This is a genomic window from Acetitomaculum ruminis DSM 5522, from assembly GCF_900112085.1.
Classification (GTDB): domain Bacteria; phylum Bacillota; class Clostridia; order Lachnospirales; family Lachnospiraceae; genus Acetitomaculum; species Acetitomaculum ruminis.
This window is the reverse complement of the sequence record NZ_FOJY01000005.1, coordinates 4,123-119,465: the sequence shown is the minus strand read 5'-3', so window position 1 is coordinate 119,465 and position 115,343 is coordinate 4,123. Positions and strand designations below refer to the sequence as shown.

Annotated in this window: 109 protein-coding genes and 1 pseudogene (1 of these 110 running past the window's edge); 10 read left to right on the top strand and 100 right to left on the bottom strand. The window is 33.7% G+C overall.

Going from position 1 to position 115,343, the window contains the following annotated elements:
- Window positions 1–2,900 carry the 5' portion of an isoleucine--tRNA ligase gene (ileS, locus tag BM153_RS04565; protein ID WP_092871223.1) on the bottom strand. The gene continues 244 nt to the left of window position 1, outside the view, so the window shows 2,900 of its 3,144 coding nt (coding positions 1–2,900); the start codon lies at window positions 2,898–2,900; its stop codon lies beyond the left edge, outside the window.
- A gap of 539 nt (window positions 2,901–3,439) precedes the next feature.
- On the opposite strand from ileS, the gene BM153_RS04560 reads away from it, so the two are divergent.
- The gene (locus BM153_RS04560) at window positions 3,440–4,903 is read left to right on the top strand and encodes a nicotinate phosphoribosyltransferase (protein ID WP_092871221.1); all 1,464 of its coding nucleotides are present in this window, start codon (window positions 3,440–3,442) and stop codon (window positions 4,901–4,903) included.
- A 63-nt stretch (window positions 4,904–4,966) separates the two neighbouring features.
- Here BM153_RS04560 and BM153_RS04555 read toward each other — a convergent pair whose 3' ends face one another.
- Window positions 4,967–6,712, bottom strand: a complete 1,746-nt coding sequence (locus BM153_RS04555) for an MATE family efflux transporter (protein ID WP_092871219.1) — start codon at window positions 6,710–6,712, stop codon at window positions 4,967–4,969.
- Window positions 6,713–6,916: 204 nt separating this feature from the next.
- Window positions 6,917–7,219: a DUF1292 domain-containing protein gene (locus tag BM153_RS04550; protein ID WP_092871217.1), complete on the bottom strand. Its 303-nt coding sequence runs from the start codon at window positions 7,217–7,219 to the stop codon at window positions 6,917–6,919.
- A gap of 270 nt (window positions 7,220–7,489) precedes the next feature.
- On the opposite strand from BM153_RS04550, the gene BM153_RS04545 reads away from it, so the two are divergent.
- Complete coding sequence (locus BM153_RS04545; protein ID WP_092871215.1) at window positions 7,490–8,482, top strand: lipoate--protein ligase; 993 nt, start codon at window positions 7,490–7,492, stop codon at window positions 8,480–8,482.
- Window positions 8,483–8,537: 55 nt separating this feature from the next.
- Here the strand turns inward: BM153_RS04545 and BM153_RS04540 are convergent, their stop codons facing one another.
- The 23 genes from BM153_RS04540 to BM153_RS04430 all read right to left on the bottom strand — a co-directional run bounded on the left by BM153_RS04540 (window position 8,538) and on the right by BM153_RS04430 (window position 40,171).
- Window positions 8,538–10,409, bottom strand: coding sequence for an ABC transporter ATP-binding protein (locus BM153_RS04540; RefSeq protein WP_092871321.1), 1,872 nt, complete (start codon window positions 10,407–10,409; stop codon window positions 8,538–8,540).
- Window positions 10,410–10,492: 83 nt separating this feature from the next.
- Window positions 10,493–12,220, bottom strand: a complete 1,728-nt coding sequence (locus BM153_RS04535) for an ABC transporter ATP-binding protein (RefSeq protein ID WP_092871213.1) — start codon at window positions 12,218–12,220, stop codon at window positions 10,493–10,495.
- Window positions 12,220–12,765 carry a MarR family winged helix-turn-helix transcriptional regulator gene (locus BM153_RS04530; RefSeq protein WP_092871211.1) on the bottom strand — a complete coding sequence of 182 codons (546 nt, stop codon included), beginning with the start codon at window positions 12,763–12,765 and terminating at the stop codon, window positions 12,220–12,222. The genes BM153_RS04535 and BM153_RS04530 overlap by 1 nt, the downstream gene beginning before the upstream one ends.
- A gap of 829 nt (window positions 12,766–13,594) precedes the next feature.
- Complete coding sequence (locus BM153_RS04525) at window positions 13,595–13,798, bottom strand: hypothetical protein (RefSeq protein WP_092871209.1); 204 nt, start codon at window positions 13,796–13,798, stop codon at window positions 13,595–13,597.
- A 305-nt stretch (window positions 13,799–14,103) separates the two neighbouring features.
- Window positions 14,104–16,290, bottom strand: coding sequence for a DUF7657 domain-containing protein (locus BM153_RS04520; RefSeq protein WP_092871207.1), 2,187 nt, complete (start codon window positions 16,288–16,290; stop codon window positions 14,104–14,106).
- Window positions 16,291–16,314: 24 nt separating this feature from the next.
- Window positions 16,315–16,857, bottom strand: coding sequence for a phosphodiesterase (yfcE, locus tag BM153_RS04515; RefSeq protein ID WP_092871205.1), 543 nt, complete (start codon window positions 16,855–16,857; stop codon window positions 16,315–16,317).
- 242 nt (window positions 16,858–17,099) lie between these two features.
- Window positions 17,100–17,372: a metal-sensing transcriptional repressor gene (locus BM153_RS04510; protein ID WP_092871203.1), complete on the bottom strand. Its 273-nt coding sequence runs from the start codon at window positions 17,370–17,372 to the stop codon at window positions 17,100–17,102.
- Window positions 17,373–17,519: 147 nt separating this feature from the next.
- Complete coding sequence (locus BM153_RS04505) at window positions 17,520–20,144, bottom strand: heavy metal translocating P-type ATPase (protein WP_092871201.1); 2,625 nt, start codon at window positions 20,142–20,144, stop codon at window positions 17,520–17,522.
- 230 nt (window positions 20,145–20,374) lie between these two features.
- The gene (locus BM153_RS04500; protein ID WP_092871199.1) at window positions 20,375–21,646 is read right to left on the bottom strand and encodes a DUF4422 domain-containing protein; all 1,272 of its coding nucleotides are present in this window, start codon (window positions 21,644–21,646) and stop codon (window positions 20,375–20,377) included.
- 113 nt (window positions 21,647–21,759) lie between these two features.
- Window positions 21,760–22,926 (bottom strand): glycosyltransferase family protein, encoded by a 1,167-nt coding sequence (locus BM153_RS04495; RefSeq protein ID WP_092871197.1) that lies wholly within the window; start codon window positions 22,924–22,926, stop codon window positions 21,760–21,762.
- Between the two features lie 148 nt (window positions 22,927–23,074).
- Entirely contained in the window at window positions 23,075–24,814 is a 1,740-nt protein-coding gene (locus tag BM153_RS04490; protein WP_092871195.1) for a peptide ABC transporter substrate-binding protein, read from the bottom strand.
- A gap of 110 nt (window positions 24,815–24,924) precedes the next feature.
- Window positions 24,925–25,887, bottom strand: a complete 963-nt coding sequence (locus tag BM153_RS04485; protein ID WP_092871193.1) for an ABC transporter ATP-binding protein — start codon at window positions 25,885–25,887, stop codon at window positions 24,925–24,927.
- Window positions 25,880–26,881 (bottom strand): ABC transporter ATP-binding protein, encoded by a 1,002-nt coding sequence (locus tag BM153_RS04480; RefSeq protein WP_092871191.1) that lies wholly within the window; start codon window positions 26,879–26,881, stop codon window positions 25,880–25,882. The genes BM153_RS04485 and BM153_RS04480 overlap by 8 nt, the downstream gene beginning before the upstream one ends.
- A 24-nt stretch (window positions 26,882–26,905) precedes the next feature.
- Entirely contained in the window at window positions 26,906–27,982 is a 1,077-nt protein-coding gene (locus BM153_RS04475) for an ABC transporter permease (protein WP_092871189.1), read from the bottom strand.
- Between the two features lie 10 nt (window positions 27,983–27,992).
- Window positions 27,993–28,904 (bottom strand): ABC transporter permease, encoded by a 912-nt coding sequence (locus tag BM153_RS04470; protein ID WP_092871187.1) that lies wholly within the window; start codon window positions 28,902–28,904, stop codon window positions 27,993–27,995.
- A 729-nt stretch (window positions 28,905–29,633) separates the two neighbouring features.
- A complete protein-coding gene (locus BM153_RS04465; protein ID WP_092871185.1) occupies window positions 29,634–30,257 on the bottom strand; it encodes an SGNH/GDSL hydrolase family protein in 624 nt (207 codons plus the stop codon).
- A gap of 20 nt (window positions 30,258–30,277) precedes the next feature.
- Entirely contained in the window at window positions 30,278–31,216 is a 939-nt protein-coding gene (locus BM153_RS04460) for a D-2-hydroxyacid dehydrogenase (protein ID WP_092871183.1), read from the bottom strand.
- Window positions 31,217–31,446: 230 nt separating this feature from the next.
- Entirely contained in the window at window positions 31,447–32,529 is a 1,083-nt protein-coding gene (locus BM153_RS04455; protein ID WP_092871181.1) for a peptidylprolyl isomerase, read from the bottom strand.
- 83 nt (window positions 32,530–32,612) lie between these two features.
- Window positions 32,613–36,152 (bottom strand): transcription-repair coupling factor, encoded by a 3,540-nt coding sequence (gene mfd / locus BM153_RS04450; RefSeq protein WP_092871179.1) that lies wholly within the window; start codon window positions 36,150–36,152, stop codon window positions 32,613–32,615.
- Window positions 36,153–36,155: 3 nt separating this feature from the next.
- Complete coding sequence (gene pth, locus BM153_RS04445; RefSeq protein ID WP_330392014.1) at window positions 36,156–36,776, bottom strand: aminoacyl-tRNA hydrolase; 621 nt, start codon at window positions 36,774–36,776, stop codon at window positions 36,156–36,158.
- 12 nt (window positions 36,777–36,788) lie between these two features.
- The gene (locus tag BM153_RS04440) at window positions 36,789–37,517 is read right to left on the bottom strand and encodes a sugar phosphate nucleotidyltransferase (protein ID WP_092871317.1); all 729 of its coding nucleotides are present in this window, start codon (window positions 37,515–37,517) and stop codon (window positions 36,789–36,791) included.
- Window positions 37,518–37,762: 245 nt separating this feature from the next.
- A complete protein-coding gene (glgD, locus tag BM153_RS04435) occupies window positions 37,763–38,881 on the bottom strand; it encodes a glucose-1-phosphate adenylyltransferase subunit GlgD (protein ID WP_092871177.1) in 1,119 nt (372 codons plus the stop codon).
- Between the two features lie 18 nt (window positions 38,882–38,899).
- Window positions 38,900–40,171: a glucose-1-phosphate adenylyltransferase gene (locus BM153_RS04430; protein WP_092871175.1), complete on the bottom strand. Its 1,272-nt coding sequence runs from the start codon at window positions 40,169–40,171 to the stop codon at window positions 38,900–38,902.
- A gap of 225 nt (window positions 40,172–40,396) precedes the next feature.
- On the opposite strand from BM153_RS04430, the gene BM153_RS04425 reads away from it, so the two are divergent.
- From BM153_RS04425 to BM153_RS04405, 5 genes are all read left to right on the top strand, one after another.
- The gene (locus BM153_RS04425; protein WP_092871173.1) at window positions 40,397–41,245 is read left to right on the top strand and encodes a hypothetical protein; all 849 of its coding nucleotides are present in this window, start codon (window positions 40,397–40,399) and stop codon (window positions 41,243–41,245) included.
- A 116-nt stretch (window positions 41,246–41,361) separates the two neighbouring features.
- A complete protein-coding gene (gene murC, locus BM153_RS04420) occupies window positions 41,362–42,738 on the top strand; it encodes a UDP-N-acetylmuramate--L-alanine ligase (protein ID WP_092871171.1) in 1,377 nt (458 codons plus the stop codon).
- A gap of 355 nt (window positions 42,739–43,093) precedes the next feature.
- Entirely contained in the window at window positions 43,094–44,176 is a 1,083-nt protein-coding gene (locus BM153_RS04415) for a DnaD domain protein (RefSeq protein ID WP_092871169.1), read from the top strand.
- Between the two features lie 63 nt (window positions 44,177–44,239).
- A complete protein-coding gene (locus tag BM153_RS04410) occupies window positions 44,240–45,220 on the top strand; it encodes an ATP-binding protein (RefSeq protein ID WP_092871167.1) in 981 nt (326 codons plus the stop codon).
- Window positions 45,221–45,237: 17 nt separating this feature from the next.
- A complete protein-coding gene (locus BM153_RS04405) occupies window positions 45,238–46,428 on the top strand; it encodes a ribose-phosphate pyrophosphokinase (RefSeq protein ID WP_092871165.1) in 1,191 nt (396 codons plus the stop codon).
- A gap of 58 nt (window positions 46,429–46,486) precedes the next feature.
- Here the strand turns inward: BM153_RS04405 and BM153_RS04400 are convergent, their stop codons facing one another.
- The 3 genes from BM153_RS04400 to BM153_RS04390 are packed head-to-tail and all read right to left on the bottom strand — an operon-like array spanning window position 46,487 to window position 53,889.
- Window positions 46,487–49,321 (bottom strand): hybrid sensor histidine kinase/response regulator, encoded by a 2,835-nt coding sequence (locus BM153_RS04400; RefSeq protein WP_092871163.1) that lies wholly within the window; start codon window positions 49,319–49,321, stop codon window positions 46,487–46,489.
- A 53-nt stretch (window positions 49,322–49,374) separates the two neighbouring features.
- Entirely contained in the window at window positions 49,375–51,354 is a 1,980-nt protein-coding gene (locus BM153_RS04395; RefSeq protein WP_092871161.1) for a transglycosylase domain-containing protein, read from the bottom strand.
- Window positions 51,355–51,384: 30 nt separating this feature from the next.
- Entirely contained in the window at window positions 51,385–53,889 is a 2,505-nt protein-coding gene (locus tag BM153_RS04390; RefSeq protein ID WP_143088267.1) for a hypothetical protein, read from the bottom strand.
- 209 nt (window positions 53,890–54,098) lie between these two features.
- On the opposite strand from BM153_RS04390, the gene BM153_RS04385 reads away from it, so the two are divergent.
- Window positions 54,099–55,301, top strand: a complete 1,203-nt coding sequence (locus tag BM153_RS04385; RefSeq protein ID WP_177205572.1) for a GGDEF domain-containing protein — start codon at window positions 54,099–54,101, stop codon at window positions 55,299–55,301.
- Between the two features lie 2 nt (window positions 55,302–55,303).
- Here BM153_RS04385 and rsmH read toward each other — a convergent pair whose 3' ends face one another.
- The 67 genes from rsmH to cbiD all read right to left on the bottom strand — a co-directional run bounded on the left by rsmH (window position 55,304) and on the right by cbiD (window position 105,936).
- Window positions 55,304–56,359: a 16S rRNA (cytosine(1402)-N(4))-methyltransferase RsmH gene (rsmH, locus tag BM153_RS04380; protein ID WP_092871155.1), complete on the bottom strand. Its 1,056-nt coding sequence runs from the start codon at window positions 56,357–56,359 to the stop codon at window positions 55,304–55,306.
- Window positions 56,349–56,960, bottom strand: a complete 612-nt coding sequence (locus BM153_RS04375) for a hypothetical protein (RefSeq protein WP_092871153.1) — start codon at window positions 56,958–56,960, stop codon at window positions 56,349–56,351. Before BM153_RS04375 ends, rsmH begins: the two co-directional genes overlap by 11 nt.
- 305 nt (window positions 56,961–57,265) lie before the next feature.
- Window positions 57,266–58,129 (bottom strand): type II restriction endonuclease, encoded by an 864-nt coding sequence (locus BM153_RS04370; protein ID WP_092871151.1) that lies wholly within the window; start codon window positions 58,127–58,129, stop codon window positions 57,266–57,268.
- The gene (locus tag BM153_RS04365; protein ID WP_092871149.1) at window positions 58,119–58,922 is read right to left on the bottom strand and encodes a DNA-methyltransferase; all 804 of its coding nucleotides are present in this window, start codon (window positions 58,920–58,922) and stop codon (window positions 58,119–58,121) included. The genes BM153_RS04370 and BM153_RS04365 overlap by 11 nt, the downstream gene beginning before the upstream one ends.
- Before the next feature lie 13 nt (window positions 58,923–58,935).
- Window positions 58,936–59,769 carry a DNA adenine methylase gene (locus BM153_RS04360; RefSeq protein WP_092871147.1) on the bottom strand — a complete coding sequence of 278 codons (834 nt, stop codon included), beginning with the start codon at window positions 59,767–59,769 and terminating at the stop codon, window positions 58,936–58,938.
- A gap of 107 nt (window positions 59,770–59,876) precedes the next feature.
- The gene (locus tag BM153_RS04355; protein WP_330392019.1) at window positions 59,877–60,599 is read right to left on the bottom strand and encodes a TRM11 family SAM-dependent methyltransferase; all 723 of its coding nucleotides are present in this window, start codon (window positions 60,597–60,599) and stop codon (window positions 59,877–59,879) included.
- 165 nt (window positions 60,600–60,764) lie between these two features.
- On the bottom strand, window positions 60,765–61,160 hold the full coding sequence (gene rpsI, locus BM153_RS04350; RefSeq protein WP_092871143.1) for a 30S ribosomal protein S9: 396 nt from the start codon (window positions 61,158–61,160) through the stop codon (window positions 60,765–60,767).
- A gap of 22 nt (window positions 61,161–61,182) precedes the next feature.
- Window positions 61,183–61,611 (bottom strand): 50S ribosomal protein L13, encoded by a 429-nt coding sequence (gene rplM, locus BM153_RS04345; protein ID WP_092871141.1) that lies wholly within the window; start codon window positions 61,609–61,611, stop codon window positions 61,183–61,185.
- 203 nt (window positions 61,612–61,814) lie between these two features.
- Window positions 61,815–62,558 carry a tRNA pseudouridine(38-40) synthase TruA gene (gene truA / locus BM153_RS04340; protein WP_092871139.1) on the bottom strand — a complete coding sequence of 248 codons (744 nt, stop codon included), beginning with the start codon at window positions 62,556–62,558 and terminating at the stop codon, window positions 61,815–61,817.
- A gap of 80 nt (window positions 62,559–62,638) precedes the next feature.
- Entirely contained in the window at window positions 62,639–63,457 is an 819-nt protein-coding gene (locus tag BM153_RS04335; RefSeq protein ID WP_092871137.1) for an energy-coupling factor transporter transmembrane component T family protein, read from the bottom strand.
- Window positions 63,458–63,592: 135 nt separating this feature from the next.
- Window positions 63,593–64,447 carry an energy-coupling factor transporter ATPase gene (locus BM153_RS04330; RefSeq protein WP_092871135.1) on the bottom strand — a complete coding sequence of 285 codons (855 nt, stop codon included), beginning with the start codon at window positions 64,445–64,447 and terminating at the stop codon, window positions 63,593–63,595.
- Window positions 64,432–65,283, bottom strand: coding sequence for an energy-coupling factor transporter ATPase (locus tag BM153_RS04325; RefSeq protein WP_092871133.1), 852 nt, complete (start codon window positions 65,281–65,283; stop codon window positions 64,432–64,434). Before BM153_RS04325 ends, BM153_RS04330 begins: the two co-directional genes overlap by 16 nt.
- A 492-nt stretch (window positions 65,284–65,775) precedes the next feature.
- Window positions 65,776–67,332 (bottom strand): 4-alpha-glucanotransferase, encoded by a 1,557-nt coding sequence (gene malQ / locus BM153_RS04320; RefSeq protein ID WP_092871131.1) that lies wholly within the window; start codon window positions 67,330–67,332, stop codon window positions 65,776–65,778.
- 812 nt (window positions 67,333–68,144) lie between these two features.
- Window positions 68,145–68,681, bottom strand: coding sequence for a bL17 family ribosomal protein (locus tag BM153_RS04315; RefSeq protein WP_092871129.1), 537 nt, complete (start codon window positions 68,679–68,681; stop codon window positions 68,145–68,147).
- Window positions 68,682–68,738: 57 nt separating this feature from the next.
- A complete protein-coding gene (locus tag BM153_RS04310) occupies window positions 68,739–69,701 on the bottom strand; it encodes a DNA-directed RNA polymerase subunit alpha (RefSeq protein WP_092871127.1) in 963 nt (320 codons plus the stop codon).
- Between the two features lie 60 nt (window positions 69,702–69,761).
- The gene (gene rpsD / locus BM153_RS04305) at window positions 69,762–70,355 is read right to left on the bottom strand and encodes a 30S ribosomal protein S4 (protein ID WP_092871125.1); all 594 of its coding nucleotides are present in this window, start codon (window positions 70,353–70,355) and stop codon (window positions 69,762–69,764) included.
- A gap of 20 nt (window positions 70,356–70,375) precedes the next feature.
- Window positions 70,376–70,771, bottom strand: coding sequence for a 30S ribosomal protein S11 (gene rpsK, locus BM153_RS04300; RefSeq protein WP_092871123.1), 396 nt, complete (start codon window positions 70,769–70,771; stop codon window positions 70,376–70,378).
- A 107-nt stretch (window positions 70,772–70,878) separates the two neighbouring features.
- Entirely contained in the window at window positions 70,879–71,247 is a 369-nt protein-coding gene (gene rpsM / locus BM153_RS04295; RefSeq protein ID WP_092871121.1) for a 30S ribosomal protein S13, read from the bottom strand.
- Between the two features lie 71 nt (window positions 71,248–71,318).
- Window positions 71,319–71,432: a 50S ribosomal protein L36 gene (rpmJ, locus tag BM153_RS04290; RefSeq protein ID WP_003497809.1), complete on the bottom strand. Its 114-nt coding sequence runs from the start codon at window positions 71,430–71,432 to the stop codon at window positions 71,319–71,321.
- 103 nt (window positions 71,433–71,535) lie between these two features.
- Window positions 71,536–71,754, bottom strand: coding sequence for a translation initiation factor IF-1 (gene infA / locus BM153_RS04285; protein ID WP_092871119.1), 219 nt, complete (start codon window positions 71,752–71,754; stop codon window positions 71,536–71,538).
- 37 nt (window positions 71,755–71,791) lie between these two features.
- Complete coding sequence (locus tag BM153_RS04280; RefSeq protein WP_092871117.1) at window positions 71,792–72,061, bottom strand: KOW domain-containing RNA-binding protein; 270 nt, start codon at window positions 72,059–72,061, stop codon at window positions 71,792–71,794.
- Between the two features lie 28 nt (window positions 72,062–72,089).
- Window positions 72,090–72,845, bottom strand: a complete 756-nt coding sequence (gene map / locus BM153_RS04275) for a type I methionyl aminopeptidase (RefSeq protein ID WP_092871115.1) — start codon at window positions 72,843–72,845, stop codon at window positions 72,090–72,092.
- 2 nt (window positions 72,846–72,847) lie between these two features.
- Window positions 72,848–73,495, bottom strand: a complete 648-nt coding sequence (locus BM153_RS04270) for an adenylate kinase (RefSeq protein WP_092871113.1) — start codon at window positions 73,493–73,495, stop codon at window positions 72,848–72,850.
- A 76-nt stretch (window positions 73,496–73,571) separates the two neighbouring features.
- Window positions 73,572–74,888 carry a preprotein translocase subunit SecY gene (secY, locus tag BM153_RS04265; RefSeq protein ID WP_092871111.1) on the bottom strand — a complete coding sequence of 439 codons (1,317 nt, stop codon included), beginning with the start codon at window positions 74,886–74,888 and terminating at the stop codon, window positions 73,572–73,574.
- Window positions 74,888–75,325 (bottom strand): 50S ribosomal protein L15, encoded by a 438-nt coding sequence (rplO, locus tag BM153_RS04260; RefSeq protein ID WP_092871109.1) that lies wholly within the window; start codon window positions 75,323–75,325, stop codon window positions 74,888–74,890. Before rplO ends, secY begins: the two co-directional genes overlap by 1 nt.
- Before the next feature lie 16 nt (window positions 75,326–75,341).
- On the bottom strand, window positions 75,342–75,524 hold the full coding sequence (gene rpmD / locus BM153_RS04255) for a 50S ribosomal protein L30 (RefSeq protein ID WP_092871107.1): 183 nt from the start codon (window positions 75,522–75,524) through the stop codon (window positions 75,342–75,344).
- Window positions 75,525–75,536: 12 nt separating this feature from the next.
- Complete coding sequence (gene rpsE / locus BM153_RS04250; protein WP_092871105.1) at window positions 75,537–76,046, bottom strand: 30S ribosomal protein S5; 510 nt, start codon at window positions 76,044–76,046, stop codon at window positions 75,537–75,539.
- 24 nt (window positions 76,047–76,070) lie between these two features.
- A complete protein-coding gene (gene rplR / locus BM153_RS04245; protein WP_092871103.1) occupies window positions 76,071–76,439 on the bottom strand; it encodes a 50S ribosomal protein L18 in 369 nt (122 codons plus the stop codon).
- Between the two features lie 17 nt (window positions 76,440–76,456).
- Window positions 76,457–76,996, bottom strand: coding sequence for a 50S ribosomal protein L6 (gene rplF / locus BM153_RS04240; RefSeq protein ID WP_092871101.1), 540 nt, complete (start codon window positions 76,994–76,996; stop codon window positions 76,457–76,459).
- A 31-nt stretch (window positions 76,997–77,027) separates the two neighbouring features.
- On the bottom strand, window positions 77,028–77,429 hold the full coding sequence (gene rpsH / locus BM153_RS04235) for a 30S ribosomal protein S8 (protein ID WP_092871097.1): 402 nt from the start codon (window positions 77,427–77,429) through the stop codon (window positions 77,028–77,030).
- A gap of 26 nt (window positions 77,430–77,455) precedes the next feature.
- Entirely contained in the window at window positions 77,456–77,641 is a 186-nt protein-coding gene (locus BM153_RS04230; RefSeq protein ID WP_092871095.1) for a type Z 30S ribosomal protein S14, read from the bottom strand.
- A 14-nt stretch (window positions 77,642–77,655) separates the two neighbouring features.
- Window positions 77,656–78,198, bottom strand: a complete 543-nt coding sequence (gene rplE, locus BM153_RS04225; RefSeq protein ID WP_092871093.1) for a 50S ribosomal protein L5 — start codon at window positions 78,196–78,198, stop codon at window positions 77,656–77,658.
- Between the two features lie 22 nt (window positions 78,199–78,220).
- The gene (rplX, locus tag BM153_RS04220; RefSeq protein WP_092871091.1) at window positions 78,221–78,532 is read right to left on the bottom strand and encodes a 50S ribosomal protein L24; all 312 of its coding nucleotides are present in this window, start codon (window positions 78,530–78,532) and stop codon (window positions 78,221–78,223) included.
- Between the two features lie 12 nt (window positions 78,533–78,544).
- Window positions 78,545–78,913 carry a 50S ribosomal protein L14 gene (gene rplN, locus BM153_RS04215; RefSeq protein WP_092871089.1) on the bottom strand — a complete coding sequence of 123 codons (369 nt, stop codon included), beginning with the start codon at window positions 78,911–78,913 and terminating at the stop codon, window positions 78,545–78,547.
- Between the two features lie 18 nt (window positions 78,914–78,931).
- Window positions 78,932–79,189 carry a 30S ribosomal protein S17 gene (gene rpsQ, locus BM153_RS04210; protein WP_092871087.1) on the bottom strand — a complete coding sequence of 86 codons (258 nt, stop codon included), beginning with the start codon at window positions 79,187–79,189 and terminating at the stop codon, window positions 78,932–78,934.
- Window positions 79,190–79,226: 37 nt separating this feature from the next.
- Window positions 79,227–79,436: a 50S ribosomal protein L29 gene (gene rpmC, locus BM153_RS04205; RefSeq protein ID WP_092871085.1), complete on the bottom strand. Its 210-nt coding sequence runs from the start codon at window positions 79,434–79,436 to the stop codon at window positions 79,227–79,229.
- A gap of 4 nt (window positions 79,437–79,440) precedes the next feature.
- Window positions 79,441–79,866, bottom strand: a complete 426-nt coding sequence (gene rplP / locus BM153_RS04200; RefSeq protein WP_092871083.1) for a 50S ribosomal protein L16 — start codon at window positions 79,864–79,866, stop codon at window positions 79,441–79,443.
- Window positions 79,866–80,522, bottom strand: coding sequence for a 30S ribosomal protein S3 (gene rpsC / locus BM153_RS04195; RefSeq protein WP_092871081.1), 657 nt, complete (start codon window positions 80,520–80,522; stop codon window positions 79,866–79,868). The genes rplP and rpsC overlap by 1 nt, the downstream gene beginning before the upstream one ends.
- An 11-nt stretch (window positions 80,523–80,533) precedes the next feature.
- On the bottom strand, window positions 80,534–80,923 hold the full coding sequence (gene rplV / locus BM153_RS04190) for a 50S ribosomal protein L22 (protein WP_092871079.1): 390 nt from the start codon (window positions 80,921–80,923) through the stop codon (window positions 80,534–80,536).
- A gap of 28 nt (window positions 80,924–80,951) precedes the next feature.
- Window positions 80,952–81,233, bottom strand: a complete 282-nt coding sequence (rpsS, locus tag BM153_RS04185) for a 30S ribosomal protein S19 (protein WP_092871077.1) — start codon at window positions 81,231–81,233, stop codon at window positions 80,952–80,954.
- 11 nt (window positions 81,234–81,244) lie between these two features.
- Complete coding sequence (rplB, locus tag BM153_RS04180; protein ID WP_092871075.1) at window positions 81,245–82,087, bottom strand: 50S ribosomal protein L2; 843 nt, start codon at window positions 82,085–82,087, stop codon at window positions 81,245–81,247.
- Window positions 82,088–82,166: 79 nt separating this feature from the next.
- Window positions 82,167–82,466 (bottom strand): 50S ribosomal protein L23, encoded by a 300-nt coding sequence (gene rplW, locus BM153_RS04175; protein WP_092871073.1) that lies wholly within the window; start codon window positions 82,464–82,466, stop codon window positions 82,167–82,169.
- Window positions 82,466–83,092: a 50S ribosomal protein L4 gene (rplD, locus tag BM153_RS04170; RefSeq protein WP_092871071.1), complete on the bottom strand. Its 627-nt coding sequence runs from the start codon at window positions 83,090–83,092 to the stop codon at window positions 82,466–82,468. Before rplD ends, rplW begins: the two co-directional genes overlap by 1 nt.
- Window positions 83,093–83,123: 31 nt before the next feature.
- On the bottom strand, window positions 83,124–83,810 hold the full coding sequence (gene rplC / locus BM153_RS04165; RefSeq protein ID WP_092871069.1) for a 50S ribosomal protein L3: 687 nt from the start codon (window positions 83,808–83,810) through the stop codon (window positions 83,124–83,126).
- Between the two features lie 70 nt (window positions 83,811–83,880).
- Window positions 83,881–84,201: a 30S ribosomal protein S10 gene (gene rpsJ / locus BM153_RS04160; RefSeq protein ID WP_092871067.1), complete on the bottom strand. Its 321-nt coding sequence runs from the start codon at window positions 84,199–84,201 to the stop codon at window positions 83,881–83,883.
- Window positions 84,202–84,790: 589 nt separating this feature from the next.
- Complete coding sequence (locus tag BM153_RS04155) at window positions 84,791–85,414, bottom strand: response regulator transcription factor (protein WP_092871065.1); 624 nt, start codon at window positions 85,412–85,414, stop codon at window positions 84,791–84,793.
- A 28-nt stretch (window positions 85,415–85,442) separates the two neighbouring features.
- Window positions 85,443–86,645, bottom strand: coding sequence for a sensor histidine kinase (locus BM153_RS04150; protein ID WP_092871063.1), 1,203 nt, complete (start codon window positions 86,643–86,645; stop codon window positions 85,443–85,445).
- Window positions 86,646–86,656: 11 nt separating this feature from the next.
- On the bottom strand, window positions 86,657–88,294 hold the full coding sequence (locus BM153_RS04145; RefSeq protein ID WP_143088266.1) for a histidine kinase N-terminal 7TM domain-containing protein: 1,638 nt from the start codon (window positions 88,292–88,294) through the stop codon (window positions 86,657–86,659).
- Between the two features lie 124 nt (window positions 88,295–88,418).
- Complete coding sequence (locus tag BM153_RS04140) at window positions 88,419–89,069, bottom strand: precorrin-8X methylmutase (RefSeq protein WP_092871059.1); 651 nt, start codon at window positions 89,067–89,069, stop codon at window positions 88,419–88,421.
- A gap of 32 nt (window positions 89,070–89,101) precedes the next feature.
- Window positions 89,102–89,638 carry a cob(I)yrinic acid a,c-diamide adenosyltransferase gene (locus BM153_RS04135; RefSeq protein ID WP_092871057.1) on the bottom strand — a complete coding sequence of 179 codons (537 nt, stop codon included), beginning with the start codon at window positions 89,636–89,638 and terminating at the stop codon, window positions 89,102–89,104.
- Complete coding sequence (locus BM153_RS04130) at window positions 89,635–91,143, bottom strand: cobyric acid synthase (protein ID WP_092871055.1); 1,509 nt, start codon at window positions 91,141–91,143, stop codon at window positions 89,635–89,637. Before BM153_RS04130 ends, BM153_RS04135 begins: the two co-directional genes overlap by 4 nt.
- A 29-nt stretch (window positions 91,144–91,172) precedes the next feature.
- Window positions 91,173–92,210 (bottom strand): pyridoxal phosphate-dependent aminotransferase, encoded by a 1,038-nt coding sequence (locus tag BM153_RS04125; RefSeq protein ID WP_092871053.1) that lies wholly within the window; start codon window positions 92,208–92,210, stop codon window positions 91,173–91,175.
- Window positions 92,211–92,427: 217 nt separating this feature from the next.
- A complete protein-coding gene (gene cbiB, locus BM153_RS04120) occupies window positions 92,428–93,420 on the bottom strand; it encodes an adenosylcobinamide-phosphate synthase CbiB (RefSeq protein WP_092871315.1) in 993 nt (330 codons plus the stop codon).
- A gap of 40 nt (window positions 93,421–93,460) precedes the next feature.
- A complete protein-coding gene (locus BM153_RS04115) occupies window positions 93,461–94,042 on the bottom strand; it encodes a histidine phosphatase family protein (protein ID WP_092871051.1) in 582 nt (193 codons plus the stop codon).
- Between the two features lie 25 nt (window positions 94,043–94,067).
- Entirely contained in the window at window positions 94,068–94,451 is a 384-nt protein-coding gene (locus tag BM153_RS04110) for a bifunctional adenosylcobinamide kinase/adenosylcobinamide-phosphate guanylyltransferase (protein WP_092871049.1), read from the bottom strand.
- A gap of 10 nt (window positions 94,452–94,461) precedes the next feature.
- Window positions 94,462–95,229, bottom strand: coding sequence for an adenosylcobinamide-GDP ribazoletransferase (locus BM153_RS04105; protein ID WP_092871047.1), 768 nt, complete (start codon window positions 95,227–95,229; stop codon window positions 94,462–94,464).
- 41 nt (window positions 95,230–95,270) lie between these two features.
- Window positions 95,271–95,786, bottom strand: coding sequence for a bifunctional adenosylcobinamide kinase/adenosylcobinamide-phosphate guanylyltransferase (locus tag BM153_RS04100; RefSeq protein WP_092871045.1), 516 nt, complete (start codon window positions 95,784–95,786; stop codon window positions 95,271–95,273).
- An 82-nt stretch (window positions 95,787–95,868) separates the two neighbouring features.
- The gene (locus BM153_RS04095; RefSeq protein WP_092871043.1) at window positions 95,869–96,471 is read right to left on the bottom strand and encodes a chemotaxis protein CheC; all 603 of its coding nucleotides are present in this window, start codon (window positions 96,469–96,471) and stop codon (window positions 95,869–95,871) included.
- A gap of 15 nt (window positions 96,472–96,486) precedes the next feature.
- Window positions 96,487–96,846, bottom strand: a complete 360-nt coding sequence (locus tag BM153_RS04090) for a PilZ domain-containing protein (protein WP_092871041.1) — start codon at window positions 96,844–96,846, stop codon at window positions 96,487–96,489.
- Between the two features lie 139 nt (window positions 96,847–96,985).
- Window positions 96,986–98,035 carry a nicotinate-nucleotide--dimethylbenzimidazole phosphoribosyltransferase gene (gene cobT, locus BM153_RS04085; RefSeq protein WP_092871039.1) on the bottom strand — a complete coding sequence of 350 codons (1,050 nt, stop codon included), beginning with the start codon at window positions 98,033–98,035 and terminating at the stop codon, window positions 96,986–96,988.
- Window positions 98,036–98,061: 26 nt separating this feature from the next.
- Entirely contained in the window at window positions 98,062–99,429 is a 1,368-nt protein-coding gene (locus tag BM153_RS04080; protein WP_092871037.1) for a cobyrinic acid a,c-diamide synthase CobB, read from the bottom strand.
- A 12-nt stretch (window positions 99,430–99,441) separates the two neighbouring features.
- On the bottom strand, window positions 99,442–101,412 hold the full coding sequence (gene cobK / locus BM153_RS04075) for a precorrin-6A reductase (protein WP_092871035.1): 1,971 nt from the start codon (window positions 101,410–101,412) through the stop codon (window positions 99,442–99,444).
- 14 nt (window positions 101,413–101,426) lie between these two features.
- Window positions 101,427–102,161: a precorrin-3B C(17)-methyltransferase gene (cobJ, locus tag BM153_RS04070; protein WP_092871033.1), complete on the bottom strand. Its 735-nt coding sequence runs from the start codon at window positions 102,159–102,161 to the stop codon at window positions 101,427–101,429.
- On the bottom strand, window positions 102,154–103,227 hold the full coding sequence (locus BM153_RS04065; RefSeq protein WP_092871031.1) for a cobalt-precorrin 5A hydrolase: 1,074 nt from the start codon (window positions 103,225–103,227) through the stop codon (window positions 102,154–102,156). The genes cobJ and BM153_RS04065 overlap by 8 nt, the downstream gene beginning before the upstream one ends.
- A 2-nt stretch (window positions 103,228–103,229) precedes the next feature.
- Complete coding sequence (cobM, locus tag BM153_RS04060; RefSeq protein WP_092871029.1) at window positions 103,230–104,000, bottom strand: precorrin-4 C(11)-methyltransferase; 771 nt, start codon at window positions 103,998–104,000, stop codon at window positions 103,230–103,232.
- Window positions 104,001–104,699, bottom strand: coding sequence for a precorrin-2 C(20)-methyltransferase (gene cobI / locus BM153_RS04055; RefSeq protein ID WP_092871313.1), 699 nt, complete (start codon window positions 104,697–104,699; stop codon window positions 104,001–104,003).
- Between the two features lie 94 nt (window positions 104,700–104,793).
- Complete coding sequence (gene cbiD, locus BM153_RS04050; protein WP_330392010.1) at window positions 104,794–105,936, bottom strand: cobalt-precorrin-5B (C(1))-methyltransferase CbiD; 1,143 nt, start codon at window positions 105,934–105,936, stop codon at window positions 104,794–104,796.
- Between the two features lie 261 nt (window positions 105,937–106,197).
- On the opposite strand from cbiD, the gene BM153_RS04045 reads away from it, so the two are divergent.
- Window positions 106,198–106,770: an ECF transporter S component gene (locus tag BM153_RS04045; protein WP_092871025.1), complete on the top strand. Its 573-nt coding sequence runs from the start codon at window positions 106,198–106,200 to the stop codon at window positions 106,768–106,770.
- Between the two features lies 1 nt (window position 106,771).
- Here the strand turns inward: BM153_RS04045 and BM153_RS04040 are convergent, their stop codons facing one another.
- Entirely contained in the window at window positions 106,772–109,411 is a 2,640-nt protein-coding gene (locus tag BM153_RS04040) for a translation factor GTPase family protein (RefSeq protein ID WP_092871023.1), read from the bottom strand.
- Between the two features lie 151 nt (window positions 109,412–109,562).
- Entirely contained in the window at window positions 109,563–110,258 is a 696-nt protein-coding gene (locus tag BM153_RS04035) for a metallophosphoesterase (RefSeq protein ID WP_092871021.1), read from the bottom strand.
- 128 nt (window positions 110,259–110,386) lie between these two features.
- Between BM153_RS04035 and BM153_RS04030 the strand changes: the two genes are divergently transcribed.
- A complete protein-coding gene (locus BM153_RS04030; protein ID WP_177205571.1) occupies window positions 110,387–111,322 on the top strand; it encodes a site-specific integrase in 936 nt (311 codons plus the stop codon).
- A 67-nt stretch (window positions 111,323–111,389) separates the two neighbouring features.
- Here BM153_RS04030 and BM153_RS04025 read toward each other — a convergent pair whose 3' ends face one another.
- Together BM153_RS04025 and BM153_RS13865 are read right to left on the bottom strand one after the other, a co-directional pair.
- Entirely contained in the window at window positions 111,390–114,353 is a 2,964-nt protein-coding gene (locus tag BM153_RS04025; protein ID WP_092871019.1) for a type I restriction endonuclease subunit R, read from the bottom strand.
- A 224-nt stretch (window positions 114,354–114,577) separates the two neighbouring features.
- Window positions 114,578–115,343: pseudogene (locus tag BM153_RS13865) on the bottom strand (restriction endonuclease subunit S); the annotation flags it as partial.

Genomic DNA, 115,343 nt, shown 5'->3' with positions numbered 1-115,343 from the left:
CCTTCCTCAATAAGCTCTGGTGTAAGACGAATATCAAGTACTACTGTTACTCCACCGTCACTTTGTGCGGCAAATCCTTCTTCCTGGCACATATCTATGAGTAAGTCTTCCTTAGACAATACAACCTTTTCTCCATCAATATCAAACTCCAATGTGCCTTTTTCATTAAGCTCATCCATAGCTTTATTGCCATCCAGATTTGAAAGAATTCCTTTTATCTTTCCAAGAAGTTTTCCATATTTTGGTCCAACGCTCTTTAATTGTGGCTTGAAATTATAAGATGTGTAGTTTCTTACATCATCAGTAAATTCTGCTTCTTTGACATTTAATTCATCCTCGATAATCTCTTTATAGAAATCGGACAATTTTACGTCTATCTTAACAAACATTTTTGCAATAGGTTGTCTATTCTTCACATTTGAACTGTTTCTGCAGGCTCTTCCTAAAACTACAACCTTCAAAACAGAATCCATGTAAGTCTCAAGTTCCTTATCGATATGAGACTCATCACATACAGGATAATCGCAAAGATGGATACTTTCTGGAGCGTTTGCATCAATCTTTCTAACAAGATTCTGATAAATATCCTCTGTCATAAATGGAATAAGAGGAGCTGCCAGCTTGCTAACTGTAACAAGTGATGTATATAAAGTCATATAGGCATTAATCTTATCCTGCTCCATTCCCTTAGCCCAAAAGCGTTCTCTGCTTCGTCTTACATACCAGTTAGAAAGCTCATCAACGAAAGTCTGTAAAGCTCTTGCAGATTCAGGAATTCTGTAATTTTCAAGATCTGTATCAACTTCCTTAATAAGTGTATTAAGTTTTGATAATATCCATTTATCCATTACAGGAAGTTTGTCATATTCTAATGTGTATTTTGTCGCATCAAAATTATCGATATTAGCATAAAGCACAAAGAATGCATAGGTATTCCATAAGGTACCCATGAATTTTCTCTGACCTTCTGTTACTGCATCTCCATGGAAACGGTTTGGAAGCCAAGGAGCTGAATTTACATAGAAATACCAGCGGATTGCATCTGCTCCGTATTGGTTAAGAGCCTCCATAGGATCTACGGCATTTCCTTTACTTTTACTCATTTTTTTGCCGTCCTTATCCTGAACATGGCCTAAAACGATAACATTTTCGTATGGAGCCTTGTCGAAAATAAGTGTAGAAATGGCAAGAAGTGAATAAAACCATCCTCTTGTCTGGTCAACTGCTTCTGAAATAAATTTTGCAGGATACTGTTTTTCAAACAGGTCTTTATTTTCAAATGGATAATGATGCTGTGCAAAAGGCATTGAACCTGAATCAAACCAGCAGTCGATAACCTCAGGTGTTCTATGCATTTCTCCTCCGCATTTTTCACATTTGATAGTTACATCATCAATGTATGGTCTGTGAAGTTCAATATCATCAGGACAGTTATCTGATAAGCTCTTTAATTCTTCAATGCTTCCAATAGAATGCATATGTCCGCAGTCGCAAACCCATACATTTAAAGGAGTTCCCCAATAACGGTTACGGCTTACATCCCAGTCCTGGACATTTTCAAGCCAGTCTCCAAAGCGTCCTTTTCCGATACTTTCAGGAATCCAGTTGATTGTATTATTATTTTTAATTAAATTCTCCCTTACCTTTGTCATGGCAATAAACCAGGAATCTCTTGCATAGTAGATAAGAGGAGTATCACATCTCCAGCAAAACGGATAGCTGTGCTCGAATTTAGGTGCATCAAACAAAAGGCCTCTTTCTTCAAGATCCTTTAAAATAATAGGATCAGCCTTTTTAACAAAGACACCTTCCCATGGAGTTTCTTTTGTCATTTCTCCCTTAGGGTCTACAAACTGTAAAAACGGAAGATCATAAATTTTTCCAACTCTGTTATCGTCCTCACCAAAAGCAGGAGCATTATGAACTACACCGGTACCGTCTGTAAGAGTAACATAATTATCACAAATTACATAATATCCTTTTTTGCCCTGTTTTTCACATACTGCAAGACCAAAGTCAAATAATGGCTCATATTCCATATTTTCAAGTTCTTTACCCTTGCAGGTTTCAATTATTTCATATGGAGCAGTAGGTTTATCTCCACCTAAAACTGTTTCACAAAGTGCCTTTGCCAAAATATAGGTATAACCGTCAGCAGTTTTTACCTTTGCATAGTCCTCATTTGGATTTACACAAAGTGCAACATTTGAAGGAAGGGTCCACGGAGTGGTGGTCCAGGCTAAAATATAAGTATCTTCTCCTTTTACCTTAAAACGCACAACTGCTGATTTTTCTTTAATATCCTTATAACCCTGAGCAACCTCATGACTTGAAAGAGGTGTTCCACAACGAGGACAGTAAGGTACGATTCTAAAACCTTTATATAAAAGTCCCTTGTCCCAGATTTTCTTTAAAGCCCACCATTCTGACTCTATGTAGGAATTATGATAGGTAACATAAGGATCATTCATATCAGCCCAGAAACCTACGGTTCCTGAGAATTCTTCCCACATTCCCTTATATTTCCATACGCTTTCTTTACATTTTTTAATGAATGGTTCAATACCATACTCTTCTATCTGCTCTTTTCCATCAAGTCCCAGTGCCTTTTCAACTTCCAGCTCTACAGGAAGTCCGTGGGTATCCCATCCGGCCTTTCTTGGAACCATGTAGCCTTTCATTGTACGATATCTTGGTATCATATCCTTGATAACTCTGGTAAGCACATGTCCTATATGAGGCTTACCATTAGCGGTAGGAGGTCCGTCATAAAAAGTATATGTTTCACCCTCTTTACGGTTTTCCATACTTTTTGTGAAAATGTCATTGTCTTCCCAGAATTTTTCTGTTTTTCTTTCACGCTCAACAAAATTCAAATTAGTCTCTACTTTGTCGTACATTTTTTTCTTCCTTTCGTTATCTAATATCACAAACCGGTATGATGTTTTTTCGTATTAATGTAGGCTAAAAATTAAAAAAATCCTTTCATCGCAAAAGGACGAAAGGATCGCTATACCACCTGTTACAACATACTATCATACGCGTTCCCGGTAACGGGGGAAATCCGTCAATGCCTACTAAGATAAAATCCGTTTGACACGAAACTTAGAAGTGATACCGGAAAATTCCTACACGCACCGGCTCTCACCAACGCCGGTTTCTCTGTAACTATCGAAAATAATCCGCCTTCTTCATCACAGTTTTTAAATATATCTTTTCAAGATTATAAAGCTTTTTTTTACTTTTTGTCAATACTTCCTTTTCCTTGCCTTAAAAAGTCAATTATGCTATTCTTTAGTATATAAAAATTGCTAGAAAACTTTGTTAATTTTCTAACAGTTTTTGTTAAATTTTACTGAGATTTGTTGCTGATTCTAAAGCGACATAATTATAGAGATTCTATTTTTTATAGAATTGTAAATAAAAGGAGAAAAATATTATGGAAACTCGTGATTTAACACTCCTTACAGACTTGTATGAACTTACAATGATGCAGGGATATTTTAAAAGGTACAAAGATGAAGATGAAATAGCCGTTTTTGACGTATTTTATCGTGAAAATCCCTATAATGGCGGATATGCCATTGCCTGCGGATTAGAGCAGGTAATTGACTACATCAAAAATCTTAAGTTTACCAAAGAAGATATTGATTATCTTGACAGTCTTAATACTTTCGATAAAGAATTTCTTGACTATCTTGCCAATTTTAAGTTTTCCGGTGATCTTTATGCAATACCGGAAGGCACGGTTGTATTTCCAAGAGAGCCTTTAATCAAGGTGATTGCGCCAATTTCAGAAGCTCAGCTTATTGAACCTGCCATATTAAATTTCATCAATCACCAGTCACTTATTGCTACTAAAACCTCCAGAGTTGTTTATGCAGCTGATGGTGAAGGTGTCATGGAATTTGGACTTAGACGCGCTCAAGGTGCAGATGCAGGAACCTTTGGAGCAAGAGCAGCCGTAATAGCAGGATGTATCGGAACCTCCAATGTTTTAGCCGGGAAATTTTTTGGTATACCTGTTATGGGAACCCATGCCCACAGCTGGATTATGAGTTTTCCTGATGAATATACAGCATTTAAAAATTATGCAAAGCTTTATCCTAATAACTGTCTTTTACTGGTTGATACCTATGATACTTTAAATTCAGGGGTTCCAAATGCCATAAGAGTTTTTAAAGAAATGAAAGAGGAAGGTATCGAACTTAAAAAATACGGTATCCGTCTTGACAGCGGAGATTTGGCTTATCTTTCCAAAGAAGCCCGTAAAATGTTAGATGAAGCAGGTTTTGAAAATGCTATTATATCCGCTTCTAATGACCTTGATGAAAACTTAATTACTTCTCTTCATATCCAGGGAGCAAAAATCAATTCCTGGGGAGTAGGTACTCATATGATTACTTCCAAAGGCTGGTCATCTTTTGGCGGAGTTTATAAACTGGCTGCAGTCCAGGATGAAGAAGGAATCTTTGTTCCTAAGATTAAACTTTCAGAAAATACTGAAAAAATCACAAATCCGGGAAATAAAAAGATTTATCGTATCTATAATAAAGATGATGGCTACATTCGTGCAGACCTTTTATCGATGAATGATGAATCCTATATAGAAGATAAAGATCTTGAGCTTTTTGACTCTGTAGATACCTGGAAAAGTGCCATATTAAAAGCCGGTACTTTTAAATTAAGAGAATTATTTGTACAGGTCTTTGACAAGGGTAATTGTGTTTACGAATCTCCTTCAGTTATGGAAATCCGCGAAAACTGCCAAAAAGAACTTGCCACATTAAGACCCGAAACCAGACGCCTTATTAATCCTACTTTGGTTCCGGTAGATTTATCCAATAAACTTTTTAGAACAAAAATGGGACTTTTTAAAGAAATGAGTGGAAAAGTTTTATAATTATTTTAAATAAAAAAAGGAGCTTCCTGCCGTTTATACGGATTGGAAGTTCCTTTTTTATTTTCATTGAATATATGTATCACCTAAAGCCATTCGGGATAAGGCACCATCAATATCCCAAAGCTTTAATTCGTTACTTTTAACCGGTGTGCCTATTTTATTAAACCTGATAGTAACTTTTTTGCTACTGGCAAATAAGTGAATTTTTACAGATACCGGTTCCCCGCTTTCTTCATTCAAGGCATCCCTTGTAAGGTTTTGTGTATATTTTGCTATGGCATTTGCATTGGTACTTATAATTCCCTTAGATATGCAAAATTCCTTTATTTTTTTTGAAGTTATATTTAATTGCTTTTCATCTGTAACTAAAATATCTATAGAATCCCTTATTTTAGCATTTTCAGGTAAAAATCTGCTATGAAAAGCAAAATCCCTAATGCAAAACGGAAGATGTCCGCATCTTCTGGTTGCCATAATAACTATGGCAAGCAATGTAATAATTCCACTTATAGGAAATGCCATTAATATCCCTTCATTTTCCTTTAAATATCCAGGTATTATTGCCAAAATACAGACAAGAACACCATTGTTTAAAAGGGATAATATACGAGCAAATTTTTTTTCTTTTATGCCCTTAAAATAACCGATAAATACGCTTCCCAAGGCAAATTCAGGAAGATACAGAGTCATCATTTTTATTATAATCTTAGCCTGATCGATTGCCTGTGCATTTTCATTGAAGAATATACCGGCAATATTTCCTGCAAAAATATTTAAAATCACGCAAAAACCAACAACCAAAATAAGCGTATACTTTATAGCTCCCCTTAAAAGATGTCTTAGGGATTTATTGTCTTTTTCCAGAACAAATCCCTCTGTAATGGAATAGGTAGCCTTGGCAATACCATATACTATTGACATAATTGCATAGACCATATAATTGGAAACTATAAAAGCCGCCATTGTAGCTGCGTTTGTAACACAAAGCAGGATTTTATATATGCAAAAATCTTTAATTGCCACAAGTTCCCTTCCAAGAAGAATATACTTCCCCTCAGAAATAATAACCTTAATATCTTTAAAATTTAATTTTTTAAAATCAGTTTTCAAAAAGGTCTTACCGTCAAAAAAGTGCATTAACAGTAATCCCAGGGCACTTAAGTAACTGATTGAAGTAGCTATAGCCATTCCAAACATCCCGGCTTTAAAAACATAAACATTTAAAATATCAAAAATAATATCTGTTAAAAAGAATGTCATTAAGGCCAAAAGTGGTCTGAAATCGTCTTTATCAAGACTTACAGCCGATTGTAATACTTCATAAATAATAATCATAGGAATTGCAGGCAGTATTCCCTTTAAATAATCAAGACAGACCGGTTTTAAATAAACAAAATCTCCGCCTGCCCCAAGTATCGTCAGAAAACCATCTGAAAATACATAAAGAAGAACTGCTACAAGTATCCCTAAAAATGCGCCGAATAATAATGTTAGGGTAAAAGCCTTATTTACTTTTTCACATTCATTTTTCCCTGTATAAACGATCATAAGATTTTTACTTCCGCTTGCCAGCATCTCACCCACAAAAGAAACCAACAACAACACAGGAATCATAAGGCCGTTTACAATTATGCAATCCGAACCCCAAAACCTTCCTATGAACACACCATCCACAACCATTCCTACAATGGCCATTATGGAACTGGCTACTATTAAAATCGTAGTATTTGCCAAAAGATTTTGTATAATGTGACCATCTTTTTTAATGTCCATAAGAATCACTTTATTAAATAATTCTTTTTCGTTCATGTAATCACCATACCTTTATTAACTCGGAATGTATACAAAGTCTCAAATTTTGTATTAATATACTGTAAATATCGACACTTTAAAGTACTACAATACTAAAAAAACTGAATTTGTAAATTTCCTATCGTATTTGTATTTTTTTACCAGTCAATATAATACATTTGTCTTTTCCTTGTTCCTTAAGGTATTTCTCCGACAAATATTTTAATTTTTCTCAGGCAGGCTTTCACTATCTCCTTCATCAATACTTAAGTAGGCCTGCGCTATTTTTTTATAGTCAAATTCCCTTTTAATTTTCTCAACGCTAAATTCATCACCTTTTACAATACTTTTGTAAATGTAACGATTTTCATCATCAATGGTATCGTCCTCATTAATCAATGATGCCACTACATAATGTTCTTTTTCATAATCAAATTCATCCACTACAGCCATTTCAACCTCTTTGCCATCTTTTGTAGTGGTCTTAAAGGTCACATAACCTTCCTCAAAATTTTTATTATCCATTTTTTGCTTCCTTTCTAAGGGGATACCATCTAAAAACCTTTAAAATAGGAAATTTCAGGCAAAGTCCCCCACATTTTCCTTATAAATAAGTATAAAGTATCAGCATGATTATTGTCAAAGTATATAACAAAAATGAAATATTTTAAAAGAAATTAACTATAATTTTCAATCAATTCAGCAATTTTCCAATAATCTCTATAGATTTACTAGACTTTTGTTTCTATTTATCCTAAAATATTTGTATAAATATGTAGGAGAAGAGGTAAAGAAATGTTTAAAAAAGTCAAAATTTACATCAGCGATGAGCACGATATAAGAACTAATCTGGCTCTTGAAGAGTATCTTATTAAAGAACTGGAAAATGAATGTGCTATTTTGTTTTTATGGTGGAACAATAATACCATAGTAATCGGTAGAAACCAGAATCCCTGGAGGGAGTGTCATCTTAGTGCCATGGAGGAGGACAATATTAATATTGGAAGACGAAAAAGCGGTGGGGGTGCCGTGTTCCAGGATCCGGGCAATGTTAATTATTCTTTTATCTGCTATGAAAAAGACTATAACATTGAACAGCTTATTAACATTGTCACAAGTTCTTTAAAAAAATTTGGTATAGATGCCTTTTTCAACGGACGAAATGACCTTTTGGTGGAGGGTAACAAAAAAGTATCTGGTTCTGCTTTTTCAAAATATGATAATTTCCACATTATGCATGCCACTATGCTTATAAATGCAGACCTTCAAAAAATGGCAAAATACTTAAATGTATCAAAGGCAAAACTTGCCTCAAAAGGCGTAAAATCAGTGCAAAGCAGAGTTACAAACCTGGTGGAGTTAAATAAGGACATTACCGTAAAAGGTTTTGAGGATGCCATGATAGAAACCACAAAAGAACTTTTTGGTGATGACAGCAAGCTCTATCCGGTTCCTGATAAATCTCTTTGGAAAAATGAATTAGACTTTTTTACATCTGATAAGTGGGTATTTGGAAGAAAAATCAATTTTGAACATATATTGGAAAATCGTTTTGACTGGGGTGAAATACAGCTTCATTTTCAGATTAAAGAAGGACTTATTTCAGAGTGCAAAATCTATACTGATTCCATGGACGAAACAATTTTTGATACAATTAACAAATTGCTTATAAATTGCAAATATTCCACGGAGGGCATAAAAAAAGCTTTAGATTCCATTACTGTAGAAAACAACCTCCAAAAACAAATCATAAGTGATATTATTACATTACTGAAAAGAGAATTATAAATATTAATCCCCCTTCACTGCTTTAGGAAGGGGGATTCTTATTTATGTAAAATTTTTAGGAAAGTTCAAACATTCCGGTATAAAGCTGGTAATATTTGCCCTTTTGGTCTATAAGTTCTTCATGGTCTCCTCTTTCAATAATTTCACCATTTTCAAGTACCATAATTGCATTGGAGTTTCTAACAGTTGAAAGTCTATGGGCTATAACAAATACTGTCCTGTTGGCCATAAGCTTATCCATACCCTCTTCTATAAGTCGCTCAGTTCTAGTATCAATGGAACTTGTAGCTTCATCAAGAATAAGTACCGGAGGATCTGCAACTGCTGCTCTGGCGATTGCCAACAGCTGTCTTTGACCCTGACTTAAGTTGGCACCGTCTGCTGTAAGCATTGTATCGTAACCATTAGGCAAATGTTTAATAAAGAAGTCTGCATTGGCCAGTTTTGCTGCATTCTTTATCTCATCATCCGTAGCATCAAGCTTACCATATCTTATATTTTCCTTTACAGTTCCTGTAAATAAATGGGTATCCTGTAAAACTATGGACTGGGACTTTCTAAGGTCGTCCTTTTTAATTTTATTAATATTTATACCATCATAACGAATTTTTCCGTCAGGAACATCATAAAATCTGTTTATAAGGTTTGTAATTGTGGTTTTTCCAGCTCCTGTAGAGCCTACAAAGGCAATTTTCTGTCCCGGTTTTGCATAGAGACTTATACCGTTTAAGACTGTTTTATTGCTTTCATATCCAAATACCACATCTTCAAATTCAACTTTTCCCTTAACTTCCGTATAGGTAAGGCTTCCATCATGATGAGGATGTTTCCATGCCCATCTGTCGGTTCTTTTATCAGCTTCCGTGATATTTCCATCTTCATCAATATTTGCATTTACCAAAGTTACATAACCATTGTCTGTTTCTGGTTCTTCATCAATAAGATTAAAGATTCTTTCTGCACCTGCCAAAGCCTGCATAATAGCATTAAACTGCTGAGAAATCTGGGTTACAGGCATTGAAAAGGATCTGGTAAACTGCAAAAAGGAAGCAAGGGTACCAAGGTCAATATTTCCTGCAATAACAAATATACTTCCTACAATACAGGTTGCGGCATATTGCACATAGGAAAGATTGTTCATGGCCGGCATCATAATATTTGCATAGGAATTAGCTTTTTCGGCAGCCTTAAAAAGCTTATCATTCTTTTCATCAAAGTCTACTTTGCTTTCATCCTCATGGCAAAATACCTTTATTACTTTTAATCCTTCTATACTTTCTTCTATGTAACCATTTACAGCTCCTAATTCCTTTTGCTGCATCATAAAGTATTTACCGCTTCTTTTTCCCAATGCTCCAACAATATACATTATCAGAAAAATTGAAACAACTACAATTAATGTAAGCAATGGACTTAAAAAGAGCATTACTGTAAATGTTCCCACAACATTAATTCCTGAATTAATAAGCTGGGCAAAACTCTGACTTAACATATCCCTTACTGTGTCCATGTCATTTGAATAGCAGCTCATTATTTCACCATGAGTATGGGTATCAAAATATCTTATTGGAAGCTTTTGCATCCTGTTAAACATATCAACTCTTATTTTATAGATAGTTCTTGTGGATACATTTACCATTAATCTGCTGTATATAAAAGTAGCCAGACAACCTATAATATAAGCCCCTGCCATAAGCAAAATCCACTTGATAAATTCAGAAAGATCCGGATTTTTCTGACCTATAAGAGGCTCTATAAAGTTGTTGATTAAGGGTTTTAAAAAATATGTTCCCATAATTCCCACAATTGTACTTATAACAATACAGGTTACTATGATAACAAGCTGTCCTTTCATATCTGACATGTAGGAGAAAATTCTTTTTATGGTTTTTCCTGCATTTTTTGGGCCGCCTCCCATTACTCCCATAGGTGGTCCTCCGTGTCTTCCCGGTCTTGGTCCCCTGGGTCTGGAGCCTGATGAATAATCATTTCTTTTTTCTTCTGACATTTTTACGCAGCTCCTTTCTGTTGTGATTCATATACTTCTTTATAAATCTCATTGGATTTAAGAAGCTCTTCATGGGTACCAATAGCATTTATCTTACCCTGATCCAAAACAATAATTCTGTCTGCATCAGCTACGGAAGATATTCTTTGGGCTATAATAATAGTTGTAGTATCTGAAAGTTTTTCTTTAAAAGCCTGTCTTATATGAGCATCTGTAGCAGTATCCACGGCACTGGTGGAATCATCTAAAATAATTATTTTAGGTTTCTTTAAAAGTGCTCTGGCAATACAGATTCTTTGCTTTTGTCCACCGGATACATTAACTCCACCCTGTCCTAAGTCAGTCTTGTATCCATTAGGAAATTCCATAATAAAGTCATGGGCACAGGCAGCCTTACATGCTTCTTCTATCTCATTCATGGAGGCATTTTTATCACCCCATCTAAGATTATCTTCAATAGTTCCTGAAAAGAGTACATTCTTTTGAAGAACCATTGCCACTTCGTCCCTTAAATTATTAAGCTTATATTCTCTTACATCATGTCCTCCCACAATAACCTGTCCCTTAATTACATCATATAGCCTTGGAATAAGCTGAACCAGGGAAGTCTTGGCAGAACCTGTTCCTCCTATAATTCCGATGGTTTCACCGGATTTTATTTCAAAATCAATACTTTCTAAGGTTAAATTACCCGGATCATTAGCATAGGAAAAAGCAACATCTTTAAACTTAATTGAACCGTCTTCAACTTTAAGTTCTTCATTTCCTTTATCATCCTTAATATCTGATTCTTCTTCTAATACTTCTCCGATTCTTTGAATGGAGGCTCTTGATAAAACCAGCATAACAAACATCATAGAAATCATCATAAGTGACAATAAAATCTGTAAAATATATGAAACAAAGCTCATAAGAGCCCCTACCTTAAAGCTTCCACCAATAATCATAACACCACCAAAATAGGAAACGGCTATTGTACAGGCATACATGGAAAACTGCATGGCAGGCATGTTCCAGATAACAACTCTTTCTGCTCTTAACTGAGCATTCCTTACAGCATCTGCTGCTTTTTCAAATTCCTCGCATTCATAATCACCGCGAACAAAGGATTTAACTACCCTTATGGCAATAAGATTTTCCTGAACTCTTGCATTTAACTTGTCATATTTTGAAAGCATCTCCATAAATCTTGGATAGGCACTTGTTGCAATAAAATAAAGAACAAATGACAAAAAAGGAATAGCAACAGCAACAATCAATGATAATTTCGCATTTATAAGAACCGCCATAACCGTGGCACTTATAAACATAAGAGGTGCTCTTACTGCCATTCTTATTATCATCTGAAAGGCGTTTTGAGTATTGGTAACATCAGTTGTAAGACGCGTTATAAGTGATGCGGTACCAATTTTATCAATATTAGAAAATGCAAAATTTGAAATATTATAAAATTCTTTTTTTCTTATACCCTTTGCCAGTCCCATACTGGCTGTAGCAGCAAATTTTCCTGCCAAAACACCACAGGTTAATGAGATGACTGCCATCAATATCATTAGTGCGCCCATTTTAAGTATAAAACTCATATCCTTATTGGCAACTCCCCGGTCTACCATTTGAGCCATAACCATGGGAATAAGTGTCTCCATAATTACCTCTCCTACAATAATAACCGGAGTAAGAATGGCATATTTTTTATACTCACCTAAGCACGATAAGATTTTTTTAACCATTATTCTTCCTCGCTTCCTTTAGATTTTTTTCTCTTTAGTTCTTTTTCTCTTTTCTCCATAAGTCTTAACAAATATGGAACAGTAACCCTGTTAGATTCCATACTTATATCGGACTGTTCTTTCAAGGCTTGCAGAGTATTTTCCTGTATCCTGTCAAAAAATACACTAAGGGTTTTCATATCCTCTTCAGAAAAACCGTCAAACATCCGCTTGTCAAACTCGTAGAGTTTTCCACCACACTCCCTTGCAATCTGCTCTCCCTTTTTGGTGAGAAAAACTTTCTTGCAACGAAGATTATCTTCATCTATGTTTTTCACCAAAAGTCCGGCTTTTGCAAGGCGTTTACTGGAAGTAGCAACAGAAGCAGGTGTAACTGCCAGTTCTTGTGCTATCTCAACCTGGGTGCATCCGGGATGAAATAATACATATCCTAAAAGGGGCATCTGACCTTGATAAATTTCAAATTTGGAATTTACTTCCTGTAAAAATATCCTTCTAATAAGATTGATATGTTCCAGCTTCCCCAGAAGTTCAAAATACTCCATCAATTCACCTCCTGCAATTTAATTTAACAATTGACGATAATAATAACATCAAATAGTTTTTCTATAATTATAAGCAGTTAACGTTTTATTGTCAAACATTAAATTATTAACCGTTTAATAATTTTCATCAAGTCTTTAGTATCTTTTTCATATAAAGAATTAAAGTAGATATTAATTTTTAGTCATTTTAACAAAATGTGCGAATTTTATTATTGGATTTTTTTCCTGTCAGGAAATAATTTAGAGAATTTCAGGTATGTAATTACAAGAAATCAATTTAAATAGTGTATTTTACACGAAAGACCCCCTGGTTGGAGCTATAAATACCCCTTTGTTAATCGGCAATTTGCCCGAAAAGTCTTGTTAAAAAAATGTCGTTAAATTGTTAGCAAAATCCTTCAAAACCTTTTATCATTTTAGATACTATTACCAAATCCCGTTATAAGTCATTGTATTAATAGCACTATGAAATTTGTACCAATTTTGCCTCTTTTTTGAAATTTTCCGTTATTATTACTAAATTTGATAATTTTTTAACGTTCTCTTTTGATTTTGATATTTCATATTGCAAGGCATAAAAGTAAACACGGTTACATTATTTTTGTTTTTTATGTTAATATAGCTAAATTTCTCTCTTTTTTAAAGCTTATTTTATTAGTTTTTTAACTTCTATATGCCCTATGTGCTTATTCTTATATACCAAAGCCTCTGCGAAAGTCTAATTTAAGCTTTAATGTTTTTATAAAAACAAAAAAAATAAGGAGCAAAGCGGCTATACATTGCTCCTTATTTTTTGTTAAATTTTTTCCGTTCTAATTATTATCCTTTATTATAATACGTTGATCCAGTCTATTTCTTCTGGGATAAGCTCAATTCTTGGTTTATTCTCTGACGACTGAATGTGCTTAAGAGTTGTTATAGCCTCCATTAAGCTTTCTTCTGATAAACTTTCGATTACTTCCATTGCTTTTTCTTTAATTTGTGGCATTTCCTTTAATTCCTTTCTTTTTTTAATTAATTCTTTGATTTCCACCCTTCATTTATATGAAGGAAATTTTTAATGTACAATATTTAGCTTGTAACAATTCACAATATGGCTAATTATATCGATGTAAAATTTGTAAATTGTTATTGAGATTTCCGCGGTTGTTTATTTGTATTAAACATCCAACTTGATTGTATAATATTATAAATACCAAAAACTGTCAATGTTACTAATCAACAAATATTAAATACAAAAAAAGTGGCCAATGTTATCATTAGCCACATTCCATTTTTGCACATATTACAAGAAAATCTTATGAGTCATTGACATTTTTGTTAAAAGTTTTGGTTATTTTAGTCAATTTCATAGATGTAATAATTACTGCACTCTCCCAGCAATTTTACTTTTGCCTTTTTATTTGACAAGCTTTCAAGGTCATCCCGGTTAGTTAATATTCTGTTAACTTTCATTTTTTTCAGTTCATTTACTGATAATGAGATATCTATACAGTCTGCCTGAAAGAGAGAAAACCTGTCATCTGATACTGCTTTATCAACTATATGGATCTGTATATGAGCATATCTGTTGTATACTTCGTTGTATTTTCCATCCTTATCAAACTCCTCCCAGCGTTTTAAATCTGGGTATACATTGGTTGAATTGATGGTGGAGGCTCCCTGCATTATCAGGTAATTTCCCGCCAAATAGCTTATATCTGACACCCATCTGCTGTCTTTTTCGTCATATTCCCTAATAGACCTTGCAAGATCCGTATTGGTCACATCTGCCGTACCAAAATTGATTGGATTAATCATTCCTCCCAACATAAAGCATACAGCTGTTAAAAACAGTGCCGCCTGGGTTTTGTAATTGTTTATATTTATTATTGTGAAAACAAATAAAACATATACAACAAATATAAACACATACATTTTTAAGCTTAAATTAAATCCTGCAAAGCCTGTTAAAAATGTTAATAAGGCTGCTAATGCCAAGGATATTATCTGGGAGTGGGAAAGTTTTAGTTTTGTTTCAAACTCACCTGCCCCTTTTATCATCAATATTACATTTATAAGACCTAGGCCTAAAAGTGCTCTTTTTGAGGTGGAATGACTAAGAAGAGTAATCTTTGCCAAAAATTCCGGAAATCCCACTACACAATAGGCAAGTATTATGATGTAAGGTATGATAAGGCATATTACCAAAGGATCCGCCTTTTTCTTTTTATACATATTGTAAATACAGATAGCTAATCCCAAAGGTCCTGCACTAAAGAAAGTTGCAGCCTCGCATACATTTGAACCAACAGAAGATTCTAATGATTTAAAAGGGGATAAAAGGTTTATTCCTTCGTTAAAAAGCAAGTTTAAACCTCCGCCTCCTGAATTTGCCCTTTGTCCAGGGTAGGCAGTATTAAGTACCGTTTGAATGGTTTCTCCTGAAACTGTATAAATGTAATACATACTTACACCAAAAAGGACAATGGTAACTGCTAGCCCTGCAATATCAAAAAGTGATATTTTATAGTCTTTTATATTTAATATAATTACATAAGCCATCAGACCTAAAAATACATAAAATAAAGGAACCATCCATGCCGGATATAGGGTTAAGAGGTATCCTCCGGCACATATATAAAGTCCTAAAAAGCAAAAAAACTTTATGATTTTTGAAGTGGTCTTCATTATAGTATTTACTAATAATATAGCCAAAGCCCCGAAAATCAGCATTTCCACCAGACCATTTATGGCAAACCACCATTGAACCTGAGGCGAAACTGCTACAAACAAGGCTCCTATAGCGCTTAATCTCTTATCTTTTTTGGTTAAAAGCATAAATAATTCAAGCCATACAAGATAGAGACAAACTATTCTTCCAACCCAGAAAAATCCCATTCCAAGAGAATTTCCAAAGAGCATATAGCCATTTAAGAAAGGTCTAAAAATAATGGACATTATGTTCTTTACAGGAAGAGCATAAATTATAAAAACATCCGTAAGATCCCCTCTTATTATATTGCTAAACCAGGAATAGGCATCTCCATAAGACTGGGAAAAAATCATAGGGGTAAAAACAGCCCACTCATCACTTCTTATATATCTTATTACTCCATAAATGGGCTCTGTTGCTTTTATTCCAAGGTAGTTTCCCCAGGCGCCTATTGATGAACCGTTTAAATTCAGCAGTGTGGCCGCTGCCCAAATACCTGCTCCCACAAAATATCTTTTATCAAAAAGCCAGTTATAAATATAAGACACCTTGCATATAAAATGCATCAAAAAATAATGCATTACTATAATTGCAAACAAAGTTCTTATCCAAAACATCTTAGAGCCTAAAAGGTTTAAGCCTGCAAACTCTGCTGAGAGCTTATCTTTGTCAAAAAAGTAATGATAGTTTTCTGCCAGGTTAAACCTAAATGTAAATAAACATGCTATAAGAGTTCCTAAAAAAACTGCCAGAAAAATTACCAAAATATTTACATATAGGGGATACTTAAATATATCTTCTTTTTCTTTTACTTTATTCTTTTTATTCATCTTTTTTCACATTCTACTCTTTTTTTAAAACTGTTTTTCCAAATAAATATTGCCTTCTATATCTTTTATGGTAAATTTTCCATTTTCATATACCATATAGCTGTGAGGGGTATTATCTTTTGGAATTGAAATTGAGCCTGGATTAATATAATAGTTTTTTCCTACCTCTTCAATAACAGGTACATGAGTATGACCATGAACTAAAATATCTCCCTCTTTTAAAGGTGGCATATTTGAAGTATTGTGTTTATGACCATGGGTAATAAAAAGCATTCTTTCCTGATCATAAATAATCATATAATCTGCAAGGCATGGAAATTCCAATACCATCTGGTCAACTTCTGCTTCACAGTTTCCCCTTACTGTAAGTATTTCTTCTTTCATGGAATTAAGCAAAGCAAACACTTCTTTTGGAGCATATTCCTTTGGAAGGTCATTTCTTGGACCGTGATACAAAAGATCTCCTAATAAAACCAGCTTTTCAGCCTTTTCTTTTTCATAGATTTCTTTGAGAATTCTGCAATAATATGCTGAACCATGAATATCTGATGCAAATAGTAACTTCATTTTTTCCTCCCTTTTGTAGACAAAATCAAATGCAACGAAAAAGCCAATCTTTTTTCAGAAGATGTCTGTCTTCCTGAAAATAATCAGAATTTTCGTTGCAATTTTCTTATAAAAGCAAATTAGACATATTAACTGTCCCTGCTAATTGATTTGGGTTCATAGTATTTAATAATACTTATCTTAATTATCAATTAATTTTACCAATTTGCTATATACATGTCAAATTTTAGGTTTTTTTTGTATTATTTAGCCAACTTGTCTATTAGTGAAATCATTTCATCTATTTTTTTCTCTTTTTCAAACTGATCTTCATTATTAGCTGCACTTAGTACACAGCCCTTTATATGAGCACTTATTACTTCTTTGTTGGCTTTATTTAAAATGGCCTCCGTAGCCATAATCTGGTTTGATATGTCCACACAATATCTGTCATCCTCTATCATTTTTAAAATACCTTCTATTTGCCCTCTGGCGGTTTTTAATAACTGTTCTATTTTCTTTCTGTCTGCTCTCATAATAAACCAGCTCCTTATTAAAGATATTATCTATCCGTTTTTTTACCCATATAAAAGCTTTTCATTATTTCTTTTGAACGCAGTGGCACAAAGTGCCACTGCGTTCATGAGGAAGTAGCTAAGCGGATTCCGAATGTCCGCTTTAATCTATTCTATACTGGTAACACTGTATCCTGCATCTGCAATGACTTTTTCAAATTCTTCATCACTTACATCTTTGGTAAGCTCAACATAGGCACAATTATTATCAAGGTCAACCTCACAGGTAACACCTTCCATTTTATTCAAAGCCTTTGTTACATGCTTTTTACAATTATTACACATCATACCTTCAATATGAATTGTCTTTTTTACGGTATCTAAGTTTGTTTTTTCCTCTTTTTCGGAAGCTTTTTTAAATTCAATCTCCTTTTGAAGGATATTTATTTTAGTCTCTGATTTTTCAGCATCTTTCTTATCATTTTCTTTTTCATAGTCTTCAAAGCCGGATTTAAAAAATCTTAATCTTAAGGCATTGGTTACTACAAATACTGAACTAAAACTCATTGCCAAAGCTCCTAACATAGGATTTAATTTAAGACCCAAAGGAATAAATAAAGCCCCTGCTGCTATTGGTATACAGATTATATTATAAAAGAATGCCCAAAAGAGATTCTGCTTAATATTTTTCATAACTGCTTTACTTAAAATTATGGTTTTTACTGCATCTAATAATGAGCTTTTCATAAGTACAACATCAGCAGATTCTATCGCTACATCCGTACCTGCTCCAATGGCAATTCCCACATCAGCTCTTGTAAGGGCTGGAGCATCGTTAATGCCATCTCCTATCATTGCCACCTTATAGCCTTCATCCATTAATTTCTTAACTTCCTTTTCCTTATCCTGTGGAAGTACCTGAGAAATAATATTATCAATTCCGGCTTTTTTTCCAATTGCCCTTGCTGTTTTTTCATTGTCACCAGTAAGCATATAAACATCTATGCCCTGTTTTTTGAATTCTTCAACTGCCTTTGCAGAACTTTCTTTTATAACATCAGCAATGGCTATTATTCCAATAAGATTTTCTCCTTTTGAAAAATACAGGCTGGTTTTTCCTTCATCTGCAAATTCTTCCGCATCTTTTTGGGCTGCATTTGTGTCAATTCCCATTTCCTGCATCATGGTAAGATTACCTGCCATTACCTTTTCATCTTTATAATAAGCCTTTATACCTCTTCCAGGAATTTCTTCATAATCTTTTACTGTTTCTTTTTCAAGATTATTTTCCATGGCATAATTGTTTATGGCAATTGCCAACGGATGGGATGAGGAAGCTTCTAATGAATATGCTATTTTTAATAATTCATCCTTATTTATAAATGATACTATATCTGTAATCTCAGGTTTACCCATGGTTATGGTTCCTGTTTTATCAAGTACAACCTTATCTATTTGATGGGCTGTTTCAAGGCATTCTGCGGATTTAAATAAAATGCCGTTTTCTGCCGCTTTTCCGGTTCCTACCATTATGGCAGTAGGTGTGGCAAGTCCCAGTGCACATGGACAGGATATTACCAGTACTGCTACTGCCAGACTTAAGGCAAAAGTAAATTCATATCCCAAAGCAAACCAGATAATAAAGGTAAGTATTGAAAGTCCTATAACAATTGGAACGAATACTCCGCTGATTTTATCTGCAAGCTTTGAAATAGGTGCCTTTGAGCTACCTGCTTCTTCCACAAGGGCAATAATCTGGCTTAAAGCTGTGTCTTCCCCTACTTTTGTTGCTTTAAATTTAAAGAATCCTGATGTATTTACTGTAGCACCTGTAACTTCATCTCCAGCATTCTTTTCCACTGGCATGCTCTCCCCGGTTATAGCTGATTCATCTACAAAACAGGTTCCCTCTATTACAATACCGTCAACGGGAATGCTCTCTCCTGCCTTTACTATAAGAATATCTCCTACCACAACCTGATCTGAAGGAATCTCTAATTGGACTCCATCTCTTTCAACAAGTGCTGTTTTTGGAATAAGATTTACCAGTTTGGTAATGGCATCAGAGGTTTTTCTCTTTGATCTGGCTTCAAAATATTTACCCAAGGTAATAAGGGTAAGTATGGTGGCAGCTGACTCAAAATAAAGATTCATGGCAAAGGGATGAACCGCTTTAACCTCTCCTCTACCGTAAAAATATGCCATTGCATAAACTGAAAACAAACTGTAAATAAATGCTGCACCGCCCCCTAAAGCTATGAGAGAGTCCATATTCGGCGCACCTTTAAATAACATTCTAAATCCATTTATGAAATATTTTCTATTTACAAATAAAATTGGAAGACACAATACTATCTGCGTAAGTGCCAATACCATCATATTTTCCATACCGGCTAAAAAGAAAGGAAGAGGCAAGCCCATCATATCTCCCATTGCAATATACATAAGTGGAATTAAAAAAGAAAATGATATAATAAGCCTGTTTTTCATATTATCTGCCTGGACTTTAGCCATATCATAGCCTTCACTTTTAGTTTTTGATGTGTTTACACCAGAGGAAGATGTGCTTTTTTCTCTAAGTGTAGCACCATATCCTGCCTTAACCACTGCATTAACTACATCATCGGATGTAAGCATATCCTGATCAATTTCTAAGGTCATTTTATTTTGTAAAAGATTTACATTAACTTTAGATGTACCTTCTAAGCCTTCTACAGCCTTTTGAACATGAGCTGAACATGCAGAACAACTCATACCTGTTATATCATAGGTCTCTTTAACAACTGTTCCCATATCAATACTCCTTTCCTTTTGATATATATAATAACTAACATTCTCCTTTTGACACCCCCCTAGGGGGGTGTCTTTAGTGTAAACCCTTTTTTTGATTTTGTCAAATCTTTTTTACTAATATTTACTGACTAATAATATCCAGTCCGTTAAAAAAATAAGCCTATTTACATATAAGTAGATAAGCTTATTTTCATAAAAAAGAAAGGTTATCAAATTCGCCTGTCAAAAAACTACAAAAGTTTAAAGAGCTTTTTTTTGAAATTATCTGCCAGGGAGTATTCTTCCATTCCTTCAAGTACATCTATTAAATTTGTAAGGGTCTCCTGATTATTTTCATCCATTCCTAAAGCCTGCTCAAAGAAAGGTATAACTTTTTCTTTAATACCCTCATTATAAAATATCAGAGCAATTTTATTTAACAATTCTATCTGATCCTCTTTAAGAATAGGATCATTAATTATTATCATGGTAAACTCAATCCAGGATGAATTTGTATTAATCATGTAATGTATATCAAATTCCGTCTCTATGTCATCCTTTATTCTAAAAAGGATTTCTTTTAAATTTGTATGATGAATAACCAGTTTATCAAGATCAGTTGAATAATCCAGCATACATGCCGTTTTTAGATTTATCTCCTGTTCACAGGTATGAATGACCTGTATCATACATTCCAGTTCCTTTCGAAACTCTATTTTTGTATAGGATAAATCAGGGCGTTTTTTCATTACATCATAGAAATATTCATGAGCTTTTTTTATTTTCTTTTCTGATACCAGCCGCCTTAATTCTTCTTTTAATTCTATCGTTTCCTGCTTTTCCTGGGTAAAGCCTATAGGAAATTCTATAAAGGTAAGATTATTATAATGGACATAAACCATTAAAAGCTGGTTGGCAAGAAATGAATATACCCTTTTTTGATAATCGTTATATTCGCTGATAATCAGGCTTTTTCTAATCTCATTAAATATGTCAAAAAGCCAGACCATATACCCATTCATTATTTTCTTTGAAGTTGCAAACATATTTCCATAATAGGATTTTTTGCCATAAATTACCTTTTTAAAGGATTCATGATACTGGGGATAGATTTTTAGAATAGCCTTCTCCACCGCCAGAAGATCCACAATATTATGAATCATGGAAAAACTTTTAGCAAAGCTTTCAAATTCATTTCTGGGTCTTGGTACCACTATATCACATCTGTCCAGTAATTTTTCAAAATCGGCTTTATCTAAGATTTTACTGGCATAATCAATAAAATAACATCTGTAATGACATATCACTATGTTATCGCAGTCATGATAGTTCTTCCACAACCAGTAAAAAGCCGTCAATTCTCCGTAATAAGGATTCTTTTTGGAAATATTATCCTTTGTATTATCCTTATATTGACACTCTATCTCTTCAAATATGTCAGCTCCTGCCTGAATAATCTGGTATTCTTCAGGCTCACTTCTTGTGTATTTCATATGAGCAATTGTAAAAAGACTCGTAGACATCAGTAACCTCTGTTCTCCTTATTATTTCTTCACTTAGACAATCCTAATTATAATTTTCCGTACAATTTTTGTAAAGTAAGTGCATTATTATATTTCCTCTATTTATTCTATTTTCAGTCTTTTCCGTAAACAATTTTAAGTATTTCAGCAAGTCTCACTTCAAAAGTATGTAATTTTTTTACCTTTTCATATCCTCTTTTAGCTATGGTTTCTCTTTCATCATCATGTACAAGAAAATAGTTTAATTTTTCTTCCATATCATAGTTGGAGTCGTAATGCACATAATCTATTCCCTGTACAAAATGTTCCTGAAAATCCGTTTGAAAATTAGTTAAAAGAAATCCACCGCAACCCATTATATCCAAAGCTCTAAGGGGAATTCCCGTTCTTATGCTTCTTAAAGTAATGTTTAAATTAATTTTAGAAGATTTTATCGCATAGGGCATTTTGTGTAAATAATCTGCCGGTCCCTTATTTATTGCCTTTGGCAGATTAGGAGCATTATTGTTGGTATAAAGATATAATTTGTAATATTCTGATATATCCTTTAAGGTCTTATATCTTTCCACCTGTGTCATATATCTTGCTATATAAAAGTAGGCATAAACATACTTCTTTTCAATTACACTGTCTCTGTTAAACTCTATAGGAATAATTCTTTCAAGTTCTTTAACTATATCATCCGTCAAAAGATCTTCGATAAAGTATGTTCCATAAATCATCCCCTGAGCTTTCATTACTCCATCAAGATATCCTCTAATGTAATCACTGGCACCTTCTAACTTCTTCGCAAAGCTGTTTTCTTCATTGTACAAGGGGCCGATAAAGGTAACATCCTTGTCTTTTTCTATGTAAAATCCTCTTCCGATTTCATCAAGGCGTTCAACATTAACTGCCAAAGGGGCATAAAAAATATTATTTACACCACCTCTTCTAAAGTCCATAACTGTAGCCTTGTCAAAAACAAAAATATAATTAACGGGATTAATAACCGTACAGGAAAACAATCCCATCAATGGCCAGTCATACACCAGTGAAATATATTTAATTCCATATTTCTGACAATTCTGTGAAATAATAGGATAGTAATTCAATGAAAAAACAAACTCGTAGTCTCTTGCAGAATACGCATTATAAAACGTTCTGTCAAACTCCTTGCTTGAACTCATGTACACATCCTGATGGGTAAATGTGTGCACTTCAAAATCTAAACTTTTAAAACCTTCAATGGCGTCATTTAGCCCAAAAGATTGCCAGGAAAACACCAAAACCTTCTTCATATTTTCTATTTAACCTCCTTAAATCTTCTATAATAGTTTTCGGTTTTTTTTGGGTATCCTATTACAAAAAAAAGCCCCTTTCTTAAATTATAAGAAAAGGGCCCATTTTTTCCGGGATTTTTTACAATTTTAAATAACAGCTTTAAATTTATTTACCAAACTGTGGATCGTTGTTTCCACTATTTGATGTAAACATTTCAAGCATTGAAATCGGGTCATCATAATCTGCAAGCCATGATCCTCTAGCAACTTCATATTTACCGCTTCTTCTGTCGCTGATAAATACCTGCCACTCTTCTGTCTTGATTGTCATGTCAATTCCTATTGATGCAAAATCCTGCTGAAGTGCTTCTGCAACACCAACATTTAAAGAAGCATCATTTGTAAGATATTCAAATGCAATAGGAGTATTTGCAGAAAGCATTCCTGAATCATCAAATTCATATCCTATGCTCTTAAGCATTTCAATTGCTTCTTCACGAGAATCTTCTGAATATTCTGTTGAATAGTATCCTTTTGCTTCTTTATCAGGATATGTATAATCATCATCCTGATCATTAAAGATTCCGTCATGACCATCTGACATTCCTTCTGGTACAAATGAGTTTGCAGGCTCCTGACCTGACTGGCAAACACTATCAACCATGTATTGTCTATCTACTAAAAGTGAAAGTGCTTTTCTCATTGTATTTGCTTCTTCAACAGTTTTTCCTGCAAATAAATCGCTGTTTACATTAAATGTAACATATGTTGTACCTAAGTTTGTAATCTTTCCAAATTCTGAAGAATCCATAACACTTGGAATTTCATTGATAGGTAAAGAATCAATAAAGTCAAGGTCACCTGATTTATAAGCTGCATAAATTGCAGTATCATCAGCACTTAACATAAACTCAAGTCTATCAACTGTTACATTATCAGCGTCATAGTAGTTAGGATTTTTAACATAAACCATGCTCTCATTATGTTTCCAGGATTCAAGTGTATAAGCTCCGTTAGAAACAAAACCTGCTTCGCTTGCCCATGCTCCAGGATTTGATTCATATCCTTCAGCTGATTCAACAGCACTTTGTTTTACAGGAAGGAAAGCCGGGAAAGCTAATAATTTTAAGAAATAAGCACAAGGACTGTTAAGAACAACTGTAATTGTCTTTCCATCTTCACTTGCAGTTACATTAAGTGTACCATCATCATTTCTTGCAACTACATCATAAAGATACTGATATGATGAAGCTGTTTCATCTGCAGCTGCTCTGTTCCATGCATATGCAAAATCAGCTGCTGTAAGGTCTGAACCATCGCTCCATTTAAGACCATCTTTTAAAGTAAATGTATATGTTAATCCGTCATCACTTATCTGAGTGTCTTCAGCTAAAGCAGGTATAAGAGTATCATCTTTTGTATATTTGTAAAGACCCTCAAAACTGTTAACAGCAAGACAAGCTCCATCAACTGTTGTGTTAAGGGCAGGATCTAAGTATTCCGGCTCACTTGCAAGGCATGCTCTTAATGTTCCATTTGTACCTGTCATGTACATAAAATACTTATAACCGCAATTTGAAACAATAAGGTCTGAAAGACCATCTTTAAGCATCCAGATATCTACCTGATGGAAAAGTGGCATTACTGCACCTGTTTCCATAAGCATATCCTCTGCATCATGAAGTAAAGCTTCACGCTCTGATAAGTCTAAAGTTGTGTTGATTTTTTTGATTAAGTCATCATAACCTTTCCATTCAGGAGCTGCAGTAGCTTTTGTTGTTTCTTTTGTTGAACTGTCTGTTGCAGCGGTACTTCCGGCATCTTTATTAGTGTTAGAACCACAACCGGAAAGTACTCCACCGACAGCTAATGAAGCAGCTAACAAAATAGATAGCATTTTTTTCATTATAATTACCTCCGTTTTTTCAAAATTACATATACAATATATTCAATAAAACAGTCATTTCCCGGAAAAAAGCTCCACAATCTGGCTTTTAAGACTGTATCATTGCTATTTTATCTGTTCCAGCAGGAAACAAAATGGCCATTTCCTCTGTCAGTAAGTTCAGGAGTTTCTATACTACATCTTTCTGTAGCATATTTGCATCTGGTACGAAATGCGCATCCGCTTGGAACATTCATTGGACTTGGAACATCTCCTGAAAGGATAATTCTGTTTTTCTTTCTTGCAGTTACAGGATCCGGAATAGGAATAGCACTTAACAATGAATTTGTGTATGGATGAATAGGTGAATCATTTAATTCATCTGCTTCTGCAATCTCAACTATTTTTCCAAGATACATAACGGCAATTCTATCAGAAATATGATGAACAACCAAAAGGTCATGGGCAATAAAAAGATATGCAATTCCAAGTTTTTCCTGCAAATCTTCAAACATATTTATAACCTGTGCCTGAATGGATACATCTAAGGCACTTACTGCTTCGTCACAAACAATAAAGCTTGGATTTACTGCTAAAGCTCTTGCAATTCCAATTCTTTGTCTTTGACCACCGGAAAACTCATGGGCATAACGGGTGGCATGTTCGGCATTCAATCCAACATACTCCATAAGTTCTAAGATTTTATCTCTTCTGTCTTTCTTTGAATCATAAAGCTTATGAGCATCTAAAGGCTCTCCGATAATATCTTCTACTGTCATTCTTGGATTTAAGGATGAATATGGATCCTGAAATACCATCTGCATTTTCTTTCTGTATTCGCCAATGTTTTCTGGGGTAACTTCATTTCCTTCGTATAAAATCTGACCTGAAGTCGGTTTATATAAATGAAGCAGGGTTCTTCCCACTGTGGTCTTTCCACAGCCTGATTCTCCAACAAGACCAAGAGTTTCTCCAGGTTTGATACCAAAAGATACACCATCCACCGCTTTTAACGGAGTTGTTTTAAAAAAACCTGTTTTAACTGGAAAATGCTGCTTCAAATCTTTTACTTCTACAAGATATTCACTATTCATTAACTACACCTCTTTCTTCAGCGAGCTTTTTAAGGTTCATAAAGCATGATGCATAATGTCCCGGTGATATCTCCATTTCTTCAGGCTTTCTTTCAAGGCATACCTTCATGGCTTCATCACATCTGCTACAAAAAGCACATCCTTTAGGCATATTCAATAAGTTAATAGGACTTCCCTCAATAGGCTGTAATCTTTCTTTACTTCCCTGTACAGGAATAGATCTTAAAAGTCCTTTGGTATATTCATGAGCCGGTGCATAAAAAATATCATCAGCTGTTCCTCTTTCACAAACCCTTCCGCCATACATAACTATAATTTCGTTACACATATCGGCAATAACACCAAGGTCATGGGTTACAAGGATAACTGCCATACCAAGCTTCTTTTGTAATTCCTGAATAAGTTCAAGAATCTGTGCCTGAATAGTAACATCCAAAGCAGTTGTAGGTTCATCAGCAATTAAGACATCCGGTTCACAAACCAAAGCCATGGCAATCATAACCCTTTGTCTCATACCTCCTGAAAGTTCAAAAGGATATTGCTTCATTCTTTTTTCAGGCTCGTTAACACCTACTAAGGTAAGCATTTCTATAGCTCTTTGTTTAGCCTCTTCTTTATTTTTATCTGTATGAAGTAAAATAGCCTCCATAAGCTGATTTCCAATAGTAAATACCGGATTTAAACTCGTCATGGGATCCTGGAAAATAATGGCACATTTTTTTCCACGAAAATCCTTCATCTGTTTTTCTGTATATTTTGTTATATCTTCTCCTTTAAAGAGAATTTCTCCTCCAACCACTTTTCCTGTGTCAGCAAGAATACCCATAATGGAATATGCTGTAACACTTTTTCCTGAACCTGATTCTCCAACGATTCCAAGAATCTCACCCTTTGCAAGATTAAAGGAAACTCCATTTACGGATTTAACTTCTCCGGCATCAGTGAAAAATGACGTATGAAGATCTTTTACCTGTAATACGTATTCTTTATCCATATATTTCCTCCAACAAATATCTTTCTACTTACGAAGTTTAGGGTCAAATGCATCTCTTAATCCATCACCTAAAAGATTAAATGCCAAAACAATAAGGCAAATCATAAGTGCCGGAAATACCAGCTTAGACGGATAACTTTGAAGTCCGGCTCTTGCTGAATTTGCAAGACTTCCTAAAGATGGCATTGGAGCCTGTACACCAAGTCCTATAAAACTTAAGAAACTTTCAGTAAATATAGCTGAAGGTATCTGTAAAGCAGTTGTAATGATAATAACGCTTATGCAGTTTGGAAGGATATGTTTTAAAATAATTCTTCCCGGTTTTGCACCAATTGATTTAGCTGCTAAAATGTATTCATTTTCCTTAATTGATAAAATCTGACCTCTTACAAGTCTTGCCATACCTACCCAGTATAAAAGTCCAAATACTATGTAAATAGAAATCATATTTGTTCCCAGGGATGCTAAAAATGAACCACTTTCAATGTTTAAGGTCTGTCCTATAACCACTGAAAGAAGAATGATAATAAGCATATCCGGCAGGGAATAGATAATATCAACAATACGCATCATAAAAAGGTCAACTTTTCCACCGGCATATCCGGCAATTGAACCATATAAAACACCAATAATAAGAACTATGATACTTGCAAATATTCCAACGGTAAGAGAAACTCTTGTACCATATATAACTCTGATAAAATAATCACGACACATGGCATCTGTTCCCATTATATGTGGGAATAATTTCTCCCCTGTTTCTTCCATATATGCAATTTCATTTTCTGAATATTGAAATGCACTTAATTCTTTTGCTGTTCTATCTCTTTTTCCATTAATGGAAATAATCTCTGAATATGAATATGGAACTACCATAGGTGCTATTAAAATAAGCAATACTATTGCAACTAATACGATAATACTACCCATAGCAAGGGGATTTTTTCTAAGCTTTTTCATACCATCTTTAAAAAAAGTGGTTGATTCGCTCATAACATCCTGCTGCCGCTTTTCTTCGTCAGTTGCTTTTTCAAAATTAAACTTAGACAAATCAATCTGTGTGCTAAGTATCTGTTTTTTAGGTATATTGTTTTCTGACATACAAAGCCTCCTATTCGAATGTGATTCTTGGGTCTACAAGCTTGTAGATAATGTCACTAATAAGGTTAATAAATACCATTAATACTGCTAAAAAGATTGTGGTAGCCATAATCATGGAATAATCACGATTGGTAATACCTGTAACAAACTTTTGTCCAAGACCACCTATTGTAAAGATGTTTTCAACAACAAGACTACCTGTAATGATAGATGCAGTCATAGGTCCGACATAAGTAATAACAGGAATCAAAGCATTTCTTAAGGCATGTTTAAAGATAACCTTATGTGTAGCAACTCCCTTTGCCTTTGCTGTACGGACATAATCCTGTCCTAAAGCATCTAGCATACTTGACTTTGTAAGCCTTGTAATATATGCCATTGGGTAAAATGCCAATGAAATAACCGGTAGGATTATACTGTTGTTTGTAGGTGACCATACCGGAATCCATCCTAACTTGATACAAAATACCAGCAATAATAGGGTTGCAAGCACAAAACTTGGTACTGCTGCCGCTAAAGTGGAAATAAAAACAATAATTCTGTCAGGCAGACGGTTTCGCATCAAAGCTGCTATACTTCCGAAAAATACTCCGAATAAAACAGCAAAGGCCATTGCGATACCCCCGATTTTTGCGGATATTTTAAATGAAGTTACAAGTGTTTTTGAAATATCTCTTCCTGTTTTTAAAGAAACACCAAAATCTCCATGGAAAAAATTTCCTAAATATATAACAAACTGTTCAACTAAAGGTTTATCAAGATTATATCTCTTTTCTAAGGCTGCCTTCACCTCCGGTGTAGTTGCCTTTTCTGAGTCAAACGGGCCTCCCGGAATCGCATTCATTGTAAAGAATGTGATTGCACAAATAATAAATATTGTTACAATAGCCAGGCAAGCTCTTTTTACAACGTATCTAAGCAAAATATCACTCCTTATTCTCTAATTTTTCGATTTTCAACTTAAATAATATAATCTCTGAAAATTCATTTGTCAATTGCATAAAAAAGTCTTAAAAACCTTGAAAAATCAAGGGTTTATAATAAATATTCACAGTAATTCGAAAGTCATTTCAATTAGTCTTTCCTATTTATTTGAGAATATTTTTTTTAATTTTCCATCTTTTCCCATAAATACTTTACTTAAGCTCATAATGATTTTATCGGTTTAAATTGCTACTTTGATATAACTTTATTGTAAAAAAATCAGTATAAACGAATTTTTATTAGTATTTTTGCATAATAATTCATATGGAATTTTTTTATATTTTTTTTAAATTTTCTTTTTTTTCTATGCCACTCTATCATTTTAACACATTATCACAGTAATGTATTACAACAATATCGCAACAAATGATTTGAGTTTTTATACATTATTTTGGAATATTATTTCATAATTATTTATCGGTTTTATTATTGTCAAATATAATAAAACTGCATCTGTATCACATTTTTTTCCGTTAATCTTTATTTTAAATATGCTCTTTTCAAAAATCATTTTTTTTGAAATAAAAAAGGGGCTGTCCGTATGTTAAAGACAGTCCGTTTTTCTGGAAAAACGCTTACTTGTTTCTTTTTTTAGGAATTTTAAGTTCAAATAGTTTTTGCTGTTTTAGTTTTTTAATATATTTTGCATAAAGTCTATTTTTGATAATCAGCTTTCCTTAGTTTTAGTTCTAAATTGCTTTAGCCAGGAGTCTGCAATTATTCTATGTCCCTTTCTGCTGGGATGTACACCGTCTGTTGTTAGAGTTCTAAAATCACTGATTTGAGACTGTTTTTTAAAAATCTGGTCTAAATCCAGATAGTCAAGCGAGTGACTATGAGCAACATACCTTGATGTATCTACAAATTCTTCCACATAACCTTTAAGCATTCTGTACTCTCCCACATCTGTAAATAAAAAAGGAGACATTATAAGAAGGTCTTTTGTTATATTCATGTCTTTTAAACGCTTTACTATATCTTTAAGATTTTGAAGATATCCGCTTTTGTAAGCCGGAATTTGTTTATAAAAACTTTCAAGGATGTCATTTATCCCTATACATAGAGTAATTTTTTCTATTGATTCTTCTCCAATATCATCAAATATATAAGAAAGTTTGGAAATCAGCCCCATAGAGGTAAGACCATCATAGCCTTTGTTTATTATATCCTCTTTTCTGTCAAGCTCTTCACCTATCATATATACAAAACCTTCGCCTAAACCCTGGTTTTTTTCTACCCAAAACCTGCTAGCATTTGTTACCGAATCACCTAAAAAAACTAATTTTCCCATTTTTTCACCTTTTTTATAAGCTAATTGTTTTCTTTAAATTCCTTTATCTGCTCATATATAATGTTCATAAGTCTTTCTCTGGTTTCTTTACCTGCCCAGCCAATGTGAGGAGTTATTAAAAGTCTGTCGCTATCCTTTAATTTTATAAGGGGGCAATCATCTGCCATTGGTTCCGTTTCTATTACATCAAGGGCGGCAGCATTAATCATTTCTTCTTTTAGTGCCTTTACCAGATCTTTTTCAACTACTATCGGTCCTCTGCCAAGATTTAAAAAGATTGCTGATTTTTTCATTTTTGAAAAAGCATCATAATCCATAAGTCCGGCAGTATTTTCATTTAATGGAGCATGAACTGATATAAAATCACTTCTTTTTAATAAATCGTCAAAAGTTACTCTTTCATAATCCTTAACATTATTTTTTCCTGAAGTTGAATAGTATATTACATTTGTTCCAAATGCCTTTGCAATCTGGGCAACTCTTTTTCCAATATTTCCCATGCCAATAATTCCCCAGGTTTTCCCATTAAGTTCTGAAAATGTTCTGTCAAAATGAGTAAATGCCTTATCATTAATGTATTTTCCTTTTTTTACATAATCATCATAATATCTTAGATTTTCCATAAGATAAAACATCATGGCAAAGGTATGCTGGGCAACACATTCCGTTGAATAACCTGCTACATTTCTCCAGGCTATATTTCTTTTTTCAAGATACTCAAGGTCAAGATTGTTAATTCCGGTAGCTGTTACACATACCAGTTTTACATTTTTGGCGTCTTTTAATGTGGTCTCATTCATTTTACTTTTGTTGCAGATAATTACATCTGCATCTTTAACCCTTTCAGGCATTTCTTTAATAGTTGTGTAGTCATATTTTATAAACTCACCCAGTTGTTCAAATTTTGAAAAATCAATGTCATCTCCAATGGTTTTCCCGTCTATCAATACAATTTTCATTTCTTTCTCCTTATTCATTATTTATTATAGATAAAGCCTGCGTGGTTTAACGCAGGCTCTATATTGTAAAGCGGACATTCGGAATCCGCTTTGCTACTTCCTCATGAACGCAGTGGCACTTTGTGCCACCTGTCAGAAGGGGTTTTAACCCCTTCTGACACTAGTAAGCTTATACCCCCGCTTAAAGCTTACGCTTTTGAAGCGGGGGATTGCTTACACTGCGTTCAAAATTATTTTGCTGTTTCGTCAGTTGTAATGCTAAATGGTGTATCAAAGTTAAGCTTATCCCATACTGAGTTATTAACTTCCCACTTGGCATCTTTTTTCCAGCCATCTAACACTTCCTGATATTTGTCATCCTGTCTCTTAGAAACAATTTCTTCTTTTTTATCATTTGTAGCTTCTTTATCAAATAAAGAATCAAGTCTTACAATATAGATAGCATCATCACTTGTAACCAAATCTGCATAACTTCCTTCTTTTGTAAGGGCATTTGCTGCTTCTTCTACAGGCTTCATTGTATCATCAGTAGAACTTTCTTCTGAATCTTCTTCATCGCCTTCTTTGCTATCTTCTTTGGCAGGATTTACATCGTAAGAATGTGTATCCACGCTGTATCCGTCTTCCTTGATAAGTTCTTCCAGATCACCGCCGTTTTTAGCTTCATTTAAAATGCTGTTCGCCTTGTCCTTAAGGGCTTTAATCTCATCAGCGGAAAGATCTTTCTGATTTCCGTCGTCATCAGTAGTTGTAGTTTCAATCTTTACATAAGAAACAGTTTTTTGAGCAGCTTCCTCATCAGAAACATTTGTATCTACATCTGCAATTATAGCAGCATGCATTTTATTTTTTATTGTATATAATCTTAAATATTCAACTACATCTTCTTTACTGGTTCCCATCTGTTTAATGGCTTTATCAGTATTTGCTTTAATGAACTTTTCTGCAGCTTTTTCTATGGATTTAAGCTCATCACCGGTAATATCTTCAATATTGTAGTCAGCCTTATGGGCATCAAGAAGATAAAACTCTTCTAATTCTTCTAAAACATTTTCTTTAACTGTTTCAGTTAAAGTGCTTCCGTTTCCGCTAATATCTTTTGACCACATGTCTTCCCCAAACCATTGTTTATACTGGTCATAAGATGCCTGCTGATACTTAGCCATGAAGCTTGCTACACCCATTCTAATATTTTTCTTATCCAAAGTCGCCACCGTGTCGTTTGGATTAATGTTTGAACATCCTGTAAAAATCGTCATGGACATAATGGCCATAATCATAATTAAACAAAATTTTCGTTTTAAGTTATACATCATTTCCTCCTAATTAAATACTATACTCTCCAAGGTGTATTGACAAAAGTCAATCGCAACCTTAAGTTTATCACATCTAACAATTAATGTGAATATATTATTTTCTCCAATGCTTCTATAAATTTTCTTATGTAATCAAGGGTTTCCTTCTCGTTACATTTATTCTTAAGTTTCAATAAAAAGTAGGGAGAAGTCGTTCTTGTTACAAATTTTATATTGCTTCCATATTCTTCTAACAATTCCGGAATCCTTGCCACATCAATTTTTGCTTTTTCGTAGAGGCTGAATTTAATATTCCTTGGTTCTTTGCTTATTTCCGTAATATAAACTTGATGAGCTTTTTCTTTTATTATGGCAACATCAAGAAGATTTATTACGGCATTTGGTGGATCACCAAATCTGTCTATTAGTTCTGCAATCATTTCCTGATATTCATCTTCGTTTTCAATGCCGGCTATTCGTTTGTACATATCCAGCTTAAAAAATTCGTTGGAAATATAACTGTCAGGAATATAAGCATCTATGTTTATATCTACCACTGTCCTGTAATATTCTTCCGGTTCTTTATCATCCTTTAATGTAAGTACCGCCTCATTTAACATTTTCGCATAAAGGTCATATCCCACTGCTGCCATATGTCCATGCTGACTTTTTCCCAAAAGATTACCGGCGCCTCTGATTTCCAGATCTTTCATGGCTATTTTTATTCCAGAGCCTAATTCCGTAAATTCTCTAATAGCTAAAAGACGCTTTTGAGCCACTTCTTTAAGAATCTTATCTCTTTTATATAATAGATATGCAAAGGAGGTTCTGTTAGACCTTCCTACCCTTCCTCTTAACTGATATAGCTGGGAAAGTCCGAAGTTTTCAGCATCATGTATAATAATCGTATTAACATTTGGTATATCAAGTCCGGTTTCAATTATGGTTGTTGACACCAGAATATCTATTTCTCCATTTATAAAATCATACATAATGGACTCTAACTGTCTTTCACTCATCTGACCGTGAGCATATTCTATTCTGGCATCAGGCACCAGGCGTGATAAAGATGCTGCTATTTCATCAATATCCTTTGTCTTGTTATAAACATAATAAACCTGACCGTTTCTTGATAATTCCCTGGTTATTGCCTTTCTGACCATTTCTTCATCATATTCCAAAACATAGGTCTGTATTGGCATTCTATCCACAGGAGCTTCATTTAAAACGCTCATATCCCTTATGCCTACTAAGGACATGTGAAGGGTTCTTGGAATAGGCGTTGCACTTAATGTAAGAACATCCACATTGTTTTTTAACTGTTTAATTTTTTCTTTATGGGTAACTCCAAATCTTTGCTCCTCATCTATTATAAGAAGACCCAAATCTTTAAAACAAACATCTTTTGAAAGTATTCTATGGGTTCCGATTATTATGTCAACCATTCCTTTTTTCAAATCAGCGATGCTTTTTTTAATCTGAGAAGGAGTTCTGAATCGGCACATTAACTCTATCCGTATAGGAAAATCCTTCATTCTTTCAAGAAAGGTATTGTAATGCTGCCCTGCAAGAATGGTGGTTGGTACAAGATATGCCACCTGTTTTCCGTCCTGAACTGCCTTAAAAGCGGCTCTTATGGCTATCTCTGTTTTTCCAAAGCCTACATCTCCGCAAATAAGCCTGTCCATTATTTTGTCACTTTCCATGTCTTTTTTGGTTTCTTTTATGGCATAGAGCTGATCCTCGGTTTCCTCATAGGCAAACATCTCCTCAAATTCGTGTTGCCATAGACTGTCTTCACTAAAGGCAAAGCCTTTTTCTTTTTGCCTTTTTGCATATAATTCCACTAGATCCTTTGCAACTTCCCATACTGCCTGTCTTACCTTTGAGCTGGTTTTTTTCCACTCTTTTCCGTTTAATCTGTTTAATTTAGGTTTATGAGCCGCATCAGCAGAGGCATATTTAGTCAAAAGATGCAGAGCTGTGGCCGGTATATAAAGATTTTCATTATTTGCATAATCAATTTTTATATAATCTTTTTTTACGCCTTCCACTTCGATTTTTTCAATTCCCTTATATACTCCAAGACCATGCCCCTCATGAACAACATAGTCTCCCACACTTAATTCAGAAAAGCTTTGTATGCCGGCTGAATTACTTTTGTAATTATTTCTTTTTTTCTTTCTTGCTGCCTCTCTTCCGAAAATATCGCTTTCCGTATAAATTGCAAAATCCAATAAAGGATATTCAAAACCTTTTTTTAAGCTTCCACAATAAACCATTACCTCGCCTTTATTTAGTTTTCGATTGGCATCTTCAGTGTAATAGGCGTTTATTTCTCTGTTAAAAAGCTCATTTGAAAGCCTTTGGGCTCTGGTTTTGGAACCTGATAAAATAATTACCTTTTTCTTTTGCTTTTTATATTTTAAAAGGTCACTGATAAGCAGCTCAAAGCTGTTATTATATGGATTTATGGATTTTACGGTAATATCAAAAAATTCTTTGATATTCCATTCACCTCTTGTACTTTCTATGGTACACAGGCAAATACAATTCATTTGATTCATTTTATGAATAATATTTCCCTTATCAAATAAAATATCTCCCTGTAAAGGCAGATTATATCCCATCTCCAGGCGTCTTTTGCTGCTGTCATTAAATTCTTCGTAGGTAAGTCTTAGTTCTTCGCTGTTTTTAGAGGGTTCATCTATAAATATTAAAGTATTATCTTTATCAAAATAATCTAAAAAGGATACTGTTTCCCGGTAAAAATAATTAATATAACTGTCTAAATTTGTAAGTTCAATTTCTTCTTCCAAATCTTCTATAAGCTTGTCACAGGTACTTTTTATCCTGTAGGCTTTTTCAGTTTCCATTTTTTTGGAAAACTCTTCATAGATTTTTTTACTATCCTTTTTAATGGACTCAATACCCTTTGACTTGATTTTTTCATCAAGAATCATTTCCATGGCAGGATAAATATTGACAAATTCTAATCTGTCATCCAAAGACCTTTGACTTTGTGGATTAAAACTTCTGATAGTATCAATCTCATCTCCCCATAGTTCTATTCTTATGGGATTTTCAAAAGTTACAGGAAAAATATCAATAATTCCACCTCTAAGACAAAACTGCCCCCTGGCTTCTACCTGATAATTATTTTCATAGCCTGATAAAACAAGCTGTTTTGCCAGCTTGTCCAAGTTGGTTTCATCACCTTCTGCCAAAGAAATTATCCCTTTTTTAATAATATTTAAGGGTATCATTTTTGTAATAAGGGCATCTATTACCGTAACAATGGTAACATCCTTTTTTTCTATTATTTTTTCAAGAACCTTCATTCTTTCCCCGGTAATCAGTCCGCTATGAACATCAGCCTGAAAAAAAATCAGATCCTTTGCAGGAAAAATGCAGGTTTCTTTATCAAAAAACTGCATATCCTCATATATTTCCCTTGCCCTGCTTTCAGAAAAGGTCACTATTATTTTGTTTTTAAAGCCCTTTGATAAAGCATAACTAAGATGAGTCTTTTGGGACTCGATACAGCCTCTTATCCCAACTATTCCCTTGTTATCCTTTATTTTGTCTTTAATTTGTCTAAACTTCTCAGATTCATTTAATGACGAAACAAAAGCCTGCATTTTTTACTCCCTGACTGTTTTTTTATTATATTTGTTCATAGCTGCATCAACGCCTTCTTTTATAATGCATTCCACAGCATCAGCAGCATTTTTTATTCCTTCTTTAAAAAGTTCTGCATCCTTTCCCCTAGTTGTGGCTAAAACAAAATCGGCCAGATCCATATTGGCAGGCTTGGCTCCTACCCCTACTCTTACTCTTATAAAATCTTGTGTAGAAAGGTGAGAGATAATGCTTTTCATTCCATTATGTCCACCGGCACTTCCTTTTTTTCTTACCCTGATGCTTCCCGGTTCTAAGGAAATATCATCATAAACCACAATAAGTTCATTATTTATATCTATTTTATAAAAATCGCAAAGAGGTCTGATACTTTCTCCTGAATTATTCATAAAGGTTTGAGGCTTAGCTAAAACTGTTTTTTTACCATCGATTCGTATTTCACCTGTAAAGCTTAATTTCTGCCTTTTTTCTATGGTAATCATACTTTTATTTGCCAACTCATCCATCACCAAAAATCCGGCATTATGTCTGGTATTTTCATATTTGCTACCGGGATTTCCCAGTCCTGCTACTATAAACATTGTTTTTTCCTTTCTGAAATAATTTTTTATACCTTCAAACATTTTTACCCCTTATTATCTGTTATCAATTACGGATTTGGCATACTCCAACTGTTCTTTTGTATTAACTCCTGCTATTTCTGTCATATCCTCTATCATCATGGCATCTACCTTTTGCCCCATATTTTTAATAATATAAACGGCATCCGGCAGATAATATTCATTTTGAGCATTATCATTTTTTAAATGGGAAAGAGCATTTGAAAGTGCCTGACAATCAAAAACATACATTCCGGAATTTATCTCACATATCTTTCTTTCCTCTATACTTGCATCCTTATGCTCTACATTTTTAAGAAATTCTCCCTTTTCATTTCTTACAATTCTTCCATAACCTGTAGGGTCATCTGCTTTAGCTGATAATACAGTTGCCATATTGTTGTTTTTTATATGAAAATCCATTAAATTCTTTAAACTTTCTGCCCTTATTAAAGGAGTATCTCCGCAAAGAATTAATACGCTTCCTTCATTTCCCAAAAAATCTTTTGCACACATTACTGCATGACCGGTTCCTAACTGCTCAGGCTGATTAACATAGGATACTTCTCTATTGATATTAGCCTTTACAATATCTTCTTTATAACCTGTAACAAGACATATATCGTCAACTCCTGCTTTTTTTACTTCATCTATAACATATTCTGCAAGACATTTATCGTTAATCTTATGTACAACCTTTGGAAGGTCAGATTTCATCCTGCTGCCCTTTCCGGCTGCCAATATTAAAGCTTTCATTGTAGCCATAAAATTCATCCTCTCATTTTCAAATTTGGTTAAAACATTCATTACTTATAATATTAATATATTTCCTTCTTGTAAAGGAGGATAATTCTTAAATAAAATGAGACTAAAGCATACACTTCGGTCTCACTTTCTGTCTCTTTATTTAATTAGATGCCTTTCAAAGCATCACCAATTACTCTTATAAGGGTGGGATATCTCTTAACAAATCCACCGGATTCCTTTAAAATTAGCTATTTAAATGCTCTTTACAAAATATATCTGTCATTTTTTTCAATAACTACCTTTATTTCATCACTTCCAATGTGATATGCATTTTCAATCATAGTTCCCCGGCTTTCTACTATACAGTTTTCAAAATGAGAATTATCCCCTAAATACACATCATTTAAAACTATGGAATTTTTTATTACACAGTTTGTGCCTACAAAAACTTTTTTAAATAATACTGAATTTTCCACGGTACCGTTAATTATACATCCACTGGCCACCAGAGAATTTCTAACTACTGCCCCAGGGTTATATTTTGCAGGAGGCATATCATCTGATTTTGAAAAAATGTATGGACTTTCATTAAAAAAGTAACTTCTGACATCTTCCTTTAAAAAGTCCATATTTGCCTGATAGTAAGCTTCCACAGTGGAAATGTTACTCCAATAGCCTTCCATTTCATAGGCGTAGATTTTTTTAAGGTTTTTATAGCGAATTATAATATCATTTACAAAATCATATCTGCCTTCAACAATACTTCTTTGCAAAAGCTCAATTAAAAGTCGTCTTCTTATAACATAAACTCCAATAGAAACTGTTCTTGAATGAGCCATCATAGGTTTTTCTTCAAACTCTATTATTCTTTTTGTCTCATTGGTTTTTATCACACCAAAACGGCTAAAATCAGTATTTCCAGGCAGTTCTTTGCAAACCACCGTAATATCTGCGCCCTTTGAAATATGATAATCAATTACCTTGCCATAATCCATTTTATAAAGGCAGTTTCCATTTGCCACAATTACATATGGTTCGTGTCTTCTTAAAAGAAAATCAAGGTTTTGATACATACAGTCTGCAGTACCCCTGTACCACATTGTATTTTCTTTTGTAATGGTAGGATTAAATACAAATAATCCACCCTGTTTACGTCCGAAATTCCACCATTTTGATGAACTTAAGTGTTCATTTAAAGAACGGGCATTGTATTGAGTAAGAACCGCAACTGTCTTCACTCCAGAATTTGTCATATTACTTAATACAAAATCTATACTTCTATAGCCTCCGGCTACCGGCATGGCAGCTGTGGCTCTTTTATCCGTAAGTTCTCTCATGGCGAAACTATTGCCGCCGGCTAAAATTAAACCAATTGCATTCATATTATCACCATCCTTAAATTATTTTACTTCTTTAATAATAACTTCCCCACTGTCAAGAATTCCCGCAGGATAATCCTCTGGCTGTGTAACTCCCGAAATAGCCGTATTTTTTCCAATCTTTACTCCGTTAGGGATAACTGTTTTTTCAGCTATTGTAACCAGACCGCAATTATAAATCTTATCATTTAATTTATTTGCTTTTTCATCCCCAAATCCTACTATAACATCGTTGCCGATTTTTGTATCATCAGCTATTATGGCTTTTTCAATTCTGCTGTTTTCACCTATAACCGTATTTGACATAAGAATAGAATCCCTTACTATGCTTCCGGCCTTAACAGTCACTCCTGAACCTATAACACAGTTTATTACACTTCCGTATATATTAGAACCGTCACCAATTATACTTCTTTCTATTTTGGCTTCCTGGCCTATATATTGCGGCTGAATAACATTGTTGTTATTTGTATAGATTTTCCAGAATTCTTCATACAAATTAAATTCAGGTACAAGATCTATAAGCTCCATATTTGCATCCCAATATGAAGACAATGTTCCAACATCTTTCCAATATCCATTAAATTCATAGGCAAATATTCTGATATTTTTTTCAAAACAATACGGAATAATATGTTTTCCAAAATCACATTCTTCTACATCTTTTAATGCCAGCAAAGACTCCCTTAAAATTTTCCAGTCAAAGATATAAATTCCCATGGAGGCAAGATTACTCTTTGGATTGGCAGGTTTTTCCTCAAATTCTGTTATCTTTCCTGTTTCATCTGCCACTACAATACCGAAACGACTGGCTTCACTCATAGGTACAGGCATGGCGGCTATGGTTATTCCGGCGCTGTTTTCCTTATGATAATCCAGCATAATCTCATAATCCATTTTGTAAATATGGTCTCCGGATAATATCAATACATAATCCGGATTAAAAGTTTCAATATAATTGATATTTTGATATATTGCATTAGCTGTACCGGTATACCATTCACTGTTACCGTTTTTTTCATAAGGCGGTAAAACTGAAACTCCACCTACATTTCTATCCAGATCCCAGGGAATACCAATTCCAATATGTGAATTTAATTTAAGAGGTTGATACTGAGTCAGAACTCCAACAGTATCAATTCCGGAATTAATGCAATTGCTAAGAGGGAAATCAATTATCCTGTATTTTCCCCCGAATGCCACAGCCGGCTTTGCCATGTTTGCAGTAAGTACCCCAAGTCTGCTCCCCTGACCTCCCGCTAAAAGCATGGCAATCATTTCTTTTTTCATCATAAGCTTTTCCTCTCTTATAATTATTATATTAACGATTATATCATTTAATGTTAAAACCTTATATATATAAATCGGTTTTTTCTGTACATTTTTTATTATTCATAAAAATGTATGTATATGTTAGAATAAATATGTGTATTTTCCGATTTTTCTCTTTGATTTTTTGTTCATTTATATTAATTTTAAAGGACAAAATTATTTTTATACAATAGGGAGTATGAGCTTATGAATATTAACAATGTTTGTCTGGCCTTTTTTATGTTGTCATTGCTTGGAATGGTGGTTTTCACCATATTATGCCTAGTCAGTCTTTTTCGTAAGGACTTTATTAAAAGTATAATGAAATTTTTTTCCTTACTTTTTTGCTCACTTGTTTTTGTTGCAAGTATTTATGTCTTAAATAACGGACTTCCGGATTTATCCTATATCAGTAATAAAATAACAGCTTTTGCAACTAAGGAGAAAATATCCTCTTCAGATGTTTTAATAAAAGATTCTGACTTTTCCCTGATATTAAAGGATAATCATCCAAAATTTTATGGCAGCACCAAAAAAGCTCACGAAATCTGGAATGAAATTATTACCAATAAAATCATTTTTTCCGACTCTTCCTTTGATTACTCTGACTATACTGTTTTAAACATGAAGGGAGATACTAATGACGATACCATAAGACGCATTGAAATATATTTCCAGAATTTTGCCAACAATGAAAAGGTAGACATTAATGAGGCAGAAACTGTTAGAGATGCCTATCTTCCAAAAGATATTCTTGATAAATGGTATAAAAAAGAAGATGATTATCTGTTAATTCCCAAAGATAATAATTTAAGCAAAGATGAAGATGATGAAAATGAAAAAAACACCTGCCATGTCCTATCCTATGCATTAACAAAAAAAGGCTTAAAAGCCTGGAATAATAATAAACATACCTATGCCTCACATATATATTCCATAATATATTACTATTCTGATAAAAACGCTGATTATTTAACCATAAGTCAGTCTTTGCCAAAATGGATGAAATCTCCGGGACAAAATGGCTATGTCAAAGAAAAGATTGAGGATGAATAGTTGTTAAAAAGAATAATAAGTTATATAATTGAGTTTTGTAATTAAATCAAAACCATCTGGTCTTATATTAAAAATATCTGACCCTTAAAGATACATGACACAAGGAGGACAAAACAATGTATCAGATAGATTTTTCTAAACCTGTCCATGTTCATTTTATGGGAATCGGCGGTATAAGTATGAGCGGACTGGCTACTATCCTGCACCATAATAATTTCACGGTTTCCGGCTCAGATTCAAACAAAAGTACCATCACTGACAAATTAAGCTTAGAAGGCATAAAAATTTTCATCGGCCAAAAAGCCTCAAATATAAGTGATGACATAGATCTAGTTGTTTATTCTGCTGCCATACACGAAGATAATGAAGAATACCAGGCTGCAGTAGAAAAAAATATACCTCTTCTTACAAGGGCTATGCTTTTGGGACAAATAATGAAAAATTATGACCACTCCCTTGCAATTTCCGGTACCCATGGAAAAACCACTACCACTTCCATGATTACCCAGGTTTTAATGGAAGCAAAAAAAGATCCTACCGTATCAGTAGGAGGGATGCTTGATTGCATTGGCGGAAACATCAGAATAGGTAAATCTCCTTATTTTGTAACTGAAGCCTGTGAATATACCAATTCATTTTTAAGCCTGTTTCCAACCACATCCATAATTTTAAATATTGAAGCAGAACATCTTGATTTTTTTAAAGACCTTGCAGATGTAAGAAATTCCTTTAAAAAATTCACAAATCTTCTTCCTGAAGACGGAAATCTTATTATAAATACAGGCATTGAAAATTACGAAGAAATAGCAAAAGAAAGCAAGGCGAATCTTATCACCTTTGGTTTTGACCCAAAAAGCGATTATTCTGCCACAGATATTTCCTATGATGAAAAGGGCTGTACGAATTTTAAATTATTATATAAGGGTCAGTTTGAAGAAGTCATAACTCTTAAAGTTCCGGGAGAACACAATATTTTAAACGCATTAAGTGCTATTGCCTTTTTACGACTTATGGAGATTTCCTATAAAGACATAAAATCCGGACTCCTTGAATTTAGAGGTGCCAAAAGGCGTTTTGAAATAAAAGGTAATTTTAAGGGAGCTACCATTATTGATGACTATGCTCATCATCCTACTGAAATAAGTGCCACCTTAAAGGCTGCCTTAAATTATCCACATAAAAGACTTATTGTTATATTCCAGCCTCATACCTACAGCAGGACAAAGGCCTTCCTTAAGGATTTTGCAGATGCACTTTCTCTTTCTGATATGATAATTTTAGCTGATATTTACGCTGCCAGAGAAACTGACAATTTAGGAATATCTTCAGATGATATCAGAAAGCTTTTAGCACAAAAGGGAAAAGAAGCTTATTACTTTAAAAGTTTTGAAGAAATTGAAAAGTTTATTATTTCACAAAGTATTGACGGTGACCTGTTGATAACTATGGGTGCCGGAAATGTTGTAAAAGTAGGCGAAGACCTACTAAAATAAAAAGTTTTCCACATTATCCACATATTTATTAACAAATTTTGTAAATAAATATGTGGGTTTTTTTTATTTTTCTGTGATTAATTTGTGGATAATTGACTTACATTAAAATCTTTTATTTTTCAATAAATTAAAGAGAATTTTTTTATTTTTCCACATATCCACATTTTCCACATTCCAATGTGAATAAATTTTCGATTTTTTTTGTGAAAAAAATTGTTATAAAAGCTTGATATATGCGTCTTTTATCCCATAAAAGAAATTAAATTTTTTATTTCAAAATCAACTTGTCTGTGATATAATAATCTGCGCTTGAAACAGATTAAATCAATTCACAGTATTTTAGGAGTCATAAAACATGAAAGGTCTTATAAATATCAAAAATCAAAAATCTACACATTCAACCTTATTGGATAATAGTTTTATCGACAATTATATGCCAAAGGCAAACGGTGAATATGTAAAAATATATGTATACCTTTTAAGCCTTATTCAAAGAGGCAGTGATAATATTACCATTTCATCAATTGCCGACAAATTTGAAAATACTGATAATGATGTTATAAGAGCCTTAAAATACTGGGAAAAGTCAAATCTGCTCAGTTTAGAAAGTGACAGGGATGAAAACATCACCTCCATCACTCTTTTAGATGATAATTCGCCTTCAGATAATGATAATATTAATCCGGATTCCACAGAAAATATTATTGCTCACGAAGAAATCATAGAACTAAATGAAAACGAACTTGTAAAGGAAAATGAAAAAAAAGATATATCCTATAGTAGAGATGAACTTGCAAGTCTTAAGAAAAATGAAAATATAGAAGAAGCCCTTATGATTGCCCAGCAATACTTAGGAAGACTTCTTAACATGAAGGAAGTTGAAACTATATGCTATTTTTACGATAAGTTACAATTTTCAACAAACCTTATAGATTATTTACTGGAATATTGTGTCACAAGAAAACACACCAGTCTCCACTACATAAAAAAAGTAGCCTGTAACTGGGCAGAAAAAAATATTAAAAATGAGGATCAGGCCAAAGAATATGTTAAAAAATTTGATAAAGTTTATAATACAGTAAAGAAAGCTTTTGGCCTTAATGACAGAGATTTTGGGGATGCAGAGTTGAAACTTATCTCTAAATGGCAATATGAATATCACTATAACAGTGATATAATAAAAGAAGCCTGTGACAAAACTTTGCTTAAGGCAACTAACCCAAGCTTTCCTTACGCAAATAAAATTTTAACAGACTGGTTTGAAAAAGGAGTTAAAACCTTAGAGGATGTTAAAAACTGTGATGATGAGCATGCCCGTTCCACTAAAAAAGTTAAACAGACTAATAATCATCATTATTCAAACAATAAGTTTAATGATTTTCCACAAAGAGCTTTTGATTCTTATGCAGAACTTGAAAGAAAGCTCATAAGTCAATAGATGTTGCTAAATTATAAGCCTCTTTCTTATTTAAAGAGACCTGTCTTATATAAAGGATAAAAAATGGCTTTAACAAATTCACAAATTAATAGCATTATGCGTATTATTAATCAAAGACAATTAAAAAATGAACAGATTTATAACAATAAGCTGGAAGAAATACACTCTTTAGACTCCCGTTTTAAGGAAATAGATTCACAAATTTCTTCTTTATGCCTAAAAAAAGCCCGTTATAAACTTGGTTTGTCAAAGGAAGATGTCACCTTTGTTCATGATAAAATTTCTCAACTAGCTGATGAAAGAAAGTCTTTGTTAAAAGCCTATGGCTATCCCAAGGATTATCTTACAATTCATTACGACTGTCCTAAGTGTAAGGACAGTGGTTTTATCGACAATAAAAAATGTGATTGTTTTAATAAACTTGCCATTAATTTATTATATTCAGATTCCAACTTAAAAAATATTACAGATAAAGAAAATTTTGATACTTTTAATATAGATTATTATAGTGACGAAGATAAAGATCCTATCAGTGGTCTTTCTTCCTTGCATCTTATTAAGCTTGCATTTAATGACAGTATTTTATTTGTTAAAGAATTTGATACAAGCTACAAAAATTTGTTTTTTTACGGAGATACAGGCACCGGTAAAACCTTTTTATCCAACTGTATTGCCAGAGAGCTTATTGCAAGTAATCATTCCGTTATTTATTTTACGGCATTTGAGTTATTTGAACTTCTTGCCGATAGCACTTTTAACAAGAATAGGCCAAAGCCAGTTGACACATCATATATCTTTAACTGCGATTTGCTTATTATAGATGACCTGGGAACCGAAATAAATAATACATTTACTTCTTCCCAATTGTTTTTGTGTTTGAATGAAAGAATTTTGAAGCAAAAACCAACTATTATTTCTACTAATATGTCCCTAGCAAGCATTAAGGAAAAGTATTCTGATAGAATTCTTTCAAGAATAATGGGAAATTATCAATTGCGCAAATTTTATGGAAGGGACATCCGAACAATCAAACAACAGATTTAACTTGGAGGTAATTTTTTATGAAGAGACAGGCTGATCAGGTTGCAGACATTATCCCTGTTGGAGCACTTGGAATCATTCCACTTAAAGGAATCAATGAATTAGGTGAAAAGGTTAATAACTACCTTGTAAGATGGCGTAAAGCCCGTTCCGGAAAACACATTGATAATCCGGCTTTTGAAGGTTACGAGAAAGACTCTTTCATTATCAAGGCTCAGTGCCCGCGTTTCAGTTCCGGAGAGGCTAAAGGTCTTATTTTAGAAACTGTTAGAGGTCATGACCTTTTTATCCTGGTGGATGTTACAAATTATAGTCTTACTTACAATATTTGCGGACATGTAAACCATATGTCCCCGGATGATCACTTTGCAGATTTAAGAAGAACTATTGCTGCTTTAGGTGGAAAGGCCCGCAGAATAACCGTTATCATCCCTTATCTTTATGAGAGCCGTCAACATAAAAGAAGTACAAGAGAATCTTTAGACTGTGCTTTGGCACTTCAGGAACTTACAAATATGGGCGTTGATAATATCATTACTTTTGATGCCCACGACCCTAGAGTTCAAAATGCCATTCCACTTAAAGGTTTTGAAACAGTAAGACCTTCTTACCAGTTCGTAAAAGGACTTTTAAAAACTGTTAAAGACCTTAAAATAGATAAAGACCATCTTATGATAATCAGCCCTGATGAAGGTGCTACTGAAAGAGCTGTTTACCTTGCTACAATCCTTGGAATTGACATAGGTATGTTCTACAAACGTCGTGATTATTCTACAATTATAGACGGACATAATCCTATCGTCGCCCATGAATTTTTAGGTTCATCCTTAGAAGGAAAAGATGTTGTTATTATCGATGATATGATTTCCTCCGGAGAAAGTATGATTGATGTAGCAAGAGAACTTAAGAAAAGAAAAGCTAAGAGAATCTTTTGTGCTGCTACCTTTGGACTTTTTACAAACGGTCTTGAAATCTTTGATAAAGCCCATGAAGAAGGTCTTATTGATAAAATTCTTACAACAAACCTTATATATCAGTCACCTGAACTTCTTAAAAGGGATTATTATGTAAGTTGCGATATGAGTAAATATATTGCCTTCATCATTGATATATTAAATACTGATTCTTCCATGAGTGAACTTCTTAATCCATTTGAAAGAATTGAAAAACTCGTTGGAGAATACAAAAAAGATCCATATAGCATAAAATAATATTTCTTAATCTATAAAAAAAGCATCTGATTTGTAAAAAACAAATCAGATGCTTTTTTTATTTATTATTTAATACCGTTGAAATCTTTTTCTTTACTTTTTCATACTCCTCCACAAAGGCAGACATATTGTTCTTTATCTCATCAACATTGTCCTTGTAGCCACAATGTTCAAGATATTCTGCTTTTTCAAAAAGCTCCGTGAAACCAAACTTTTGAGCCTTGTCCCTTACAGTATGCATCTCAACGGTGAACAGGTTTGTCTTTTTTTCTTTTACATATTTAAGGATTTGTCCCATTTTATAGTCCATTTCCTTATAAAATTTTTCCAGTTCCTCCCTGTAGGAAGAAATACTTTCAAACATCAATAAAACTGCATCAGGATTAAAACCGTTTTCATTAAGACGAAGGAGAAACTCTTTCATATCTTTATCATCTTCATCATCCCCCACGGTAACATAGGTACCATGCTCTATCTTCTCTTTAGGCAGCCATTTTAAAAGAATTTCCGTTATTTTGGACATTTCTATAGGTTTTTCCACATAGTCATTCATTCCCTCTGCTAAGAATAACTCCTCCATGCCCTCTAATGCATTGGCTGTAAGAGCTATTATCGGAACTTTTTTGTAGTATTCCCCCTTCATATTTCTTATCCTTTTAGTAGTTTCGATACCATCCATCTCCGGCATCATATGATCCATAAAAATGATATCATATTTTTTATTGGAGACTTTTTCTATGGCATCAAATCCAGAATAAACCAGGTCAATTTTCATATTAAGAGGCTTTAAGAGTCCCTTTACAACAGTCTGATTTACCTTATTGTCATCTACTATAAGTATCTCAGCCTCTGAGGCGGTAAACTTCTCATATTCTGCCATTACTTCTTTTTTCTTGTAATCACTTTCATTTAAAAATTCGGCTATTTTTACACTGTTTACCGGTTTTCTTAAATATCTGCATTTTACATGTCCAAATTTTGTAACATCGGTATCAAAAGATACTATTACAATAAAAATTATATTTTCAGTTACATTTATAAATCTCTTTACGGTATCATTTAAATAAACCTCATCTACAAATACATGAGTAAGATGCTCTTTATGGGCAGTGACTATATCGAATACATTTTTATAATCAGTATAAATAACTCCTAATTCGTCAAAAATACTTCCTAAAATTTCATCAGCATATATATTTGAAATAAGTTTTCCTGCTCTTATTTGTAAAGGTTCATTCACCATTGCTATAGGCAGATAGTCCACTACCTTTTGAGGCAGTGAAAAATAAAATTCACTTCCCTTTCCAAACTCGCTTTTTACTCCTACCTGTCCTTTCATACTTTCTATAATTTTTTTAGAAATGGCAAGGCCTAAACCTGTTCCTTCCTTGCTTTTATTAATATCCTTATTTACCTGGGCAAAGGATTTAAAAAGTTTATTTAAATCTTCTGGTTTTATCCCCTGACCGGAATCTATGATGCTTGCCATTAAAAGAAAGTCCTCTTCATTTCTTTTAAAATCAAGCTTAAATTCAACTTTTCCCCGTTCTGTAAATTTTACGGCATTATTAATAAAATTAAGTATTACCTGCCTGATTCTGCTGGAGTCACCATATAACTTCGCCGGAAGATTAGGATTAATATCTATAACAAATTCAACATTTTTATTTATTATTCTATTAGATATTATTCCCTCTATGTCTTCTTCTAAGGAGATAGTCTCATACTCCGCCTCAATATAATCAAGCTTTCCTGACTCAATTTTAGAAAAATCAAGAATATCGTTTATTATGCTTAAAAGATTTTGTCCGGCTATTTTTATCTGGGAAACATACTCTCTTTCCTGAGGTGGAAGATTTCCCCTTAAAAGCATTTCCGCCATTCCGGTAATGGCATTCATAGGAGTTCTTATCTCATGAGACATATTGGCCAGAAATTCTGATTTTGCCTTATTGGCTGCGTCTGCCTTATTTATTCTCCATATAAAGATTGTGATAAATAATAAACTTATTAAAACTCCGGAAAAAGCTACAATGTAATAATAAAATTTGATAGTTCTTTTGGCTAATCCAAAGCTTTCTTCGTTAACAACAGTGATAAATTTTATTTCACCATAGTATATATAACTTGAAAAACAGATTCTTTTTATATTGTCAGTATCTGTAATTCCCTCTTTATTGCGAGCATTAGAGCTTTTAAAGAAATTAATAAGCTCATCATCTTCTATATCCCTGGTATTTACAAAATCATCCTCTTTCTGGTACTTGTTTTCAGGATGATAAACAATATCACCATTTGGAAATATCACATAAACTTCTCCGTTTTTTATTAATTCATGATTTGATATCATCTTTCTGATATCGTCAAAGTATAGGACTATTCCCATTACTCCGTCAACTTCATCCTTGTTTTTAAATTTCTGTGCGAATACCAAAATACACCCTTTATTATTCTTTTCATTTGGATAATAAGCCATAACACAGGAATCTTCTTCTTCATTTTTTATATCATTAAATATTTCTTTGGAATCAATAAAATCAGAAATCTCACTATTGGAATTTTTCATGTCGCCGTCGGCTTTTATATAAAACACACAATGTTTATAAAGTGAATATATATAATAATTTTCAATATCATTGATATTATGTTCTATTTCATCATCACTTACATCTCCTGATTGATAGGATACAGCAAATACCTTAAGCAGATTAAGATTATTATCAATAAACTCCTCAAATCTGTCAGCACACAAAGCATTCCTGTCCTGAGCAGCCTCAATCTCTGAAGTCCAGACTTTAAAAACAATTTGGTTATAGCATATAAGAATACCCGTAACTATCGCTATAAAGGCCATTATTCCTGCTGTTATCAGTATTATCTTTCTATTCTTCATATTTTCCCTCCTGTTTCCAGGCAGATGTAAAAGTTACTATGCCAGTTTAGTGTTTATGGATTCCATGAAGCTAATTCCACATTTTCCAGTCCCTGATGAATATTTTTCATAAAATTATACCAAATGGTAAGGGGAAATCTGGAAGCGGAACTTCCGGGAAGAGTTTGTGGAATATCATAACCTACCCATACCCCTGTTGTATAATAATGACTATAGCCCACAAACCACCCGTCTTTATTATCATTGGTGGTCCCTGTTTTTCCGGCAATATCCATGCCCTCAAAGGCATAACCTTTAGCTGTCCCCTTTGTAAGAACTCCTCTTAAACAATCGGTCATTTTATCACAGGCATCTTTTTTATAAACCTGGATTTCTTCCTGGTTTTTATCCACAATAATATTCCCTTGCGCATCTGTTATTTTTACAATATCCGAAGCCTCCCTGTAGACTCCATCATTTTCTATGGTAGAAAAAGCCTTTGTCATTTCAAGACTTGATACCCCTTTTGTAAGTCCTCCAAGAGCTGCTGCATCTGTATAATCTGTATTTTTAATTTCTTCAAAGTTCATTTTTTTTATATATGAAAGTCCGATTTGAGGGCTTATATCATTTAATAAATTCCAGGCAACTGTGTTTTTTGAAAGCTCAATAGCTGTTCTAATGGAAATATTTCCCAGATATGTTCCATCTCCGTTTTTGGGTCCGTTTTCTGTTTTCACATCTGCTACTGTATCATTTGGTGTATAACCAAGTTCAAAGGCCGGTGTATAAACTATAAGAGGCTTTATACTGCTTCCGGGTTGTCTGAAGCATTGATAGGCACGATTTAAGGTATATCCCTTAATCTCATCCTGCTTTCTGCCTCCCACTATAGCCTCCACTAAACCGGTATCATTATTTATACAGGTAGCCGAGCCCTGAAGCTGATACACATTTTCTTCGTTAACAGTATTATATTGTGATAAAACATTATTTAATGTATCCTGCAATAGATTTTGCTTATTTATGTCTATGGAAGTGTAGATTCGTAAACCTCCTGTGAACAAAGACATCTGACACTGGGAATATAAACTTGAATATTCCTCACTGTAATTCATTTCATCCTCAACAGACTTAAAATCATATCTGAACTTAAATCCCTGGGCTTCCATGAGCTTTCTTGTAGCACAATAGTAAGTATAGGTTTCCACATAATTGCTAGTGGAAATATCATTAAGATTTAATACAATTTGCTCATTTTTTGCGGTATTAAGCTGTTCCATTGAAATAATTCCATCTTTTTGCATGCCCTCTAAAAGCCTGTCCCGCCTCTTTATAGTGTTATCGAAATTATCTACTGGATTATAAAGTGTTGGATTGTTAGGAATTGCACATAAAAATGCAATTTGAGATAAACTTAAACTGGAAATGTCTGTATTAAAATATCCTTTACAGGCCGCACCTATGCCGTAATAGCCATTTGCAAAGTAAATATTATTAATATAAAATTCAAGAATTTTCCCTTTGGTATACATTTTTTCCAGCTCAATGGCTATAAAAATTTCTTCCATTTTTCTCTCCCAGGTAACTTCCTGACTTAGAAAAACATTTCTTGCTAACTGCATGGTAATGGTGCTGGCACCCTGAGTTATCTCCCGGTTTTTAATAATATCTATACCTGCCCGGACAACTGCCTTAAAATCCACACCTTTATGCTTATAAAAATTCTTGTCCTCGCTATTAACAAAGGCTTCTTTTACATAGTTTGGTATTTCATTTTCACAAAGATAATAAACGTCTTTTTCCCCCTTTATGGAGGTTATTTCATTTCCATCCTTGTCATATACCACACTGGTCAAAGAAGCCTTAAAAGTGCTTTCTCCCGATCTTCTGGCGTAGCGTAAAGCCTCGTCATGGATAGTCTTTATCTGTGCTGCCTTCCCACCGAAAAAGTAATACATAAGGGCAGCCAAAACAAATAATATTAAATAAACCTGTATCCTTAAAAAGCGTCTGAAGGAACTTTTCTTTTTCTTTTTAACATTTGATTTCATATTTCTTTTTCTTTTAAACTCCAACAATTATCATAAAACAGCTAAAAATACATTTCCAACTTCTTTGAATGTATTATCGGCACTTTCCATACTTAATGTATAGCTTTGATTTTTGTTAGGGTCTAAAATTGTCACTTTGTAAGGTGTATATGCTGTAATAAGAACAACATTACTTGAATCTGTCATGGCCATTACAGGATAGCCCTGATTTACAAAGTATAAAACTGTATTTATATCACAGCCGCTTAAATCATATACCTTTTTATTTAATTTTTCAGATAATATGTCGTGTCCGCTCTTTCCCTGGGAAATAAGTTCGTCAACATCACTGTCATCAACATGCTTTTGGGCTAAAATCATGGCAATACAGTTTCCCAGACTACTTGAATGGTTTGTTATAAGATTAATATCCTCCACTTCAGCTTCATTGGGTTTTGCACCCTTTTTAAAAATATAATTAAGCTTAGAATCTACTACAACACCACTGTTTATAGCTGCCTCTTTTATGGCTATAGCCGGACTGGCGGTGGATACAAGCGCCTCTTTTCCCTTATAGGTAGTATAAATCTCCTTATCCTGCTTTTTCTCAAGATTGATTTCCGTAACTACAGAAGAAATAACCTTAGGAGTCTCTATACTTATTCTTTCTTTTTCAGGCTTTTGACTTAAGACAATCTTTTTATTACTAAGAAGTGTTTCATCCTGATAGGCTGAAAGTGTAGCCCTGGTATCGTTTTCATCATCTTTGTTTTGTGAATTTACTATGGAATCAGTAGCAGCTTCCACATAGCCGCCATCAGGGGTTTTTGTTGAAAGTTTTATATTTATCCCTTCACCATTTAAAAGTGCTTCAGTGATGTAAGCACCCGGTCTTGCATAATTTTTTATATTTTGTGAATTATTTAAAATATCAAGCTGGCACATGGCAAAAATAACTTCACCGCCGGCTGTGGTAATTATATCTGAGTCATTGGCTGTTCCATAAATAAAATCACTTCCAATAAATCCTATAGCCATGATTTTTTGGGAGTCAGAAGCATTAATCTCATAGGATTTTTCACTCTCCATGTCATAGACTTCTATATTTGTTTCATTGTATTTGCTGTTTGATTTATGCCATGCAATTAGTCCTTCATTAGAATTTACAACATAACAATCATCATTGATGTTTTCCATTACCACATCAATTTTTTCAGTGTAAAGGGAAATTTTATAAAGGGTATTTTCAAAAACTATATAAAGGTCTCCCAGATTATTTAAGTATAATAATTCGCCCTGGGATTTTTTCAAAAGAGGATATGATTTAGTACTATTTATAAAGGCTCTTTCCTCTACATAATTTAACTCAATATCAAATCTGTATACTGCTATCCCACTTTCACCTTCGTGAATTCCTCTATTCATATATCCACTGACTACAAAGTCAATATTTCCCACTTCATCCATTGAAAGAATCTTTATGGAGTGATCTTTACAGTCTTCCCTTGGCTCATAATCATCACTGTCACTAAAACTAAACACATTATACAAAGTGGAATTCTTTGAATTATAACTATATAAAGAAGCATTTTGCACAAAAGAAACAATGGTTCCAGTCCCATTTGACCTAAAGTCAATGTCATCATTTACTACCCCTAGATCAATAGTTTTATCGGAAACAGAAGTTGTTTTATTGGTATAAATAGAATTCATTATCCTGTCATAACTTAATAAATAGTATGTTCCATTTACATATTTTACTCTGTAATATTCTTTTACTTCATAATTTTTTTCATTTAATTCAACAATAAAATCCATATCAATGGTGACATAATAATCATTTATTTCAGAGATATAGTATTCCGGCGTATTCTTAAGTTTGACATCAAGATTTCCCCATTTTACCATTTCGTAACTGGACTTAATATCTACATATCCGTAGCTGTTATTATAATTATTTGAATTAACATCTGACTCTAAGTAATATGAAACATCAAATCCGTCAATTCTATCGTGTGCTAAAGCGGCATTGGAAAAATCCCCTGCAAACTTTAAAATCTTATCACATCCTGAATTTGAAGCTGTTACTCTGGAATAATACCAGATACTTTCATCATTACTTACAAGTTCAATAACAAGTCCATATTCTTTGTTTTTATCCTTTAATTTCAATTTATTTAATTTAAGATTATTGGCACTTTTTCCTGAGGTGAAATTTTTTACTTCTCCGCTGTCATAAGTTTTTTTCATATCAAGACTTACTATTTCATATTTGACTTTATTTATAATCATATCTCCGTCTTGGATATTAAATGACAATTCTGCATTATCTGCTGCAATAACAGGTCCTCTTACATTTGATAATTTTTTTTCTTCTTCATATCCATGGAGATAATTTACTTTTTTCTCCCCATAATTAAAGGAAATAATCGGGAAAACCGCCTTACTCATGGCAACTTTGGTTTCTCTGGCTTCCTTGTCTGTCAAAATAAAAGTCACAATGGCACTTAATAAAAAAATTATAATAAATATTCCTGTTTTAATAATTCTTCTCATATATATAAACACACTTTCTATTGTTATTATTTTTATACAATCAAAGGAATTATAACACAAAAGATAATAGTTTTCTCCCCTATTGATACTATTTTAAAAAAAGATTAAAAATATGAAATTTAAAAAAGATAATTTGTGAAATTATTTTTTAACCGATATTATTACAAACCTTTAAACCAATTTAAGCTTTTTATGAAGGGATGATTTCTATGAATGTGAAAAAAACTATTTCAAAATTATTTACATCTGTTAAAGGTGCAATTATCCCTTCTTCTGATTTTTTAGAATACGAGGCAGAAGATTTATTTGATTATATAGACAATTTTATTTTAGTTGAAATAAACTGTAAAAGAATACTGATTACTTATCCTATAATTATTATTTTTACTTTTTTAAGCTGTTTTCCTTTTAACAATATTTATAATATCTTGACTATAGTTGAAATGATTTGCTTTTTTATAATTATTGGAAGCACTTCTTATGTTGCCATAAAAACATATTATTATATTTCAAAGGGTAATTATTATATACATAGCTATACCGAATATTTTAAATTTCTTTATTATATTTTCTGGTATGGCTTTAGTATTCCAATGATAGTACTATCCTTTATCCGCCTTGATTATGATCATACTTTAGTCAATTTCTTTGTGCTGTGCGTAATTGTCAGCGTCGGTCCCTTAGTAAATACCAAAAGATTCTTAAAAATCTTTCTCTATACAATTGTTGTAATTTTTGCAATTTTTGTAAATAATTTTTACTTTTTACATGAAACAAGTTTAGAATCCAAGGTTATGCTTATTAATAATGAGATTCTTATTACCCTTTTGTCTATTAACTTCTTGGGTCTTTTAGTTCAAAAAGTTCAGATTTATATCTGGAAATTAAATATTTATATAAACTTTAAGGCATTTCTCGACCCTTTAACAAATGTCTATAACAGACGAGGTGGTAACTATGCCTTACACAGAAAAATCAAAAAATCCAAGAAAGATATTACTGTAGGAGTAATAATGTTAGATATAGATTTTTTCAAAAAATATAATGACACTTTTGGCCATGATGCCGGTGATGTCTGCTTAAAATCAGTGGGAAAAATAATAAGATATTCATTTGAAGGCCGTAAAGAAATAATAATACGACACGGCGGCGAAGAATTTGTCATATTACTAGTGGATACAAATGCTGACAAAACCCAAAAATATGCAGAAGCTTTAAGACAGGGGGTAGAAAGTGCCAAAATCCCTGCTGCCAACACCAGTGTTTCTGATTATGTCACGGTAAGTATAGGTGTTACAACAGTTACATCCAAGGAATTTGAAAAATATGAAGACCTTGTAGCCAATGCTGACAAAGCCTTATATATTTCAAAAGAAAATGGAAGAAACCAGGTTAATTTTGTTAGTGAATAATACTACCTGCTTTTTATGGCATAACGAAGCTTTGTAGACTTAGATCTTGGATTTTCAAAGCATTCCTTCTTAGAAGGTCTTATTACATCCTTTGAAATTTCGGAAAATATGCCCTCCTTATAATAATTTTTAAATGCCTGTTTAACCAGCCTGTCCTCTCCGGAATGAAAGGTTAAAATCGCAACTCTTCCTCCATCCTTTAAAGCATGGGGAAGCCCTTCCAAAAACTTATATAAAACTTCAAACTCCGAATTTACATCTATTCTTAAGGCTTGAAATGTCCTTTGGCAGGATTTTTTATATGTATCATCCCAATCTTCTTTTGGAATTTTACATTTTTGTAAGGCTCTTTTTACAGCTTCTCTTAACTCTGTGGTAGTGTCCATGGCATGGCCTTTTTTTATGGAAGAATAAACTTCTGTTGAAATTTCGTTTGCATAGGGTTCATCTGAGTTTTCTATTAGCATTCCGGTAAATTCTTCTTTAGTTATTTTCCTAAGACGCATTGCCCCACTATCACCCTTTTGTGGGTTCATTCTAAGATCCAATGGCCCGTCTGTTTTGTAGGAAAAGCCCCTCTTTGGATTGTCTATCTGCATGGAAGAAACTCCCAGGTCGGCTAAAATAAAATCAAATCCCCCTGCTGTTTTTGCCACTTCTAAGATATTTGCAAAATTGGTAAGTTTTACCGTAAGAATATCCTCAAAATAGCCTGCTTTTTTAAGTCTTTCTTTTGTTTTTTCGGATTCTATGGGATCTACATCCAATGCATAAAGATGTCCTTTACCTTCTAATTTTGATAGCATAGCCTTGCTATGTCCCCCATAGCCCAAGGTAGCATCAAGACCAATCTGTCCCGGCTTAATATCCAATACTTCAAGAATCTCATTTACCATTATGGAAATATGCATACCCGCAGGAGTATTTCCCTTTTTAACAACATGCTCCACAAGTTCTGAATATTTTTCAGGATTCTGCTCCTTGTATTTTTCTTCAAATTTTTTTGGATATTTTCCTGAATAATGTTTTCTTCTTTTATGGTTACTATTATTTTCCATCTGTTTTTCCCTTCAATTTTATGTAATCTAATACAAACATGATTATTGCAGCAGCAAAAATTAAAAGTCCTGAAAGTATATCCCATATATTGAATATCTCTGTTTCCAGTTTCTTTGACAAATAATAATTAATCATGATACCAAAAATTATTAATGATAAAAGAATAATTCCCATTGAAAATAACTTTCTGTTTTTAAAATATAAGTATAAACAATAAGACATCCATAAAAATATAAGTCCTATAACGCAAACCATGGCTCCAAGCCTAAAAACTGCCTCTGTTTTAGTTAAATAACTTAAACCGTACAAAAATGGCAGGATAAAAATGCTGGTAAAAACCAAAGAAATCTTTATCCCTTTCTTTCCAAGTAGAGTCATGGGAAAAGAAATAATCCATGCAAAAAATATGGATATCAAAGTAATTAATGACCATGTTAAGCTTTTTGAAATTGCATAATCACAAACATTGCATATTATAACCGCTAAAAACAGACTAAAAGTATATGCCATAGAAATAATGATGGCTTTTTTTGATGGTTTTTCCTTTTTTAGACCAGTTTTAGTAGTATTCTTTTCGATATTTTCCGGGTAATTTTTCATAATTTTTCTCTCCTGTTTTTGATAGTATCGGTACGAACCCCAAATTTATATAATGTCGTCAAACCTCAAGACTAACATGTTTCGATTATTAATTTATATTTTTATATCCACTTAGATATTTTATCTCCATATCATATAAAAATCCAATAGATTCTACGAAAGTCTTGTATCTATTGGATTATATTTTATTTCAAATTAACATTTAAAAATATAAATAATGCCTGAAATAAGGAATTTGTCGTTAGTAGTGATATTAGAGTTTTCCCATATTGTTCTTGGTTCTGCACTAATTTCATCGCTTTTTCTCACACTAACTGTCTCTTTATAATCCCATTCTCCATATCATCAATACCATAAACAGTATCCATAACTTCAAATGTCTCTCTCAGATTATTCCTAGCACTCTTCCATCCAATACCATCTGTAAACCAAACAAAGGTAAATCCCTCTATTGTATCCGCCTCCTGTGAAAGCATTTTATAACTTCTTGCAGTTTCATTTAATTTTGAACCTCCACTGGCATAGAAGTTTGTTTCAATACCATAAATCATCTTATTTGTCTTTATCACAAAATCAAATCTCTTAGCAGCCTTTCCCTGATTAGAAAGTGCTGACAAGTCAATATTCCATTTATTTTCAATATCCTTCAAATACATTTCTTTGAAATAATTCATATTTTTCTTAAAACCTGCCGCTACAATGTACTTTTCAACCAAATCTTCCATCTGGTGACCTCCTCGATTCTTACGACCATTAGAGTCCAATCCAGTTTCAATGCCCAACGCATAATCCACAAGATTATTCACTAAGTGGTTTGCAATCATATCAAACAAACCGGTTTTACGCATAAATACCTTGTATTGCTCCACACTGTAATTCATCTGCCTGAAATTATATAAAAAAGCACCTTCTTCATCTTGTGCATATATTTCATGACCTCTCACGGCTAGAAGTAACGGAACACATTGTAATGTTTCCGGATACTTTGTCACTATCTTCTTAAAATCTTCCTCAATATTTTTTGAACCAATCAATGAATTTAATATATTCAATTCTACCTTGATTCCATCTACATTTCTCACTACCTTTTCAAAATCAATATAGTAATCATAACTTGATATACTTGGTCTAAACTTACTTAACCATTCATCAAAATTTCTATTTGTCATTTAATGTTTTCTCCAATCTCCTCTTAGATATCTCCAAATATTCTTCACTTACGTCTATTCCTATAAACTTTCTTCCAAATCGTATAGACTCTACTCCTGTTGTTCCAGAACCGCAAAATGGATCTAATACAACCTGACCTTCTTCTGTAGATGCCAATACTATTTTTTCAAGCAAATATTCCGGCTTTTGTGTTGGATGCTTACCCTCTGTTTTTTCCGATGGTCTTGTCAGTGCACCTGTCCACACATCCTTCATCTGCTTACCACCATTCATTTCTTTCATTTTCTGATAATTAAAAAAATGTCGAGACTTCTTTTCATTCTTCCTCGCCCATAGAATGGTTTCTGTAGAATGTGTGAAGCATCGACATGCTAAGTTTGGTGGTGGATTTGTTTTCTGCCATGTTATGTTATTAATTATCTTGAAGCCTTCCTGCTCCAACGCCATACCTATTGAATATATATTGTGTAATGTTCCCGATATCCAAATTGTGCCATTCGGCTTTAGTACTTTTTTACATAACTTAATCCACTTTCTGTTAAACTTGTGTTTTTCTTCGACACCGGTTCCACTTTTTGAAAGCTTATCCCATGAGCCTTTATTAACAGAAACCATCTTTCCACCTTGACAGGTAATTCCGTCATTACTTAAAAAATATGGTGGATCTGCAAATATCATATCTACAGTTTCTGGTTTCATTTTTGTTAAAATTTTAAACGAATCGCCTAATAGCAACTGTATTTCATTGGTTTCAAAATATAATGGTACTTTTTTTGTAAACAAGCTTTCCATCATCTCGACTCCTTTAATAATTACATATAATTACTTCCTCTCCAACTCTTTTTGTTGCGTCCGAATTAATCATACGTTTTACACTTACAACATCTATTGTATAGCCCTGATTTCCATACAACTCATTTATCAACTCTGTATTATGATTTGTGAGCATACAATAACAGCCTCTAGCTGTCAATTCATTATAAAGCTTAGCTAAACGTTTGTGACTTTCTATATCAAATCCTTCTTTTGTATATGACTCAAAAGAAGTTGGATTAAGTGGTGCATATGGACTATCTATAAATACGAAATCTCCCTTCTTAGCATCCTTACATGCAATTTCAAAATCACCATCTATAATCTTCACTCCTTGAAGATATTTCGAAACTTCAAGGATAACATTTTCATCAACAGATGCTCTACGACTATTATTATATGGTACATTAAATAGACCTTTACCGTTCACACGATACAAGCCATTAAAACAATGCTTATTAATAAATACAAACAATGCTGCTAATTCCACATCAAACTCTGATTTCATCAACTTATCATTATAGTGTTCCCTGAGAGAATAATAGTATTCTTTACCATCCTCCCACATTTCCTCATCAAGTTTTTTTACTGTCTTCAGAAATAATTCCGGAGCTTTGCATATCTGCTTATAAGCATTTATCAATGCTTTATTTATATCATTTATCAATGCATTTGTAGGTAACAATTCGAACGTAACTGCACCTCCACCTACAAACGGTTCGAAATAACTGTTAAAATTTTTTGGCATTCGCTCCTTTATCTGTGAAAGCAACTGACGTTTTCCTCCAGCCCATTTCACAAATGGAGCAACACACGAATTACTCATTCTTACTCCTCTTCTCTATGTCCTACTATAGACGGTCAACATGATAATTATAATTTCATACATACAAAATGACAACCACAACTTTAATTACAGGCTGGAGAATAACTTTATTTTTGAAAAACAAATATATACTCGTGCGCCAATAGAAGAAAGTCGTTATTTTGTTTCTTCCAATATTGCATTGAGCGGCAATTATGTTGCTCTTTAATAATAATTTCCTTATTGACAAATCCAATTTGCAAAAAGATATTCATCACAAGAAAACCTAAAGGAATAACCTTTCCATTTTTTCGTATATCACCCATCATTATCGCACACGTTTTTCTTTTTTTCAAAATACGATATGCTTCTTTTGCCACAATTTCCATTTTGCACAAAAAATCATCCACATCTAACAAAGAAATATCTCCTTCAATATCTTTGCTATACTTAATAATATTAGCATAAGGTGGATGTGTACAGATAAAATCAATGCCATTATCTTTAATAAAATGCAAATCACTAGCACTTCCAACCTTTGTATATATTTTTGATTGAGTTTCACATTTGAATTGTAAATTTGTTTCAGATTTAAAAACAGATTGCGGATTGATATCAATACCTACCGCATTACGATTGAGTAGTTTTGCTTCTACCAAAGTTGTTCCACTACCCATAAATTGATCTAAGATCCAATCATTTTGCTTAGAATAACGAAGTATCAAATTTCTTGGTATATACGGTGACCAGTTACCTCGATACTTTCCTGAATGTGTTGCCCATTTCCCCCTTTCGGGAAAAGACCAAACTGTTGTTGTTTCAAGACTAAAATTATTCGGTTGTAGTTTTATAATTTATACTCCTTTCATTTTTACTAACTTCCATATTATAGCTCAATCCATTGTGAAAATCCACATTATTTTTCTTTCACAATAAATAAATGATACTTACGATAAAAAAAATCCCTGTAAACAAAACTTACAAGGATTTTTATAATAGAAATACTTAATTTTAAACTAACGTTTAGAGAACTGTGGAGCTTTTCTAGCGCCTTTGAGACCGTATTTCTTTCTTTCTTTCATTCTTGGATCTCTAGTAAGATATCCAGCTTTTTTAAGAATTGGACGGTATTCTGTAGCGTCTACTTCAAGTAAAGCTCTTGAGATTCCATGACGGATAGCTCCAGCCTGTCCTGTGAATCCACCACCATGTACATTTACTAAAATATCAAATTTATCAAGTGTTCCTGTAGCAACCAATGGTTGACGGATGATAACCTTTAATGTCTCTACATCGAAATATTCTTCAATATCTCTTTTATTTACTGTTATTTTTCCTGTTCCAGGCATTAAATAAACCCTGGCAACTGAACTTTTTCTTCTTCCTGTTCCGTAATATCTTGTACTTGCCAATGTTTTTACCTCCTATCGTAAATTAAAATGTTAACTCTTCAGGTTTCTGTGCCTGGTGTTTATGCTCAGGTCCAGCGTATACGAAAAGTTTCTTATACATCTGTCTACCTAAAGGTCCTTTTGGAAGCATACCTTTAACTGCAAGTTCTACAACACGCTCTGGTTTCTTAGCGATCATGTCTTTTAATTTGGTTTCTTTCATACCACCAACATATTCTGAATGATGATAGTAAATCTTCTGATCTAATTTCTTTCCTGTTACTTTAATCTTGTCTGCGTTTACAACGATTACATAATCACCTGTATCAAGGAAAGGTGTAAAAATAGCTTTATTTTTTCCTCTTAACACCTTTGCAATCTCTGATGATAAACGTCCTAATGTATATTTTGATGCATCAACTACATACCATTTTCTTTCAATTGTCTCTGGACTTGCTACAAAAGTCTTCATCAAATGTTCCTCCTTCGAGTATTATTATCTGGTTAATAATATATCCATAAAATACCAATCCCGGGGCTGTGAGATCTGGTATCTACGCACATAATCACAGTAAGTTATTTTACAATAAAAAAGTTTTTATGTCAATATTTTTTTCAACTGTTCCGGGTGTGTTTTCCACATCTTTATATTTAAACATATATCTTATCCACATTTTACCTGTATTTTATCTCCATAAGGGTAAGCCCCCTTGCCGGAGCCGTAGGTCCAGCTTCATTTCTGTCACAGGCTTCAAGTATATTTTTTACTTTTAAAGCGTCATAATGACCGCATCCCACTTCAATAAGAGTTCCCGCTATTATTCTTACCATATTGTACAAAAAGCCTTCTCCTTTAACATAAATATCTATAAAATTATTTTCTTTTTTTATGTCAATTTCCAAAATGTTTCTAACTTTATCTACTACCGGGGTATTAACTGCACAAAAACTTGTAAAATCATGACTCCCAATTAGATATCCGGCAGCCTTTTTCATATTTTCAATATCTAATTTTCTGTAAAAATGATAGGAATAATTTCTATACATCGGTATATTAAAGGTATCGTTTAATATCCTGTAGCGATATAATTTAAAACTTTTATTTTTTCTGGGATGAAAATCTTCGGATACTTCTTTTGACTCTCTAATTACAATATCCTCCGGAAGAAAACGGTTTATGGCAAAAGAAAATTTTTCTCCTGGTATCTTTGAAAGTGTATCAAATACTACTACATTTCCCATAGAATGAACTCCAGCATCTGTCCTGCTGGCACCTATTACCTTTATTTCTTCCTTTAAAAAATCACTTAAGGTATTATTTAATACTTCCTCTATAGATAGCCCGTTAGGCTGTATCTGATAACCACAATATGCTGTTCCGTCATAGGCTACTTTAAGCATTATTCTTCTTTTGGTCATTTTATTCTCCTTGTTTATGACAATTTCAGCCTCTAAAAGCTTTGAAGCTTCCAAAGGCTGGTAATAACATTATTATTAAATTAGAAATTTTCAAAGGGCAGGTTAAATCTTTTAGAAAAAATTGCAATTACAAGCATTATTATTGCTATGAAATAAGCAGTAAAATCAAAGCCTTTATACTTTAAAGGTTTCATTTTACTTCTTCCTTCTCCACCCCTATAACACCTTGCCTCCATGGCCATAGCCAGGTCATTTGCCCTTCTAAATGCTGAAATAAAAAGGGGAACTAATACCGGAACCATTGCTTTTGCTTTTTTTATAATACTTCCGCTTTCAAAGTCCGCACCTCTGGCAAGCTGTGCTTTCATTATCTTATCTGTTTCTTCAATAAGTATTGGTATGAACCTTAAGGCTATTGCCATCATCATAGCAATCTCATGAACAGGAACTTTTAAAAGCTTTAAGGGAGCCATGACTCTTTCTAAACCATCTGTAAGATCATTTGGTGTAGTGGTTAAGGTCATAAGTGAAGAACCAAGAATCAGATAAATCAGACGAAATAGCATCTGTACCGCCATCCTGATACCCTCTTTGCTTATTTTTAATATTCCAAAGGAAAATACTACCGTTCCCTGAGTTAAAAACAGGTTAAATGCCAGAGCAAAAAGCATAATTATTATGACTGATTTTAAACCTTTTACGATGAAGCTAAAGGGAACTTTGGATATTTTTATTTCCATTGCCAAAAACAATGCCATTAAAGCATATCCGCAAATATTATTTATTATAAATATATCTATAAAAAAAATTATTGTTCCTATTATTTTTACTCTTGGATCTAATTTATGCAGGATAGAATCTCCCTGATAATATTGTCCAATTGTGATATCTCTAATCATTTCTTCCTCCATGTGATTTTGCATTATTACTTAAGTTTGGCAAAATCATATTATTTTAGGGGTAAGACTTCTTTATGCAAACATTATTGCACAGGTAAGAATGCCTTCCCATTTTCTTTTTTAAATCCCACTTTGTTATGCTTTTTCTTTGTAGAATTTTAAAATTTCATTTTTGGCTTCTTCTACTGTAATGGCATCGGTATTTAAATTGTAACCTTTTTCTTTTAACTCATGCATTACATATGTGACCTGGGGTGCTGCAAGACCAATTTCTTCCAGCTCTTTATAGTGTTTGAAAACTTCCCTTGGAGTTCCATCAAATCTTACATGACCATCATCCATTACTATCAGCCTGTCTGCATATTTTCCAACATCCTCCATACTGTGGGAAACCAATATAATTGTCATGTTATATTTTTTATGAAGTCTTGCAATAAGATCAAGTATCTCATCTCTTCCTTTTGGGTCAAGACCCGCTGTTGGTTCATCTAATATCAAAACTTCCGTTCTCATGGCTAAAACACCGGCTATGGCAGCCCTTCTTTTTTGTCCACCGGATAAGTCAAAAGGTGAACGATAGAATGAATCCATTGGAAATCCAACCATTTCCAGTGCTTTAAACGCCCTTAATTCTGCCTCTTTTTGAGAAAGACCAAGATTTTTGGGACCATAACATACATCTTTAAAAACATCTGTCTCAAATAATTGATATTCAGGATATTGAAAAACAAGTCCTACCTTGCTTCTGTGCTCTTTCATGTCATAATCTTTATCATAAATATCCTGTCCATTATAATAAATCTCACCTGAGGTAGCCCTGATAAGTCCATTAAGGTGCTGAATTAATGTAGATTTTCCGGAGCCGGTATGCCCGATTATTCCTATAAATTCACCATCTTTTATTTCGAGATTTATGTTATCAAGCGCCTTCACTTCATTTGGAGTGCCTTGTCCATATACATAGCTTACATTATTTAAAATAATTGACATATTGCATCCTCCAACTCTTCTTTTGTAAGTATTCCCAAAGGCACAGGCAAACCGGCCTTTTTTAATTCATGAGCCAATAATGTAACCTGTGGTACATCAAGTCTTAATTCTTTAAGCCTTTCAACCTGAGAAAATATTTCTCTGGGACTTCCTTCCATTACTACTTTTCCTTCATCAATTACAAAAATTTTATCTGCATTTACAACTTCTTCCATGTAATGAGTAATCAGAATAATAGTTACATTTTTACTTTTATTTAATTCAGTAATCGTTTTTATTACATCTTTTCGTCCATTTGGGTCAAGCATGGCCGTTGGCTCATCCAAAACTATACATTTAGGCTCCATTGCCAGCACTCCGGCTATGGCTACCCTTTGTTTCTGCCCACCTGATAGTCTGTTAGGAGATTTGCTTCTGTATTTTGTCATTTTAACACTTTCAAGAGCATTATTTACTCTTTCCCAGATTTCCTCTGTTTTCACTCCAAGATTTTCCGGGCCAAAACCTATATCTTCTTCCACAACAGGACTGATTATCTGATTATCCGGATTTTGAAACACCATTCCTGCTGTTTGTCTGATATCCCAGGTATTGTCATAATCAGAAGAGTCTTTTCCATCTACCCACATAGTTCCCTCACTAGGTGTTAAAATTGCATTTATATGCTTGGCAAATGTAGATTTTCCGGAGCCGTTATGTCCTAAAATCGCAATAAATTGACCGGATTCAACATTTATTGATACCTCATCAACTGCTTTTTTTATGGAATCTACATTTCCTTCTTCATCTCTGATTATATATTCATAGGTCAATTTGTCTGACTTTATAATTCCCATTTTTCCTCCAAATCTTACTAAAAATTTAGAAATACTTCTATTGTATAATTATGTAAATTTCCTTTTATTTTTTCTTTATTGTTTGATTAATAGTTCCTAGCTATATTTAATATTTTTATGTGTTTTCTCTTTATTTATAATGCAAATAAACTATTTTACTTAATCATTCTTTTTCTAAGTTGCTCTAATGGTTTTTTATTCCTCTTACATTTATACTTTTCCTCAGATATCTTAGCTTTTTTTCTTTAATTAATTTACATATTATCTGGATCTGCTTATTAAATAATTTAAATCACCTAAATTATAATAACTAGTAAAGGTTGTAAAAGCAAGGTTTTATTTGTATATATGCTTAAATTAATAATTATCTTTTTTTATTTAAGATTGGAGGCAATAAAAAACCCTGATAATTTATTTTGAAATCAGATATTCTAATACTTTATTCCATCAGTTTTCAAAAAAGCTAAATATAAATTATCAGAGTTTATTATTCTATCTACAAAATGTTCTTGTAAGTTCTGCCATTTCTTTTGCTATTTCTTCTGTAAAGGAACCTTTTTTCATTCTCCATTTCCAGTTTTTTTCTATAGTTCCCGGTTCGTTAATTCTTCCTTCTTCATTAACTTTTAAATAATCCTGCATTTGAATTATGGCAGTTTCCGCCGTACTTGAAAGAGCCAGGGTTATAATATTATCACATACAGTTTTACATTTTTCGTCATCGTCCCTAAATTGCAGATTATTTAATCCACAATATCTTAATACATATTCTTGCATATCATCATCTAAAGATTTAAACCAGCCTATTACTGTATTATTATCATGTGTACCTGTATAAACAACATGATTTCTTTCATAAAACAGTGGAAGATAAATGCTGTCTCTGTTAGGTGAAAAAGCAAACTCTATTACTTTCATTCCAGGATAATTTGTATCTGCAAGAAGTTTTCTTACACCATCTGTCAAAAATCCAAGGTCTTCCGCAATAACCATTGGATTACCAAACCATTGATTTATTATTTTAAATAATTCGATTCCCGGACCCTTTTTCCATTTTCCGTTTTGTGCTGTTTTACTTTCATAAGGTATAGCAAAATATTCATCAAAACCTCTAAAATGGTCAATACGAATGATATCATACATTTTTAAGGCATAATCGAAGCGTCTAATCCACCAACCATAACCGTTTTCTTTTATTTTGTCCCAGTTATAAAGCGGATTTCCCCATAATTGGCCATCTTTTGAAAAATCATCCGGCGGACATCCAGCCACTGCCCTTGGTTTATTATCCTGGTCAAAGTCGAAAAATTCTGTTTCAGACCATACATCGCAACTATCCATTGACACATATATTGGAAGATCCCCTAATATCTGTATTCCTTTATCATTTGCATATTTCTTTAAAGCTTTCCATTGTTTAAAAAATTCGTATTGTATAAATATGTAATAATTAATTTCATTTTCCAGTTCTGTTTTATATTTATCCACTGATTCCGGTTTATGATTTTTTATATCTCCCGGCCATTCATTCCAAGCTTTATGGTCAAAATGATCCTTCAATGCCATGTATAATGCATATTCATCTACCCAGTTATTTTCTTCCTTGAACTTTCTTATTTCGTAGGAATTCATACCATCTCCCACTTGTTTAAAGGAATCATAAGCAAGTTTCAGTAATATTTTTCTTGAATATTCTATTACAGCATAATTAACATATTCATCTAAATAATTGGACTTAGTAGCAACAATATTTTCATCACCTTTTTCTTTTATAGCCTTATCATATATTTCATCACATTCTTTTTCAGTTAATAAACCGTCTTTTATTAAAGTTTCCAGGTCAATATGGTAGGGATTACCGGCAAAAGTAGAACAGGATTGATAAGGTGATCCCCAAAAATCCGGAGTACACAAAGGCAAAATCTGCCAAATTTTCTGTTTTCCAATATTAAGTTTATCAACAAAATCGTATGCTTCCTTTGAAAAACATCCTATACCATACTTTGATGGTAAACTAAATACCGGAAGCAAAACTCCAACAGTTCTCATTGTAAAACCCTCCTTTGTTTGTGTGATAGAAAAAATTAGTTATTCGCATTAATACATATTTACAAATCAATGGCCTTGTATAAATTTTACCAAGTAAAAAATACACTTTTTTATTTTTTAAATATTATGAATTATATAAGATATTAGACAATTAAACTACTTTTGTTATAATATTATTTCTTCGAACACACTACTATATTTATTCGGCAGATATCAAACTTCTTATATATTATTTAAAATAATTCCTTTGTTTTTAAAAATAAAGAATATAATTTTGAATATTAGTTTTAATTTCCTAGTACCCTTTTTTATATATTTATAAACACATGTTTATTTTTAATCACTAAAGGAAATTTTTATTTAAATTTAGATACCCCATAAACTACGATAACCTAAGCTTTGGCTATATACTGACTAGTATATACACATAATCTGATATCATATGTGCCTCTATTATTTCTAAGCTTTTGTTTGTGCTAATTACTTTAATATATCTATTATCTTGGCCTTGTATTTATTATTTATTATTTTTCTCCAATACCTAGGTGTGAACACAATGTTGTACTTGCACATATATATTGTATTTACTGGACTATGTGACTTATTTGCCATTAAAATCACCTTTCCTTTCGTTATTTATTAGGCTTGAACAACTAAATTATAACGAAAAAGTTATTTTTTGTATAACAATCACCGTGCACCCACATAGCTGGTGGTTAATATTTCGCACGTTTTGCGTGCTCAACTGGGTCACGATCTATACAAAAAAAACCCACTACCTTGGTAGTGGGTCAAAAATACAATTTTATAAATTATACTAACTCAAGTAATACTTCAAGAGCTCCATCACCTTTACGCTGTCCAATCTTAACGATTCTGGTGTATCCACCATTACGATCAGCATATTTTGGAGCAATTTCAGTAAATAACTTATCTACTAAATCAACTTTCTTAGTATTTTTCTTACGTCCTGCACCCTGAACAGGTACATCAGTAACTGAGTAAAGAACACTAAGAATTTTTCTTCTTGCATTTAATCTTGATGGAAGATCTTTCTTAATCTCTTTCTGTACTTCATCATATACAGTTTTCTTCTTTCCATCAACTACTTCTTTAACTCTCTTACCATTTTCATCTTTACGTGGCACTTTAGCTGTTACTGTAACAGTTTCAAAATTGTCTCTTTCTTTTACTGCTAATGCAATAATACCTTCAACAATTTTAGCTGTTTCTTTAGCACGAGCCTGAGTTGTAACTATTTTTCCATTGTTAATAAGAGCTGTAACCTGGCCTCTAAGTAAAGCCTTTCTCTGGCTGGAAGTTCTTCCAAGTTTTCTATAACCTGCCATTTTTTTCCTCCATTCAAAATCTGCCGCACTCTTCGGGTTTACCGGTCAGATCGTTAATTATTCTTCACCCTGATTCAAATAAAGGCCTAATTCTTTTAACTTGGCAAGCACTTCATCAAGTGATTTTCTACCAAGATTTCTAACCTTCATCATATCCTCAGGTGTCTTACTTGTTAATTCCTGTACAGTATTAATGCCTGCACGTTTTAAACAGTTATATGAACGAACTGATAACTCAAGTTCATCAATGCTCATTTCTAAACGTTTTTCTTGTTCACTTTCTTCTTTTTCGCTCATAACCGGAATTGATTTTGAGCTTTCAGAAAGATCAATGAAAAGATTAAGATGCTCACTAAGAACTTTAGCTGCAAGGCTTAAAGCCTCATCCGGCTTAGTTGTTCCATTAGTGTACACTTCAAGTGTTAACTTATCATAGTCAGTAATTTGTCCTACACGAGTATTCTCAACTTTGATATTTACTCTTTCTACAGGTGTAAATATTGAATCGATAGCAATAACACCAATTGGTAGATCAGCATTCTTATTCTTCTCAGCGCTGACATATCCTCTGCCTGAAGTAATAGTAAGCTCAATATACAGTTTACTGTCATTTCCACCATTTAAGTGTGCAATCTCAAGTTCTGGGTTTAATACTGAGAAATTAGGATCGTTAAAATGAATATCCCCAGCAGTAACTACTCCTTCACCTTCGAACTCTATATAAGCTGTTTTATCCTCGTAAGTATCACTATCATTTTTAATAGCAAGACTTTTTATGTTCATTATGATTTCAATTACATCTTCTTTAACTCCAGGAATTGAACTGAATTCATGTAGAACCCCATCAATCTTAACCTGGCTAACTGCACAGCCCGGCAATGAAGAAAGCATAATCCTCCTCAAAGAATTTCCGAGTGTTGTTCCATATCCTCTTTCAAGAGGTTCAACAACAAACCTGCCGTATTTACAGTCTTCTGAGATTTCATCTATTTTAATATTAGGTTTTTCAAAATCGAACACTAACGAAGTCCCTCCTTCTTTTCGGGTAATGCCTATATTCTACCTATGTATCGCTATCAATTATTTAGAATATAACTCGACAATGAGCATTTCGTTTACAGGTACATCAATTACGCTTCTTCTTGGAAGCTCTTTTACAGTTCCTTTAAGGTTTTCCTGATCTACATCAAGCCATTCAGGTACTAATCTTCCACCTGTAACTTCAAGGATATCTTTATATCTTTGTAATCCTTTGCTCTTTTCTCTGATTTCAATAACGTCTCCTGCTTTTACAAGTAATGAAGGAGCTTTAACCTGTTTTCCATTAACATATACATGTTTATGTCCTACAACCTGTCTAGCTTCTTTTCTTGTTCTTGCGAAACCGAGACGGAAAATAACATTATCTATTCTGCTTTCAAGAATTGTCATAAGGTTTTCACCTGTCTGACCTTTCATTCTATCAGCTTTCTCAAAATAGTTCCTAAATGGTTTTTCTAATACACCATAAATGAACTTTGCTTTCTGTTTCTCACGGAGCTGAAGACCATATTCACTCATCTTCTTATTTGCTCTTTGTAATTGTCTATTTGATTTTTTATCTATTCCTAAGTAAATTGGATCCAAACCAAGTGATCTGCAACGTTTAAGAACAGGTACTCTATTTACTGCCATTCTAAACTACACCTCCTAAATTAAACTCTTCTGCGTTTTGGTGGACGACAACCATTATGTGGTACTGGGGTTACGTCTCTGATACTTGTTACTTCAAGACCACACGCCTGAAGAGCACGGATAGCTGCTTCTCTTCCTGAACCAGGTCCTTTTACCATAACTTCAACTGTCTTTAAACCATGTACTAATGCAGCTTTAGTAGCTGTCTCTGCTGCCATCTGTGCAGCATATGGAGTAGATTTCCTTGAACCTCTAAATCCAAGACCACCAGCACTTGCCCATGAAAGAGCGTTTCCCTCCATATCAGTTATTGTAACAATAGTATTGTTAAAAGATGACTGAATGTGTGCCTGTCCGCGTTCAACGTTTTTCTTTACACGCTTTTTTGTTACTTTCTTCGCAACTTTCTTAGCCATTTAAACTAACCTACTTTCTTCTAAATTTTGTAAAATAATAGTTATATAATGCATTGGGTTAGATGCATTATATTTGGCGCCGGGCGCCTAATCAAACTTATTTTTGATTATTTCTTTTTACCTGCAACTGTTCTCTTAGGACCTTTTCTGGTTCTAGCGTTTGTCTTAGTATTCTGTCCTCTAACTGGGAGTCCTTTTCTATGACGGATTCCTCTGTAGCATCCAATTTCCATTAATCTCTTAATGTTAAGGGATACTTCTCTTCTTAAATCACCTTCTACAGTATATTCTTCTGAGATGATTTCATTAAGAACTTTTACTTCGTTGTCAGTTAAATCTCTTACACGTGTATCTGGATTAATATTTGCTTTTTCAAGAATTTTGTTAGAAGATACTCTTCCAATTCCGTATACATAAGTTAATCCGATTTCTACACGCTTCTCTCTTGGTAAATCAACACCAGCGATACGAGCCATGTACCTTTGCACCTCCAAAAAATAAATTATGAACAACACCTCCGGGTGGTTCATGTACTAAAATGTAACAATTATCCTTGTCTCTGTTTGTGTTTAGGATTTTCACAGATGACTCTGATACTGCCTTTTCTTTTGATAATTTTGCATTTCTCGCAAATAGGCTTAACTGATGACCTTACTTTCATCGCTAAATCCTCCTTCCAGATATGATAAATGTATAGCCTGCGTAATCTAGCGCATGGCTAACAGACTAAATTATATCATATAACAAGCGGTTGTTCAAGCTTTTTATTTATCTCTCCAAATAATTCTACCTTTTGATAAATCGTATGGTGAAAGTTCAATAGTAACCTTATCGCCTGGTAAAATTCTGATAAAATTCATTCTCAGCTTTCCGCTTATATGTGCTAATACCTTATGTCCATTTTCAAGCTCTACCTGAAACATTGCATTAGGTAATTTTTCTACTACTTTTCCTTCTACTTCTATAACATCTGCTTTCGACATAATACTTTCCTTTCTGCCTTAATAAAAAATGCTATTATTATATTTCCTTTTTAAATTCGTTTATGGCTCTTACTATTACTTGTCGACCTGATTCAGGATTTTCAAAACATTTCTCATCAAACTCTTTAGGTAATCGTTTAATGATTTGTACATGTTTATATTTTTTCTTTTTTGGTCTTTCAAGATTTCTTGTGTAGCCATCACATAAATACAAATAATCATTATCTATTTTTGTAATCATGTATACTTTATCTTTATCATGACCTGCTTTTGAAACAGCAAGCATTCCAATCTTTATATCTATCATTTTTTTCTCCGAAGATTTTTTTTATCTATTAAATATTAAGCGATAAAATTTCCGGCTCTCCATCTGTAATTAAAATGGTATTTTCATAATGAGCTGATATAGACGCATCATCTGTGACAATTGTCCAATCATCATCAAGACAACTTATCTCTTCACTTCCAAGATTAATCATAGGCTCTATTGCCAAAGTCATACCCGGTTGAAGTTTGATTCCTCTTGATTTTTGTCTAAAATTTGGTATTTCCGGATCCTCATGAAGATTTTTTCCTATTCCATGTCCGCAAAGTTCCCTGACTATGCCATATCCATAAGGTTTTATGTAATCGTCTATAGCTGCAGATATTTCATGCAAATGATTGCCTGCTTTTGCCTTTTTGATGCCTTCAAAAAAGCTTTGCCTTGTTACTTCGATTAGCAAAGCTGCTTCTGGGGAAATATTTCCAACACCGTAAGTTCTTGCTGCATCAGAATGAAATCCTTCATATATTACACCGGCATCCAGACTTACGATATCTCCTTCCTTTAAAACCCTGTAAGGATTCGGAATTCCATGAACTACCTCGTCATTAACCGATACGCAGATTGAAGCCGGATATCCTTCATAATTCAAAAAGGAGGGTATAGCATTAAAGCTTCTTATTATCTCTTCTCCTGCTTTATTGATGTCCTCAGTAGTTATTCCCGGCTTAATTATTTTTGCGAGTTCGTCATGTACTTTTGCAAGTATCTTTCCAGCTTCCCGCATTTTAATCACCTGACTTGGTGACTTAATTGAAATAGCCATTTTTATTCTCCAAGAATCTTTACAATAGCTGCAAAAGCATCTTCAGGAGTACTCTTACTACCATCTACTTCTTTAAGAATTCCTTTTTTCTTATAATAATCTATTAAAGGTTGTGTCTGATCATGATATACTTTAAGTCTATTCTTTACAGTTTCTTCTTTGTCATCATCTCTTAAAATAAGCTCAGTTCCACATTTATCACATATTCCTTCCTTCTTAGGTGGAACATTTACTATGTGATATGTAGCACCGCATTTTGTACAGGCACGTCTTCCACTCATTCTCTTAATGATTGCCTCATCACTGATTTCAATATCAATAGCATAATCAATGGCATCATTCATGTCTTTAAGAGCTGCATCCAAACTTTCAGCCTGTGGAATTGTTCTTGGAAATCCGTCAAGAATATACCCTTTAGCACAGTCATCTTGTTTTACTCTGTCAATAACAAGATCTACAACCAGTTCATCAGGAACTAATTCGCCTTTATCCATATATGTTTTTGCTTTTTGACCAAGCTCTGTATTATTTTTAATATTTGCTCTAAAAATATCTCCTGTTGAGATATGAGGAAGCTGATATTTTTCCTCAATTTTTTCTGATTGTGTACCTTTACCTGCACCAGGTGCACCAAGCATTATTATTTTCATATTGAATCCTCCGTTTTTATAAATAACAAAAAGTGCCTCAATCCCCGGTTACCCGAGAAGACCGAGGCACTTATTATTAATCAGTTAAAAAACCTTTATAATTACGTACAAGCATCTGTGATTCTATTTGTTTTAATGTTTCAATTACTACTCCAACAATAATGATGATTGAAGTTCCACCAAAAGAAACGCTTGCATTGAATACTCCGTTAAAGAAAATTGGAATTATAGCTACAACTGTTAAACCAGCTGCTCCAATAAATATTATATAATTCAAAAGTTCTGTTAAGTAGTCACTAGTTGGCTTTCCAGGTCTTACACCAGGAATAAAACCGCCCTGCTTCTTCATATTATTAGCAATCTCTAATGGATTGAAAGTAATTGAGGTATAGAAATAAGCAAATACTATAAGTAATATAATATATACAACTAAACCGATAGAATAAACAGGCTGACTAGGATCACACCAATTAGATTCTGTCAAACCTTTAATTATCTGACTACCTATACCGGTTCCATTGGTCTTTCCCATCAATGTTGCAATTATTACTGGAAACTGCATCAATGATTGAGCAAAGATGATAGGCATTACACCTGCAGTATTTACTTTAAGTGGAATATTTGAAGATTGTCCACCATAGGTTTTTCTACCTTGTATTTTTTTTGCATATTGAACAGGGATTCTTCTTTCAGCTCCCTGCAATACTATTACTAAAACTATAGTTGCAACCACTACAGCAAAGATTATAACGGCTGCAAGACATCCGTTTGCCAATGTTTTTCCAGAGATAAACTGCTCATAAAGTGAGCTGAAATCCTGAGGAAGTCTGGAAACAATGTTAAATAAAAGTACTATTGAAATACCATTTCCAACTCCGTTATCGGTTATTCTTTCACCAAACCACATAAGCAATGATGCACCTGCAGTAAGTGCAATAACAACACTAATACAGTTAATAGCATTAAACTCCTCTAATAAGCCTTGTCTTCCAAATCCAATTGCAATTGCAAGAGCTTGTAGAACTGAAAGACCTACTGAAAGATAACGCGTAATTGCTGTCATTTTCTTACGTCCCTGCTCACCGTCTTTTTGAATCTCTTCAAGCTTAGGAATTGCTATTGTAAGAAGTTGAACGATGATTGAGGATGTAATATATGGTGTAATACTTAATGCCATAACTGACATATTTAAGAATGAACCACCAGTGATTGCGTCAAAAAAATTAAATGCATCGCTGGACTGATTAGCAAACCACTCAGAAAAATAATTTCTGTCAACACCAGGGATTGGAAGCTGTGATCCAATCCTGATGATGATAAGCATTACAAATGTATAAAAAATTCTCTTTCTAATTTCTTTTACTTTAAACGCGCCTCTCAAAGTATTTAGCATTACAGCACCTCAGCTTTTCCACCTAGAGCTTCGATTTTTTCCTTAGCTGCTGCACTGAAAGCATTTGCCTGAACTGTAAGTTTTTTGGTAAACTCTCCCTTTGCAAGAACTTTTACGCCATCTCTTGGATTTTTAATAATACCTGTGTCAATAAGTGTCTTAATATCTACAACAGAATCATTCTCAAATCTTTCAAGTTTCTCTAAATTTACATATGCAATATCTTTAGAGTTAATACATTTGAAACCTCTCTTTGGAAGTCTTCTGTATAAAGGCATCTGTCCACCTTCAAAGCCTGGTCTTGGAGCGCCTGAACGAGCTTTTTGTCCTTTATGACCTTTACCTGCAGTCTTTCCATTTCCTGAACCATGACCTCTACCTTTGATGTAACGATCTTTCTTAGCACCTACAGAAGGTTTTAATTCGTTTAATTCCATTTCGGCACCTCCTTTATTAAATTTCTTCAACCTTTAATAAGTGTTTAACCTGGAAAATCATGCCACGAGTAGCTTCATTATCAGGTTTTTCCACTGAATGATTGAGTTTGCGAAGTCCTAAAGCTTCAACAGTTTTTTTATGTTTTGGTTTAGCACCGATTGGTGATTTAACCAAAGTTACTTTTAATTTACCAGCCATTTTAATTCCTCCTTATGCCAAAATCTCTTCTACAGATTTTCCACGAAGTCTTGCAACTTCTTCAGGTGATTTAAGCTGTCTTAATCCTTCAATTGTAGCTAAAACAACATTTTGTTTGTTGTTTGAACCTAAAGATTTTGTACGGATATTTTTAAGACCTGCAAGTTCACATACTGAACGAGCCGGACCACCAGCTATAATACCAGTACCTTCAGGAGCTCTCTTTAATAATACAGACGCACCTGTGAATTTTCCAATAATATCATGTGGAATACTTCTATTGTCATCTAATTTAACAGAAATAAGTTTTTTCATAGCATCTTCTTTACCTTTACGAATAGCTTCAGGAATTTCAGAAGCTTTTCCAAGGCCGGCGCCAACGATTCCGTTACCGTCTCCAACTACTACTAAAGCTGTAAATCTGAAATTACGTCCACCTTTAACAACTTTAGTAACACGCTTAATTGATACTACTTTTTCTTCTAATTCCAACTTACTAGCATCAATAATTGTACGTTTCATCTATCTTCCTCCTATAATCTTTGCTTAGAATACGAGTCCTGCTTCTCTTGCAGCGTCAGCTAAAGCCTGTACCTTTCCGTGGTAAACATATCCTCCACGGTCAAAAACTACAGTATTAATGCCTTTTTCAATAGCTTTCTTTGCAATTACTGATCCTAATTTTTTTGCAGCTTCAATATCATTGGTATGTTCTAAACCTGATTTTACTTCGTCTTGAAGTGTACAAGCTGAAACAAGTGTATTTCCAACAGTATCATCGATAATCTGTACATACATATGAGCATTACTTCTGAATACTGCTAATCTTGGTCTTGCTGTAGTTCCAACGATACGATTACGTTCTCTTCTGTGCTTTTTAACACGAACAGCACTTCTGGATTTCTTACTAACCATGTCTATCTCTCCTTTAATTATTTCTTACCAGTCTTACCAACTTTTCTTCTGATAACTTCGTCTACATACTTAATTCCTTTGCCCTTGTATGGTTCAGGACGTCTCTTATCACGAATTTCAGCTGCATATTGGCCTACTGCTTCTTTGTTAATACCTTTAACGCTAATAACATTTCCTTCAACGGTAACTTCGATTCCTTCCGGATCTTCCATAATTACTGGATGAGAATATCCTAATGATAATGTAAGTTTATTACCTTTTTTCTCAGCTCTATAACCAACTCCATTGACTTCAAGTTTCTTTTCATAGCCATCTTTTACACCGATAACCATGTTGTTTATAAGAGTTCTTGTAAGACCATGAAGAGATTTCATTTTCTTTAAATCATTTGGTCTGGAAACTATTACTTCATTTTCTTCTTTTTTGATTTCCATCTCAGAAGGAAGCACTCTTTCAAGTGTTCCTTTTGGACCCTTTACAGTCACCTTATTATTTTCTGCAATATCAACAGTTACATCTGCTGGTATAGCGATTGGCATTCTTCCTATACGTGACATGCCCGTACCTCCTTAATTTAAGCTGTGCATTCTACCATACGAATGCTAATACTTCGCCTCCGACATGAAGCTTTCTAGCTTCTTTGTCTGTGATTACACCCTGATTAGTTGAGATTATTGCTACTCCAAGTCCTCCAAGAACTTTTGGTAAATCATTGCTATTTGCATATACACGAAGACCTGGTTTAGAAATTCTCTTAATACCTGTTATAATCTTTTCGTTTTTGTCTTTTCCATATTTTAAAGTAACTCTCATATCTTTAAAGTTACCATTATCTACTAAATCGTATTTTGCGATATATCCCTCTTTAACAAGAATGTCGGCAATGGCTAACTTCATTTTTGATGAAGGGATATCTACAGTATCATGTTTTGCAGAACTTGCATTACGAATTCTTGTAAGCATATCTGCTATTGGATCACTCATTGTCATTTTTTATTTGCCTCCTTCCTGTTGTATTACCAACTTGCTTTCTTTACTCCTGGAATCTGTCCTTTATAAGCTAATTCACGAAAACAAATTCTACAAATTCCGTATTTTCTAAGATAAGCATGAGGACGGCCACAGATATTGCAACGGCTGTACTCTCTTGTTGAGAATTTCTGTTTACGCTGCTGTTTTACTTTCATAGATGCTTTTGCCATGAAAATCTTCCTCCTTATTTAGCGAAAGGCATATTGAATAATCTCAATAATTCACGTGCCTCTTCGTCTGTATTAGCTGTAGTTACGAAAATTATGTCCATACCCCTTACCTTATCTACTTTGTCGTATTCGATTTCAGGGAAGATTAACTGTTCTTTTATACCTAACGCATAATTTCCTCTGCCATCAAAAGAGTTTGGATTAACACCATGGAAGTCACGTACACGTGGAAGTGCAAGATTTACAAGACGATCAAGGAATTCATACATCTTATCACTTCTAAGAGTCACCTTACATCCGATTGGCATTCCCTCTCTTAATTTAAAGTTAGCGATTGATTTTTTAGCTCTGGTAACAATAGGTTTTTGTCCTGTAATGATTTCAAGATCACCCATTGCAGCATCTAAAATCTTAACATTCTCTCTTGCTTCGCCAACTCCCATATTTATTACAATTTTATCAAGCTTTGGAACCTGCATTATATTTTTATATCCAAACTTCTTTGTTAAAGCATCAACTATTTCGTTTGAATATACTTCTCTAAGTCTGCTACTCAAAATTTATGCCTCCTTCCCAATACTAATCAATTACTTCACCAGTAGATTTTGCGTAACGAACTTTTTTATCTCCGTCGAACTTAAATCCGATTCTGGTTGGTTTTCCTTTGTGTAAATACATTACATTGGAAATATCAATTGGTGCTTCTTTTTCAACAATTCCACCGTTTGGGTTGGTCATGCTTGGCTTTTCATGTTTCTTAATCATGTTGACACCTTCAACAATGATTCTTTTTGTTTTTCTGTTGATGGCAACTACCTTGCCTTCTCTTCCTTTATCCTTGCCGGCAATTACTCTCACAGTGTCATTTTTCTTAATTTTTAATCTTGACATAAGTGGTACCTCCTATAATACCTCAGGAGCAAGTGAAACAATTTTCATAAACTGTTTTTCACGAAGCTCTCTGGCAACCGGCCCAAAAATACGGGTTCCTCTTGGTGTTTTGTCATCTTTAATAATAACTGCTGCGTTTTCATCGAATTTTATATATGAACCGTCTTTACGACGTGCGCCTTTTTTAGTTCTTACTACTACAGCCTTAACAACATCACCCTTCTTTACAACACCGCCTGGTGTTGCATCTTTGACAGTAGCTGTAATAACATCGCCAATATTAGCATATCTTCTGGTAGAACCACCAACAACACGAATACAAAGAATTTCTTTTGCACCTGTGTTATCAGCAACTTTAAGTCTGGTCTCTTGTTGTACCATACTAATATACCTCCTTTATTATTTTGCTTTCTCGATTATTTCTACAAGTCTCCATCTTTTATCTTTTGATAAAGGTCTTGTTTCCATAACTCTTACTGTATCACCTATATTACACTCATTTTTCTCGTCATGAGCTTTTAATTTATAAGTTCTTTTAACAATTTTCTTATATAATGGATGCATTACGTTGTCTTCTACTGCAACAACTACAGTCTTCTCCATTTTGTTACTAACAACTCTTCCAGTACGTGTTTTTCTAAGATTTCTTTTTTCCACGAAGTAATCCTCCTTTCGCAAATTTGATTACTCTATATTATTCTGCAGAATTTGCTTTTTCAGTAATAACCGTCTGAATTCTTGCAATATTTCTTCTTACTTCTTTAATTCTGCTTGTATTTTCTAACTGATTAGTTGCGTTTTGGAATCTTAAGTTGAAAAGTTCCTTTTTAGCAGCAACTAATTTTTCATTTAACTCAGATTCTGAGCTACTTCTTAAGTCTTCTAAATATGTCTTAGTCTTCATTAGATTATTCACCGCCTTCTAAATCTGCACGAGAAACAATTTTGCATTTACATGGAAGCTTATGTGTAGCTAATCTTAATGCTTCCCTGGCTACTTCCTCAGATACTCCTGAAATTTCAAAAAGTACACGGCCAGGTTTAACAACTGCTACCCAATATTCTAAAGTTCCTTTACCAGAACCCATACGAGTTTCAGCAGGTTTAGCTGTAACAGGTTTATCAGGGAAAATCTTAATCCATACTTTACCACCACGTTTTGTATGTCTTGTCATAGCAATACGGGCTGCTTCGATTTGATTAGATCTGATCCAGCATGGTTCTGTAGCTATAATACCGTATTCTCCGTCAGTAATCTTGTTTCCTCTTGTGATTTTTCCAGCCATGGAACCACGGAATTGTTTACGGTGTTTAACTCTCTTTGGCATTAACATTATTTATCGCTCCCTTCCTTGTTTTCCTTAGTAGGAAGTACTTCACCTTTATAGATCCAAACCTTAACACCGATCTTACCATAAGTAGTATCAGCTTCAGCGAATCCATAATCGATATTTGCTCTAAGTGTCTGAAGTGGAATTGTTCCGTCGCTATAGAATTCTGTTCTAGCCATATCTGCGCCACCAAGACGTCCTGAACAAGCTGTTTTAATTCCTAAAGCTCCTGACTTCATAGTTCTTGACATACAGGATTTCATAGCTCTTCTGAATGACACACGGTTTTCAAGCTGTAAAGCAATGTTCTCAGCAACAAGCTGTGCATCCTTATCAGGTCTTTTAACTTCCTTAATATCAACAATTAATCTTTTATCTGTAAAATGCTGAAGTTCTTTTTTAACTTTTTCGATTTCAGAACCGCCTTTACCAATTACAACACCTGGTTTAGCTGTGTAAATAGTAATTTTAACTCTTTCTGAAGCTCTTTCTATTTCAATTTTTGAAACTCCTGCACTGTAAAGTTTCTTTTTGAGAAATTCTCTGATTTTGTAATCTTCGTAAAGCTTATCAGCAAAATCAGCCTCGGCATACCATTTGGAATCCCAATCTTTGATGATTCCGACTCTTAAGCCATTAGGATTAACCTTCTGTCCCATTATTCTCCTCCTTATCTCTCATTTAAAACAATATTAATGTGGCACATTCTTTTCTCGATTCTGTATGCTCTACCCTGAGCTCTAGGCTGAATTCTCTTCATGATAGGTCCCTGAGTAGCATAACATTCTTCGATGTAAAGATTTTCTGCACTTAAACCATTATTGTTTTCTGCATTAGCAATAGCGGATTTTAATAATTTTTCTATAACGCTTGATGCATATCTTGGGCTATAGGAAAGAATAGCAAGAGCTTGATTAACATCTTTTCCTCTGATTGCGTCTAATACGAAACAAGCTTTCTGAACTGAGATCCTCGCATAAGAAAGCTTAGCAAAAGGTCTAGTTTCTCTATTTTTTTCGTTTCTTTCACGTTTAATCTGGCTTCTATGTCCTCTTGACATAAGTAAAACCTCCTTTCAAGCAATCTTATTATTTGGATCTGGACTTTTTCTCGTCCTTTTTATGACCTCTATATGTTCTAGTTGCAACAAATTCTCCAAGTTTATGACCAACCATATCCTCTGTAACATATACAGGAACATGTCTTCTTCCATCATGAACTGCTATAGTAAATCCAACCATCTGTGGAAAGATGGTAGAACGGCGTGACCAAGTTTTGATTACGCTTTTTTCGCCTGAAGCAACCATAGCATCAACTTTCTTTAACAGACTTTCATCTGCAAATGGTCCTTTCTTAAGTGAACGTCCCATAGTTTACCTCCTTATTTCATTGCCCTTCCGTCTCTTCTTCTAACGATGAGCTTATCAGATCTCTTATGTTTCTTACGTGTCTTATAACCAAGTGCTGGTTTACCCCAAGGTGTACATGGACCCGGACGGCCGATTCCAGTCTTACCTTCTCCACCACCATGTGGATGATCGTTAGGGTTCATAACTGATCCACGAACTGTAGGTCTGATACCCATGTGACGCTTACGTCCAGCTTTACCAATGTTAATAAGGTTATGGTCACCATTTCCAACAACACCGATTGTTGCACGGCATCCGATAGGAACCATTCTCATTTCTCCTGAAGGAAGTCTTAAAGTAGCATATTTTCCTTCTTTAGCCATAAGCTGTGCGCTGTTTCCTGCAGAACGTACAAGCTGTGCACCATTTCCAGGAACAAGTTCAACATTGTGAACTAATGTACCAACTGGAATGTTTTCAAGTGGAAGACAATTTCCTACTTTTACTTCTGCATTAGGACCATTCATGATAACTGCACCATCTGTAAGTCCTGCCGGTGCAATAATATATGATTTAACACCATCTTCGTAGCAGATAAGAGCGATATTTGCACTTCTGTTCGGATCGTACTCGATTCCGATTACTTTAGCTTTCATATCATCTTTTCTACGTCTGAAATCGATGATTCTGTATTTTCTTCTTGATCCACCACCACGATGTCTAACTGTGATTTTACCCTGATTGTTACGACCAGAATTTTTCTTTAATGAAACAAGTAATGATTTCTCTGGAGTTTTCTTTGTAATCTCTGCAAAATCAGAACCTGTCATATGTCTTCTGGAAGGTGTATATGGGTTATATTTCTTAATTCCCATTTTGTTTCTCCTTTCAAAACATCAATTTATTCTCACACTTTTATTGTGTATATAAAAGCACCTATGTGCTTAGGCTATATTATAAGCCCTGGAAAATTTCAATATCAGCACTTTCTGCTGTAAGCTGAACAATAGCTTTTTTGGTTTTTGCTGTTTTTCCGTAAACCATTCCTCTTCTTTTGGTCTTTCCGTCTTTGTTCATTGTATGAACTGACTTAACCTTTGTTCCAGGAAACATTTTTTCTACAGCTTCTTTAATCTGAATCTTGTTTGCTTCCGGATGTACAAGAAATGTGTATTTTTTATCTGCCATAAGGTTCATGCTTTTTTCAGTTACAACTGGTTTAAGAATTACGTCATAGTATCCTAATGTAGCCATTATGCATATACCTCCTCAATTTTCTTAACAGCATCCTTTGTAATTACAACTGTGTTGTATTTAAGAATGTCATATGTGTTAATTGCCTCTGTTTTAGCAGCTTTAACTTTTGGAAGATTTCTTGAGGAAAGAACAAGGTTTTTGTTTTCTCCATCATATAAAACTAATGCTTTTTCACCTTCTACATTAAGATTTCCTAAAACTTTAGCAAAATTCTTTGTTTTAACATCCGCTAAGTTTAATTCATCAACAACGATAAATTTATTAGCTTCAACTCTTGATGTAAGAGCAGAGAAGAGAGCAATTCTCTTTTCTTTTCTATTCATCTTGAATGAATAATCTCTTGGTACCGGAGCAAATACAACTCCGCCGCCTTTCCACTGTGGAGCTCTGATAGATCCCTGTCTTGCATGACCGGTTCCTTTCTGTCTCCATGGCTTTCTTCCACCGCCGCTAACTTCTGAACGGGTTTTAGCTTTCTGTGTACCCTGACGTTTGTTTGCGAGCTGATGAACAACTGCCATATGGACTAAATGCTCTTTTATTTCTACGCCGAAAATTGAATCATTTAATTCAATTGTATCGACTTCTTTTCCTTCCATATTATAAACAGATACTTTTGCCATCTGTTAGTTCCTCCTTTCCTAATAAATGTGCCTATTTAATAACCTTTACTGCTTCTTTAACTGTAATTAAAGCTTTTTTTGCTCCAGGTACTGCACCCTTTACTAAGATTAAATTGTCATCTATATCAACTCTTACAACTTCTAAGTTCTGAACAGTAACTTTCTTTCCACCCATACGACCTGGCATTCCTTTTCCTTTGAATACCTTAGATGGTGTAGAACAAGAACCATTTGAACCCTGATGACGATGGAACTTAGAACCATGAGCCATAGGTCCTCTTGACTGACCAAGTCTCTTAATAGCTCCCTGGAATCCTTTTCCTTTTGAAATAGCAGTTACATCGATTTTATCTCCAGCCGCAAAGATGTCTGCTTTAATTTCATCACCGAGTTTGTAATCAGCTGCATTCTCAAATGTAAATTCTTTTACATATCTCTTGCAGGCAACTCCTGCTTTTGCAAAATGTCCTTTTTCAGATTTTGTAGCACCGTGTCTGTTTCTGATTTCTTTCTTTCCACTTGCATCTTTGTTAACAACTTTTTCTTTCTTGTCAACAAAACCAACCTGAACTGCTTCATATCCGTCATTCTCAAGTGTCTTTACCTGAGTAACATATACAGGACCTGCTTGAAGTACTGTAACCGGGATAAGTTCATTTGTTTCTTCATTAAAAATCTGAGTCATTCCGACTTTTGTTGCTAAAATAGCCTTTTTCATTCTTAATTTTCCTCCTGGTAATCTACAGCGGATTGCACATTGGCAATCATCCTAGTAACTAGGACTGCAATTATTTTTGTTTCATTTTGATATCGATGTTTACACCAGCTGGCATTTCTAATCTTGATAATGCTTCAACTGTCTTCTGTGTAGGAGCAATGATATCAATCAATCTCTTATGAGTTCTCTGCTCGAACTGTTCACGAGAATCTTTGTACTTGTGAACTGCACGAAGAATTGTTACAACTTCCTTTTTTGTAGGAAGTGGTACTGGTCCACTTACCTGTGATCCATTTTTCTTAACTGTTTCGATAATTTTTTTGGCAGAAGCATCAATAAGCTGATGATCATATGCTTTTAAGATAATTCGCATAACCTGACTTGTTGCCATAAAAAAAGTCGCCTCCTTTTCGCACTTTCTAATAGTACGACAAGCGGTGACTGTACACTCTACCGTGTGTGTCCTGCATTTAATTCGCAAAAAACAAACGGTCTGTTTCCTCTAAGATACATATTGTACAGTGACTTGTCGCCAGTTTCCTAACATGACATTCGCTCCACGGAAAAACCTGCAATGTATGCAGCAACCTCACGCTTCATAGCTATCATGCCACAGCAAGTTATATTATAACTATCTATCATAAATTAGTCAAGTATTATTTTTAAATTTATTCTCTTTTAAATCTTCCCATATGTTTTTAACACATATAAAACATTTTTGACTACCATAAAAAGTTATAAAATCCACTGTACAACTTTTATTAAATCATTCTCTTTTTTTATATCTGGATTATCTTTGGAATGCCGTAATGATTTTTCAGGGTTTACAGTCTGACCTCACCGGGAATTGATCAGCCAGACTGCAAATAAAGATTTGGTTTGAACAGGTTTATTATATAATATTTTTTTTTTTATTTCATGTCCATTTGGCTAGTCTGTTCAATTTTTTTTATAAAATTTTTAAAATTCACTGTATTTTTTTAAAAACCTGGTATTATCAGGTGTTTGTCCACAACATCTATGGTCAGTTGTACATAGGAATCATATCCGGTTTTGTTTAGCATATTGGAAATATGGTATTTTACTCCACTTCTGCTGATTCCCCTTTCTGCAGCTATTTCATTTTGTGTCTTGCCATTTATAAGTGAACGAAGGATTTCTATTTCTATTTCGTTAAAGTCTGCACTTTTACAGGCACCTATTTCAACAACCGGGGTACTGTCGGGATATATGGATTTTCCGGCCATGGTCTGGTCCATTATTTCTAACAGCTTCATTTGTCCCAAATCTTTGTACCAAAAACTTTCACAACCGGCTTTTTTTGCCTTTTCAACAAAGGATACCTCAGGCATTGAAGTAACTATAATAATTTTTATTTTGGGAAACTTTTCTTTGATTCTTATTGCGGCTTCTATTCCGCTGGTACCGTTTGAAGTGCAAACATCCATTAATACAAGATCTATTGCATTTTTTAAACAATATATTTCTGCCATGGCGGCGTTTTCTATTGAATATAAAAGCTTATAATTATCGCTGTTTTTTATGTATAATTCAAAAAGTTCCCTTGGCATTGCCTGATCTTCAACTATCATTACATTAACCATATTTGTTCTCCAATTTCTTAACTTGTTCTCAAATCTTTATTTCTAATACAAACTCCGGACGGAATATAATTCTCATTTCTCCACCGTCTTGTGTGATTTTTTTTCTCAGGGAAGAAAGACCACCACCTTCGCCTATTTCTTTTTCAGGCTTTATTCCATTATTTTTGAATATAAATTTATAATGTCCTTTTTTTTCTTCTATATAAATGTTTACTTCATCTGCATTTGCATGACTTGCTGCATTTATTACATGGGTTCTGGCTGCTGCTATAAATATTTCCATTATTCTTTCATCTTCCGGAACATTTCCAATTAATTTTATTTCCATACCAATGCTTTTTGCAGCCTTATTTAACTGATCAAACAAAAGTAGATTTTCATCGGGATTGTCACCTTTGGAATTTAAAAAAGTTACAACTTCTTTCCATTTTGAAATTATCTGTTCATATTTTAAATAATCATTGTCAAGAATCCATTTTTTACTTGCTAATAGTATTCTTCCCATGGAATCATGAATTAATATTTTTGTATTTAGTATTTCTTCTTTTTTTGTTACTTCGTTTACATTATGACTATATTCAATAAGTTCTTCATTTATTTTTTTTAGTCGTTCATTTTCTTGCGACAGCTTTAATTTCATTTCATATAAATCGGTAACGGGTATTCCTACTATTTGAATAAAATAATCCCCTTTTAATTTAATTGTTTTTTTGTTGAAGGTGTATACATTTTCTTCATCAAGGATTAATTCCCACATTCCATTTATATAATTTGAGTTTTCCACTAATTTTTCGTAGAATCTTTCTGCATTTAACATTGTTTTTCCTGTTAATTCATAGCATATTCGATTCATTGTATCATTTGTAAGTACCGGAAATCCGTTTAATTTGCTATAACAAAGAGCCATAGGTAATTTATCCAGACTTTCTTTTATGGAAATAGGTCCAATATCTTTGAAACGCTTTTTTCGGATATAGATAAATGAGATAATCATTATCAAACAATCTATAAGCAAAAGATCAGTTATCAATATTGTCATATTGTCATTTACTATTATTATCTCTTCCTTCAAGTTTATTCTGATAAGAATAAATACTATTATTTTTAAAAGCAGCAATATGCCCTGTAAGGATATCAAATTTTTGCTTTTTGTCCATTGCATTGAAATAATGAAGGAAAAAACATTGAAGGCTATTAATATAATCAAAAAACATAACAGGTAATTTTCCATTTTTCTTTCCTTTAGCTTATTGTAATCGTCGTTACTTTTCCATCTTTGAAATAATTTATAATTAAATTATCTTGATATATTTCTTGAAATTCGTCCAAACTTTCTATGATTAGTTTTAAATCAAAATCTTCTTTATTTAAGATTGCCCTTACAGCCAATAGTTTTTCTAAATTTTCATAGGTTATTTTTTCAAAAAATTCATATATTCTGATTATTTTATTTGAATCTGTTATTTCATCATTTGACGATATAATTCCCGTGCTTATGTTATATAATGACATATAATCAAAGGATTCTTTTATGGAATATTCAAGTTCTTTTACGGAAATCTCTTTTTCGTTTTCCGTAATAAGCATAAAATTGCTGAGTCTTTTTATAAATACACTTTTTATGCAGATTTTCGCCAACATTTTTTTTGATTCTTCTAATGTAAGCTTTTCGTTTGATATTTTATCAAGTAAATATTTCAAATTAGTTAAATGATTACTTATTTTGTCATTTATTTTGTCATATAGCCTGGTTCTTTCTTCTATTTGTAATGATTTCTTTTTTAATTTCTGCTTTGAGGCCTCGATTTCATTTACTTCTTTTAACTGATTTCCAATGTCTCTTATCTCGTCAAGTATTTCTACTAATTCGCTGATATTTTCCATCCACATTACATAACCACCATGAATTTTTTTTGATTTTATTCTTTCATATTCACTGATTAATAATGTTGATACCTTAGCACTTTTCAAACATCCTTTTGATATATCTTTGAAATTCTGAGAAGAATATACTTTATTTAAATCATCATCTACAACTATTACGCTTATATCTGAATTGGAAAATATACTTTCATAGTAATTATTTGTTATTATAAAGCCTGATGCTACGCAACTTTCCCACATTCCTACTGTCATAAAACACATAAACAGGGTAAGATCCATTATATATGTGCTAATGAAACTTTGGAAAAAAATATATAAAACGCTATATATACAGCCCGTTAGTATAAAGCTTGTAGGCATTAATATGTTTTTTATGCCTTTGGGATTTAAACATTTCAAATATAAATGTATAAATGTTAATAATACCATCAGCAAAACCCACACCATTGCCAGGACATATACTGTTTTATGACTGTAGTTTGCTTCGTATTTTTCAATGCCATCATAGAAATAAAAGGCTTTTTGATGCAGGTCATTTGTAAAAACGCATACTATTAATATTACTGCAGGTATGTAAAGTGCCTTTGTGATTTTAGGCATATTGTAGTTTTCACCCTCGCCAACATAAAAAGACATGAAAAAGCCCATTAATGGTATCATTGTTATAGGGACATAATATAAATACCAAAGATATCTTTTTATACTCTCAGCTTCCACAAAATTATATTTTACAATTCTGACAAAAAGCCAGAATAATACCAGTACTATTGTGAAATATATGTATCGTTTTATTGATTTTTGAAGGATTCTTTTTTGAATGGATACTCCCCAGCCTATAAAAATAAACAGTAAAACTATCAGTGACAAAGTTTCAAGAATTATATCTAATGATGCTATTCCCGTGTCTCTGTTTAATAATTTAAATACTATCAGACCTATCATCATAAAAAATATTCTATAATATTTACTCCAAAACTCCCTGATATGACTTAACAAAGCTCTACCTCTTTATCATTTTTTAAATATATATTTTAATTATAGCAATTTTTTAAATTTCATTCTACAGTAATTTTTTTCAATAAAAAACGCCTCTACCCCTTAAGGTAAAAGCGTTTTATTTTTACATACCTCTTGTTTCGTCCATCATATAAAGAATTGCATTACAGATGCATGCAGCTATGGTGCTGCCACCTTTTCTTCCTTTAGCTATAATATATGGAACATTAGTATCCATTATTAATTCTTTGGATTGTACTACATTTACGAAACCTACCGGAACACCTATGATAAGCTTTGGATCTACCTTTCCTTCGTTTATCATTTCATAAAGTCTTACTAAAGCTGTAGGAGCATTTCCAATGGCAAAGATAACATCTTTTCCCATTTTTGCAGCTTTTTCCATACTTACTGATGCTCTTGTAACTCCTCTTTCTTTTGCTTCTTTTGCCACATCATCATCTGAAATGAAACAATAAACATCTCCACCATATTTATGAATTACTTTCTTGTTTATACCTGCCATTGCCATTTTTGTGTCTGTAACAATTATGGCTCCATTTTTAATGGCTTCCATTGTTTTTTCTACAACATCATCAGAAAATGCCAATAAATCTGCAAATTCAAAGTCAGCAGTGGTATGAATAACTCTCTTGATAATCGGTGCAAGTTTTTCATCTATTTCTTTTCCGCTTTCTTTTAATTCCTGGGTTATTATTTCAAAACTTCTTTTTTCTATATCCATAGGACGTACATTTTCAAGTTCTATCTTCATTTTGCCTCCATTTCCAAATAAAAACTGTTTATTTATTTTTCGATTCCCGGTCTTGATGGAATTCCTTCGTCAAAAGGATGCTTTACTTTTTTAATTTCCGATACATAATTTGCCAGATTAACAAGTTCTTCTGCAGGTTCTCTTCCTGACATTACCACTTCTAATTTTTCTGGTTTGTTTTTTAGAAAATCAAGTAATACTTCTCTGTCAATCATTTCGTAATTGTAACTTGCAATCATTTCGTCAAATACTACCATATCGGCATCAACTTCTTTTACCTTGTTTATTACATTTAAAAGATGTTGGGAATAAGCTTTTTTTGCTTCAGCCTTTTTTTCTTCGGACATGTTAAAGATAAATCCAAAACTTTTATCACAGGTAACTATGTAAATGTTATCTATATTTCTTAAAATATTTAACTCACTGGATTTGTTATCCTTTAAAAACTGGGAAAAAACCACCTTTCTTCCACTACCTGCGCATCTGACTGTAAGCCCTACACAGGCTGTAGTTTTTCCTTTTCCATCTCCGGTATAAATGTGTATTAATCCTTTTTTTTCTTCACTCATATTCCTGCCTCCAGTATTTTATATATTTTATCCATGTCAAGATTCTTTCTAAGTTCTTCTGCCAGGATATCGTATTGTTTTTCTTTATATTCTTTAAAGTCCATGGTTGCAAGATTTGTAATTTCCACGCCTTTTTCGTCTGCCAATGACTTAACTACCGCATTAGCCACATCTTCTTTATCAAATACACCATGGATATAGGTTCCATAAACATTTTTATGGTATGCTCCATCTTGCTTTTCTTCATTACTAACACTGTCTTTTATGTTTGTCATGGTCTTTGCCTGGTCTTTTAAAGTAGAAATACCCATATGGATTTCGTATCCTTCTACTTCAACATTACTAAGTCCTGACAATACACCACTTACTTCCATAAAGTGTCCGTTTACTCTTGTTCTGGTTTTTTCACCTTTAAATTCCGTATCCATTGGAATAAGGCCCATTCCCTTTATAAAGCCGCCCTCTTCTACTCCATCAGGATCACTTATGCTTTCACCTAACATTTGATATCCGCCACATACACCAAATATGACTGTACCCTTGTGGGCAAGGTGTAAAATAGCAGCTTCAAGACCATTTTCCCTCATCCATTTTAAATCTTTCATGGTATTTTTGGTTCCAGGAATAATAACCATGTCAGGATTTTTAAGTTCTTTAACATTTTTTACATAACGAAGAGAAACTCCTTCTATTCCTTCAAATATATTAAAGTCAGTAAAATTAGAAATTCTTGGGATTCTTATTACAGCAATATCAATAAGGGCAGCTTCTTTATTTCCGTCAAAACGCTCTGTCAGAGAATCTTCATCTTCCACATCAATATAAAGATATGGAGCTACACCTACAACCGGCACATTGCATTTTTTTTCAAGATCCACTAGTCCCGGTTTAAGGATGGAAACATCTCCACGAAACTTGTTTACAATCATTCCCTTTATCATCTTTTGCTCATCTTCCGGTAAAAGTTCTTTTGTTCCGTAAAGCTGGGCAAAAACTCCACCTCTGTCTATATCCCCTACAAGTAAAACAGGTGCCTTTGCAATTTTTGCCATACCCATATTTACAAAGTCATCTTCCATAAGGTTTATCTCAGCAGGACTTCCTGCACCTTCAATGACAATTATATCATTTTCTTCTGATAATTTTTCAAAGGCTTTTTCAACTTCCGGTCTGAGTTCATGTTTATATTTATAATAATCTTTTGCCCCCATAACACAGCGTACCTCACCGTTTACAATTACCTGAGAACCTGTGTCATTTGTTGGTTTTAAAAGAATGGGATTCATAAGTACACTAGGCTCTATCTTTGCAGCTTCAGCTTGCATTACCTGGGCTCTTCCCATTTCAAGACCATCTTTTGTAATATATGAATTTAATGCCATATTTTGTGATTTAAAGGGAGCTACTTTATAGCCATCCTGCTTAAAAATCCTGCAAAGTCCTGCCGTTACAAGACTTTTACCCACATTTGACATAGTTCCCTGTACCATAATTGCTTTTGCCATAGCTTTAACACCTCTTTTGCAATAATTTTTTATTTTGATAAAAGTTCTTCAAATAATGAAATAAGCTTCACATTATCCTCATGTCCTCTTACTGCAATTCTATAATATCCGTTTTTTAATCCTACATAATTTGAACAATCTCTTATAAGAATGTCTCTTTCTTTAGTCATTTCTGATAAATTATCTATTGATTTGAAAAATATATAATTTGCTCCATGACCGAATACTTTTATTCCCAATCTATCAAATTCAGATAATAAAAATTCTTTTTCTTCTTTTATCAGTGCTTTTGATTTTTTTACATATTCTGTTTCTTTTAAGGCTGCCACACCTGCCATTTGAGCCGGAACCGAAACACTCCAAGGCTGTGATACTTCTGCCATTTTTTCTAAAAGCTCTTTGTTTGATGTAAGACCAAAGCCCAGTCTTAATCCAGGGATTGCAAATATTTTTGTAAAGGCCTTTAACACAAGAAGATTTTTATTATCTAAAATATCTTTCTCTATGGTATATTTTTCCGGTTCTTCTATTAAATCATTAAAACATTCGTCTAAAACCATTAAAACATTATTTTCACTGCACTTTTTCAAAAGTTTTCTTAAATATTCCGGTGAAGAAAGCCTTCCGGTAGGATTGTTTGGGTTGCAGATGAAAACAATGTCAAAAGTATCATCTAAAGCATCTATAAAACCATCATCAAAAGAAAACTCATTTTCTTCTTTTAAAATATAATATTCAATTTCACAATCTACAGCTCTTAAAGCCTGCTCATATTCATAAAAAGAAGGTGCCGGCATCAGAGCTTTTTTAGGCTTTTTTGCAAAAACCATTGAAAAAATAATATCAGCAGCTCCATTACCACATCTGATATAATCCGTTGGTATTTTTATATAATCTGATATGGCTTCTTTTAATTTACGACATTTTACGTCAGGATAATGTATTGAAAAATCAACACCGGCTTTAGCGGCATCACTGATTCCTTTAGGAATACCTGCCAAATTGATATTTGCAGAAAAATCTATTACTCCGCTTTTATTATAAACATCTCCACCATGTACATGCATCTTTATATCTCCTTTTAAAAACTGTTCTGGTTACATTCCTTTTATTTGGTAAAGCGGACATTCGGAATCCGCTTCGCTACTTCCTCATGAACGCAGTGGCACTTTGTGCCACCTGTCAGAAGGGGCTTCCCCCCTTCTGACACTAGTAAGCTTATACCCCCGCATAAAGCTTACGCTTTTGAAGCGGGGGATTGCTTACACTGCGTTCACACTCTACCTAGAAAGGGATTATATGAAATACAAACCCTCCAATAAGACATTTAATTGACATAAATACCAATAGACTTACTGCTGATGACATATATAAAAGTGCATTTGCCCTTTTTATATCGCTTAATACTATAGGTCTAAGTTTGTCTCCGATAGTTTTTTTCTTTACAACTTTTCCAAAATATACTGCATCTCCTGCAAGCTCCACTCCCAAAGCTCCTGCCATAACTGATTCTGTCTGTGCAGAATTAGGACTTGCGTGATTAAACCTGTCTCTTAAAAAGATTTTTTTTGCATTTTTATAATTAAGTCCTAAAAGTCTGGAAGAAAAAATCATAAGCCAGCCTGCAATTCTTGCCGGGAAAAAGTTTAATACATCATCTAATTTGGCTGCAACTCTTCCAAAATACATGTATTTGTCATTTTTATAGCCTACCATGGAATCCATTGTGTTTACGGATTTGTAGAAAAATCCACAGGCAGGCCCTGCAATAGCAAGATAAAGCATAGGTGCTATTATACCATCTGCTGTATTTTCTGCAATTGTTTCAACAGTAGCCTTAATTACTCCTTCTTTGGAAAGATTTTCGGTATCTCTTCCAACTATCATGGAAACTGCTTTTCTTCCGGCATCAAGACCTTCTTTATTTAAAGCTTCGTAAACTTTCATGCTTTCATCTTTTAAGGCTTTTGTTGCAAGTATCTGATAACACATTATGGTTTCCAGAATAAATCCCAGCCAGATGCTTATTTTATAGGCTATAAAAATAAGAGCCAATGGAAATACCGTTGATAATATTGTTACGATTATTACAAGAAAAATCCCGGCTATAAATTCTCCTTTGTCAGTCTTTGGAAACAATTTACGCAAAAATTTTTCAGTAATTGTAATAAGCCATCCGATTGCTCTGATAGGATGCCATAAAAATCTGGGATCACCAATGACCATATCCAGTCCATAGCCTGCTGCCAATGCCAGCAAACCTAAAAAATAGTACATTTTAAACATTCTTTCAACCTGTCCTCTTTCTAATCTCTTTTTATCCTTTTACCCCTACAGGGCTTATTTCTGAAATAATTTTTCCCTTTTCATCAATTTCATAGGAAAAACCCTCTGCATTTTCCGGATGATATTTATAAAAATCTTCTGAAGATAATAGTTTTTCCATGATGCTCATAATAGTTCCTCCATGGGCTACTATGGCTAAATTAGCAAATCCCTTATTTTGGGCAATCGCTATAGCTTTTTCATAGCCTTTTATACATCTTTTTGTAAAATCCTCATGGGCTTCGCCACCGGGAAAAGGCATCATGCCATTACTGTCTATCCATTTTTGATAGTTTTCATTTCCGGATAGTTCTTTATAATTTTTGTTTTCAAATTCACCAAAATTACATTCTTTTAAATCATCTATTATTTCATATTCCATGTCAGGATATATAATTTGGGCTGTCATAATGCATCTTTTAAGGGGACTTGTAAATAAAATATCCGCCTTTGGATAGCATCTTTCTTTTAAGAGCCTGATCCCTTCTTCACATAAGGGTTCATCTGTAACTCCAATGTATCTTTTTAATGTGTTTCCATAAGTTTTTGAATGCCTTATCAGTATTATTTTCACTTTTCTTACCCTTCTAAATCAATCTTTATCCTTTGATACATGTTCCGATTCCGCATAACACCCTGTAAACTTTTTTAGAATTTTGGGCTAAAATTGTGCCACATCTTCCGGTGGCTTCTCTGGCCTGTCTTTCCAGGGCATCAATGGGAACTATGCCATTTCCTACTTCATTTATAATTATAATGGCGTCAGGATTATTCTTTATTACTGTTTCAGTAACTTCTTTTGGGTCTTTTCCATCTTTAATAAGCCTTTTTATCAAAGTATGAAAATTGTTTATAATTTTTCCCTGGTAAATACTTTCAATATCGCATTTTTCTCCATCAACAATATCTTCTTTAGAAAATCCTGTTTTTTCCAAAGCAAAATTTAATTTCCCCTGAAATGCTCCACCTGTAATTAACCACATATTATTTCTCCTATCTGAATATTGTCACGGCAATTACTACCCATAATGCCATAATAAGTTCTGACATTTGTACAAAAAATCCAGCCAAATCTCCTGTTATTCTTCCAAATTTTGAGTAGGACATATGTCTGTAATATCCATAAAATAATAATTCTATAATAAATTCTAATGTTCCAACTAAAGGATCTAACCATATCAGTAGTCCCAGACAGGCAATTATATAAATAATCATAGTTATTGCCACATTTTTTTTCTGGGCTGAATCTGAAAATGTATGCACAAGACCGCTGTTTTTTGCACATTTAAAGGTGACAACCGCCAAACCGCTTAGTGCTCTTGAAAGAACAAAACTAACTGTAAGAAGCAATATGCATTTTAATTTAATATCATACCATACTGCAAAATCTAGTATAAAATAACAAACGCAGGTTATTATTGCAAAAGCTCCGGAATTGGAATCTTTCAGGATTTCCAATCTTTTTTCCATGTCCTGATAGGAACTTATTCCATCTGCCGTATCCAAAAGTCCGTCAAGATGGATTCCTCCGCTTACTACTACCGGAATCAGAATAAGTATTGCTGTTCTTAAGACATTATTTATATCAGTTTTTAATAATAATAGATTTGCCAGATATACAAGAACACCTATGACTACTCCTATTAATGGGAAAAAGCTCATTGCATATCTCATATTTTCCTTTGTCCATTCAATCCTAGGCATGGGTATTTTTGAATACATGGCAAATGACACAATAATGCTTTGTAAAATATTTTTCATTTTATAATCCTTCCTGGCAAAATATTTTTTTAATATTCTTTCTATTTTATATCAATGGGAATTCCAAATACTACCTCAACAACTCTATCTGCTCTTTGGCAAAGCCATTGATTTATAAGTCCTATGTTTTTTATATATTTAACACTTTCTTTTTCGTAGGCTATGCCATCTTCAAAGACATTATTTGTAACCACCACCAGATTTTCTGTCTGGGACAGCAAGTGTTTTAATCCTTCTTTAATGGCATCAACACAGTCTTTTCCCGCACCTTCCGGTGAAAACATCTCATTTGCAACCAAATTTGACATACATTCAAGCAAGGCTGATGAAGCCTTTGGCATATTGACCTTTTCAAGATGTGTCTGACATTCAATGGTATCAAAATTCTTTTTAGCCCTCATTTTTCTGTGTCTTTCTATTTTCTTAAATGCTTCTTCATCAAAAGGCTGCATGGTTGCCAGATAAAATAAATTATTTCCTTTGTTTTCATTGATTATAAGGGATTCAGCAAATTCAGATTTTCCACTGCCGCTTCCTCCGATAACTACTCCTAACACTTTCTACCTCCAAAATAAAAGAGGGCAATCCTACCAATATGGTGAATACGCCCTCCTATATCCATTTTTATATTTCATATTATTATAAGCCAAGAGTTTTAATAAGAAATTTAAAGCTTTCCATTTCAAGCATTAATATCATACTACTTTGAAATTCTACATTTTTTATAACAAAATGCTCATCAATAAGCACAACCTTATCACCAGGCTCTGTCATCTTTTCAGAACCGGCATCTAAAATATTATGTACCTCATCAAGCATAATATGAGGTGGTCTAATATCGATAGTAAGGCTTGTTAATTTTGCCAAAGCGTTTACATAACTTGCTGTTGTAATATTTCCTATCTCACAAAGAGCGGATGCAGCCATTGGTTCCATTGTTGAAAGATTATCTATTTCTATTCCTAAAAAAGGTTTTAGTAACTCATTAACAAAATACCTGTGAAAAATAGTAGTCATAGAACCTTTTAAATCAACATCAACATCTATAACTATACCGGCTGTCTCGCCTTTTTCAACTGTGATAAGTTTTATAGCCTCTTCATAATCTATAATTTTGACATCTGGTACTGTAACATTTACCATACAATTTAACATAGATGAAAGTGCAGTAGCTGCATTTCCTGAGCCAATATTTCCCACTTCCTTCAATGCATCAAGATGTACTTCGCTAATTTCAAACATATAGTTTACCTCCCCCTAATTGCTTTCCTGATCATCTCGCTCTTTTAGCAATTGATAAATTTCAATCTTAATAGACTCACGTTCAGGCAGACCAATAAATATACATCCATATACAAATCCGTCATCTACTTTTTGACTTCTGATAATTTTCAATACTGTATGAATTTCTTCTTTTGTCCAAATAATGATACGAGTGTCGTAAAAAGTCCCAACATTCAATTCGTAGGAAGATTTAAAAGCCAGTCCCGCTGTTGATATATCCATAGTTTCTACATGAAGATACTTTTCAGTGGTTATTTCTTCTTCACTTATACATTCTAACTGTACCGAAACATCCAACGGTAGTCTTTTATATTTTCGTCTCTCTGCGCTCATAACAATTCTCCTTTTGCCAAGTTTACTCTGTATTTTTAATAAGATATTATATAATATTTTATTTCAACATATGACTAAAAGATATATCGGACATTTATTTTTTTTGTTGATTATGAATTGCAAATTATTAAAATTTTAATTATAAAGGCTTATATGCTTCTATTTCAATGTCGCTAAAGGTACTCATTGAGTTATAAACTGCAAGTGAAAGGTCAAGTAACGGATAGAGGGCAACTGCTCCGGTACCTTCTCCTAAACACATATTTGCTGTTATAATTGGATCTTTTTCTAATTTATCAAGCATCATTCGTCCGGCAGGCTCCTTTGATACATGAGAAGCTAAAATATAATCATTTGCTTCTTTCTTCAATAAAACTGCACATAAAGCGGCAACAGAGGAAATAAATCCATCAATTATACAAGGTATTTTTAAGGCGGCACAGCCTAGGAATACTCCGCAAAGTCCTGCAATATCAAGGCCTCCCACCTTTGAAATGACATCGATTGGGTCGTTTTTGTCAGGCTTGTTTAATTCAATTCCTTTTTCTATTGCCTTAATTTTTTTATTTAAGCCTTCAGTTGTAAGTCCGGAACCTTTTCCTGTAACTTTTGAAGCCTCAACGCCTAAAAGAACAGTAGCTACCGCTGAAGAAGTTGTGGTATTTCCAATACCCATCTCTCCTGTAGCAATGATTTTATAACCTTTTTGACTAAGCTCAAGCACTTTATTTATACCAGTTTCTATAGCACTGATGCAAACCTGTCTTGTCATGGCTGCTTCTTTTGTAAAGTTTTTTGTTCCATAAACCTTCTTTTGTGAATGATCTACCCTGGTATCTTTTACCATTCCCACATCCATAGGGAAAAGATCCACATTAAGTTCTTTACACATTACTGCTACACTGGTAGCACAATCCAGAAAATTTTCTGCAACAATTGCTGTTACGGAATTATCTGTCTGAGTTACACCTTCTTCAACAACTCCATTGTCAGCACACATGATAATAAGTCCTTTTTTGTCAAGGTTTACTTTAACATTTCCATTTATCGCAGCAATTTGCATTATGGAATCTTCAAGCTTACCAAGACTGTGAAGAGGTTTTGCTATATCATCCCAATGCTTTTTTGAAGCAAGATAGGCTTCTTTATTAATTGGTTCAATTTTTTCTAATGTTTCTTCTAATGTCATAATGTCTCCTATCTATCTGACCGAAATTATCTTTCTTTTTTATAATGTGAACATTTTTTTACAAAACTGAAAGCAAAATCCGGATTTGAATAGTAATATAAATGAGGAAAACCTGCTGCAAAAGTATCTGAAACATTTATGCAGTCCCATTCTTTATTTCTGTTTGGTTTCTTTGCAATAAATCCGTCACCGTTACAATCTGAATCAAAATAGTGAAACTCGTGGGCTTTTATTTTTTCCCCTTTTTTAGCCAGCACATTATCTTCTTTTGATACAAGTTCCACATATCCGAAACGGTTTAACTTTTGGGTTCTGAATGCTTTACCTTTTATGATGCCTGCCATATTATAGGAAATACCGTCCATTCCTTCCATAAAATCATGTAAATACATAAAACCGCCACATTCTGCCAAAAAAGGAAGTCCGTTTTCAATTTTATTTTTAATCTCATTTAACATGCTTTTATTTTGGGATAATTCTTTCGCAGCCAGTTCAGGATAACCGCCGCCTAAAAGCAGGCCGTCACAATCAGGCAAATGAGCATCATGAAGAGGGGAAAATTCCACTATCTTTGCTCCCATCTTTTCAAATGCTTCTATATTATCTGCATAGTAAAAGCAAAATGCTTCATCCCTTGCCACTGCAATTACCGGTTTTTCATCTTCCGGAAGTTTTTTTAAAGTCACTTCCTTAGCATCTAAATCCGGTGCTTTCTTTGCCAGCTCTATAATTTCATCTATTTCAACTGTTTCTTCTAATATTTTTGATAATTCATTAAGTTTTTCTGATAAATCACTTATTTCATCAGGAGTTACCAAGCCTAGGTGTCTACTTTCAATAACTAAATCCGGTACTGAAGGTACATATCCAAAGGCCTTTATTCCCAATTCATTTTCTATTTTTTCCTTTATGGAAGGATACAGGCTCTTAGGAAGTCTGTTTAAAATAACACCTTTTATTTTATTATCTTTTTTGTAATCCAAAAAACCTTTTATAAGTGCCAGTATGGAAAGACTCATTCCCTTTGTATCCACTACAAGTATAACGGGAGCATCCAGGGTAAGAGAAAGATCATAAGCACTTCCTTCATGGGATTTCAAACCCATTCCATCATAAAACCCCATTACACCTTCTATAACGCTTATGTCACAATCTTTAGCATTTTTCTTGAAAAGGTATTTTGTTACTTCCTTTCCGGTAAAAAATGTATCAAGATTTCTTGATTTTGCTCCTATTACTTTTGAATGAAACATAGGATCTATGTAATCCGGACCGCATTTAAAAGATGCTATTTTCATTTTTCTGTTTACCAGTGCCTGCAATAAACCACAGGTTATCAGGGTTTTACCGCTTCCACTTGAAGGCGCTGCCAACATAAATCTGCTCTCTGCCATAGACTTTCCTTTCTATTTACCATTTCCGGTACAGGAAATAATATAAATAGGGTTTTCTCCCATCATCATATGATATCTTCCTATACTTTTTGACTTACCAACTGCCACACTTACTATATCTTCATCAACTACCTCAAATTCTTTAAGGCATTCCAAAGTTTCAGACACAGTTTCTAAAGCAATAGCATTTACAACTATCCTGATATTTGGATTTTTCTTAAGAAGCAGTGCAAATATCTCTTTCATATTTCCGGAGCTTCCACCAATAAAGGCATGAGTCGGAACAGGTAAATCCTCCATTGCTTCCGGTGCCAGCCCTTCAATTCTTTCAAGATTTGTAACTCCCATTTTTTCCTGGTTTTGCCTGATAAGGTCTAAAGCTTCTGCTTTTTTTTCTATGGAATAAACCATTCCTTCTCTGGCAACTTTTGCCATTTCTATGGAAACAGAACCGGTTCCTGCTCCCACATCATATATAACAGAATCTCTTGTAAGTCTAAGTTTTGAAAGAGATATGCTTCTAACCTCCTCCTTTGTCATAGGAACTTTTCCTCTTATAAATTCTTCATCTGCTATTCCATGGGTAATAACGGAATTTTTTGCAGATTCATTTATAACAAATACAACACAAAGTGCGTCAAATTCTCCTGACAAAAGTTCATTAGGCTTAGCCTTGGTAATTCTTTCGTTTTCATAGGAAAGATTTTCTCCAACATAAACTGTCACATCTGAAAGATTGTATTTTATAAGTTTTTGTGCAAATTCCTTTACACAATCTTTTCCTCCCAATAAAGAAAAGACCTTATAATTGTTTTTTATGGCAGAAATTACATTTTCATTTCTTCCATGGATACTGGCAAGATATGCATCATCCCAAGAAAACTGCAGCTTTGAGGCAAAATATACTACAGATGAGATGCCGCTTAATACCTTAACTTCATACTCTGAAAGAAAATCTAACAATTTCTTTGTTCCACTGTAAAATCCCACATCTCCTGACATGGCAACAACTATATATTCATATTCTGAATGTTCTTTAATATAATCAGAAATCTCCTGTGGCTTATAGGAAATAAATACCGGTTTTTCATATATTTTAAGATTTTCAACCATTCTTCCTGCGCCGATAATCAAATCTGCATCCTTGCAGGCCTTTTGTGCCTCCACGGTCATGTTATCCATATTTCCCATGCCAATTCCTAAAACTGTAATATTTCTTTTCGGGGTAATATTAAAGAAATGACAAATTTCTTTTTTTACTTCTTCAAGGCTTAAGCCTTCATCTATATTACTTCTTCCTACAAGAATAACCTTACAGCCGGTTTCAAGACAGGCATCTATCTTTTCTTCAAAGCCTCCTGCTCTGCCGGATTCCTTTGTAACAAGATATTTGGCATTTGTCATATTTATAAGGGCAACATTCATTTCTTTAGAAAATGGTCCCTGCATACAAATAAGATTTTTCCCTTCAAAGCCTAATTCACCGGCTTCTTTTGCGGAAGTCACGGTAGATAAGACTCTTGCAAATACTCTTTCTTTATAATCAGGAATAATGGTATATTCCTTTAATTCTTTACTGCCTGTGGTCAAAAGAATGTTTCCTGTTTTATCCTTTAAATACATTGCTGCTTGTTTTACACTATCTACCTCAACAAAATCTCCGGAAAAATCCTCATTTTTTCTAAGAAATCTGAGATATTTTTTTCCCTGATTTTCACATGCTTTTTTTATATTGGCCGTCACTTCTTTTGCATAAGGATGAGTAGCATCAACTACAAGGTCAATGTCCTTTTCCTTAATAAATTCAGACATTTTTTCCGAGTCCATTCTCTGGCTTAAAATGTTTAAGCCAGGAATGTCACAAAGCAGTTTTTTTCCATAATCAGTAGCTACTGAAACATAAGTATTTAAATCATTCTTTACACAATACCGGGAAAGAATTCTTCCTTCCAGGGTCCCTGCAAAAATCAAGACATTTTTCAAAACCCTGCCTCCTATTATTTATCTAGCTTATATCCTCTTGGTGTAACCATTTTCCCATTGATTTCTTTTGTCTGGGAATTTCCAATGAAAACAGTTGTAAACATATCTACTTTTGTATCTCTTAATTCTTTTAAAGTCATTACTTTAAAGAATTCTCCTTCGCGTCCTATATTGTTTACAATTCCACATACTGTATCTTCTGATTTATGTTTTAACATAATATCACATGCTTTTTGAAGATAATCATGACGTTTTTTACTTGACGGGTTATAAAGAACAATACCAAAATCAGCTGCAGATGCGTTTTCTAATCTCTTTTCAATTTTTTCGATAGGAGTAAGAAGGTCGCTTAAGCTGATAAGGCAAAAATCATGAATAAGAGGGGCACCTAAAACAGCTGCTCCACCGATAGCTGCAGTAACTCCTGCTACTGTTTCAACTTCAATATCTGGATATTCTGCTCCTATTTCAAGCATTAATCCTGTCATTCCATAAACTCCGGCATCACCTGAGCAAATCATGGCTACAGTCTTGTTTTGACTTGCAACTTCAAAAGCAAGCTTGCATCTTTCAACTTCCTTTTTCATAGGTGTTGTCATAAATTCTTTGTCAGAAAAGTGTTCTTTTACCAGGTCAACATAAACTGTATATCCAACTATTACATCACAGCTTTTTAAAACATTGGCTGCCTTAATGGTCATCTGCTCATATTCTCCCGGTCCGATTCCTACTACATATATCTTACTCAAATTTTACACTCCAATCCGAAAGTGCCAATGCAGCTGTAACTCCGTCATTAGCTGTCTTTCTAACTATTATATTTATTTCTTCGTCATCGTTTTTAGAAGCGCTTTTTTTTGCACTTCTTTCACATACATTATCAACACCTGCAATATTTTTAACAAAGGCAGATGCCGAAAAGTCTCCTTTTACCTGTAAAAGCTCCTTTGAAGTATATACAATAAAAGGGATTTCCACTTCCTGTGCAAATTTAATTATTCCCTGTTCATCTTTTTTAAGATCAACACTTGATACATCTTTTATGGAATGAATTGAAATATTATTCTTTTTTAATGTATCTAAAATATGTTTCTTAACAGATTCAAAATCCTTATTTTTCCTGCATCCCACTCCTAAGCTTGCTATTTTGGGAATCAAGTGAAGTGTATTTTTAAACACTTTACTGTTTTCATCCAAAGTAACATGAATGCCTATTTCCTTTTCTAAAAGTTCAGGTTTTTTTGAATCTTTTTCATAGGTAAGTGCTTTGTCAATGTTTCCTTCAATGGGAAAATCGCTGACAAAGCCTACATATTTATGTTCTAAAACTGAAGCTGCTACTTCTTTTGCAAGCTTCATTTCCTTAATGTACATATTGTTTTTTACGGCAAATACATCAACTGCAAAGGTATTATTGACATCTGTAGCAGTTGTAATTACCGGAAGAGCTCCCGTTATTTTTGAAAGTTTTAAGGTAAGCTCATTGGCACCGCCAATATGTCCTGATAACAATGATATAACAAAATTTGCCCTTTCATCCATAACAATAACCGCCGGGTCTGTTGTCTTTTTTTCAATAAAAGGTGCAATACTTCTAACAGCTATGCCGGTAGCTGAGATAAAAATAATGGCATCATCCTTAAAATGTTCTTTTGTCCATTCCTTTAAAGGCTTTCCCGTTTCTAAAAGACCATATTTAGAAGCATATTTTGAAATAGCATAGGCTTTTACATCATTGTCTTTTTTCAGTTTTTCTAAAATGTTTGCGTTAACTTTACTACCGTTATCAGTAAAGCTTACTATTGAAATGTTCATTTTTAGTTGTGTGAGCTTTTTGTCGCCTGACGGAATTCTGTGGTGAATTCAGGATTATAAAGTTCTGAACGGTCATAGTTTGTATGAGCAACCACATCTCCTACTATGGTAAGAGCTGTCTTTGTAATATTATTATCGGCAGCTGTTTTTGCAAGAGTTTCAAGGGTACATACAAAGGTCTTCTGATCAGGCCAGGTGGCCTTGTATACTAATGCACAAGGAGTATTTGGCTCATAGCCCCCTTCAATAAGTTTCTTTGAAAGTTCTTCTAACATTCCTGTACTTAAAAAGATTACCATTGTAGCATGATGTGCGGCAAAGGTTGAAATTTCTTCCTTTGGCGGTACAGGTGTTCTTCCTGCCATTCTTGTAATTACCACACTTTGAGATACATTCGGTAATGTATATTCAAGATTTAATGCACTTGCTGCTCCTGAAAATGAGCTAACTCCCGGACAATAGTCATATTTAAATCCCAAATCATCAAGAATATCCATCTGCTCTCTTATGGCACCGTAAAGACAAGGATCTCCAGTGTGAAGACGAACTGTAGTCTTGTTTTGAGCCTCTGCCTTTTTCATTTCTTCAATAACTTCTTCTAAAGTCATGTAAGCGCTGTTAAAAACCTTACAATCTTCTTTTTTATATTCAAGCAATGCTTCATTAACCAATGAACCTGCATATATAATTACATCTGCCTCCTGAAGCATTTTCTGACCTCTAACTGTAATAAGATCAGCTGCTCCTGAACCTGCTCCTACGAAATGTATCATTTATTCTTCCTCCTTATCATTATCCTTAACTATTATAAGTGAATAATAACCTGCTGCTTCATTGATTTCATCAATATTGTTATATATTTTTTCGTCAGGCATGCCACAGTTTTCAATCATCATTCCTTTGGCACCTGATTTTTTCAAAGCTTCCTTTACAAGAGGAAGTTTCTTTCCTGCCTTCATTAAAACCTTAGTTCCAGGTAATTTTAAGGCATCTTCAATACCATAAGAGGATGGAATAACATGAAGAGGTTGAGCCTTTTCAACAAGTCCCATGTCAAACTTGGCTGAAACAGCACAAAATGATGTAATCCCACTGATTATCTCTGTTTCATATCCTGCTTTATTAACAAGCTTATGAACATAAATATATGTAGAATATATGGTTGGATCACCTAAAGTAAGAAAAGCCACATTTTTACCTGATTTTAAGTACTCTATTATTTTTTGAGCGGCTTCATTATGATATTGATTTAATTTTTCTTTATCCTTGGTCATTGGCATGTCAACAGGAAGCATTTCTTTATCATCTAAATCTTCCTTAACCTGCTTTACAATCTTGTAGGCTACAGAGGTTTTAATGTCTTTTGTAGGAATAGCTATAACCTCACACTCATTGATAACTCTTAATGCCTTAAGTGTAAGAAGTTCCGGATCTCCCGGTCCGACACCTACTCCAAATAACTTTGTTGCCATACTGTTCTCCTTTCTTAAAACGCCTTTTATAAGTAAAGCGGACATTTTAAAAATCCGCCTTTACACTTTCTTTTTTAAAAATCTATATCTAATATCAGTCTTTTTTATTATGTTCTTTTTTAATAAGGTCCATTAAATCATCTGCATTAGTGGTTCTTCCAAGTTCTCCATATACATTTGAAAAAACAATGGCTCCCATTTCTATGCTCTTTCTGCATCTGTGTTCAAGATAAAATTTAATTTTAGGCATCATAATATCCATTACCTCTTTCATGATTTTCTTTTCCTCTAATATGGAAAGAGCATCATCAGTGGTAACGCAATCCATCATCCTTTTTAAAGTATCCGGGTCGGCTCCTGCCATTAAAGCATTTGCAACCAGTATTTCCATTCTTGCATCCGAACATCTGGAATGGGTATTCATGATTCCTGCTGCCAGTTTGACGAATTTTCCGATATGGCTTACAAAAAGTATTCCCTTTACTTCAAGATTTACTGCCATATCAATGGTATCACCGATGTAATTTGAACTTTGAATTATATCTTTTTCGTCAAAGCCAAAATTAGCAACGGCATAATCCGTACCATAGTTTCCGGGAGTAATCAATAAATACTTCTCACCTGCTGCACAATGAAGGCTCATCTCAGCTTTTATGCTGGCAATCAAAGCATCCTCGCTCATTGGCTCCACGATACCGCTGGTGCCTAATACAGAAATACCTCCTACAATCCCAAGTCTTGGATTAAAGGTCTTTTCTGCCAGTTCTTCACCTTGAGGAATGCTGATAATTACATCCATACCACCATCATAAGCCATATCTTCGATAACTTTAGTCACTTCATCGCTTATCATCTGACGGGGTACCCTGTTTATGGCAGCATTTCCCACAGGCTGATCAAGTCCCGGTTTCGTAACTCTTCCTACACCCTTTCCTCCATCAATATGAACGCCCTGGTGAGGATTCTTATTAACGCGGGAAAAGACAAGAACATTGTCAGTTACATCGGGATCATCTCCACTGTATTTTTTAACGGCACATTGTGCGTATGATTCACCATTTTCATCAACAATAACCGGCTGAAGTATTTCGAGATTAAGTAATATTCCTTTAGGAGTCATTAGCTCCACATAATCAACCTTCTTACCGGAAAGCAACATAATGGCCGCTGCCTTTGAAGCTGCTGCTGCACAGCTGCCTGTTGTATACCCAAATGCAAGTTTTTTGTTATTTTTCACAACATATTTGCCTTCTAATCCATTATTTCTGTTCATTTGGTATAGTTTTTACCTTTCTGATGATATAGTCATTTGATATTATACATCCAAAAGCCTTCCTAGACAACCAAAAACATGGAAAATAAGTCAGCTTAAAATCTGGTATGCTTATTTTTTATTTATCTGGTAGTTTTAATAATGCCAGTTTTTGTATACTATATATAAAACAAATTAAACACTATAAATCATACATGAAAAATAGGATTTAGGAGGAATAAAAAAATGCGTAATGAAAATCTTAGAACTTTAACAATTGCGGCATTGCTTACGGCTTTAACCACTCTTTCTACAATGGTCATCAAGTTTCCTACCGTAACCTTTGGATACATTCATTTGGGAGATGGCTTCGTACTTCTTAGCGGAATAATATTAGGACCTTTTTACGGGGGACTTGCAGCCGGCATAGGCTCAATGTTTGCAGACCTTTTTAGTGGATATGCAATATTTGCTCCGGGAACCTTTATAATAAAAGCTGCTGCCGCTTCAATCATTGGATTTGTTTTTCATAAATTTAAAAATGACTTTTCCATTTCTTCAAACAGAAACAAAAAAGTCATCTTCGGTGGCATACTTGCAGAAAGCGCCATGGTTTTAGGTTATGTTTTATACGAAACATTACTTAATGTCATCACTACTGCTTCATATACATCTCAGTCAATCTTTAAGGGCTTTTTACTGGCCTCAACAGGAATTCCTTTCAATATCGTTCAGGGAATTACAGGGATAACAATATGCTTTTTTATGCTCCCTGTACTTTTAAAAATCGAGTCAGCAAAAAAACTTATCATAAAGTAGATTAATCAATTTTATTATTTTCAAAAAATTCTTTAAAGGCAGAGGAAGAGACATTTTCCTTTGCCTGTTTTAATTCATAGCTTTCCTTTGCATTAACAAGGGTATGTTTTACTTCTCTTTCAAAGTCCCTTGCAGAAAACAGCTCACATCCCTGTCCTCTAATTATCACCTGCTCAACCCCGTCAGAGGTGGCTACGGTAACATTATATTTATGACCGATTTCATGGGCGGTTTTTTCTATATAAGCATCAGCAGTTTCAGCCTCTTTGGTATATACCACATGGATATTGTTGTATTTGTAATGATGTTCCCTGCCTCCTTCTACCTTGTAGGCATCAAATACCAATATCAGGCTGCAGTTTTTGTATCCCTGATAATTGGACAAAATATCCATCAGTCTTCCTCTTGCCGCTTCAAAACTTACTTCTGACAATTGCCTTAATTCATCCCAGGCATATATAATATTGTATCCGTCTACCAAAAGATATTCCTTGGCACCTGCTTTTTTCTTTCCTTTATAATGAAGCTCTGCATCTGAAACCACAGGTTTTGACTTTTTATTGTAGCCTTTTTTTCTGTTTTCATCACTTCTAAAGGTTCTGTTAAAGATTTCATCCAAATCTTCGCTGCTGTATTTTTCACTTTTACTTTCAAGGGCTCTTTTTTTGGCCTGTAAAATATCTTTGCCGGTAATTTCTGTGCTTAAAGCTTCATTTTCTTCAATTTCAGCTGCCTCCATATCATACCATGGAACATAAATACCTGCTCCATGGGAACAGTAAATCGAACCTGTAGGATTTTTTAAATCAAGCTCCGAATCATAATTCATTTTTTCAATAACTTCTTCTTCGTTATGACAAGGACCGTAGCCTCTCATGGATAAATTTATTATACCCTCATTTTTCGTATAGGCCAATAATTCGCTCTGGTAGCCTTCCATGGTGGAAACAGGAACTTTTCCGTAGATAAAACACTTATCTTCTACTGTTTCCTGGGACAAAATTTTTCCATACATCTTTTCCATGTCCGTCATAACCCTGCCCACAAAATTTAGGGGTACCTGTATATTAAAATCATAATAAGGCTCTAAAAGCCTTGATTTTGCCTTTTTTAATCCCTGTCTTACAGCTCTATAGGTAGCCTGTCTAAAGTCTCCCCCTTCTGTATGCTTTTCATGGGCTTTTCCACCTATAACGGTAATTTTCATGTCTGTTATTTTTGAGCCTGTTAAAACCCCTACATGCTCTTTTTCCTTTAAGTGGGTTAAAATCAGCCTTTGCCAGTTTTTAGCAAGCAGTTCTTCACGACAATCCGTATCAAATTCCATACCGCTTCCTTCTTCTAAAGGCTCTAACAAAAGATTTACATGGGCATAATGACGAAGTGGCTCAAAATGGCCTATTCCCACTACCGGCTCTTCTATGGTTTCTTTGTAAACAATGGTTCCGCTTCCAAATTCAATATTCAAATCAAATCTATCCGAAATAATATTATTTAATATTTCTATCTGGACTTCCCCCATTATTTTTACAATTATCTCCTGGGTTTCTTCTATCCATTCAATGCTAAGGGAAGGCTCCTCCTCCATAATTTCCCCTAGTTTTTTAAACATACTAAGGGGATTTTCACCCTTTGGCAAAATTATCTTATAGGAAAGATAGGGTTCAATCATATTTAAGGTATTATTTTTTTCAAAGCCAAGTCCTTCATTTGGAAAGGTGTTTTCAAGACCTGTTACGGCACAAACAGTACCTGCCATAACTTCATTTACAGCCTCAAAGCCATCTCCTGAGTATAATCTGATCTGAGTTACTTTGTTTTCCCAGGGTTTTGGAGCACTTTCATCCTTTAATAAATCCCTTACTTTTAAGGTTCCTCCGGTTATTTTCAGATGAGTCAGCCTGTTATTTTGCTTATCCCTTGATATTTTATAAACTCTGGCGCCAAAATCTTTTGGATATTCCTTTTTCTTAGAATATAAATATATTCCCTCTAATAATTCCTCTATTCCTTCCATTTTTAAGGCACTTCCAAAAAATACAGGAAAAAGCTTTCTTTTTTCTATCAAGGAAGCAATTATTTCATTGGAAATACAGCCCTTTTCCAGAAAATCCTCTAAAATATTTTCATCAAGACAGGCTATTTCCTCATAAAATTCATCTTCTTTTTCTCTTGAAAAATCTATTGCCCCATCACCAAAATATTCTTTAATCTCATTTAAAAGATTTTCTTTATTTACGCCATTTTGGTCCATTTTATTAGCAAAAATAAGGGTTGGAACTTTATTGATTTTTAAAAGCCTGGACAAAACCTTGGTCTGACCTGTTATACCGTCTGCCCCGCTTATTATTAATATTGCCATATCTAAAATCTGAAGGGTTCTTTCCATTTCCGGAGAAAAGTCATTATGTCCCGGAGTATCTACAATAGTAGCCTCCATGTCTTTGTAGGAAAATCTTGCTTCCTTAGAAAATATGGTTATCCCACGCTTTTTTTCCATCTCGTAGGTATCTAAAAAAGCATCTCCTTTGTCAACTCTGCCGGCTTTTCTTATGGCATTGCTTTTAAACAGGATGCTTTCTGAAAGTGTAGTTTTACCGGCGTCAACATGAGCCAGTATTCCAATCGCCAGTTGTTTCATATATATAATATCTACTAAAATGTCACTTTCTTATAAAGTTTTAGCAGATTCTCCTTTCTAAGCTTTGAAAAATTTTTTATTAAGTATAACACAAGTTTTTAAATATTAGTGCAAAAAACCCACCGGCTTTTGCAGGTGGACTCATATACATCTATATTAGTTTTACCGGCTTGAATTTAAGAAAATCTCCTGAAACCAGTACATATTCTACCTGGTTTACCATTCCCTGAAAACTGTCGAAAAATCTGTCTTTTCCATGGCAATGAGAATATACCACATATCTGCAGCCGTATTTTTCAGCAATTTGTGTGAAAGGACTTTCCATCTCACCGATGCTTGTAGGGGGATAATGAAGAAACATTATAAATTTCTTGTAACCGTCTTTTTTGGCTTCTTCAAAGGATTTTTCAAGTCTTTCAACTTCCCTGTCACGAATTTTTAAAAAGTGCTCATAAGTATCAAGCCCCTCATAACAATAACCTTTAGTCCCCACCAATGCATAGTCTTCATAGCTATAATAATTGTTTTGTAAAAAATATAGCCTGTCCTTATAAAGCTCATTTAGTCTTCCTGTCTTTTTTGCGTCCCAAAACATATCATGGTTTCCCCTTAAAAGAATCTTTCTTCCCGGAAGATTTTCAATAAACTTAAGATCCATTTGGCATTGACTAAGATTTTTTCCCCAAGAATGGTCACCGGTTATTACCAGGGTGTCCTCCTTATTTATTAACTTTCTGCAGTTTTTTTCGATTTTTTTCGGGTGATTTTTCCACACATCTCCAAAAATATCCATTGGTTTTCCCGCCTGAAATGCCAGATGAAAATCCCCCATTGCGTATAAAGCCATAGTTTTTTCCTTTTTTTTAAAATTTTTTGTTGGTTATATGATAGCATAGTTTGTTAATTATTCCCAAATTCCAATTTTAAAAATTTTCATCGGCGTGTATCAATTCATATCAAAAGGAGGGCATACATATGCAAGAAGCTACAATTGATAAATGTAACATGCTATTTTGTGACTATTATAAACAATGGATAAGTATATATAAAGAAGGAGCCATACGACCTGTAACCATGCAAAAATACAACATGGCCTACAGATGGCTTAGTAAACTCATACCCGATTTAATAATATGTGATTTGGATAGATTCTCTTATCAAAAACTGTTAAACGACTATGCCCTTGAGCATGAGCGCCAAACAACAATGGACTTTCACCATCATCTAAAATGTGCAATTCTTGACGCTGTTGATGAAGGATTGATTCCACATGATCCAACAAGAAAAGCCATCATCAAAGGGAAACAGCCAAGACAAAAAAAGCCAAAATTTCTAAATCAATTTGAATTACACAAACTACTGGAGGATTTGGAGCTTACAGAACAATTAAATATGGACTGGCTGATACTTTTAGTTGCAAAAACCGGCATGCGATTTTCAGAAGCTTTGGCACTTACTCCAAAAGACTTTGACTTAAGCCATCAGTTACTTTCTGTATCAAAAACCTGGGATTATAAAGGTCAGGGTGGATTTCTTCCAACCAAAAACCAATCATCCATTAGAAAAATTCCACTGGATTGGAAGACCGTTATGCAATTTGCTCAACTAATCAAAAATCTTCCGGATGATAAACCTGTGTTTATTCAAAAGAAAATATATAACTCTACAGTAAATGACCTTTTGGCCAGACATTGTAAGCATGCTCATGTTCCGGAAATATCAATACACGGGTTACGCCACACACATGCTTCACTCCTTCTTTTTGCAGGAGTATCTATAGCAAGTGTTGCAAGACGACTTGGCCATTCCAATATAACAACAACACAAAAAACTTATCTTCACATAATACAAGAACTAGAAAGTAAGGACATAGATATAATAATGAGGTCATTATCAAATCTTAATTCCTGATAATTCCCCCCACGCCGATGATAAAAAAGCTTGCAGCATTTAAAACTGCAAGCTTAAAAAAACTTCTTTAAGCCAATAGAGGTTTAATAGCAGGCATTAATTCTTCTTTGAAATCTTTAATTAACGCACCATTAAATTTAAACTTAGGTAGAGCATTCTTAGTAGATTCTTTATAGGCAGAATAGTTGGCTCTTTCCTTTAATTTATTTTCATTTGCCAATTCACCATCTCTGAAATTAAAAGCCTCATATTTAACATCGTCAACAGAAATAAACCATTTTTCTGCAAATTTTCTAACTTCAATGTTAATTGTCTTTAAACGTAATTCATTAATTATTACTGACATATCCTTTCCAATAAACTTAAGTTTATCACTTTCAATATCATTTAAAACCTTAAATAGAATATCGCTAAGTCTCGGATTATCTTTAGAATATTCATTAACCATTTCACGAAGTTCACTCATTTTTTCTTCAAATTCAGTTTCATCAAGTTCACTGCCATCTTCATTTAAAATATCAACAAATCCCTGTAATAACTCTACTATGTATTCAAAATCTATTTTAAATTTACTAAATGCAACCAATTCATAATCGTCAATTATAGGCTCCTTACCATTATCACTAGGCGAATCATCATCTTTCTTTAACTCTTCTAAAATGTTTACGTAAGTTGCTGCATAATCATCATAAATATCCTGTGAAAAGCCAAGTTTTTCAACAACATCATCAGTATAAGTTGAAAATGATTTTAAATGTGCAAAATCATGGTCAAGATCTCTAAATAGCTTGATAAATGTCCTCTTTTGTTTTTTTGATAAACTGTTGGCATCTTGGGGACTTGCCACAAAAGTCCTAATTGTTTTTAATGACAAATTAAAATTTTCAAGAACAGTATGCCAGTCTTCAGCCAGAGCTTTCCCGTATCCTCCTTTAGAATACATAATTAATGCATCATTAATTTTTTCTTTAAACTCCTCAGGTACTCTAAAAGTAACAACCTGACCATACTCCTTATTTGCATCAAATAAACGATTAGTACGAGAAAAGGCCTGAATGATCCCCTGAGGACTCATAGGAGGTCTGTCAATAAATAATGTAGACAGACAAGGTGCATCAAATCCCGTTAATAATCGGTCAACAACTATTACCAAATCTATCTGCTGGGCTCTGTCATAATAACGTTTTTCTTTTCTTGCTAATCTTTCGTTTAAATTGTTATTATATGCCCCTAATCCTTCAATCTGATATCCTGTTCCATAATAATTGTTGTAATATTCAAGAAACCTTTTCATGGCATCCTGATTGGCCTGGGATGACTCCTTATTTTCTATAACGGAAAAAGTAATGGCCACCTTAGGAAAATCAGGTAAAACACGTTTTATTTCTTCATTGATTTTTAATTCATCTTCTCCGTTTTTAATTTTTTGAATCAAATCATAATACTTTTGAGCCATGGCAATAGATTCTACAGTAAGCATGGCTTCATAGGTTTTACCTTTTCCATTTTGCATTCCAAGTTTTGTAAATGAATGATTTAAAATTACATCAAGAACATTTCTCATATGTTTTTCGCTACGATAATAGGCAGCTTCTTCATCCGGCTTAATATCTTTTGGTCCCAAATTTTCAACATTAAATCCCAATACAGCCCCATCATGAATAGCATCTTTTATAGTATAATCATGGAGACATGGACCGTACAATTCTTCTGTTGTCTGAGGCAAATCTCCCTTTTGCTCATAACTGTTTTTATCAAAAATAGGTGTTCCCGTAAAGCCAAACCAGATAGAATTACTAAAAAATCTTTCTATATCTCTCTTGGTTTGGGGAGTTACAGCTCTATGACATTCATCAACAACAAAGGCTACTTTAAGAGCTCTTATTTTTTCGTATTCTCTTGTACCTTCTTTTAATCTTCGATTAATCATTACCTGCATCTTCTGACGAGTAGTAACAATCATCTGACGATTATTATCTGCCAATCTTTTAATAAGACTCCCGACGTTTTCCGTATCATCTACATCTATAGTGTCATTTCCGGCATAAGACTGAAATGCACCTTTTGTTTGCATATCAAGATCTTTTCTGTCTATTAAAAATATAGTCTTTTCAATAGATGGAATATCCATAAGCAGATTTCTTGTTGACTTATATGAAGTCATTGTTTTTCCGGAACCTGTTGTATGCCAGATATATCCTGATTTTCCACTTTTTGAAGCTTGTCTCATAGCCTCTATTGCATGTATCTGATAAGGACGAAGAATTAATAATCTCTTTTTATCATTGTCTAATACCGTATATTTTGTAACCATTTCATGAGCTTTAGGAATTCTAAGAACTGAATCTGCAAATTCAAGATAGTCACAAACAGGCTTATTATCTTTATCAATCCATCCGCTTAAGAATTTAGCATTTAATTCCGTATCACGGGCAGCTGAAAAATATCTGGTATCTACAGCATTACTTACAGCGAACATCTGAACATTAGAAAAAATCCCACGAAATTTTCCTTCTTTGATATATTTTTTTATCTGTCTGAAACCATCCATGTAAGTATGAGTTTTATTTTTAAGTTCTATATGTATCAAAGGAATTCCGTTAATTAAAAGGGTAACATCAAATCTTCTGTTTCTACCCTTTTCTTCATCTTCATTTTTAAATGTCTGATATTGGTTTATAACTTCGTAAACGCTTGAACCACCGGCAATATGCTCATTATTCATTACCAGTAAGTGCAATGTTTCATTTCCTCTTTGGACATGAACATAAACTTTTCCATTTTCTCCTGCCAGCCATTTGCCTGCATCGTAAAATGATGCATGAGAAACATCATTTTTCACCTTTGCAAATTCGGACTCACTTAATGGTGTATCATTAAGCTTTGATTTATTAATCTGCTCAAGAATATATTTAAAATTCTTCCATAAATCTTCTTCATTTTTCAGGTCAGGGCGATATGTCCATTGGGACTCTCCATTGCACAATTTCTCTATTAACTTTTTCTCTAATTCTGCCTCTAACTCTGCCATTTTTTTCCTCCGTTACATTTTTCTTCTCTGTTGTTTACCGATGTATTTGTATTTAAATAATTTTGTTTTATGTTTTATATATTCTTTAATTCATCATACTTTTTTTGATGAAGAGTTGCAAAGCTACAGAAATCTTTGATTTCGTTGTAGCTTCCATGCAAAGTGCTCCCAAGAATGCAAGCCAAAGGCGTAGCATGATTTGTTGAGCACTGCTGCTGATAAAGTTAAATAAACATATTTTGTAGCATATATTTTTTTAGTTTTTTTAATTCATCGCACTTTTGTTGATGAAGGGTGATAAGGTTGTCAAGCTTTACAAAATACTCCGAAATCTTAATTTGCTCATCTCTACTTGGAAAACACACTTCACCTTTTAGAGCATTTTCATCCGATACCTTCATATCATTTTTAGCACCCTTATTTACTAATGGATGCATGTAATTGTTCATTCTGGAATCTTGCTCAAAATAAATTTGAACGAAGTCAGAATATACATTATCCTGTGGTTTATAAACGGCATACAAAGTTGATACAATGCCTGGTTTTCCTTTGTTTGTCTTGATTATTCCGTATGGATTAGATTTAAGCGGAGACTTTGTGTATACCACATCTCCAGTCTCAACAATACCATAAGGAGCAACAGAGACTCCCGCAAATGAACGCCCCTGAAATTCTATCTGATTTACTATGCCATAGTCCCCTGATACAGAGAGAACATCTTCTTTTCCATACGCTTCATCTTTGTTCTTTGCCCTAGACACTTCCAAGTATTCGTTTAACTTACGCTGTTCCCACTCTTCAGTAAAACCTTTAAATCTGATTTCAGGTTTTTTTTCGCCTTTTTTCGGAAACATTTTTTGAAGCATGTATTTTTTTAATTTTTGGGTTTCGTCACACTTTCGCTGATGAAGGGTGATAAGGTTGTCAATACTCTTAAAATATTCTCCGATTTTCTTCTGCTCATCATATGACGACACCGCTGTTTCGACA

Bases quoted from the DNA above. Each gene is read 5' to 3' on its own strand.
- BM153_RS04360 (WP_092871147.1), bottom strand. From the start codon at position 59,769: ATGAGTAATTCGTGTGTTGCTCCATTTGTGAAATGGGCTGGAGGAAAA.
- BM153_RS04135 (WP_092871057.1), bottom strand. From the start codon at position 89,638: ATGAGTGAAGAAAAAAAAGGATTAATACACATTTATACCGGAGATGGA.
- BM153_RS04440 (WP_092871317.1), bottom strand. From the start codon at position 37,517: ATGGCTACAATGAAAGCTTTAATATTGGCAGCCGGAAAGGGCAGCAGG.
- BM153_RS04510 (WP_092871203.1), bottom strand. From the start codon at position 17,372: ATGAGAGCAGACAGAAAGAAAATAGAACAGTTATTAAAAACCGCCAGA.
- map (WP_092871115.1), bottom strand. From the start codon at position 72,845: ATGGCTATTTCAATTAAGTCACCAAGTCAGGTGATTAAAATGCGGGAA.
- BM153_RS04040 (WP_092871023.1), bottom strand. From the start codon at position 109,411: ATGAAACAACTGGCGATTGGAATACTGGCTCATGTTGACGCCGGTAAA.
- BM153_RS04140 (WP_092871059.1), bottom strand. From the start codon at position 89,069: ATGAAGATAGAACTTGAAAATGTACGTCCTATGGATATAGAAAAAAGA.
- BM153_RS04540 (WP_092871321.1), bottom strand. From the start codon at position 10,409: ATGGGAGTAATGGGAGGCGGCCCAAAAAATGCAGGAAAAACCATAAAA.
- rpsE (WP_092871105.1), bottom strand. From the start codon at position 76,046: ATGAAACGTACAATTATTGATGCTAGTAAGTTGGAATTAGAAGAAAAA.
- BM153_RS04045 (WP_092871025.1), top strand. From the start codon at position 106,198: ATGCGTAATGAAAATCTTAGAACTTTAACAATTGCGGCATTGCTTACG.
- BM153_RS04375 (WP_092871153.1), bottom strand. From the start codon at position 56,960: ATGAAAAATTACCCGGAAAATATCGAAAAGAATACTACTAAAACTGGT.
- BM153_RS04270 (WP_092871113.1), bottom strand. From the start codon at position 73,495: ATGAAAATAATAATGCTTGGTGCACCTGGTGCAGGTAAAGGTACACAA.
- rplC (WP_092871069.1), bottom strand. From the start codon at position 83,810: ATGAAAAAGGCTATTTTAGCAACAAAAGTCGGAATGACTCAGATTTTT.
- cobT (WP_092871039.1), bottom strand. From the start codon at position 98,035: ATGACATTAGAAGAAACATTAGAAAAAATTGAACCAATTAATAAAGAA.
- BM153_RS04550 (WP_092871217.1), bottom strand. From the start codon at position 7,219: ATGGATAATAAAAATTTTGAGGAAGGTTATGTGACCTTTAAGACCACT.
- BM153_RS04230 (WP_092871095.1), bottom strand. From the start codon at position 77,641: ATGGCAAAAGCATCTATGAAAGTAAAACAGCAGCGTAAACAGAAATTC.
- rplM (WP_092871141.1), bottom strand. From the start codon at position 61,611: ATGAAGACTTTTGTAGCAAGTCCAGAGACAATTGAAAGAAAATGGTAT.
- BM153_RS04125 (WP_092871053.1), bottom strand. From the start codon at position 92,210: ATGCATGTACATGGTGGAGATGTTTATAATAAAAGCGGAGTAATAGAT.
- rsmH (WP_092871155.1), bottom strand. From the start codon at position 56,359: ATGGAAAATAATAGTAACCATAAAAGAAGAAAACATTATTCAGGAAAA.
- BM153_RS04415 (WP_092871169.1), top strand. From the start codon at position 43,094: ATGAAAGGTCTTATAAATATCAAAAATCAAAAATCTACACATTCAACC.
- rpsK (WP_092871123.1), bottom strand. From the start codon at position 70,771: ATGGCTAAGAAAGTTGCGAAGAAAGTAACAAAAAAGCGTGTAAAGAAA.
- rpsJ (WP_092871067.1), bottom strand. From the start codon at position 84,201: ATGGCAACAAGTCAGGTTATGCGAATTATCTTAAAAGCATATGATCAT.
- BM153_RS04555 (WP_092871219.1), bottom strand. From the start codon at position 6,712: ATGAACGAAAAAGAATTATTTAATAAAGTGATTCTTATGGACATTAAA.
- rpsH (WP_092871097.1), bottom strand. From the start codon at position 77,429: ATGACAATGAGTGATCCAATAGCAGATATGCTTACAAGAATTCGTAAT.
- rplN (WP_092871089.1), bottom strand. From the start codon at position 78,913: ATGGTACAACAAGAGACCAGACTTAAAGTTGCTGATAACACAGGTGCA.
- rpsD (WP_092871125.1), bottom strand. From the start codon at position 70,355: ATGGCAGTAAATAGAGTACCTGTTCTTAAACGTTGCAGATCACTTGGT.
- glgD (WP_092871177.1), bottom strand. From the start codon at position 38,881: ATGAATGCAATTGGTTTAATTTTAGCCGGCGGCAATAGTTTCGCCATG.
- pth (WP_330392014.1), bottom strand. From the start codon at position 36,776: ATGTTTGAAGGTATAAAAAATTATTTCAGAAAGGAAAAAACAATGTTT.
- BM153_RS04465 (WP_092871185.1), bottom strand. From the start codon at position 30,257: ATGGGAAAATTAGTTTTTTTAGGTGATTCGGTAACAAATGCTAGCAGG.
- BM153_RS04475 (WP_092871189.1), bottom strand. From the start codon at position 27,982: ATGTCAGAAAACAATATACCTAAAAAACAGATACTTAGCACACAGATT.
- rpsM (WP_092871121.1), bottom strand. From the start codon at position 71,247: ATGGCTCGTATCGCTGGTGTTGATTTACCAAGAGAGAAGCGTGTAGAA.
- BM153_RS04335 (WP_092871137.1), bottom strand. From the start codon at position 63,457: ATGATTAGAGATATCACAATTGGACAATATTATCAGGGAGATTCTATC.
- BM153_RS04155 (WP_092871065.1), bottom strand. From the start codon at position 85,414: ATGGTTAATGTAATGATAGTTGAAGATCAGGCAATGCCAAGGGAACTT.
- BM153_RS04495 (WP_092871197.1), bottom strand. From the start codon at position 22,926: ATGAAGAAGGTTTTGGTGTTTTCCTGGCAATCTTTTGGGCTAAATGAC.
- rpmJ (WP_003497809.1), bottom strand. From the start codon at position 71,432: ATGAAAGTAAGGTCATCAGTTAAGCCTATTTGCGAGAAATGCAAAATT.
- rplW (WP_092871073.1), bottom strand. From the start codon at position 82,466: ATGGCTACATTAGGATACTATGACGTAATTCTTAAACCAGTTGTAACT.
- BM153_RS04395 (WP_092871161.1), bottom strand. From the start codon at position 51,354: ATGAAATCAAATGTTAAAAAGAAAAAGAAAAGTTCCTTCAGACGCTTT.
- rpmC (WP_092871085.1), bottom strand. From the start codon at position 79,436: ATGAAGACTAAGACATATTTAGAAGACTTAAGAAGTAGCTCAGAATCT.
- BM153_RS04400 (WP_092871163.1), bottom strand. From the start codon at position 49,321: ATGAAGAATAGAAAGATAATACTGATAACAGCAGGAATAATGGCCTTT.
- rplP (WP_092871083.1), bottom strand. From the start codon at position 79,866: ATGTTAATGCCAAAGAGAGTTAAACACCGTAAACAATTCCGTGGTTCC.
- rplX (WP_092871091.1), bottom strand. From the start codon at position 78,532: ATGTCAAGATTAAAAATTAAGAAAAATGACACTGTGAGAGTAATTGCC.
- BM153_RS04390 (WP_143088267.1), bottom strand. From the start codon at position 53,889: ATGAGAAGAATTATTAAAACAGGAATATTTATTATAATTTTTTTATTA.
- BM153_RS04110 (WP_092871049.1), bottom strand. From the start codon at position 94,451: ATGTGGTTAATTACAGGTGGAGCATTTCAGGGGAAATTAAATTTTGCT.
- BM153_RS04030 (WP_177205571.1), top strand. From the start codon at position 110,387: ATGCAAGAAGCTACAATTGATAAATGTAACATGCTATTTTGTGACTAT.
- BM153_RS04370 (WP_092871151.1), bottom strand. From the start codon at position 58,129: ATGACAAATAGAAATTTTGATGAATGGTTAAGTAAGTTTAGACCAAGT.
- BM153_RS04405 (WP_092871165.1), top strand. From the start codon at position 45,238: ATGAAGAGACAGGCTGATCAGGTTGCAGACATTATCCCTGTTGGAGCA.
- BM153_RS04080 (WP_092871037.1), bottom strand. From the start codon at position 99,429: ATGGCAGAGAGCAGATTTATGTTGGCAGCGCCTTCAAGTGGAAGCGGT.
- BM153_RS04090 (WP_092871041.1), bottom strand. From the start codon at position 96,846: ATGAGCGCAGAGAGACGAAAATATAAAAGACTACCGTTGGATGTTTCG.
- BM153_RS04325 (WP_092871133.1), bottom strand. From the start codon at position 65,283: ATGGGAATTATAAAGTCAGACAAATTGACCTATGAATATATAATCAGA.
- rplB (WP_092871075.1), bottom strand. From the start codon at position 82,087: ATGGGAATTAAGAAATATAACCCATATACACCTTCCAGAAGACATATG.
- BM153_RS04035 (WP_092871021.1), bottom strand. From the start codon at position 110,258: ATGGCTTTATACGCAATGGGGGATTTTCATCTGGCATTTCAGGCGGGA.
- BM153_RS04485 (WP_092871193.1), bottom strand. From the start codon at position 25,887: ATGAATAGTGAATATCTTGTAGAAGTAAAAGATTTGAAGCAGCATTTT.
- BM153_RS04500 (WP_092871199.1), bottom strand. From the start codon at position 21,646: ATGTCTACGAGTCTTTTTACAATTGCTCATATGAAATACACAAGAAGT.
- rpmD (WP_092871107.1), bottom strand. From the start codon at position 75,524: ATGGCTGGTAAATTAAAAGTAACTTTGGTTAAATCACCAATCGGTGCT.
- BM153_RS04385 (WP_177205572.1), top strand. From the start codon at position 54,099: ATGAATGTGAAAAAAACTATTTCAAAATTATTTACATCTGTTAAAGGT.
- BM153_RS04480 (WP_092871191.1), bottom strand. From the start codon at position 26,881: ATGGATAAAGAATACGTATTACAGGTAAAAGATCTTCATACGTCATTT.
- cbiB (WP_092871315.1), bottom strand. From the start codon at position 93,420: ATGTACTATTTTTTAGGTTTGCTGGCATTGGCAGCAGGCTATGGACTG.
- BM153_RS04430 (WP_092871175.1), bottom strand. From the start codon at position 40,171: ATGATGAAAAAAGAAATGATTGCCATGCTTTTAGCGGGAGGTCAGGGG.
- BM153_RS04150 (WP_092871063.1), bottom strand. From the start codon at position 86,645: ATGGAAAATTACCTGTTATGTTTTTTGATTATATTAATAGCCTTCAAT.
- rplV (WP_092871079.1), bottom strand. From the start codon at position 80,923: ATGTCAAGAGGACATAGAAGCCAGATTAAACGTGAAAGAAACGAAAAA.
- infA (WP_092871119.1), bottom strand. From the start codon at position 71,754: ATGTCGAAAGCAGATGTTATAGAAGTAGAAGGAAAAGTAGTAGAAAAA.
- mfd (WP_092871179.1), bottom strand. From the start codon at position 36,152: ATGCAGGCTTTTGTTTCGTCATTAAATGAATCTGAGAAGTTTAGACAA.
- rpsS (WP_092871077.1), bottom strand. From the start codon at position 81,233: ATGGGACGTTCACTTAAGAAAGGACCATTTGCAGATGAAAGTCTGTTA.
- cobM (WP_092871029.1), bottom strand. From the start codon at position 104,000: ATGATACATTTCGTAGGAGCAGGTTCAGGAGCAGCTGATCTTATTACA.
- BM153_RS04460 (WP_092871183.1), bottom strand. From the start codon at position 31,216: ATGAAAATTGTATTGATAGACGGGAAAACCATTGGAGATGACATTGAT.
- BM153_RS04520 (WP_092871207.1), bottom strand. From the start codon at position 16,290: ATGAATAAAAAGAATAAAGTAAAAGAAAAAGAAGATATATTTAAGTAT.
- truA (WP_092871139.1), bottom strand. From the start codon at position 62,558: ATGACCAAAAGAAGAATAATGCTTAAAGTAGCCTATGACGGAACAGCA.
- BM153_RS04330 (WP_092871135.1), bottom strand. From the start codon at position 64,447: ATGTCAATTATTTTAAATAATGTAAGCTATGTATATGGACAAGGCACT.
- BM153_RS04490 (WP_092871195.1), bottom strand. From the start codon at position 24,814: ATGAAAAAAATGCTATCTATTTTGTTAGCTGCTTCATTAGCTGTCGGT.
- rplF (WP_092871101.1), bottom strand. From the start codon at position 76,996: ATGTCACGTATAGGAAGAATGCCAATCGCTATACCAGCAGATGTAACT.
- cobI (WP_092871313.1), bottom strand. From the start codon at position 104,699: ATGGCAACAAAGTTATTTGGAGTAGGTGTCGGACCGGGAGATCCGGAA.
- BM153_RS04315 (WP_092871129.1), bottom strand. From the start codon at position 68,681: ATGGCAGGTTATAGAAAACTTGGAAGAACTTCCAGCCAGAGAAAGGCT.
- BM153_RS04280 (WP_092871117.1), bottom strand. From the start codon at position 72,061: ATGATAGATATAAAGATTGGAATGCTTGCTGTTTCAAAAGCAGGTCAT.
- BM153_RS04545 (WP_092871215.1), top strand. From the start codon at position 7,490: ATGTTTAAAAAAGTCAAAATTTACATCAGCGATGAGCACGATATAAGA.
- yfcE (WP_092871205.1), bottom strand. From the start codon at position 16,857: ATGAAGTTACTATTTGCATCAGATATTCATGGTTCAGCATATTATTGC.
- BM153_RS04535 (WP_092871213.1), bottom strand. From the start codon at position 12,220: ATGGTTAAAAAAATCTTATCGTGCTTAGGTGAGTATAAAAAATATGCC.
- malQ (WP_092871131.1), bottom strand. From the start codon at position 67,332: ATGAGAACTGTTGGAGTTTTGCTTCCGGTATTTAGTTTACCATCAAAG.
- BM153_RS04505 (WP_092871201.1), bottom strand. From the start codon at position 20,144: ATGGGAACAGTTGTTAAAGAGACCTATGATATAACAGGTATGAGTTGT.
- BM153_RS04410 (WP_092871167.1), top strand. From the start codon at position 44,240: ATGGCTTTAACAAATTCACAAATTAATAGCATTATGCGTATTATTAAT.
- BM153_RS04560 (WP_092871221.1), top strand. From the start codon at position 3,440: ATGGAAACTCGTGATTTAACACTCCTTACAGACTTGTATGAACTTACA.
- BM153_RS04365 (WP_092871149.1), bottom strand. From the start codon at position 58,922: ATGGAAAGCTTGTTTACAAAAAAAGTACCATTATATTTTGAAACCAAT.
- murC (WP_092871171.1), top strand. From the start codon at position 41,362: ATGTATCAGATAGATTTTTCTAAACCTGTCCATGTTCATTTTATGGGA.
- rplD (WP_092871071.1), bottom strand. From the start codon at position 83,092: ATGGCAAAAGTATCTGTTTATAATATGGAAGGAAAAGAAGTCGATACA.
- BM153_RS04065 (WP_092871031.1), bottom strand. From the start codon at position 103,227: ATGAACATTTCAATAGTAAGCTTTACTGATAACGGTAGTAAAGTTAAC.
- BM153_RS04105 (WP_092871047.1), bottom strand. From the start codon at position 95,229: ATGAAAAATATTTTACAAAGCATTATTGTGTCATTTGCCATGTATTCA.
- BM153_RS04130 (WP_092871055.1), bottom strand. From the start codon at position 91,143: ATGGCAAAAGCAATTATGGTACAGGGAACTATGTCAAATGTGGGTAAA.
- rplR (WP_092871103.1), bottom strand. From the start codon at position 76,439: ATGGTTAGTAAGAAATCCAGAAGTGCTGTTCGTGTTAAAAAGCACAGA.
- rpsC (WP_092871081.1), bottom strand. From the start codon at position 80,522: ATGGGACAGAAGGTTAATCCTAATGGCTTAAGAGTCGGAATCATCAAA.
- secY (WP_092871111.1), bottom strand. From the start codon at position 74,888: ATGCTAAATACTTTGAGAGGCGCGTTTAAAGTAAAAGAAATTAGAAAG.
- BM153_RS04095 (WP_092871043.1), bottom strand. From the start codon at position 96,471: ATGTTTGAAATTAGCGAAGTACATCTTGATGCATTGAAGGAAGTGGGA.
- BM153_RS04530 (WP_092871211.1), bottom strand. From the start codon at position 12,765: ATGGAGTATTTTGAACTTCTGGGGAAGCTGGAACATATCAATCTTATT.
- BM153_RS04025 (WP_092871019.1), bottom strand. From the start codon at position 114,353: ATGGCAGAGTTAGAGGCAGAATTAGAGAAAAAGTTAATAGAGAAATTG.
- BM153_RS04425 (WP_092871173.1), top strand. From the start codon at position 40,397: ATGAATATTAACAATGTTTGTCTGGCCTTTTTTATGTTGTCATTGCTT.
- rplO (WP_092871109.1), bottom strand. From the start codon at position 75,325: ATGGAATTAAACGAATTAAAACCTTCTGTAGGTGCTAAGAAAGATCGT.
- BM153_RS04455 (WP_092871181.1), bottom strand. From the start codon at position 32,529: ATGTATAACTTAAAACGAAAATTTTGTTTAATTATGATTATGGCCATT.